Source organism: Paenarthrobacter sp. 10L412, assembly GCF_056395565.1.
Map to the genome: position 1 here is coordinate 1 of NZ_JBFTJT010000002.1, position 113,807 is coordinate 113,807.

A 113,807-nucleotide genomic window follows, 5' to 3' on the forward strand; every position below is an offset into this window, starting at 1 on the left:
TAATGTGTGTCCGGCGGTGTCCTACTCTCCCACACCCTCCCGGGTGCAGTACCATCGGCGCTGTGGGTCTTAGCTTCCGGGTTCGGAATGGGACCGGGCGTTTCCCCCACGCTATGACCGCCGTAACCTTGTTACCCGTTCCCCGCACCGGTTTGGGTGGTGGGGTGGGAAGACTGTGTGGTTACAACATGTGTGTTCCCTCGGTGTTGAGGGTCCTGTGGTGTTGTGTATTTAGTTGTGGTTTTTGTTCCTGTGAGCAACGGGTTGTTGTTCGGGAACCACATAGTGGACGCGTGCAGTGTTTGTGTGTGGTGTAAGTTGTTGGCCTATTAGTACCGGTCAGCTTCACGAGTCTTTGGTCCTCGCTTCCACATCCGGCCTATCAACCCAGTGGTCTGGCTGGGGGCCTCTCACACAAATTGTGTATGGAAATCTCATCTTGAAGCGAGCTTCCCGCTTAGATGCTTTCAGCGGTTATCCCATCCGAACGTAGCTAATCAGCGGTGCACTTGGCAGTACAACTGACACACCAGAGGTTCGTCCGTCCCGGTCCTCTCGTACTAAGGACAGCCCTTCTCAAATTTCCTGCGCGCGCAGCGGATAGGGACCGAACTGTCTCACGACGTTCTAAACCCAGCTCGCGTACCGCTTTAATGGGCGAACAGCCCAACCCTTGGGACCTACTCCAGCCCCAGGATGCGACGAGCCGACATCGAGGTGCCAAACCATGCCGTCGATATGGACTCTTGGGCAAGATCAGCCTGTTATCCCCGAGGTACCTTTTATCCGTTGAGCGACGGCCATTCCACAATGTACCGCCGGATCACTAGTCCCGACTTTCGTCCCTGCTTGAGATGTCTCTCTCACAGTCAAGCTCCCTTGTGCACTTACACTCGACACCTGATTGCCAACCAGGCTGAGGGAACCTTTGGGCGCCTCCGTTACTTTTTAGGAGGCAACCGCCCCAGTTAAACTACCCATCAGGCACTGTCCCTGACCCGGATCACGGGCCGAAGTTAGATGTCCAAAGTGACCAGAGTGGTATTTCAACGATGACTCCACCCGAACTGGCGTCCGGGTTTCAACGTCTCCCACCTATCCTACACAAGCCACTCCGAACACCAATACCAAACTATAGTAAAGGTCTCGGGGTCTTTCCGTCCTGCTGCGCGTAACGAGCATCTTTACTCGTACTGCAATTTCGCCGAGTTTATGGTTGAGACAGCGGGGAAGTCGTTACTCCATTCGTGCAGGTCGGAACTTACCCGACAAGGAATTTCGCTACCTTAGGATGGTTATAGTTACCACCGCCGTTTACTGGGGCTTAAATTCTCAGCTTCGCCCGCAAGGGGCTAACCGGTCCTCTTAACCTTCCAGCACCGGGCAGGAGTCAGTCCGTATACATCGTCTTGCGACTTCGCACGGACCTGTGTTTTTAGTAAACAGTCGCTTCCCCCTGGTCTCTGCGGCCCACACCCGCTCCACAGAGCAAGTCTGTATCACGGGGCAGGCCCCCCTTCTCCCGAAGTTACGGGGGCATTTTGCCGAGTTCCTTAACCATAATTCTCTCGATCGCCTTGGTATTCTCTACCTGATCACCTGTGTCGGTTTGGGGTACGGGCGGCTAAAACCTCGCGTCGATGCTTTTCTAGGCAGCATAGGATCACCGGATCCCCCCGWACGGGGGTCCCATCAGATCTCAGGATCGTGCTCGAAACACACAGGAACGGATTTGCCTATCCCTGACCCTACATCCTTGGACCGGGGCAACCATCGCCCGGCCCGGCTACCTTCCTGCGTCACACCTGTTAATACGCTTACCTCCCGGGATCAGGTCCCGCGCTCGGCCAAAACCCACACACCACAAGGGTGATAGGGCAGGCTCCGGGCGGTTAGTATCCCCCGCTTGGCATGGGCGGTTTTTCGCCGGTACGGGAATATCAACCCGTTGTCCATCGACTACGCCTGTCGGCCTCGCCTTAGGTCCCGACTTACCCAGGGCAGATTAGCTTGACCCTGGAACCCTTGATCATTCGGCGGACGGGTTTCTCACCCGTCTTTCGCTACTCATGCCTGCATTCTCACTCGTGTAGGCTCCACCGCTGGTTTCCACCGCGACTTCACTGCCCACACGACGCTCCCCTACCACTCCACACCCCTGAACCACGAAGGCTAGGGTACTGTGTGAAATCCACAACTTCGGCGGTGTACTTGAGCCCCGCTACATTGTCGGCGCGGAATCACTTGACCAGTGAGCTATTACGCACTCTTTCAAGGATGGCTGCTTCTAAGCCAACCTCCTGGTTGTCTTCGCAACTCCACATCCTTTCCCACTTAGCACACGCTTAGGGGCCTTAGTTGGTGGTCTGGGCTGTTTCCCTCTCGACTATGAAGCTTATCCCCCACAGTCTCACTGCTGCGCTCTCACTTACCGGCATTCGGAGTTTGGCTGACGTCAGTAACCTTGTAGGGCCCATCGGCCATCCAGTAGCTCTACCTCCGGCAAGAAACACGCAACGCTGCACCTAAATGCATTTCGGGGAGAACCAGCTATCACGGAGTTTGATTGGCCTTTCACCCCTACCCACAGCTCATCCCCTCCATTTTCAACTGAAGTGGGTTCGGTCCTCCACGACGTCTTACCGTCGCTTCAACCTGGCCATGGGTAGATCACTCCGCTTCGGGTCTAGATCACGCCACTACACTCGCCCTGTTCAGACTCGCTTTCGCTACGGCTACCCCACACGGGTTAACCTCGCGACGTAACACTAACTCGCAGGCTCATTCTTCAAAAGGCACGCCGTCACCAGAATCAGACTGGCTCCGACGGATTGTAAGCACACGGTTTCAGGTACTGTTTCACTCCCCTCCCGGGGTACTTTTCACCTTTCCCTCACGGTACTGGTCCGCTATCGGTCATTAGGAAGTATTTAGGCTTATCAGGTGGTCCTGACAGATTCGCACGGGATTTCTCGGGCCCCGTGCTACTTGGGATCCTCTCCAGGCGGTACACAACATTACGGTTACGGGGCTCACACCCTCTCTGGCCGGCCTTTCAAGACCGTTCACCTATGCCTGCACTACACACCCCACCAGTCCGGCAGAACCAGTACGGAAAGTCCCACAACCCCGCCCATGCAACGCCCGCCGGCTATCACACATGGAAACGGTTTAGCCTGATCCGCGTTCGCTCGCCACTACTAACGGAATCACTATTGTTTTCTCTTCCTGCGGGTACTGAGATGTTTCACTTCCCCGCGTTCCCCCCACGCACCCTATGTGTTCAGATGCGGGTCACACAATCACCWTGCAGCGTTGTGCGGGGTTTCCCCATTCGGACATCCTGGGATCAACGCTCGGTTATCAACTCCCCCAGGCTTATCGCAGATTCCTACGTCCTTCTTCGGCTCCTAATGCCAAGGCATCCACCGTGTGCCCTTAAAAACTTGACCACACAAAGATCAAAAACTTACTCGAGAGAACCATGACCRCTAAGGGCCAGGTTCATTCATAAGAAATTGCTGTAGGAACACACACACGTGTGTGTTCCAGATGCTCGCGTCCACTATGTAGTTCTCAAACAACAACCCCATCAACCAGACCCCCGGACACCACAACCCACACACCCACAAAAGGAGCGGAGCCGCTAAACAGTGACCGGCAATACCGGAAGCAGGAACAAAAGAAACACCAGAAGATGCCCCCATGCATTGCTGCAAAAAGGTCCTGTTGCCTCAGGACCCAACAGTGCGCCAAACACAACCCACACAAACCACGCCCCGGCGCGTTCCAGGCAACCACCACACCCCMCAAGGAGACGCGGCACCGCCGTACTAACACCAGGACACAACCGGWAAGGCCATGCCAAAAAATTGATTCGTTGATGTTTCCACCCATGAGCACCCACCGCAGAACATRCGCCTGCGCAATGGGCAACACTGACAACCCGTCATCCACCCATGCAGGCRAACAACACAGCTGTTAGCAGCTCCTTAGAAAGGAGGTGATCCAGCCGCACCTTCCGGTACGGCTACCTTGTTACGACTTAGTCCCAATCGCCGGTCCCACCTTCGACGGCTCCCCCCACAAGGGTTAGGCCACCGGCTTCGGGTGTTACCAACTTTCGTGACTTGACGGGCGGTGTGTACAAGGCCCGGGAACGTATTCACCGCAGCGTTGCTGATCTGCGATTACTAGCGACTCCGACTTCATGGGGTCGAGTTGCAGACCCCAATCCGAACTGAGACCGGCTTTTTGGGATTAGCTCCACCTCACAGTATCGCAACCCTTTGTACCGGCCATTGTAGCATGCGTGAAGCCCAAGACATAAGGGGCATGATGATTTGACGTCGTCCCCACCTTCCTCCGAGTTGACCCCGGCAGTCTCCTATGAGTCCCCGCCATAACGCGCTGGCAACATAGAACGAGGGTTGCGCTCGTTGCGGGACTTAACCCAACATCTCACGACACGAGCTGACGACAACCATGCACCACCTGTAAACCGACCGCAAGCGGGGCACCTGTTTCCAGGTCTTTCCGGTTCATGTCAAGCCTTGGTAAGGTTCTTCGCGTTGCATCGAATTAATCCGCATGCTCCGCCGCTTGTGCGGGCCCCCGTCAATTCCTTTGAGTTTTAGCCTTGCGGCCGTACTCCCCAGGCGGGGCACTTAATGCGTTAGCTACGGCGCGGAAAACGTGGAATGTCCCCCACACCTAGTGCCCAACGTTTACGGCATGGACTACCAGGGTATCTAATCCTGTTCGCTCCCCATGCTTTCGCTCCTCAGCGTCAGTTACAGCCCAGAGACCTGCCTTCGCCATCGGTGTTCCTCCTGATATCTGCGCATTTCACCGCTACACCAGGAATTCCAGTCTCCCCTACTGCACTCTAGTCTGCCCGTACCCACTGCAGAACCGGAGTTGAGCCCCGGTCTTTCACAGCAGACGCGACAAACCGCCTACGAGCTCTTTACGCCCAATAATTCCGGATAACGCTTGCGCCCTACGTATTACCGCGGCTGCTGGCACGTAGTTAGCCGGCGCTTCTTCTGCAGGTACCGTCACTTTCGCTTCTTCCCTACTGAAAGAGGTTTACAACCCGAAGGCCGTCATCCCTCACGCGGCGTCGCTGCATCAGGCTTTCGCCCATTGTGCAATATTCCCCACTGCTGCCTCCCGTAGGAGTCTGGGCCGTGTCTCAGTCCCAGTGTGGCCGGTCACCCTCTCAGGCCGGCTACCCGTCGTCGCCTTGGTAGGCCATTACCCCACCAACAAGCTGATAGGCCGCGAGTCCATCCAAAACCACAAAAGCTTTCCACCACCATGACATGCGCCAGATGGTCGTATCCGGTATTAGACCCAGTTTCCCAGGCTTATCCCAGAGTCAAGGGCAGGTTACTCACGTGTTACTCACCCGTTCGCCACTAATCCCCCAGCAAGCTGGGATCATCGTTCGACTTGCATGTGTTAAGCACGCCGCCAGCGTTCATCCTGAGCCAGGATCAAACTCTCCGTTGAAAAATAACAGACACAACCACACCCACCGGAAATAACGGCAAGACGCGGCTGCACAAAATTCGAAACCAGCTGAAAACCAGACCACCACACACGGGGGTGCGCAGCGGCGACTCAGAAGACATTACACGCCCACCAGCCCCGACACAAATCCACCCCCCACACCAACCAAAAACCCCGCAAAACACAAGCCAAACAGGGCCACCCAAACCCAAAACCACCCCAAAACCACCAAAACAACCACCCGTGAAGCCCGTCACACCAGCCAACACCCCACCACCCGGCCGCCCAACACCAAAACCAGCCACCGCCGTCGAACGTTCCCAACCCCACACCAAGAACCGACAGGACAGGACATGAGAGAACGACCCCCAAACATGCCCCGATGTGAGAGAAGAACGGTCCAAACACATCCGGATGTGAGAGAAGGATGCTCGAAAACACCGACGATGTGAGAGAACAACCGGGGGCGGGGTCATCCGGCAGCGCGCGTCCAAGCGAGGCACGAGCGAGCGCGCAGAGGATGACCCCCGCTCAATGGTCGCCAGGTTCTTCTTGCCCCGGCGAAGAAGCAGGTACCGGCCATGCAGGAGCTCGTCCTGGGCGATGACGGCGTCGGGATCGGACACCTTCGTATTGTTCACGTAGGCGCCGCCCTCCCCCACGGTCCGACGGGCGGCCGACTTGCTGTCGGACAAACCGGAGGCCACGAGCAAGTCAATGATGCCCAGACCGTCGGCACTGATCTTCGCGGACGGAAGTTCCGCCGTCGCTGATTCCAGCGTGTGCTCGTCCAGGACGGTGAGGTCGCCGTTGCCAAATAGGGCTGCGGAAGCCGCGATGACCTTTTCGGTCGCATCGATCCCGTGCACCAACGAGGTGACTTCGAACGCAAGCTTCTTCTGGCCTTCGCGGGCAAAGGGGCGCTCAGCAACAGACTGGCCAAGCTCATCAATTTCCGCACGTGAAAGGAAAGTGAAGACCTTCAGCCGATCGACAACATCGGCATCGGCCGTGTTCAGCCAGAACTGGTAGAACGCGTACGGGCTGCACATTTCGGGGTCCAGCCAAATGGCGTTGCCCTCGCTCTTGCCGAACTTGGTGCCGTCCGAGTTGGTGATGAGCGGCGTACCCAGGGCGTGGACGCTCTTGCCCTCCACCTTGCGGATGAGTTCGGTGCCGCTGGTGAGGTTGCCCCATTGGTCCGAGCCACCCGTCTGCAGTGTACAGCCGTAGTCGCGGAACAGTTGGAGGTAATCCATGCCCTGCAGGATCTGGTAGCTGAACTCGGTGTAGCTGATGCCCTCGTCGGAGCTCAACCGCGAGGCGACAGCATCCTTGCGCAGCATGGTGCCCACGCGGAAGTGCTTGCCGATTTCACGCAGGAAGTCGATGGCGCTCAACGGCGCCGTCCAGTCCAGGTTGTTGACCATGCGCGCGGCGTTGTCGCCCTCAAAACTGAGGAAACGGCGCACCTGGCCCTGGAGGTAGCCGACCCACTCCGCAACCGTGTCCTTGGTGTTCAAGGTGCGTTCCGCCGTCGGACGTGGATCGCCGATCAGGCCCGTGGACCCGCCAACCAGGCCGAGCGGCTTGTGGCCGGCCAGCTGCAATCGACGCATCAGGAGGAGCTGCACCAGGTTACCCAGGTGAAGGGACGGGGCGGTGGGGTCGAAGCCACAGTAATACGTGATCGGGTCCCCGGCGAGCAGCTTTTCCAGTTCCGTTTCATCGGTGGAAACGTGGACAAGGCCGCGCCATTTGAGCTCCTGCCAGATGTTGGCAAAGGCGGGATCGTTGTGCTGGGACTCGATGTTGTTTACGTGTGACACGAGTTCTAAGTTAGCAGGATTGTTGAGCCTGCTTTTCCTAGCGTTCAATGCCGGCAGGCAGCGGTGCCGCAGCGATGAGCCTGAGCCGTTGCGTGGGTCGGGTCATGGCGACGTAGAGGTCGCCCACCTTGCCGTGCTCGTGATTGAGCATGGCGGCTGGTTCCAGGACGATGACGCCATCAAATTCCAGGCCCTTCGCTTCCTTGGGGCTGATGACCACGATGTCCTGCTCGTAGCTTCCGGCTCCTGAGCCGATGCGCCGGCCGTAGATCTCACGCAGCGCCGCAGCCGCCTGCGGCAGCAGTGGGCCATCGGCGATCACAGCCAGCAGGCCGCCGTCGATTGCTTCCACTTCCTCGGGCAGGACCTCGATCAGGCGGGAGACAATTCCGTCCGCTTCGACGCGGTCCACAATGGGCGACCATTTGCCTTCGCGCACGGCCTTCGGAGCTGAGACCACAAGGCCTGCGCGGTTGGCCATCCGGACAGCGGCTTCCGCGATCTGGGACGGCGTGCGGTAGTTGACGGTGAGCTCTTCGAGCTGCCAGCGGTCACCGAACGACGGCGCCAGCGCGCTTTGCCACGAATTGGCGCCGGCCGCGGCACTCGTTTGGGCGATATCCCCCACGATCGTGAAGGACTTCAACGGGCAGCGACGCACGAGGAGCCGCCACTGCATGGCCGAAAGCTCCTGTGCCTCATCAACCACGATGTGGCCGAAAGCCCAGGAACGGTCACTCGTGGCGCGCTCGGCTGCGGTGAGCCGGTTCTCGCGTTCCTGGTTCTGGTCTGCCAGTTCTTCGGCGCTCACCAGGACATCCACGCCCATGGCTTCCATGTTGGCCAGGGTCTGCTTGGCATTGGCGAGATCACGGGCGCGGTCGGCTTCCTGCTGGGCCAGTCCCCTGCCCGCGGCAGGGTCCAGCTCACCGAGCAGCTCGGCAGCTTCGTCCAGGAGCGGCACGTCCGCCTCGGTCCAGGGAGCATCGACGGGCCTCTGCAGGAGGGATCGCTGTTCCGGTGTGAGGTGCGGCGTGCAGGCTTCCAGGATGGCAGGCTTGCTGAAGAGCTCGGAGATCAGCTTCTCCGGTGTCATCGGCATCCAGCACAGGTTCAATGCGATACGGACGTCCCGGGCAGACCGGACGTCTTCGGCGAGGTAGGCGCGATCGGCGTTATTGCCGATGTTCGATTCCTCGACGAGGTCCGTCAGTTGCTCCGTGAGCTCACGGAGCAGGATCTTGACGAACGTCAGCCGGGCTTCGTTGTGGGGTTTGCCGGTGGCCCGGGCCTTTTCCCGTGCCCGGCGGACCTGACGGACGGTCAGCGTCAGCTTGCGGGAATCCACTTCGAGAATGCGGTCTTCTGCAGGCGTGCGCTGCCGGTTCGCTACAGCGTTGGCCACCACCGTGGCCATGTCGAGCTTGCCTTTGAGGGCCGCGACGTCGGGATCTTCCTCGGGAACAGCGTGGATTCCGGGCATGAGCCGGCCAAGACTGGCCATGACGACGCCGGTCTCGCCCAGCGACGGCAGCACACGCTCGATGTAGTGCATAAAGGACGACGACGGTCCCACCAGCAGCACGCCGGCACTCTTAAGGCGATCACGGTGCGTGTACAGGAGGTAGGCGGCGCGGTGCAGTGCCACTGCGGTCTTACCCGTTCCCGGACCACCTTGTACGACGAGCGCCCCCGAGATCGAGGAACGGATGATCCTGTCTTGCTCCGACTGGATGGTTCCCACGATGTCGGACATACGGCCCGTGCGCTTGGAATTCAGTGCCGCAAGGAGCGCGCCCTCGCCCTGCAGGGAATCGTTGTCCGCGAGCATCCCGGCATCCAGGACATCGTCCTCGATCGCCTTCACGTCGCGGCCTTGCAGTATCAGGTGTCGACGGCGGCGCACACCTTGGCGGTCGAATGCGGTGGCCTGGTAGAAGTGGCCGGCTTCGGGCGCGCGCCAGTCAACCATGAGCCGCTGCAGATCGGCCGTAGACAACCCGATGCGGCCAATGTACTGAGCCTCACCCGAGTCCAGATCCAGGCGGCCGAAAACCAGACGGTCATCGACGGCGTCGAGCTGGGCAAGGCGGTCCTCATACAGCGCGGCGAACGCGTCACGTTCGGAGACGTTTTGCATGGTTCCCACTGCACCAGCCTTGCGCACCTGGGCCAGCTGGGCGCGCTTTTCTTCGCGCAGCTCATCGAGCCGGGCATATAGCCCAGCAACGTATTCCTGCTCGTGGACCAAATCAGCGTCGTGCATCGAACCGTAACCCCTATCGCAAAAGACAGACCGTCCATTCTACAGCGATTTTGGTAAACGCGTGGGGTCCAGGTCATATGGCGGACCAGCGGCCAAAGTTCACGCCCTGTTGCGTGGCCGCGCCGCTTTGTACCGTGACACCGTTGGATCATCTTCGATCCAGAAACGCCAGGGATAGTCCGTACTTCCACCGGGGCCAGCCACCCCAACCCGCGGTCCGCTGGCCACCGCCGCTGCCGGCGTCTTAGGCAACCAAAAGCTGAACGGTGACGCAAGCGCGTCACGGCCCGTGTCCGCCGTCGTAAGTCCTAAAGCGGAGGCTAGGCGCGCCGGTCCACTGGCCAAGTCCTTGTGCGTTTTGGAGGCAGGCCTTCGGACAGTGGCAAGCCCCTCCCCTTCAACAATCTCGCCGGCCCGCAAGAGCAGCGCAGACGGTGAACCCTTGGGACCGCAGACGATGTTGGCGCAGTAGTGCATGCCATAGGTGAAGTAGACGTACAGGAATCCTGGCGGTCCGAACATGGGCGCGTTACGGGCCGTGGGACCGCCGAAAGTGTGCGATCCGGGATCGGGGTGTTCGGAATCGCGTGGGCCCATATACGCCTCCACTTCAGTAAGCCTCACCGCGACCGGACCGGCTTCGGAGTAGTGGGTGAGCACTGCGCCGAGGATCAGTGGAGCGATGGCACGGGGGTCGCCCTCAAGGAACTTACGCACTTTTTCGGGATCGCTGACTCCCTTCTCCATGGACGAGCTCATGCCCAGACCCTAGCAAAAATCGTGCAACGGCCATGTCCGATTTCCGCTAGCAGCGGACGTGGACTCCTGACAGGATGAGGGAATGGACTTCTGGCAGCGCTACAGGGCAATTGACGCCCGCGACACCCGCTTCGACGGGCAATTCTTCACAGCCGTCAGCTCGACTGGTATCTACTGCCGGCCGTCCTGCCCCGCCCGGACGCCGAAGGCCGAGAACGTCACGTTCTACGAAACCTCGGCCGCTGCCCACGAAGCCGGGTATCGCGCTTGCAAGCGATGCCTCCCTGAAGCTGTCCCCGGAACACCGGCCTGGAACATCCGATCTGACGTTGCCGGCCGTGCAATGCGTTTGATCAACGACGGCGTGATCACCCGCGAGGGCGTCGACGGTCTGGCCCACCGTCTGGGTTATTCAGCGCGCCAGCTCAACCGGATCCTTAGCCATGAGCTGGGCGCCGGCCCGCTCTCACTGGCACGGGCCAGCAGGGCGCAGACGGCCAGGACGCTGTTGGTCTCAACGAACATGCTCCTCGCCGATGTCGCCTTCGCCTCGGGGTTCAATAGCGTGCGGCAATTCAACGACACCATCGGCGAGGTTTTTGCGATGACCCCGACGGCGTTGCGTGCCACAGGCGCAAAGTCCGGCGCTCGCCGGGGTGCTGCCGCGCCGACTGCCCTGACGCTTAACCTGCCTTACCGGGAACCATTTGATCCAGGCATCTTCGACTTCCTGGCCGTCCGTGCGGTGCCCGGAATTGAAGTGGCACGTACCGAAGCCGACGGAACCAGGAGCTATGGCCGCACGCTCCGCCTCCCCCGAAGCACGGCCTCTTTCTCCGTGGTTTACAGCCCCTCGACGTCGGGCAAATCGTTGCAGTTGACGGCCACGGCTGTGGACCTGCACGATCTTCCTGCGTTGTTGAGCCGCGTCCGGAGGTTGTTCGACCTGGACGCGGACCCACAGGCAATCGACGAAGCACTGGGAACAGACCCGCGGCTCACGGGGAGCATCACGGCGATTCCCGGAATTCGCGTGCCGGGAGCAGTGGACCCCCAGGAATTGCTTGTCAGGGCAATGATTGGTCAGCAGGTCACAGTTGCTGCTGCTCGAACAGCACTGACACAGTTGTCCGCTGTTGGCTCCCTCGCCGAGACCCCCACCCCCGGGCTGGAGCGGCTGTTTCCGACGCCGACTGAAATCGCCGGACACGGACGCGAACTGCTGCGGGGACCCCGGCGTCGCATCGAGTCCGTCATTGCTGCGGCCGAAGCTATGGCCACAGGGGCCCTTGAGTTTGGCTACGGCGACGACGTTGCAGCGCTGGAGCGCAAGCTGCTGCCGTTGCCAGGAGTTGGGCCGTGGACTGTAGGGTACGTCGCCATGCGGGTGCTCGGAGCGCCGGACATTTTCCTGGGCAATGACGCGGCAGTTCGAAACGGGTTGAAAGTCCTCCCGCCTGGCCCGGGCCTCAGCTCTGACTTCCGGGAAGTGAGCCCCTGGCGGTCCTACGCAACCATGCACTTGTGGCGGGCGGCAGCAAAGCCCAACGACGCATCGCCTGAAACCCGTCAGGATGTGAGAGAAGATCGGCCCAAAAGCGTCAGGACGTGAGAGAAGATCGGCCTAGCGGGCTGCGGGAAGTGCAGTGGGCCATGGGAGCAGGTCCGGCAAGTCGACGCCGTCGGCAGCCGCGGTAGCTCGCAGGCTTCCCAGGCTCGGTTCGCGGCCGGCGAGCCATGCAGCAATGTCCGTGAGCATGCCCGTAATGGCAATCGATGTGCCCCCGTGGCCGATGACCCGCTGCGGCAGTCCTGTGGGCTGCAAGACAAATTTGTACGTCTCCGGAACGCGTGCTTCGAGGAACGTGAACAGGTGCTCGCAGAAGGGGCGGCTCCAGGTTTCCGGGCCGTAGCCCAAACCCACGTCCGAAGCGTGGATGACGAGTTCGCGCCACAGCGCCAGACCGCCGTCGAGGACTGTTCCGTTCCGGTAACTGATGCGTGCAGCCCAGTCGTCGGGTCCCAAGGCGTCGAACGCTGAGAGCGCCCGCGCCAAGGCGGTTTCCACGGACTGCTTGTGTTCCTGAAGGCTGTGCCCGGCGGCAAGTTCGATCGCTTTCGTGCGGCCTTGAACTCCACCGTCATACAGTTCGATGGTTTCGCCACGCCGGGCGAACTCCAGTTGCCTGGCCATGGCGTTCGCAATTCCGGCGAGGTGGGCCAGAACATGGCCGCGGGTCCAGTCCGGGAGCTCGGACGGTTCCGGGATCGAAGCGTCATCGAGTTTGGCAAGGATGCGGGTGACGACGTCAGCGGCTTTGTGAAGCTCTGCGGGCAGCGTCTCAGCTGTGATTGCGGTCATAGCGCCATGTTAACGCACAGCGGGACGGCACCCCGTGGCAGATAGGCCTGGAAGCCTGCCTGCGGGGTGTCGTCCCGTCCTGGTTCATTGGCGAAACGGTTCAGCTGGCGTAACTGCGCGCTGCGTCCAGTTCTGCCTTGAGCGCCACCAATTGGCGTTCGACGGCGGCCGGTGCAGTTCCGCCCTGCGAGTTGCGGCTGTTGAGCGAACCTTCAGTGCTGAGCACGCTGCGGACCTCTGGAGTGAGGTGCTCCGAGATTGCTGCGTATTCCTCATCCGTCAGGTCCCACAGCTCCACGCCACGGCCTTCGGCCTGCTTGACCGCAGCACCGGAAAGCTCGTGTGCTTCACGGAAGGGAACGCCCTGGCGGACGAGCCATTCTGCAATGTCCGTGGCCAGCGCAAAGCCCTGGGGAGCCAGGGACTCCATGCGCTCGGTGTTGAACTTGAGGGTCGCGATCATGCCAGACACGGCCGGAAGCAACAGCTCCAGGGTGTCGGCGGCGTCGAAGACCGGTTCCTTGTCCTCCTGCAGATCGCGGTTGTATGCGAGCGGCAGGCCCTTGAGCGTTGCCAGCAGCCCGGTCAGGTTGCCAATGAGGCGTCCTGCCTTGCCGCGCGCGAGCTCGGCAACGTCCGGGTTCTTCTTCTGCGGCATGATCGAGGACCCCGTGGAGTACGAGTCATGCAGGGTCACGAAGGAGAATTCCTTGGTTGCCCAGAAGATGACTTCCTCGGAGATCCGGGACAGATCAACGCCAATCATGGAGCAGACCCAGGCGAACTCGGCGAAGACATCGCGGGAGGCGGTGCCATCGATCGAGTTATGGACAGCCGAGAAGAAGCCAAGATCAGCTGCAACGGCCTCTGGGTCCAGTCCCAACGACGAACCTGCCAGGGCACCCGAACCGTATGGCGAAACGCCAGCACGCTTGTCCCAGTCCTGGAGGCGCTGCACATCGCGCAGCAATGCCCACGCGTGGGCAAGGAGGTGATGGCTCAGCAATACCGGCTGGGCGTGCTGCAGGTGCGTCCGGCCAGGCATGGCCACACCTTGGTGGGCCTGGGCCTGGTCAATCAGGGCATCAATCGTGGCAAGGACCCCACTGGCAATGATCCTTGCGTGATCGCGCAGGAACATGCGGCCGAGCGTGGCCACTTGATCGTTGCGGGAACGGCCGGCACGGAGCTTGCCGCCCAACTGTGTTCCGGCACGCTCGATCAGGCCACGTTCCAGCGAACCGTGAACGTCCTCATCACTCTCGGCCGGCAGGTAGGCGCCGCTTGCGACGTCCTCGTCCAGCTGGGTGAGGGCTGCGAGCATGCCTTCAAGTTCGGCGTCGTCCAGCAGACCGGCCTTGGCCAGCACGCGGGCGTGCGCCTTGGAGCCGGCGATGTCATAGCGGGCCAGCCGCCAGTCAAAGTGCGTGGACTTGCTCAATGCTGCCAGCGCATCCGCGGGGCCGCCGGCGAACCGGCCGCCCCACAGTGCACCTTCGTTTGTTGCCGACGTCATTACTCGCCTGCGACGCGCAGGTCGCGGCCCGAGGCAACCTTGGAGGACATGCCCCACAGCTCGATGAAGCCGCGTGCCATGGACTGGTCGAAGGTGTCTCCGGTGTCGTAGGTGGCGAGGTCGAAGTCGTACAGCGAGGTCTCGGAGCGACGACCGTTGACGATTGCCTGGCCACCGTGGAGGACCATGCGGATGTCACCGGAAACGTACTGCTGGGTGTCCTCGATGAAGGCGTCCAGGGAGCGCTTCAGCGGGGAGAACCACTGTCCGTCGTAAACCAGCTCTGCCCAGCGCTGGCCGACCGTGGCCTTGAAGCGGGCCTGCTCGCGCTCAATGGTGATGTCCTCGAGGTGCTTGTGCGCGGTGATCAGCGCCATGGCACCCGGTGCTTCATAGATTTCGCGGGACTTGATGCCCACCAGACGGTCCTCGACGACGTCGATGCGGCCAACGCCCTGCGCGCCTGCACGACGGTTCAGTTCCTGGATGGCCTGCAGCGGGGTGACCTTGACTCCGTCGATGGCTACCGGCACGCCGGCCTGGAAGGAGATGGTGACCTCATCCGGTGCCGGCGGGAACTCCGGGGTGGCGGTGTAGTCGTAGATGTCCTTGGTAGGTGCGTTCCAGATGTCCTCGAGGTAGCCGGTCTCGACGGCGCGTCCCCAGACGTTCTGGTCGATCGAGTACGGATTCTTCTTGGTGGTCTCGATCGGCAGACCCTTTTCCTCGGCGAAGGCGATGGCCTTGTCGCGGGTCAGGGCGAGGTCGCGGACCGGTGCAATGCATTTCAGGTCCGGGCCGAGGGTCTGGATGCCAACTTCGAAGCGAACCTGGTCATTGCCCTTGCCCGTGCAGCCGTGAGCGACGGTGGTGGCACCAAATTCGCGGGCAGCCTTCACGAGGTGCTTCACGATAACCGGACGCGAGATAGCCGAGACCAGCGGGTAGTGGCCCTGGTAGAGGGCGTTGGCCTTCAGCGTGGGCATGGCGTACTCGTTGGCGAACTCGTCGCGGGCGTCGGCCACGTAAGCCTCGACGGCGCCGCAACCGAGGGCGCGCTGGCGGATGGTCTCCAGGGACTCGCCGCCCTGTCCGACGTCGACGGCCACAGCGATGACCTCGGCGCCGGTGGCTTCACCGATCCAGCCAATGGCTACGGACGTATCAAGGCCACCGGAGTAGGCCAGAACAATGCGCTCAGTCACGAGAGTGCTCCTTTGTTGTTGCTTGGTTCATTTGAAATCAATGCTGTGTGAATCAATGCTGTGAAAGTCATGGGCCGCGTGCACGGCGGTTAGTTTCCGGGTCCGGCTTCCTCGGCCAGCTGGAGGAAGCGAGCCGCGAGTTCCGCCCCGCCGTCGGGATCCCTGGCAACCAACAGCAGAGTGTCGTCGCCTGCGATCGTACCCAATACCGACGGCATTACGGAGTGATCGATGGCCAGTGCCAGGAAGTTCGCGGCCCCCGGAGGTGTTCGCAGGACCACAATGTTGCCCGAGGCCTCGGCAGTAACCAGCAGCTCACCGCATAGCCGGGAAAGCCGTGCGTCCAGGATCTCCTGCGTGACGCCGCTCTTGGCATTGCGGTCCCCGCCCTCCCCCGGAACGGCATAGACCAGGGCGCCTTCCTTGCCCCGAACCCTCACCGCGCCAAGTTCCACAAGGTCGCGGGACAGCGTGGCTTGGGTGACCTGAACGCCGTCGTCCGCCAGCAGGGCTGCAAGCTCTGCCTGGGAACGCACGGACTCACCCGTCAGAATCGCGGTGATACGCGCCTGACGGGCAGTCTTGGTGGCCGGGCTGGCGCCCGGAGCCGACGGGTTCGTGGACACTAGAACGTGCTCTCCCCAGTGCCTTCAATGGGAGACAGCCCGTCCACGAACGCGAGTCCGGAACGGTGCATCAGCCATGCCATGAGTGCCTTCTGGGCGTGGAGGCGGTTCTCCGCCTCGTCCCAGACGATGGACTGCGGGCCGTCGATGACGCCGGCGGAAATTTCATAACCACGGTAAGCGGGAAGGCAGTGAAGAACGACGGCGTCGGGTGCGGCCTGTGCCATGGCTGCCTCATCGACGGAGTAGTCGCGGAACAACTGCATCCGGGCTTCCTTCTCCGCTTCCTGTCCCATTGACACCCATGTATCCGTGGCCACGACGTCGGCGCCCTTGAGGGCCTCTGCGGCATCGCTCGTGATGAGCACAGAGCCACCGGTCTCGGCAGCACGCTCTTCTGCTGCAGCAACGATTTCGGCTGCGGGCAGGTAGCCTTCGGGTCCTGAAATGCGAACGTGCATGCCAGCGGTGACCCCAGCCAGAAGGTAGGAATTGGCCATGTTGTTGGCCGCATCACCGAGGTAGGCCATGCTCAGGCCTTTCAGTTCACCTTTGTGCTCCTTGACCGCCAGAAGGTCCGCGAGGAGCTGGCAGGGGTGGTAATCGTCGCACAGGGCGTTGATGACGGGGACCTTGGAGTTTTCCGCCATGGCCACCAGGCCGGAGTGGGCCCCTGTACGCCACACGATGGTGGAGACCATGCGCTCCAGGACCTTGGCGGTGTCCTCCACGGATTCCTTGTGGCCGATCTGCGCTTCACCGGGATTGATGATGAGGGCGTTGCCGCCCATGTCCGCAATGCCGGTGGCGAAGGAAACACGGGTACGGGTGGAGGTCTTGTCGAAGATGACAGCCACGGTCTTGCGGCCATTGCCATCGGCCGCGTATGGCTGGACGCTGTACGGCGCCGCTTTCATCCGGGCAGCGAGCTCAAGAACCTCGGCTTGCTCAGCCGGGCTCAGGTCCGTGTCCTTCAGGAAGTGACGGGTGGTGGTAGATGTAGTCACTGTGCGTCCTTAGCAGTTTGGGCGGTAGCCGTGGCAATCAGCTCAGGCAGCGCCGCCAGGAATCGGTCCGCCTGTTCGATCGTGAGGATCAGCGGAGGTGCCAGCCGGATGGTCTTGGGCCCCGGGCTGTTGATGATGAATCCAGCGTCCAGTGCTGCGATCACCATTGCCTGCGCCACGGGTGCGTCCACGTCGAACCCGATCAACAGGCCTTCACCGCGGACCTCGGTCACGGCGTCCACTCGGGCAAGGCCCTCGCGTAGGTGTGCCCCAACACTCAGGACATTCTGGAGGACACCCTGGCTCTCGATCGCGTGCAGCGTGGCAAGAGCGGCCGCCGTGGCCACAGGGTTTCCACCGAAAGTGGTTCCGTGCTGTCCGGCGGTGAGCAGGGCCGACGTCGTGCTTCCGAAAGTAATCAGCGCGCCGACCGGGAACCCGCCACCAAGGCCCTTGGCAAGCGTGATGGCGTCGGGCACGATGCCGGCATCTTCGCTGGCCAGCCATTTGCCCGTCCGGCCGATGCCGGTCTGGACCTCGTCCAAAATCAACAAGGCACCTGCTGCCGTCGTGGCTTCGCGGGCTGCCTGCAGGTATTCGGCGCTCAGCGGCCGGACACCCGCTTCGCCTTGGATTGGTTCCAGGAAGACGGCTGCTGTGGATTCGTCGACGGCGGAGCGCAGGGCTTCGATGTCACCGAACGGGATGTGGACCACACCGCCGGGCAGGGGCTCGAACGGTGCCCGGTAAGCCTCTTTGGCCGTGAGTGCGAGGGCACCCATGGTGCGGCCATGGAAGGCGCCTTCAAGGGCGATGATCCTGGTGCGTTTGGCGTCGCTGTTCCGGCGGGCCAGCTTGAACGCTGCCTCGTTGGCTTCCGTGCCGGAGTTGGCAAAGAAAACCTTGGAACCGGCGGGAGCGTTAGTGATGGCCAGGAGCTTTTCAGCCAGGGCAATCTGCGTGGGGCTCGTAAAGAAGTTGGACACATGTCCAAGCGTGGCGAGCTGGCTGGAAATGACCGAGGTGACGAACGGGTGGGCGTGGCCCAGGGCGTTCACGGCAATACCGCCCAGGAGGTCCAGGTATTCCTTGCCGTCGGCGTCCCACACGAGGCAGCCTGCACCGCGGACCAGGACCCGCTGAGGTGTGCCGAAGACACCCATGAGGGACGACGAGTAACGGGCAAGCCAGTCGGCTCCATTACTAACCCCAGTTATGACAGAAGCTTTGGCATCCGATCCGGCGATGGGGCCCCGGGTGTGGTCGGGCACCGCGAAGCGGGCGGGGGTCCCATCGCCGGTCGGGCTGAGGCCAACAGTTTCGCTCATGCGGTCACTTCCTCGTCGGGTACTACCTGCGTGCCGATACCCGCAGTGGTAAAGGTTTCCAGCAGCATCGAGTGCGCCAGACGGCCGTCAACGATGTGTGCTTGTTCCACACCTTCGTCGATGGCTTTGAGGCAGGCTGCCATCTTCGGGATCATTCCGGACTCGAGCCTGGGCAGCATCTCGCGGAGTTCCGATGCGGTCAGCGATGAGATCAGCGATGATTTGTCCGGCCAGTTCGCGTAGAGGCCCTCGACGTCGGTCAGGATGACGAGCTTCGTGGCGCCCAACGCCGAAGCAACAGCTGCGGCCGCCGTGTCTGCGTTGACGTTCAGGACCTGGCCGGTAGTGGGACCGGAACCGTTACCGTCGTCGAGGATTTCCGGGGCGACCGTCGAGATCACCGGGATGCGACCGGCGTCGAGGATGTCCTTGATACCGGCGGGGTCCACGCCAACGACTTCGCCCACCAGGCCGAGGTCAACTTCCTCGCCGTCCACCACGGTGCCGGTTCGGACTGCGCGCAACAGGCCGCCATCCTCGCCGGACATTCCAACAGCGTACGGACCATGGGAATTGATCAAGCCCACCAGTTCGCGTCCCACCTGACCGGTGAGGACCATGCGCACCACGTCCATGGCTTCCGGAGTGGTGACGCGCAGTCCACCCTTGAACTCGGACTCGATGCCAAGCCTGCCCAGCATGGAGTTGATCTGGGGGCCGCCGCCGTGGACCACCACAGGGTGGATGCCCACGTGGTGGAGGAACACGATGTCCTCGGCGAAGGCCCGGCGAAGGTCATCGTTGACCATGGCGTTGCCGCCGTACTTGATCACCATGGTGGTGCCGGCGAAACGCTGGATCCACGGCAGTGCCTCGATCAGCGTGCCCGCTTTGTCCTGGGCTGCTTCCGCCGAGACGTGGCTGGTAGAGGTGGTTTCCCGGGTGTGCGCAGTCATAGTCATCCGCTCAGCTCGAGTATGCGCTGTTCTCATGCACGTAGTCGTGCGTGAGGTCATTGGTCCAGATGGTTGCCTCGGCGTCGCCGGCCTGAAGGTCGATCTCGACGAGGACTTCACGCGGTTCCAGGTCAACAAGGTTACGGTCCTCGCCGATGCTGCCGTTGCGGCAGATCTGCACACCGTTCATGGACACGTTGAGCTGGTCCGGCTCGAACACAGCATCCGTGGTTCCCACGGCGGAGAGCACCCGTCCCCAGTTGGGGTCCTTGCCGAAGATGGCAGCTTTGAAGAGGTTGGAGCGTGCAACGGCGCGGCTCACGATCTCGGCGTCGCGTTCGCTTGCTGCATTGAAGGTACGTATGGCGATGTCGTGGCTTGCACCTTCGGCGTCGCCGATGAGCTTACGGGCCAACTCGGCGCAGACCTTCGTGATGGCCTCGCTCAGCTGCTCCGCTGAAGGCAAAGCTTCCGAGGCACCTGATGCCAGCAGCACCACGGTGTCGTTGGTGGACATACAGCCGTCGGAGTCGGCGCGGTCAAAGGTGACACGCGTGGCGTCGCGGAGGACGACGTCGAGCTCGTCCGCCGGTACCTCGGCGTCGGTGGTGAGGACAACCAGCATCGTTGCCAGGCCGGGGGCCAGCATGCCGGCACCCTTGGCGGTGCCGCCAACGGTGAATTGATTGCCCTCAGCATCAGTCCCTGAGAACACGGCTTCCTTGGACACGCTGTCCGTAGTCATGATGGCTGTTGCAGCAGCCGAACCGCCGTCTGCGGACAGCTCGCCGAATGCGGCTTCAACGCCCGGAAGGATCTTGTCCATGGGCAATTGCTCGCCGATCAGGCCAGTGGAGCAAACAACGACGTCGGAAGCTGAGACTCCCAACACTTCCGCCACTTTCTCGGCAGTGGCGTGCGTGTTCTGGAATCCCTGCGGACCGGTGCAGGCGTTGGCTCCCCCTGAGTTCAGGATCACGGCGTCCACGCGTCCATCGCTGACCACCTGTCGTGACCACTGAACAGGAGCAGCGGCTACGCGGTTTGAGGTGAAGACTGCAGCAGCCGACTTTTGCGGACCGTCGTTGACGACAAGGGCAAGGTCCGGGTTGCCGGATGCTTTGATGCCGGCTTTGATGCCGGAAGCCCGGAATCCCTTGGGTGCGGTAATGGTCACGGTGCAACTCCCTGCAGGTTCAGGCCGGCGGTTTCGTCCAGGCCGAGGGCAATATTCATGGACTGCACGGCTCCGCCGGCAGTTCCCTTGGTGAGGTTGTCGATGGCGCACGTCACGATCACACGGCCAGCGTGCTGATCAAAAGCCACCTGCATGACGGCGTGGTTGGAACCCTGCACCGACTTGGTAGTGGGCCATTGGCCTTCAGGCAGGAGGTGGACGAACGGTTCGTCGTCGTAGGAGTCCGCCCAGGCTTGGCGCAGCTCCGCGTAGGTAACGCCGTGGCCAACTTTTGCCGTGGCCGTGGTGAGGATGCCACGGCTCATCGGCGCCAGGGTGGGAGTGAAGGACACTGTCACTGGCTCGCCGGCGGCATTGGACAGTCCCTGCTCGATTTCCGGAGTGTGCCGGTGGCCGCCGCCAACACCGTAAGGACTCATGGAACCCATGACTTCGGAGCCAATCAGGTTGACCTTTGCGGCCTTGCCGGCACCGGAAGTACCGGAGGCCGCGACAATGACGACGTCGTCCGTCAGGAGGAGATTGTTGGCGAACCCGGGCGTCAAGGCGAGCAGGGCCGACGTCGGGTAGCACCCAGGAACGGCGATGCGCTTGGCACCCTTGAGGGCGTCGCGCTGTCCCGGCAGTTCAGGGAGCCCATACGGCCAGGTGCCGGCATGGGCCGAGCCGTAAAACTTTTCCCATGCAGCCGCATCCTGCAGGCGGTGGTCCGCCCCGGCGTCGATGACTACTGTGCCTTCCGGCAATTGGGCAGCGATCTCCCCAGAAGCGCCGTGCGGGAGGGCCAGGAAGACGACATCATGCCCGGACAGGTTCTCCACAGTAGTGTCTTCGAGAATCCGGCTGGCCAAACCGTGGAGATGCGGCTGCAACTCCCCTAGTCTGGAACCGGCGTTGCTGTGCGCAGTGATCGCACCGATAGTGACGTTCGGATGGCCTGCCAGCAGGCGCAGCACTTCTCCCCCGGCGTAGCCGCTGGCACCGGAGACGGCAACAGAAATAGTCATAGCTCCACTGTACAGCAAAACTATTCATGGTTGCCGATATTTATGCATGCCGTCTTCTGGCAAGTGCACGGCGTCACATAGGTTAGTGCCGACGGCGTATGCTTAGTGGAGGGTGATCCAGACCGTGCAGTCCGAACGTCGGCTGCAGCGTTGCCCGTTAGCGATACGGGGCACATATATGGCACCCACGTCCACCGCTGAGCGCCCCAAGACACGCGCAATTCAGCCAAACCCCGTTGTTCAAAGCTATTCGGAGCTCCTTAAGAGCGTGAAAGCTGCCGGTCTCCTCGAACGGCGCAGCGGGTTCTACATCTGGCTCTTCGTAGCCCTCATGATCCTCATGGCCGCCACCTGGACAGGCTTCGCCCTCTTGGGTGATTCCTGGTTCCAGCTCCTGATCGCTGCCGCCGTGGGTATCTTCTGTACACAGTTGAGCTTCCTGGCCCACGAGGCCGGACACAAGCAGATCTTCGCTTCGCGTCGTGCCAACGATTGGTCAGCCCGCCTCCTGGCAACAGGAATCGCCGGCATCAGCTACTCCTGGTGGGAGCAAAAGCACGGTGCCCACCACAACCATCCCAATGTCATTTCCAAGGACCCTGACATCCGGAACAACGCGCTGGTCTTCTATGAAGATGCAGCCGCCGAACGCAAGGGACGCCTTGCCTTCCTGACCAAGAAACAGGGCTGGTTCTTTTTCCCGCTCCTCACACTCCTTGGCCTGAGCCTGCAGTTCGACTCTCTTCGCTTTGTCTTCGGCAAGCAGAAGGTACGCCACCGCTGGGTGGAGACGCCTATCCTGGTTGCCCGTCTTACCGCACTTCCGGTCCTCGCCTTCACCTTCCTGCCCATCGGTATGGCGTTTGCGTTCCTCGGTGTCCAAATCATGGTCTACGGCTTCTATATGGGTGCTTCGTTTGCCCCCAACCACAAGGGCATGCCGGTCCTTCCCAAGGACAGCCGCGTCGACTTCCTCAACCGCCAGATCCTTACCTCCCGCAACATCTCAGGCGGACGGTTCATGGACTTCCTGTTGGGCGGGCTGAACCGTCAGGTGGAACACCACTTGTTCCCTGACATGGCCCGGCCCCAGCTTCACAAGGCCGCAGGGATCGTCCGCGAGTTCTGCACGAAGCACTCCATCCCATACACGGAAACCACGCTGATTCAGTCCTATGGGATAGTAGTCAACTACCTCAACGAGGTAGGCCTGGCAGCTGGACGTGGCTTCGACTGCCCCGTGGCTTCGACGCACGGACGCTTCTAGGCCTCCACAACCAAAGGCGGCATCCTTCATAGGATGGGTTCTGGAACCGGGCACCGGAAGGACCGTCCCGGAGTAAGGAGCCACCATGACGCACGCCATTGTTGCCAAGGAGCCCGGAGGACCTGAAGTCCTCGAATACGCCTCCGTGGAGCCACCCGTACCAGGTCCCGGGCAGCTGCTGATCAAAGTCGCAGCTGCCGGGGTCAATTTCATCGAAACCTACCAGCGCCGCGGCACCTACAAGGTTGCCTACCCCTTCACCCCCGGCGCGGAAGCCGCCGGAACGATCGAAGCAATCGGTGAGGGCGTCGAGGACTTCTCGGTAGGTGACAGGATTGCCACCGCCGAAGGCTCCAGGACCTACGCTGACTACGCACTTGTGGACGCTTCAAAGGCACTCCCCGTGCCGGCCGGCGTCGACGATCACACTGCCGCTGCCCTGCCGCTGCAGGGAATCACCGCCCACTACCTGATGAACTCCTCCTTCCGTGTGGAACCCGGGCACACGGTGCTGCTGCACGCGGGAGCCGGTGGTGTGGGACTGCTCCTGACCCAACTGTTGAAGGCACGTGGCGCAAGGGTCATCACCACGGTTTCTTCCGACGAAAAAGCCGACCTCTCCAAGCTCGCCGGCGCCGACGAAGTCCTGCGCTATGAAGGCTTCGCGGACAAGGTCCGCGAACTCACCGACGGCGAGGGCGTCAACGTGGTGTACGACGGCGTGGGCAAGGATACGTTTGACGACTCCCTGCGAAGCCTGCGCATCAGGGGTGCCATGGTGCTCTTCGGCGCCGCTTCAGGGCCCGTCCCCCCGTTCGATCCCCAACGCCTGAACTCCGGCGGCTCCCTGTCATTGACCCGCCCCACGATGGGCCATTTCGTCCAGAACACCCACGAACGGCGTTGGCGTTCAGCTGAGATCTTCGAGGCCGCAGCGAACGGTACGCTGGCGGTTCGCGTCGGCGCTACCTACCCCTTGGCCGAAGCGGCGCAGGCGCACCGAGACCTTGAAGGGCGCCTCACCACGGGGAAGGTCCTCCTGCTTCCCTGATCGCCCCGATTAACGGAAGAACCTCTAGTGGGCCGGCCGGCTGTGACGGCAAAGCGAACATCGGTGCAACAAACGGTGACAGGCAGGAAGCGTCCGACACCTTTTGTTCACCTTTCTGGGCAAAGCTGACTACGTGAGCACAGAACGATCTGCCGTGGCCGGGAACATGCATGACTTGGCCAGCTACCGCCCCCAGTTTCCGGGGGCGTCTGCAGCACCGGCCCAGCGGACTCTGGTGGATATCCTCGAAGCGACCGCAGCCGCTTTTCCGGAGTCCTCGGCACTGGACGATGGCCGGAAATCACTGAGCTACACCGAGCTGCTCGCAGCAGTCCGCACGTTCGCGCGCGCCCTGAACGCCGCCGGTCTTGGCCGAGGGGACAAGATCGGCGTCCGCATCCCATCAGGCACCAGTGATCTCTACGTCGCCATCCTGGGAATCCTCATGGCCGGGGCAGCCTACGTCCCCGTGGATGCGGACGACCCCGAGGAGCGCGCCCGGCTGGTTTTTGGCGAAGCAAGGGTGGCCGCTGTCATTGGTGCCGGCCTGGCCGTTGAGCTGGCAGGCGAGGCACGGGAGGCTGTCCCGGAGGCGCAGAAACCTGGGCTGGATGATGACTCGTGGATCATCTTCACCTCCGGTTCGACTGGCACACCGAAGGGCGTGGCCGTCAAACACCGCTCCTCGGCCGCCTTTGTGGACGCCGAAGCCCGTCTCTTCCTGCAGGCCGATCCGATCGGCCCGCAGGACAGGGTCCTGGCTGGCCTATCGGTTGCGTTCGATGCTTCCTGTGAGGAGATGTGGCTGGCCTGGCGGCATGGCGCCTGCCTGGTACCGGCTCCACGCGCCCTTGTACGGACCGGCATGGATCTGGGCCCATGGCTCATCAACCATGGCATCACCGTTGTTTCCACGGTGCCCACCCTTGCTGCTTTGTGGCCAGCCGAAGCCCTTGAGAATGTGCGTCTTCTCATCTTTGGTGGCGAGGCCTGCCCGCCTGAACTCGCCGAACGGCTCGCCATCGACGGCCGTGAAGTCTGGAACACCTACGGGCCCACCGAGGCCACTGTTGTCGCCTGCGCGGCTCCCTTGGGCGGACCCGGCCCGGTTCGGATCGGACTTCCGCTGGACGGCTGGGACCTCGCCGTCGTCGACTCCGCCGGCGTTACGGTGGCCGAAGGAGAAATTGGGGAATTAATCATCGGCGGAGTCGGACTGGCCCGATACCTGGATCCCGGCAAGGACGCTGAGAAGTACGCAGCCATGCCGACCCTGGGCTGGGAACGCGCCTACCGGTCCGGGGACCTTGTGCGCTTCGAAGCCGAGGGGCTGGTCTTCATCGGGAGGGCAGACGAACAGGTCAAACTGGGTGGCCGACGGATCGAACTGGGCGAAGTCGATGCCGCACTGCAGTCGCTGCCTGGGGTGGGAGGTGCGGCCGCCGCGGTGCAAACGACAGCGGCAGGTAACCAAATCCTTGTCGGTTACCTGGCGCCCACCGAGGGCTACGTACTGGACCTGGACGAAGCACGCAGACAGTTGGGCAAGAGCCTGCCGGCAGCGTTGGTCCCCCTGCTGACGGTTATTGATTCGTTGCCGACAAAGACCAGCGGTAAAGTGGACCGTCATTCGCTTCCATGGCCTCTTGCTGGCGCCGGAGCAAAGGAGGCAGGCAAAGCACCGCTGAATCTGCCGGACGACGCCCGATGGATTGTGGAGCAGTGGGAGTCGGTCCTCGGCAGTCCTGTGAGCTCCCTTGACGCCGACTTCTTCGCGTACGGTGGCGGCTCATTGGCCGCCGCACAGCTTGTTTCCGCGTTGCGCGTTCGCTACCCGATCATCACGGTCGCTGACATCTACGCGACACCCCGGGTTGGCGCATTGATAGATACTGCGCGGCAGTCTCTTCCCGACGGCGGCATGCCGGGTCCCGCCGCGGAGCGCACCGTACGGCCCACAGCTGTTAAGTCGCAGATCTTCCAGGTGCTCATGGGCGTACCCCTGCACATCCTCGTAGGCATGCGATGGTTGACCTACCTCATGGCTGCCAACAGGCTGTTGTCCGATTTCGCGGGATTCACCGCAGCCCCCGTTGTTTCCTGGTGGTGGATCGGGGCTTCGTGGCTGGTTTTTGTGAGTCCACTGGGACGCATGGTTATCTCGGTGTTAGCTGCCCGCATCCTGTTGGGCAAGGTTGAGCCAGGAACATATCCGCGGTCCGGCAAGACGCACCTGCGGCTTTGGCTGGCAGAGCAAATACAGGACCTCTCCGGTGCCATTGGTCTGGCCAGCGCACCCTTCGTGCCCTACTACGCACGGGCCCTCGGGGCAAAGATCGGAAGAGACGTCCATCTGCATTCATTGCCGCCGGTCACCGGCCTGCTGTCCTTGGGAACAGGGGCCAACATTGAGCCGGAAGTGGACCTCTCCGGCTGGTGGGTGGACGGTGATTCTGTCCACATCGGCCAAATCCACGTTGGAGCAGGAGCAGTGGTGGGCTCCCGAAGTACGCTCATGCCTGGTGCCACCATCGGCGCAGGCGCACACGTTGAAGCCGGGTCTGCCGTGCTGGGCAAGGTCAAGGCCGGGCACCTCGTAGCCGGCTCCCCGGCCAAACGCCGCGGAAAAGCGAAACACGAGTGGCCCGAGCCCGGCAGCCGGCGTTCCCTGATGGACCGGCTCTGGTTCTCCGCCTTCGCAGCTGCGTCTGCATTGCTGGCATTGATCCCCTACGTCTCGGCTTTCGCGGGCGCGATGGTGGTCCTTGCTTTCATCCGGGGCCACGACTCCCTGGAGACTGCAGTTCCTCGGGTTGCCCTGGCACTGCCTCTTGCAGCCCTCGTCTGGTTCTTCGGCAACCTCATCCTCATCCTGGCCGTGGCGCGGCTCCTTGGCCTGGGGTTGAAGGAAGGCTACTACCGGGTCCGAAGCCGCATTGGCTGGCAGGTCTGGGCCACCGAGCGGTTGCTGGACATGGCAAGGGACCTGCTCTTCCCGATTTATGCGAGCCTGTTCACTCCACTGTGGCTACGCCTGTTGGGGGCAAAAGTGGGCAAGAACGTAGAGGCATCAACAGTGCTGTTGGTGCCTAGGATGACCACCATCGGCGATGGGGCTTTCCTAGCGGACGACACCATGGTGGCGTCCTATGAACTCGGCGGCGGTTGGATGAGGATCGCCCCTGCCAAGATCGGAAAGCGCTCATTCCTGGGCAACTCGGGGATGACGGCAGCTGGACGGAATGTACCCAAGAATTCGCTGGTGGCGGTGCTGTCAGCAACGCCCGCAAAAGCAAAGTCAGGGACGTCGTGGCTAGGCAGCCCACCTGTGAGGCTGCGCCGCACCGCCGTCAACGCCGACCAGACGCGCACGTTCCAGCCACCCCTGAAACTCAGAGTAGCCAGAGCACTGTGGGAGGCCTGCCGGCTTGTTCCTGTCATCCTCACGGTGGCGATTGCAGCCGGCGTGATGCTGGCTTTGGATTGGATCGCCCGTGGTTGGGGTTACTGGGTGGCGGCCCTGCTGGGCGGTGTTGTGGTTTTGGCAGCAGGCGCCGTGGCCGCGTTCAGTTCCATCATTGCCAAGTGGGTCCTGGTGGGTGCCATCCGTGCCGGCGAGCACCCACTCTGGAGTTCGTTCATTTGGCGGAACGAGGTAGTGGACACGTTCATCGAGATGGTGGGTGCACCCTGGTTCGCCCGTTCGGCCGCGGGCACCCCGGCCCTGGTGTGGTGGCTTCGTGGCCTCGGAGCGAAAATCGGACGGGGAACGTGGTGTGAAAGCTACTGGCTGCCCGAGGCTGACCTCGTGACACTTGGAGAGAATTCAACCGTCAACCGGGGCTGCGTTGTCCAAACACATCTTTTCCACGACAGGGTCATGAGCCTGGATACGGTCACGTTGGGAAATGGTGCCACAATGGGACCACACGGCGTCATCCTCCCCGCGGCCAGCATCGGGAACGGCGGAACTGTTGGGCCGGCGTCGTTGGTCATGCGCGGCGAAACCGTGCCCGCCGGAACATACTGGATGGGAAATCCGGTGAGCCCTTGGGAGGGTCCTGCGGCACTGGCCGCCCGGCTCAAGTAGATTGGGGCAGATCATGACGGAACCGATCACCAAACTTGTGACCCCTGCTGACCCCTATACCCTGGACCACGGCAGCACGAGCTACCGTGTGGATCGGTATGAATTGGATCTCGATGTCAGGCTCGGCAGTAACAAGCTGATCGGAAAAGCGATCCTCCGCTGCACTGCCCTGGAGCCGGCTTCCCAGATAATCCTGGACCTGGTGGGACTTCGGGCGTCCAAAATCCAGATGGATGGCAGGAAGGTCCAAAGGTTCAGCCAACGGGCCGAACACCTCGTGGTCACCACTGCGTCGCCCTTGAAGGCGGGTCAGCCGTTCGTCCTCGAGATCCGCTATGAGGGCAATCCGCAACCGCGCCGTGGCTTGTGGGGCGAGGTTGGCTGGGAAGAACTGAATGACGGCGTCCTGGTGGCCGGCCAGCCCAACGGCGCAGCGTCGTGGTTTCCTTGCAACGATCATCCCCGCAGCAAATCCTCGTTCCGGATTTCAGTGACCACGGATGACAATTACCGGCCGGTGTGCAACGGCCAGCTGGTGTCCCGATCACGAAAATCGAGCCGTGGGACCTGGGTCTACGAACATTCCGAACCCATGGCCACATATCTCGCCACGATGCAGATCGGCCGGTATGTCATGGTCCCGCTCAACCCGGCAGACACCCATCATCGGGTCCCGCAGTTCGCTGCGGTCACAGCGGACATGGCTGACGACGCCCGGCAGGGGCTTCAACGCCAGCCGGACATGATGAAGACCTTTGAGGACTGCTTCGGCCCCTACCCGTTCAGCGATTACACCTCGGTTGTCACCGAAGATGAGTTGGAAATCCCGCTGGAGGCACAGACCGTCTCCATTTTCGGCCGCAATCACATGCGCGGCACGTGGGAGGCCCAACGACTGATCGCCCATGAATTGTCTCACCAGTGGTTTGGCAACTCCCTGACCGTCACCAATTGGAAGGACATCTGGCTCCACGAGGGATTCGCCTGCTACGCCGAGTGGTTGTGGTCCGAGGAGTCCGAAACCATGCCAGTTGCGGCCCGTGCCTTGGCTGCTTGGAAAAAGCTCGACGCCGGGACGCAGGACCTGCTGGTTGGCGACCCCGGTCCGGAGCTGATGTTCGATGACCGCGTGTACAAGCGAGGCGCCCTTGCTGTCCACGCCGTCCGACTGGCAGCCGGGGACGAGGCGTTCTTCGGGCTCCTGCAGCATTGGACGGAGCGGAACCGGCACGGATCCATTTCCACGGCGGCATTCATCGACGCCGCCGACTCTTTCATTCCCGGGTTTGATGCCGCGGGCATCCTTGGGCCGTGGCTCTACGAGGCAGCACTTCCTTCGCTGCCATCGCCTCTCTAGCCCACGGCCAAGGCGGCGACGAAACCTTCCGGCAGATCAATGCCCCCACCGCTGCTGCTGTTCAGGTCCCGTAAGCCCGGACGCTCGAGCACATCCACCTCCGCTGGGTTCCTTCGAAGGCCTTCCCCTGTCATCTTCAGCCAGGCCTCCTTGCGCGCCCACAGCCGCGCGCGCTGCCCGGCCCGCTCATCATCCGGCACTGTCGTGAGGAAGTGCTTTTCCCCTGCTGACAGGGCGACATCGTCAAAGCCCACGAACGCTGCTTGATCAGTCGCTTCAAGGTCCACTCCCAGCCGGATCCCAAGCCCTGGATTCACGAGGCCGGCCAGCAGCAACCAGCCCTGCGCTTTGGATGCGCTCAACGCCAGGGGCGCGGGGGCGCCGTCGAGCATGAAACCGGGACGGCCGTGGTCCTGCCCTTGACCGCACTGAGGGCAGTGATAATCGGGGTTCAACCGGTTGTGGCTCACCTCAAGGAGCGAGGCCGCGAAGCGTCGCAGGGCAACCCGACCAGCAATGAATTCTTCCCGATCCTGGGCGCTGGCGAATCGTCGTGCCCGTTCCAGGGCTGCCCGACCCAGTTCCTGAACGGCAGAGTCGGCAATGGGAATGTGGGCGAGCTGCTGCAGCTCAAGCATAGGGCTTTGCACCATCGTCGTTCCTTCCGATCAGGACCTGGACCCCTCTGTCAGCGCCGAGACCGCATCAAGCTGCTCCTGGGTGAGCTCAAGGTCCACTGCGGAGGCGTTGGCGCGGAGCTCGTCGACGGTCTCGGCCCCGACAATCACCGAGGCCACGGCCGGGCGGGAGAGCAGCCAGGCCAGTGAGACCTGCTGCATTCCGAGCCCCCATTCTCTGGCAAAACTGTCGAGCTTGCGGGCAACAGCGATCTCAGACTCCGAATATCCGGCTCCACCATAGCGCTTGTCCCCGGCAATTTCGCGGTCCAGAACCTTCAGATCGGCGAGCAGGCCACCGTGCAGCGGCGCGTAGGGGACGATCGACACCCCGAACCGGATGCACGCGGCGCTAAGCTCCCGCTCGACGCTTCGGTCCAGGAGGTTGTACATCACCTGCGCAGCCACGGGAGCGGAGACCAGCCGACGGTCATCGGCGATCCACAGTGACTCGGTCACCTGCCAGGCCGGGTGGTTGGACAGTGCGACGTAGCGCAGCTTTCCCTGACGGATCAGGTCGTCGTAGACAGCAAGTGTCTGCTCCAGCGGCGTGTTCGGATCAGGGAAGTGCGCGTAATAGAGGTCAATGCGGTCTGTGCGCAACCGGCGCAGGCTCTGCTCGACCTGCTGGATGATGTACCGGCGCGAGAGACCGGCATCCGCGTCGAAGCGCCGCTCCCCTGACTTCGTGGCCAGCACCACCTCATCCCGATGACCAGCGAGTGCGCGGCCTAGGATCTCCTCGGCGGACGCCCGCTCCGAGGCAGGCGGGGCACCAGGCCGGTCGAAGGTCGGCGTGGAGCCGTAAACGTCTGCGGTGTCGAAGAAGTTGATGCCCAGGTCCAGGGCTGCTTCGACGACGCGATCAGCTTCGTGTGCCCCCGGTGCCACACCGAAGGTCGCGGTGCCCACGCAGATGCGGGAGACACGCACGCCGGTCGGGCCGAGAACGGAGTACTTCATCCTAAGGATTCCCATCTGCGAGTTCGGTCCGACTGGGACGTGGAGCGTTCGTTGAGGACGTCCCTGACGGTTACGAGCCGTGGTTGAGCTTAACCCTAACCAATTGGTTATATTTCGGCAAGAGTCATGAGAAAGTAGGGGCATGCCAGAAAGCGCGCAAAGCAGAACCCGAGGCCCCTATCGCACAGGAATCCGCAGACGCGAGCAACTCATCGGCATCGCCATGGACGTCTTCGGCGAACACGGCTTCGCCGGAGGCTCGCTCCGCACGATCGCCGAGCAGGCAGGAGTCAACCACGCCACCCTGATCCAGCACTTCGGCAGCAAGGAAGGCTTACTCACGGCCGTGCTGGAGGAATGGGACCGGCTGACCGTAGAAAACAGCCTCGCCGAGGTCAAGGGTCTGGACTACTTCCGGCGGCTCCCGGATGTCATGGGCGCCCACCAGGACAACCGGGGGCTGCTTGAGCTATTCACGACCATCGCGGCCGAGGCCTCCAACCCGGCCCACCCGGGCCGCGCGTTCATCACCAAGCGCTACACTGCCAACCTGGGCACCCTCTCAGCGCACTTGCAAGAAGCCGTCGACGCCGGAGACGTCGCTCCACTCCCCGCTCAGCGGATCGAAATTGAAGTACGTCTACTCACCGCCCTGATGGACGGCATCGGTCTTCAATGGCTCCTCAACCCGGAAATCGATATGCGTGCCAACGTTTCGGCTTACGTGGAACGAGCTATCGCCGCGTGGGGAGGCAACTAAAAAATCCCCGGAACCAGGAGGTTCCGGGGATTTCTTCGCACAGCGAGAGGCCTAGCGCTGGACTGCTCCAAAGCGCTCTGCAGCAACAGCCACAGCGCCAGCGCGGGCCTCTGAGGCCTCGTCCGCAGTGAGCGTCCGGTCAGCGGCACGGAAGCGAAGGCCAAAGGCCAAAGATTTCTTGCCTTCCTCAATGCCCGGTCCAACGTAGACGTCGAACAATGCGACGTCTTCGAGGAGTTCGCCGGCACCTTCACGCAACGCGGCAAGCACCTGGTCAGCCGGCACGTCCTGCGGAACAACCAGGGCCACATCCTGGGTGGCCACTGGGAATCCGGAGATGTGCTTGGCAACAATGACGTCGGCGGCAGCTTCGAAGAGCGCCTCCACGTTGACCTCAACCGCCACGGAGCGTGCTGGCATGTCGTGGGCTGCAAGGAGCTTCGGGTGCAGTTCGCCGGCGTAGCCCACAACGTCGCCGGACCGCAGCGAGAGCTGCGCGGCACGTCCGGGATGGAACGCCTGGTGGCTTCCCTGGCTGACGACAAGTTCAACGCCGAGAACATCCGCGATAAGCCGGGCGACATCCAAAGCATCGGCCCAGTCCCAGGCACGCGGCGTGTGCGTCGCGGCCGCCGGAGAATCATGGCCAGTCAAGACAGCGGCGATGTGCAGCGGCTGGTGCGGGACGCCGTCGTACAGTGCATCCAAGACCTCATCGGAAGGCTTGATGCCCAGTGGCGGGATGGATTCAGTACCGAGCTTCTCGCCAGGGAGGAAGACGGACCCAGCCTCGTAGAGTGCCAGGTCACGGAAACCGCGGGAGTGGTTGCGGCGGGCAACCTCGATCAGCCCCGGCAGGATGGACGTACGGAGGTAACCGTGCTCCTCACTGATGGGGTTCGCCAGCTTCAGGGCGGGACGTTCTTCGCCTTCCATTGCCACGCCGAAGGTGTCGTTGGCTGCTTTGGCCACGAACGGATAGGACAAGACTTCCGTCAGTCCGGCATCTGCCAGTGCCTGCACCACGCGGCGCTTCTGCTGCTGGCTGCGGCTCAGGCCACGGCCAGGAGGCGCAACGGGCAGGGTGGCCGGGATGTTGTCATAACCAACCAAGCGGGCAATTTCCTCGGAGAGGTCTTCCTTGGTTTCAAGGTCGTTGCGCCAGCTCGGAGCAGTCACCAGGTAGCCGGTGGCAGTCTTTTCCACGGCAGCACCAAGATCCACCAGGGATGTGGTGATCTGCTCTTCCGTGAAGTCGATGCCGATACGCGCGGCAGCGAACTCGGCCGGCAGTTCAATCGTGACGGCGTCAGGGGCCGTTCCGACGTCGGTACCGGTCTCGTCAGCTGTGCCACCAGCGAGTTCAACCAAAAGGTCCACGACGCGCTGGGCGGCGATACTGGCAACGTGCCAGTCAACGCCGCGCTCGAAACGCTTGGAAGCCTCGGACGGCAGCTTGTGCCGACGACGCGAACGGGCAATCGATACTTCATCGAAGTGCGCGGCTTCCACCAGGATGTTCGTGGTGGAATCGGAAACCTCGGTGTGGGCACCGCCCATGACCCCGGCGATGCCGATGGCTCCGGAGTCATCAGTGATCAGCAGGTCTTCGACGTCGAGCGTGCGCTCTTTGTCATCCAGCGTGGTGATCTTCTCCCCCGCCACGGCACGGCGGACCACGATGTCGCCCGCAAGCTTGTCGAGGTCGTAGCAGTGGTTTGGCTGGCCGAGCTCAAGCATGACGTAGTTGGAGATATCAACCGGCAGGGAGATGGAACGGACGCCGGCCAGACGAAGACGCGCGGACATCCACGGCGGAGTGGGACGGGAAGCGTCCACGCCACGCACTGTGCGTGCCACGAACCGGTCACAGCCCGGCTTGCCATAGATGGGGGCGTCGTCGTTGAGCTTGACGCCGTAGCCGCCTCGCAGGCTGGCCGGAGCGTTGACCTTGGAGGCCGGGTCAACGAAGGATGTTCCGGTGGCGTGTGCGTACTCACGTGCCACACCACGGATGGAGAAGGCGTAGCCGCGGTCCGGGGTGACGTTGATTTCTGCAGCCTGGTCATAGAGGCCAAGGAGTTTCATCGCGTCCGTGCCGATTTCCGGATCCAGCCCGATCCGTGAGAGGACCAGGATTCCATCGTGGTCATCGCCGATACCCAGTTCGCGAACGGAAGCGATCATGCCTGCGGACAGGTGACCGTAGGTCTTCCGCGCCGAAATCTGGAAGTTTCCGGGCAGCACAGCTCCGGGAAGCGTGACAACAACTTTGTCGCCTTCCACGAAGTTGTGGGCACCACAAATGATGCCCTGCACGCCGGAGGGATCGATTCCCTCGCCAGTCAGGGTCTGTTCCTGCCCTTCAGGGACAACACGGACCTGGCACCAGTTGATGGTCTTGCCATTGGATTGCGGTTCCTTGACCAGGCTCAGCACCTGGCCAACCACAATGGGACCCGTGAGTTCATCCGTGGGACGGTGGACTTCTTCTTCTTCAAAACCGACCTTGACCAGGTCCGTCATGACATCTTCGGCCGTAGCATCGGCCGGAACCTGCGCAAATTCACGCAGCCAGGAAAGTGGGATACGCACTGTTAGATCTCCATCCCGAAGTGCTCGCTGAAACGTACATCGCCCTCGATCATGTCGCGCATATCGCCGACCTCGTTGCGGAACATGAGCGTGCGCTCGATGCCCATGCCGAAGGCAAAACCTGAATAGACGTCCGGATCGATGCCGGCAGCCCGGAGGACGTTGGGATTGACCATGCCGCAGCCACCCCATTCGATCCAGCGGGGACCACCCTTGGCACCGGGGTGCCAGATGTCCAGCTCAGCAGAGGGCTCGGTGAACGGGAAGTAGTTCGGGCGCAGGCGAATGGAGGCTTCGTCGCCAAACATCTGGCGGGCGAAGTGCTCCAAGGTTCCACGGAGATCGGCCATGCTCAGGTTCTTATCGATCGCCAGGCCTTCGAACTGGTGGAAGACAGGCGTGTGTGTTGCATCGAGTTCATCCGTGCGGAACACCTTGCCCGGGCACAGCACGTAGATGGGAACTTCGCGCTCCAGCATGGAACGCACCTGCACCGGAGACGTGTGCGTGCGCATGAGCAGGTGTGCCTCGGGAGGCTCCACGAAGAACGTGTCCTGCATTTCACGGGCCGGGTGGTCCGGCTTGAAGTTCAGGGCGTCAAAGTTGAACCACTCGGACTCGACCTCGGGGCCTTCGGCAATTTCCCAGCCCATGCCGACGAAGATGTCCGAAACACCGTCCTGCAGCGTGGACAGCGGATGACGCGCTCCCGCCCGGCGTCGACGCGGAGCAGCCGTGACATCAACGGTTTCCTCCACCAGGATCCGGGCGTCGTTCTCGGCTTCCAGGACTTCGGTCCGGGCTGCTAGCGCTTGGTTGACCCGGCCGCGCGAGGATCCCATGAGCTTTCCGGCGGCAGCCTTGTGCTCCTTGGCGAGGCCACCGATTTCACGGTTGGCCAGGCTCAGGGGAGACTTCTCTCCCGTGTGGGCGAGGCGGACAGCCTTGAGTTCTTCGAGGGAGGAGGCAGCCGCAATCGCGGCGATCGCATCCTCAACGGCGGCGTTGATGGCGGCTTCATCCAGCGGATTCGGGATGGCAGCGCCTGGCAAAGTGTCAGTCATCTACTGTTCTTAGCTACGAGTCGGGAGCGGCCGGCATGGCTGGCCTGCAAAACGAAAGGGCAGTGCTCACCACGGACGGCAGGCACTACCCTTCAGTCTAGTTGAAGCTCACAGGCGCCATTTAACCCCTGGTTTGTGTGCGCCACGGGTCTAGCATGGCTTCATGACTCCCGGGCAGCGTTTACGGCAAGTTGCCAACATCCTGAACCTGACCACACCCTTGGGGCTGTTGGTCGCGCGGACATCCCGATCGCGCATTTCGCGTGGGCCCCGGGGACTGCTGATAGCAGCAGGGTATGCGTGGAAGCTTCCACACGCCGGGGCGTTTACGGTGGGGAACGTCATCCTCTACCGTGCAGCCCACGGCGTGGCAGGATGCAACGAGCTGCTCCTTGCCCACGAGGAACGGCACAGCACTCAGTACGCCTACTGCCTGGGGTTGCCGTTCCTCGTTTTCTACGGTGTCGCCGCCGGCTGGTCCATGCTGCGTGCTGGCAATCCGGCGTCGAGGAATTTCTTTGAACGGCAGGCTGGACTCGCAGCAGGCGGCTACATTGACCATCGAATCGAGGCCGAAGCATGAAACGCACCATTACCGTCACGGGAACGGCGAGCGCCAAGGCAGTTCCGGACCTGGTGACACTGACTTTGGGCGTCGAGACGCGAAGGGAGACTGCATCCAAGGCATATGACGACGCCGGCAAGGCAGCGGCCGCCGTCGCCGCCAGTTTGCGCGCGGCTGGCGTGCAGGATGCAGATCTGCACACCAGCGGCTTGAACCTTCGAGCAGACCTGGTGTGGGTGGAGGGGCAGGGACAGAAGGTCGCTGCCTATGTGGCGTCCACCAATGTGCGCGTCGGCATCCGCTCGCAAACGGAAGCGCCTGCCACCATTGCTGCGGCGGTGGCCGCCGGTGGGGACGACATCCGGATCAACGGGATAGAGCAAGGCTTTGCAGATGCCTCTGCGGTCACGAGCCAGGCGCAGGAGGCGGCATGGCAGGACGCGCTCCATCGGGCGGAGCAGTACGCGTCCTTGGCGTCCGTCCGGCTGGGCTCGGTGGTTTCCATTTCCCAGCAACCTCTGCCGGGCTCCCCCATTCCGATGGGTGGACTCGTCAGGGCCTCTGCTGCTGAAGCAATTCCCATCCAGGCCGGCGAGTCGTCCGTAGCGGCAAGCGTCACTGTGGAATGGGAACTCTTGAAGCCTTAGGTCCATCCACCGGCGCCTGGACTGCCGTCCGCACCACCACTGCGATGCCAGCAGCCATGGCCTCAAGCGGCATGGACGGCGTCGCGCTCCCCTCGGGTACCTGCTCTGGAAGGTAGGGAAGATGGACAAATCCTCCCCGGATGCCGGCCTTGGTTGCGAGGGCATGCATCAGCGCATAGAACACGTGGTTGCAGACATAGGTTCCTGCAGACTGTGAGATCTCACCCTTGATGCCTTCGATCTGCAGGTTCCGTAGCGCGGCTTTGATCGGCAACGTCGAGAAGTAAGCAGCCGGGCCGCCAGGAACCACTTCCTCGTCGATGGGACGCTTGCCCTTGTTATCCGGGATGCGGGCGTCATCGCAATTGATGGCTACACGCTCCAGGGAGACCCTTCCCCGCCCTCCCGCCAATCCAGCGCACACCACGACGTCCGGTGTCAGGGTTTCGACGGCGGCCAGCAGGAGGGTTGCCGCTTCACCGAACACGCAGGGCAGCTCTAAAGCTTCCACCTTGTGCCCCTCCGAACGAAGGATGTCGCGAGCGCGCAGGACAGCCTGCCAGGAAGGGTTGACGTTCTCTTCGCCAAACGGTTCGAAGCCAGTCAGCAGAATCATGGGCCAACCTTAGCAATGTCCGGAATCGGCATTCGTAGTCCTTGACATTCATTCGAACATACATTCGAATGGAGTGCATGAGATGGGACGCACAAGCACTTTCGCCAACGCATGGATCGGCGTCCGAAAGCCTTGACAGTATGGCACCTGGCCCTGCCCCGGCCATGGACGCCCTGCTGCCGCTGGCCGGGCTTGTGCGTTCCATCTCAACACCCGAATTCTCCGGAGTCACCTTCCATGAGGTCACCGCAAAGTCAGTGCTCAACAAGGTGCCTTCCGGTTCCAACATGCCTTTCGAATGGACAGTGAATCCCTACAGGGGTTGCAGCCATGCCTGCGTCTATTGCTTCGCCCGGAAGACGCACACCTACCTGGAGTTCGACGCCGGACGCGACTTCGACTCCCAGGTGGTAGTGAAGATCAACGCTGCAGAGGTCCTTCGGAAGGAACTGGCCAAACCATCGTGGGAACGGCACCAGGTTGCCCTCGGAACCAACACAGACCCCTACCAGCGCGCCGAAGGCCGATACGCGCTGATGCCAGGGATCATCCGGGCCCTCGCCGATTCCGGCACACCGTTTTCCATTCTGACCAAGGGCACGTTGCTTGCCCGGGACATTCCCCTGCTCAAGCATGCGGCGACCCAGGTCCCAGTGGACCTGGGCATCTCACTGGCCATGACCAACGAGGACCTTGCCGAGATTGTTGAGCCCGGCACCCCCTCCCCGAGAGCCCGCCTCAAGCTCATTGCGCGGTTACGTGAGGCAGGTCTGGCTTGCGGAGTCATGGCCATGCCCATCCTGCCTTGGCTCACGGATTCAGACGAAGCCCTTGAGTCCTTGTTCTCAGAACTCTCCAAGGCCGGCGCCACGGGCGTCACTGCAGGAGCCCTATACCTCAAGCCCGGTACACGTGAGTGGTACATGAAGTGGCTCGCCGCCCACCATCCCGAACTTGCAGGACGGTACCGTCGCCTGTACGGGCAGGGATCGTATGCGTCAAAAGAGTACCGCTCCTGGTTGTCGGCCAGGATCAATCACTTCAAAGCCAAGCATGGCTTTACCGGGACGCAAGGCTTCAGCCACCGCAATGCCCGGCCAGCCACCACTCCAGCTTCGGGCACGGAGCCTGCGGTTGGTACGCCGTTGCCAGGGCAGGAACCACTTTTCTGAGCCGCTGGGCCACTGCAGTAACGGCAGCTACGCCCGTGCAGTCACGCGTTCCAGCAACGCCCGGACTATAGGGAAGTCAGCCGGGATCCAGGCAAGGCCAAGAGCTTCTTCGTCATCAACCAGGGATACCCAACGCAGCTCGTCGTGATCCTCAAGGGCACGAGGTGTGCCTTCAGCGAGTTCCGCCAACCAGACACGCATTGCCGCGCGCTCATTGAGGGGCCACCCCTCGGCCTCACCGGACTCCAGCTCCGCCCCGAGCCGAACAGTGACTCCCAACTCCTCCGCAAGCTCCCGATGAAGGGCAGCTTCGGCCGACTCGCCCTCCTCTACTTTGCCGCCGGGAAATTCCCACATTCCGGCGAACTGCGGGGGCGCAGTCCGACGTGCTACGAGGAGTCGGGCCGGGGCGTCCAGGGAGTCGACGACGGCGGCGCCCACCACGTTTATCAGTCCAGTCACTGAAACAGTCTATGGGTGTGGGAATCATGGGCATCGTCACATAGCGACGTTAAGACACTGTCACGGGACTAAGCTTGTTATCGGATTTTCTCCACCTTTTCCCAGCCCTCAAGGCACCTCACGAAGCAGGCTCATGACTATCACCGTGTCCCCACCCGCCGTCGCCAAAAAAGCAAGGCGCCACCTAGGCTTGGCTATCCTCGCGCTGGCCACGGGCGGGTTCGCCATCGGCACCACCGAGTTCGCCATGATGGGTCTTCTCAAGGAAATTGAGGAAGGATTGGGCATCAGCACTCCCGAGGCTGGCAACCTCATCTCCGCCTATGCCTTGGGCGTTGTCATCGGAGCGCCCATCTTCGCTGCATTCGGAGCCAAACTTCCCAGGAAGCACCTGGCGCTGGGGTTGATGCTGTTCCTCTCCATCGCCAACCTGACCTCTTTCATTGCGCCCGACTACGGTTTTATGCTGCTCTCCCGCTTCGCTTCCGGCCTCCCCCATGGAGCATTCTTCGGTGTGGCTGCTGTCATCGCTGCCGGCTTGGTGGCACCCACAAAACGGGGTTGGGCCATCTCCATGGTGATGGCAGGCCTCACGGTCTCCAACGTCATCGGCGTGCCTCTGGCCACCTGGGTGGGGCAGACCTTCGGCTGGCGCCTTCTGTTCATCATCGTGGGGGCCATAGGCCTGCTGACCGTGGTCATGGTCTGGAAATTCGTCCCCTTCGAAGCAGCGCACCCTGAGGCGAGTATTCGACGCGAACTCGGTGCCCTCAAACGGCTTCAGGTATGGCTTGCTTTGCTGATCGGCATTATCGGCTTTGGTGGATTCTTCGCCGTCTACACCTACATCGCGCACACCATGACGGGCGTAGCAGGCATACCCGAAAGCCTCATTCCGGCAGTGGTGGCGCTCTACGGGCTAGGCATGGTTGCGGGCAACATCATCGGTGGCCGCATCGCGGACAAGTCGGTCATGGGCACCATCTACTGGGTCATGCCGGGCATCGCCGCAGCACTGGTGGTTTACGCCATCGCAGCCCACTGGGCTTGGTCCGCCTTCATCATGGCCTTCGTCGTTGGCGGCATAGGCTCCATGCTCACGCCAGCGTTGCAGACACGCCTCTTGGATGCCGCTCCGGGCGCAGCCTCGCTCGCTTCCTCGCTGAACCACTCCGCCCTCAACATTGCCAATGCCCTGGGGGCCTTCCTCGGCGGGACCGTGATCGCCTGGGGTTGGGGCTACGTGGCTCCGGCCCTCGTGGGTGCGGTCCTGGCCATCCTCGGCTTGGGAGTTGCCATCATCAGCGGGCTGCTGGAACGCAAGAAGCCGCTGGCTACCTCATGAATCGCTAGAGCGTAACCCACCTGCTGGATACGGTGCAAAGAAAGATGGGCTCTTCAATGTGAAGAGCCCATCTTTGGTTAATGCTGACCTGACTACGCCTGGACGCGCTCAACATCGGGTTCAAGGTAGATGACCCGCGCGATCGGTACGGCCGCCCGAATACGTTGCTCGGCGTCGTCAATCACCCGGGCAATTGCTTGACCGGTATCGGCGGCACCCATGGTGATCTTGGCGGCAACCAGCAGTTCTTCCGGCCCCAGGTGCATGGTCTTGAGATGGATGATCCGGGTGCCATCCGCCTGCAGCGCCTCGGTGATGCGTGCGACGTCGTCTTTGGTGGCCGACTCACCCAGCAGGAGCGATTTGGTCTCGACCGCAAGGATGACGGCTATGGCGACAAGCAGCAGGCCGATCATGGCTGTACCGAAGGCGTCCCAGATGCCATCGCCGGTTACGAGGGTCATGCTGACGCCGAAGAGCGCGAACACCAGGCCCAGCAAGGCGCCGAAGTCTTCCAGGAGGATGACCGGCAGCTCGGGCTGCTTGGCGTTGCGGATGAACTTGGCCCACGTCTGCTTGCCACGGATATGGTTCGATTCCACAATGGCGGTTCGGAAGGAGAATGACTCGGCAACGATGGCGCCAACCAGGACGGCCAACGGCACCCACCAGAAGTCGCCTTCGATGCCGTGCGGGTGCTGGAACTTCTCCCACGCTTCGTACAGGGCAAAGAGGCCACCCACGCTGAACAAGACGATGGAGACGATGAACGCGTAGATGTACCGTTCGCGGCCGTAGCCAAAGGGGTGCTCGGGGCTTGCCGCACGCTGTGCGCGCTTGCCACCTACCAGGAGAAGGAGCTGGTTGCCGGAGTCAGCTACCGAGTGAATGGCCTCAGCGAGCATGGACGATGACATCGTCAGGACGAATGCAACGAACTTCAGGACAGCGATGGTCAAGTTCGCGGCGAGGGCCGCCACGATCGCTTTGGTACCGCCACTTGCAGCCACGAAAGCTTCACCTCTTCGGTTTTGGGAAAGTTTGGAATGGGCCACGAAGAGTCGTCATTGTGACGATCTTGCAAGAAATACCGTACCGGGCGTCAGACTATTTCTACATTCCGGACCCGGGCGCCCTGCTGCGAACGGGCGCTTGCATAGAGGCAAACGGTGGCCGCTGTACCCAGATTCAAGCTCTCGGCGGCGCCATAGACAGGCACGGCTACGCGGTGATCCGCGAGCGCCAGTTCGGCATCGGACAGCCCTTGAGCTTCGTTCCCGAACAACCATGCTGTGGGTGCTTCAAGGGCGTAAGCCGAGGCTACAGAGCCATCTCCCAGCCTCCGGGCAGCATTCTCGTCCTGGAGCTGGTCCAGGTTTACCGTCCCGTAGCCGTCGGCAGCCAGGACCCCTATCCCCTGTTCCCGGCAGCGCGCTACGAGATCTTCAACATCAGCCCCCAGGACCACCGGCAGGTGGAACAACGAACCGGCTGTGGACCGTACCGCCTTGGGGTTGTAGATGTCCACGCTGGATCCCGTCAGGATCACAGCGTCGGCACCTGCAGCGTCGGCCGCGCGCAAAACGGTGCCTGCGTTGCCCGGGTCCCGGACCTGGCACATCACCGCAATAAGGCGAGGACCGGCGTCGAGCACTGATTCGAGGCTGACATCCACAAAACTACACACGGCAACAATGCCCTGCGGGTTGACGGTGTCCGCCATGGCGGCCAGGACGTCGTCGCTCGCCAGCCGAAGCTGTGTTCCTTCTGCAAGGTCTGCCAGTTCCGGGAGCCGCTCCAGGCAGGCCTCGCTCGCAAAGACTTCATGCACGACGGCGGAACCCCCTGCCGCAGTGCGCTCCCGGTGAAGGGTCAAAGCCTCGCGAACCGCCTGTGGACCCTCAGCCAGGAAACGGCCGCGCTTTAAACGGGCCGGGCGCCCGGCAAGCTTGGCGACGTCCCTCACCCGATCTGCTCGGGGGTTGGTCATCGGAAAGTCTTGCGGGCGCCCGGTTTGGTTCATATAAAGAACTTTAGTGGCAGTTGCGACTAGTTCTTGATCTGCTGGCGGGCTTCGCCGCCGGCCGGCTCGAAGCCAGCAGCTTTTGCAGCCTCAACCGTGGAGAACCAGTATTCAGCAGCAGTGTTCTCGTACCAGGTGGAACCCGGTACGTGGTACTTCTTGGACTCGGCGTTGCCCTTGATGGCGTGTCCTTCCGGAGCACCTTCGCCCTCAACGGCAGCGATAGCGCCATCGATGGCCGGCTTCTCGGAGACAGAAGCCTTGACAGCCGTTGCGGTAGCAGCAGCCGGAGCAACCTTGGCAGCCTTCGGAGCTGCAACCTCGGCCTTGGCAGCCGGAGCAGACGTGTCGGCCGGGAGGGCAGCCTTGGCAATGTTCACCAGTGCGGCGAATGCGTTGGCGTCCGAAACAGCCAGTTCGGCCAGCATGCGGCGGTCAACCTCAACCTCAGCGGCCTTCAGGCCCTGGATCAGGCGGTTGTAGGTGAGGCCGTTGGCGCGGGATGCAGCGTTGATGCGCTGGATCCAGAGGCGACGGAAGTCGCCCTTCTTCTTGCGGCGGTCGCCGTAGCTGTACACAAACGAGTGCAGCAGCTGCTCTTTGGCCTTGCGGTACAGGCGCGAACGCTGACCGCGGTAACCCTTGGCGCGTTCGAGGATAACCCGGCGCTTCTTGTGGGCGTTTACCGCCCGCTTCACACGTGCCACGTGCGTACTCCTTCAGAAATCTTTATCCCAAGCTGCTACTGCCGGAAATCCGGCCGGCCTGAGAAGGCTTTTGGTGTAGTCGGCCGCTACCGGATGGCAGCAACCAAAGAACTTGGAACTTAGACGCCGAGCATCTTCTTGATGACCTTGGCATCGCCCTTGAAGACGATCTTGTCGCCGGCGAGGCGACGGGTCAGCGTGGAGGACTTGTGCTCCAGGTAGTGGCGGCGGTTGGCCTGCTGACGCTTCAGCTTGCCGGTACCGGTCAGCTTGAAGCGCTTCTTAGCACCGCTGTGGGTCTTCATCTTCGGCATGGGAACCGATCTCCTTACGTGTCCACGGACAAAGTCCGCAGTTCTTTCGTGCAGCCGGCCTACAAGGGCCGGCGTGCTGGTTGCTTGCCGTTGGAGGCCAGGGCCGCCGCGGCGTTGAACTAGTTGGTCTTGCGTGATGCAGGCTTCGGCGCAGCCTTGGGGGCTGCGGGCCGAGCTGCCGGCTTGGGAGCCGCCGGCTTGGCGACGGGCTTCGGAGCCGAAGGAACTGCAGGCTTCGGGGCAGCAGCCGGAACAGCTGGCCTCGGAGCTGCCGGTGCGGGGGCTGCCTTGGGGGCCGGGGCTTTCTCCGCCGGTGGAGCCTTCACAGCCGGGGCTTCCTCAACCACGGGTGCTTCTTCGACTACCGGAGCTTCTTCAACAACCGGAGCCTCTTCGACTACGGGAGCCTCTTCGACTGCCGGATCTTCTTCAGCTACGGGCGCTTCTTCAACAACCGGAGCTTCCTCAGCTTCTTCAACAACCGGAGCCTCTTCGGCAACAGGTGCTTCAACCTCGGAAGCCTCCACAGCCTCTTGCTTGGGCTCTTCTTCGGAAGCCAGCAGGCCTGCCGGAAGAAGGTCGCCCAGGGTCTGCGTCAGCGGAGCCTGGTCACCCGTGGTGTCCACGCGTCCGGTTGCCTTGGCCTCATTCTGGGCCTTGGCTTCAGCACGCTGGGCTGCACGCCGGGCTTCAGCCTTGGCTTCGGCCTTGTTCTTCAGCGGACCGATCACCATGACCATGTTGCGGCCATCGATACGCGGGCTGGACTCAACAATGCCCACCTCGGCAACGTCTTCAGCAAACTTCTGAAGCAGGCGGATACCCATCTCCGGACGCTGCTGCTCGCGGCCACGGAACTGGATCATGGCCTTGACCTTGTCACCGGCGCCGAGGAAGCGAAGTGCGTGTCCGCGCTTGGTTTCGTAGTCGTGCTTGTCGATCTTGAGGCGGAAACGGATTTCCTTCAGAACCGTGTTGGTCTGGTTCTTGCGGGCCTCGCGCGCCTTCACGGCAGCTTCGTACTTGTACTTGCCGAAGTCCATCAACTTGCAAACAGGAGGCTTAGCCTGCGGGGCAACTTCAACGAGATCGAGATCGGATTCGGCAGCAAGACGCAGGGCGTCCTCGATGCGGACGATTCCTACCTGTTCGCCGGCAGGGCCGACCAACCGCACCTCGGGGACGCGGATACGCTCATTGATTCTTGGCTCGCTAATGTTAAAGCTCCTGTGGTTGTGGTGAGTTTCACCGGCAAATAGAGAAGGCCTCCAATTGCTGGTGCAATCGAAGGCCTCAAGGATCGGGTGTGCTCCCTTGAAGAGAAGCACGCACTCCGGAGGCTACGCCTCCGAGTGTCCGACCTGTACCCGGCAACCTCTTGTTCCGTGAAGGAATCCTGCTCCCCGAAGGGAAAACGGCTGACGCGGGTGGGAGAGAACTCCGCTTGCAAACTGAAAATCAATTCTACAGAAATAACCCGCCAAGCGCACATTGCACGCGGCGGGAGCATTTAATGCGAATAACGACTTCCAGTCGGTCTATGACAAGCTTACCAGTATGAGCACTGAAGACAGCAATTCGCGCAACTCCTACTCCGAGGACACCGCCACAGCCCCCGCCGCCGATGCCGGGGTATCCCAGCAGATCCGTGACATCGCGGAAGTTCCGGCAGTAGAAGTCATCACCACCGGCGCGGTCCACCTGATGAGCGCCGCAGCTGTGAAGGTCGGCCTCGCCGATGACCCCAACGCAGAAGACCTCAAAGACCTGGACGAGGCCCGCAAGCTCATCACGGCATTGGCCGGCCTCGTAACGGCGGCTGCCCCCGAAATCGGTTCGCAGCATGCCGGGCCCTTGCGTGATGGACTGCGCTCCCTCCAGTTGGCTTTCCGCGAAGCTTCCCTTATCCCCGACGCACCGGGCAAGGGCCCCGGTGAGAAGTTCACCAGGCCGGTGAACTAGCCAGGAACTGCCCCAAGTACATACGACGGCGGCCCGACCACATGTGGTCGGGCCGCCGTCGTCGTTAATGCCGTGCGATTACTGAAGATTTACCGACGCTGGAGCTACACCCGGGCGCGGCGCCGCCTGGACATGAGGGCGAATCCCGCGATGCACAGTACGACTCCCGCGGAACCGACGGAGGCAAAACCTCCGGACGGCCCAACAGTGTCAATAAAAATCCCGGCTAGCGGCGCGCCGAAGGCAATCCCGGCCGTCAGCGCGGATCCATACCAGCCCATGGCCTCGCCGCGTCGTTCCTCATCTACGAGGTCCGCCACCTTCTCCGATGACGCCGACAACACCGGAGCGCAAAGAAGGCCAGGGAGAATCGAGAGCACCGCCAGCGTCCAGGTATCGTGTGCGAAACCCATCGGGATGGTGAGCGCGGCCATGCCCAACAACAGCAGCATGGGAGAGACCGAGCGATTCATGGCTCCGTAGATGAGTCCACCCACAACCGATGCCGCACACCAGAAGAAGAAGACGATGCCAATCTCGTTCTGGTGGCCGCCGCGCTCCAACAGGCCAACAATACTGACGTCCGAGCCGCTAAGTACCATCCCCGATCCCGCAGCTACGGCGAAAAGTGCCGCAACGGAAACCGTAAACCACGTGAAATTGCGGGCCACGCGGTTCCGAAGTCCTCCTGTGCGGGACGTGGCCGCCGGCGCCATTTCAGACGCCGCCTCCTGCACATGGCCCGGTGCGGAGGCCACCATGGCCGCCTCGGCAGCGGCAAGGTCCGCGGCGGCCCGTGCCGCGGATTCCTCCGGAGTGCAATTGGCATCGCTGCGGGTCGGAGGGTTGAACCAGATCAAAAACAGGCCAGCCACGGAGACAGAAATTCCCACCGCGGTGAGTCCCACGGCCGAGAAGCCGCTCGTGGCGACGATCGCACCAACGGCGGGACCAATCATGAACACGAGCTCAGTAGCGATGGAATCGAGCGCAAACGCCGAGCGTCGCTGGTCGCCGTCCACCATGACACCCAGAGATTGACGGACCACGCTGAAGATCGGCAACGTGAACAAGCCCCCCACAAAGACCAAGGGAAGCAGCCAGGCGTACGGGACGTGCGGAACAATTGACCAAATCACTGTTTCCGAGATGACGGATGGGATCAGGGCTTTCCGCAGGCCCACCATGTCAACGCGCCGACCACGCCAGGGCGCCCCCAAGGCAATGCCTATGGTCATGACGGCAGCAGCGGCGCCGGCGGCGGCATACCCTTCCCCCAGCGACAGGACAATGTGCAACGTCAGGAGCACGCCAGCCGCCGAATGCGGAATGCGGGCGATCATGCCCACCAGCAGGAGCCGCCGGACAGGGCGGATGGACAGCATCTCTTTGTAGAGAGCGAAGTTCACGGGCTAATTCCTCTTGTTCCCCCGGGGCAGTCCCCGGTGGACGGGTACTGCCGTTAGTGCCGCCCAGGCTCCTGCGCCGCACGTTGCAGTTTTACTTCAATGGAATCGACGCCCTCGGCAAACGATTCCACCTGCGCCCACGCCTCGTTCAGGTCAGCCACCAGCGATTGGACGGCAGCGGCGTCGAGTCCGTCCTCAAGGAAGAGCACTATCCGCAGTTCCGGGCCAGCGCCTCCGCCCGGGACCGTGCGGCCGTCCGCAGTCAGGGAAGCGACGCCACCACCGGCCTGTGTTTCGAGCCGGCGCACCGCCGGAAACGCCTCGGCCTGTGAAGCGAGAGCAAACTCCAGTTGATCATCAAGGTATGACGGCGTCCAGTCCCGCTGCTGCGCCAACGCCCACATGGCTGGCCGCCGAACCACGAAGGTGAACGCTGAACCGGGGTCCAGCACCAACAATTGTGCCTCTTCTGAAACGGCAGAAAGGGCCGCCCTTGCCGCATAAACAGCTACGGGCCGGGCCTCCGCATGCCACGATTCAAGAGCGGCGGCCGTGGTGAAGACCGGCATTGCCTTCCGGCCATCAGGAGCTTTGAGTGTGACCAAAGCCATATCGGCCTGCTTGTCCGCGTGCAGCCCATCAACGCCTTCAGCTTCCTCGGCGAGCTGGGCTACCACGGGAACGAAGACCCGGGCGGTAGCGAGTGAAGCTACGACCTCTGCCTCACTGCCCGTCCCGTTCAGCAGTGCAGCAACGGCGGCGAGGTAACCGGAGTCAGCCGTACCGTCGTCGTCTTCGAAATTGTGGATCCTGGCATCGTCACCACTCAGGCTGCGTCCTTCCCAGGGTTGCCCCGCCGAGTCCGTGGCACCGCCGGCGCCGGCCAAGGCAGCGGCAATATGGCCTGGAAGTTCGCGTCGTGAAGCAGCCATCAGCGACGACCGGCTACATCCAGGGCTTCGGGCAGTGTGAAAGCACCTGCATAAAGGGCTTTGCCAACAATCGCGCCCTCAACGCCCAGGGGCACGAGTTCACGGAGCACGCGAAGATCTTCAAGGCTGGAGATACCGCCTGAAGCCACCACGGGCTTGCCCGTTTTCTGCACCATCTGGCGCAGCAAGTCAACGTTCGGGCCCTGCAGCGTTCCGTCTTTGGTGACGTCGGTGACCACGTAGCGTGCGCAACCGGCGTCCTCCAGGCGGGCAAGAACTTCCCAGAGGTCGCCGCCTTCTTTGGTCCAGCCGCGACCCGCCAGGGTGGTACCACGGACATCGAGGCCGACGGCGATCTTGTCACCGAAGCGGTCAATGGCGCGCCGTGTCCATTCAGGGTTCTCCAATGCTGCTGTGCCGAGGTTCACCCGCTCCACGCCCAATTCCAGGGCGCGTTCCAGCGACTCGTCATCCCGCAGACCGCCGGACAACTCAACTTTGACGTTGAGCTGGGAAACGACCTCGCTGATGAGGTCCGCGTTGTTCCCACGGCCAAAAGCGGCGTCGAGGTCCACCATGTGCACCCACTCAGCACCGGCGTTCTGCCAGTTCAGGGCGGCTTCCAGAGGCGTTCCGTAACTGGTTTCCGAGCCTGCCTCGCCTTGCAGCAGGCGGACTGCCTGGCCATCAACGATGTCGACAGCGGGGAGGAGTTCCAGAACGGACTGGGCAGAGGTGGTCATGTGTGTCCTAGGAGTTGATGGGGACGCGAGGCGTTCAGTTGCCCGGCAGCGTCAGGAGATAGGCGGCAAGCAGGGACATCCCCGCCAGCACATAGAAGGAAACGGAAACCCACAGTGGCTTCTTCTGCTGGTGGAAAGAGATACCTCCACCCACCAGCACGCCGGCAAGGCCCATAAGCACTACCGACCACACTTAGGCTGCACCACGATCATCCGGTGCCGGAGCCTGTGCCACCGTGGATCCAGGTTTGCGAAGCCCGTCCACCCAGTTGCGCAGGAGGCGCGCCCCGGCGTCTCCGGATTTCTCGGGGTGGAACTGGGTTGCGCACAGGGGGCCATTTTCAACAGCAGCGATAAAGCGGGCACCGTGCTCGGACCACGTCACCAAAGGTGGGGTCATCCGGGGCTGAACGACGTCGAAGTTCCACTCCTGCACGCCGTATGAGTGCACGAAGTAGAAGCGTTCCTGCTCGACGCCTGCGAAAAGTTTGGATCCTTCAGGCACGTCCACCGTGTTCCAACCCATGTGGGGAACCACGGGGGCCGGAAGGAGTTCAACCTTGCCGGGCCATTCGGCCATGCCCTCGGACTCGGTGCCGTGCTCGACTCCGGCTTCGAAGAGCACCTGCAGCCCAACGCAGATTGCCAGGACGGGCCGTCCACCTGCGACGCGGCGGCCAATCATGCGGATGGCATCGACGGCCTTGAGTTCCCTCATCACCGTTTCAAAGGCACCCACGCCGGGGACCAGCAGCCCGTCGGCATTCAGCACGTCCTCAGGCTTGGAGCTGAGAACCACCTCGGCGCCTGCACGCTCAAGGGCGCGAACGGCCGAACGGACGTTGCCCGAACCGTAGTCCAGCACCGTAACCGTGGGCTTACCTTCAGGCGACTCCGGCTTGACGGTAGCCGAAGCGTCAGTAACCGCACCGTCCTTCAGGATTTGCCCACTCATAGCGCCCCCTTGGTGGATGGAATGCCCTCGACGCGGGGATCCGACTCCACTGCCGAGCGAAGAGCCCGGGCAAAGGCTTTGAACTGGGCCTCAACGATGTGGTGCGGATCGCGGCCTGCAAGAACGTTCATGTGCAGGCAGATACCGGCGTGCAACGTGATGGCCTCAAAGACGTGACGGGTCAGCGAACCCGTGAAGTGGCCACCGATCAGGTGGTATTCCTGCCCTGCAGGTTCTCCTCCGTGCACCAGATATGGGCGCCCCGAAACATCCACGACAGCGTGCGCCAAGGCTTCGTCCAAAGGAACCGTTGCTTCGCCGAAGCGGCGGATTCCGGCTTTGTTGCCCAAGGCAGTACGCAGGACCTCACCAAAGGTAATGGCCACATCCTCCACGGTGTGGTGGGCATCAATGTGGGTGTCACCCGTGGCTTTGACGGTCATGTCAATCAGGGAGTGCTTGCACAACGCCGTCAGCATGTGGTCATAGAAGGGAACCGTGGTGCTGATGTCCGAGACACCGGTGCCATCCAGGTTGATCTCCACCAGGACGGAGGATTCGCTGGTGGTGCGCTCCATGCGCGCAGTGCGGTCAGCGGACGGCTTGGCGCCGGTTTCGCTCATTGGGACGTCCTTATACACGAAGAATGGGGTGGGTCTATTGACAAGTTTAGTTGGGCTGGGACGCAGGGCTGTCCAGAAGGGCTTCCAAGGCCTCAAGGAAGGCCGTTGTTTCCTTTTCTGTTCCCGCAGTCACCCGCAGGTGCCCTGGAATGCCGACGTCGCGGATCAGGACGCCCGCATTCAGCAAGCCCTGCCAGATCGCGTGCGGGTTCGAAAGCCCACCGAAGAACACGTAGTTTGAGTCCGAGGCTGCCGGCTTGAGTCCCATTCGGAGGAGCTCGGTCACAATCCGGTCCCGTTGGACCTTGATGTCCTCGACGTCGGCCATGAGCGCTTCACGGTGGTTGAGGGCGGCCAGGGCCGTGGCTTGCGTGACGGCTGAGAGGTGGTACGGCAGCCGAACGAGCCTGATGGCATCGGTAACTTCAGGTGCGGCAGCCATGTAGCCCAGGCGCGCACCTGCCAGGGCAAAGGCCTTGCTCATGGTGCGCGAGACGATCAAACGCTCCCGCCCGGGAAGCAGCGTCAGCGCACTCGGCGTGTTGTCGTGCGCGAACTCGTGGTAGGCCTCGTCCACGATGACGATGGCTTGGCTGGCCTCGCCGGCTTCGTACACGGCTTCGACCACGTCCAAGCCCAGTCCCGTTCCTGTGGGGTTGTTCGGAGAGCACAAGAACACGATATTTGCGCCAGTCTCCTTCACCTGGGCAGCAGCAGAAGCGGCATCCAGGCCATAGTCATCAGCCCGCACTCCACGGACGTACTCGGTGTCCGTGCCACTGGCAAGCAGCGGGTACATGGAATATGTGGGAGGGAAGCCCAGCGCCTTGCGCCCTGGACCTCCGAAGGCCTGCAGAATCTGCTGCAGGACCTCGTTGGAGCCGTTGGCTGCCCAGATATTCTCCGCGGAAAGCCCGTGTCCGAGGTAATCGGCGAGGGATTCACGAAGTTCGGTGAACTCGCGGTCAGGGTATCGGTTCAAGCCTGTGGCCGCGGCCGCAACAGCCTCGGTAATGGCCGCTTGCACATCGGCCGGCACGCCATGGGTGTTCTCGTTGACGTTGAGCAAAATGGGGACATCAAGCTGCGGTGCGCCGTAGGGGCTCAGTCCACGCAGGTTGGTCCGGAGGGGAAGTCGGTCAAGTCGCTCAAGCTGGTCACTCACCAAGACAGTTTAAGGTGCCGGTGCGACTGCAGAGTAACTGTGACGCCAGGGACGGTGACCCATAGCACCCTGGCCGCTCAATTGGCGGGAACGAACAGCTGCTGGCCAGGCTGGATGCGTCCCCCGCGGAGATCGTTCAACTGGATGATTTCTGCAATGACATCACGAGGGTCCCGCTCCGGCGCGGCCGCACCGGCGATGCCCCACAGGGACTGCCCGGGCTGGACAGTCACCGTAACGGCCACCGGCGGCCGCAGCTGGCCTTGGGAATCAGAAGCTTTGGCCGGGGAGTTGATGAAGCCGGCAAGGCTCAGCAGCGCGGCAAGGAGCAGCATGGTGGGAATTCCGAAGAAGACGATCCTGCCGCGTTGGGTTAGCCGGAGACGCGCAGGAGCCGGAGTGTTGCGGAATTCATGGAACGTTGAGATTGCGGACATGAGCTGAGCCCTTCTGAGCGATTGCCTGCATCGGATGCCCGTTGCCGGCTGCCAATTCCTTGTGCTCGTTGTACCCGGCCCGGATGTTCGAACACTTTCTTCGAACATCCGAACTGCGTTCAACTTTTATAGAACACATATTCGAACCTTGCTATGACATTTTTAGCACTTATCAACGAACGGTGTCGAGACTCGCTAGAACGAATGTTTGATAAACGCCTGTGCCTGGCCTAGGTTTGAGTGAAGAAACAGGCACTGTTTCAGTGGAACAGGAGGGTCTGACATTTTTTCAGATCCAACATCCCCGGGCGCACTTCAGACCGTGACCGGGCGGAACGGAAGGGCAATGGCGAACATGGCAGCGAAAGCCACCGGCGGCGGGGCACCCCTGCGGAGCCAGCAGCCTCAAAAGAGTCCCAAAAGCCTGACTGTCCGGCAGAAGAAAATCCTGGAAACCATCCAGCGCTCTGTCAATGACAACGGGTATCCGCCCAGCATGCGCGAGATTGGCGACACCGTTGGTCTCGCGAGCCTCTCCAGCGTCACGCACCAGCTCTCCCAGTTGGAGAAGCTCGGCTACTTGCGCAGAGATCCCAAGCGCCCCCGCGCCATGGAAGTACTCATGCCTTTGACCCTTGACGGCGGCACAATTCCCGGAGTTGAAGCAGCTACTACACTGCGCAGCGCAGGTGGACTTGCCGTGACGGAATTGGCCAGCGCCAGCGACACCGCGATGGTGCCCTTGGTAGGACGCATCGCAGCCGGTGGGCCCATCCTGGCCGACCAGACTATTGAGGACGTCTTGCCCCTGCCCCGGCAACTGGTGGGCCACGGCGAACTGTTCATGCTGAAGGTCGCTGGGGACTCAATGATCGATGCCGCAATTTGTGACGGTGACTGGGTGGTTGTCCGCCGCCAGAATGACGCCATCAACGGTGACATCGTGGCAGCACTCCTGGATGACGAAGCCACAGTAAAAACCTTCCGCCAGCGGGACGGCCACACCTGGCTGCTCCCCCAGAACACGCAGTACGAGCCGATACTTGGAGACCAAGCCACCATTATGGGCAAGGTCGTCTCGGTCCTGCGCTCCCTCTAGGGCGTTCGCCTACGTTTTCTTTGCGCCCAAGCGTTCCAGGACGCCGCGCACCACGTTGCGGTCCGTCGTTGCCCAAAATGGCGGCAAAGCGGCACGCAGGAACCCGCCGTACCGTTCGGTGGAAAGCCGTGAGTCCAGGACAGCGACCACGCCTTTGTCGCCGGTGGAGCGAATAAGGCGTCCTGCTCCCTGTGCAAGACGAATTGCCGCGTGGGTAGCTGACACCGCCATGAACCCGTTGCCCCCGGACTGTGCAACGGCTCGCGAGCGTGCGGTCATCAGCGGGTCATCGGGCCTCGGGAACGGAATGCGGTCAATCACCACAAGGCGGCATGAACCGCCAGGGACGTCCACGCCCTGCCACAGGGACATGGTGCCGAAGAGGCAGGTGTCCGGTTCATCGGCAAACTGCTTCACCAGTGCTGCCATAGTGGATTCCCCCTGGCAGAGGATGTCCACATCCAGCCGTGGCCGCATCGCGTCTGCGGCTTCCTCGGCCGCCCGACGTGAGGAGAACAGGCACAGGGCTCCCCCACCGGATGCACGGATGAGGTCTTCAAGCTCATCCAGTGCCTCGGGAGAAGTGCCCCTGCCGGGCTTGGGCAGGTGCTTGGCCACGTAAAGGACACCCTGCTTCGGATAATCAAAAGGCGATCCGACGTCCAACCCGGTCCAGCTGGGCGCACCATCTCCAATGAGGCCCAGGCCACCTGCTGCGGGCTCAAAGGCGGATCCAATAGCCAGCGTGGCAGAAGTAAGCACCACTGTGTGCCCCGCGAAAAGGCCTTCCCGCAGCCGGCCAGCAACGCTAAGCGGGGCGATGTTGATCAGTGCGGGCGCGGTCTCGTCCGGGTGCGAGTACCCCTGCTGGGGATCGAAGGTGCTGTTCCTGGAGAACCACACCACTTCACGGTTCTCCTTGGCTGCGAGCATCCGCTCGCACAGTTCCAGAATGAGCATGAGCCGTGAGCGCGCAAGCTGCCTGCCGCCGTCGACCGCGTTTGAAGAGTCAGTCTTCGAGTCAGACAGTGCGGCGCGTGTGGCATCGCGCAGTTGGTCCAGGCAGTCCAGTTGTTCGTCGTTGAGCCCATTGGGCAGCAGACCGTTGGGGACTCCGGCAATGGCCATGTCCAGTCGATCGGCTGCCGCGTTCAGGGCGTCTACGGTAATAGCAGTGTGTTTGCGCGCGCTCGAAGCGGCAGCATGCACCATTGCCACGGACAGCTGACCTGTAACGGCCCCCGTGACCCGGTCCTGCAGCTCATGCGCTTCGTCAACCACCACGACGTCGTACTCGGGCAGGACAGCAAGTCCTTCGAAGGCACTGACGGCCAGCATGGCATGGTTGGTCACCACGACGTCGGCCTCAGCCGCTCTGGCCCGTGCCTGCTCGCTGAAGCACTCCTCGGCAAGGGGGCATTTTTGCGCTCCCAGGCACTCCATGGACGTCACGGAGACCTGCCTCCAGGCGCGGTCGGTAACGCCCGGCATCAGTTCATCGCGGTCGCCTGTGGCCGTCTTTTCGGCCCATTCACGGAGCCGGACCACTTCCTTACCCAATTGCGACGACGGGCCGCCAACCGCCGCTGCGAAATGCGGCACGCTGGTGTCCTCACCCAGGGAAAAAAGTTGGCCCTCGGACGGCTCTTCGCTGGGGAAGCCGCCCTCCAGCTTTTGCAGGCAAACATAATTTGCCCGGCCCTTGACGAGTGCCACGTTCACGGGACGCTCAAGGGCCGGGCTTATGGTCTCCAACAGCCGGGGCAGGTCCCTGCCCACAATCTGTGTTTGCAGGGCCAAGGTAGCGGTGGACACGAGCGTGGGTTTGTCGCTGTCCATGGAATGTGCGATTAACGGAATCAGGTAAGCCAAAGACTTACCCGTTCCCGTTCCCGCCTGGACCAGCAAATGTTCACCGGACTCGATGGCCCTGGTGACTTGCCTTGCCATCTCGTGCTGGCCTGAACGGCTTTGACCGCCCATCCCGGCAACAGCTTTGTCCAACAGCTCGAGGGTGAACTTCTCCCCCACTGACTCGACGACGTCCGCCGCCACCTTCTCAACCATTGCTGACGAATGACTCCAGCTCGGCGGCCAATCCTTCACGAACCATGGCCACCACGCGGGTTCCGTTTTCCTCGTGCTCGAGGCTCAGGATTTCCGAATCGGAGTTGTGCAGCTTGTTGACCATGTCGCCGCGGTCATACGGGATCAGCACCTCGAGGCGGACTCCCGGCCGGGGAATGGACCGGCTGACCTCTTCCAGGAGTTCAGGAATGCCCTGGCCCGTGCGGGTGGAAACCACGGCGTGCCGCGGCTCCTTCTGCTTCAGGCGTTCCACGACGAAAGGATCCGCTACGTCCACCTTGTTCAGGACGATGATTTCCGGGACCTTGCGGGCGTCGACCTCGGTGAAGACAGCACGCACTGCCGCGATTTGCCCTTCCGGGTCCGGGTGGGAGGCATCCACGACATGCAGGATCAAGTCTGCGTCCGCTACTTCCTCCAGGGTGGAGCGGAAGGCTTCCACCAGCTGCGTAGGCAGCGAGCGGACGAATCCAACGGTGTCAGCCAACGTGTAGCCGATGCCATCCGGCGTCTGTGCCTTCCTGACAGTCGGGTCCAGGGTGGCGAACAGGGCGTTTTCCACCAGCACTCCAGCATCGGTCAGACGGTTCAGGAGGGAGGACTTTCCAGCGTTGGTGTAGCCGGCGATGGCAACCGAAGGTACGGCATTACGACGGCGGTTGGCCCGCTTGGTCTCGCGCGCCGGCTTCATGGCAGCAATCTCCCGGCGGAGCTTGGCCATGCGTGTCCGGATCCTGCGGCGATCGAGTTCGATCTTTGTTTCACCGGGACCACGGGAACCCATCCCGGCACCGGCTCCACCCACCTGGCCACCGGCCTGGCGGGACATGGAGTCACCCCAACCACGAAGCCTGGGGAGCAGGTACTCGAGCTGTGCGAGCTCAACCTGTGCCTTACCTTCACGGCTCTTTGCATGCTGGGCGAAGATATCCAGGATCAGCGTGGTCCTGTCCACCACCTTGACCTTGACGATGTCCTCAAGTCCGCGTCGCTGCGAGGGGGAAAGCTCGGTGTCGACCACCACGGTATCGGCTCCCGTGGCGGCCACGATGTCCTTGAGTTCCTGGGCCTTGCCCGACCCAAGGAACGTTCCGGGATCCGGCTTCGTGCGGCGCTGAACCAGGCCGTCAAGGACCTCGGATCCGGCAGTTTCTGCCAGTGCTGCGAGTTCGCGGAGCGAATTCTCGGCGTCAGCCAAAGTACCTTCTGTCCACAGGCCAGCCAGGACAACGCGCTCCAGACGCAGCTGCCGGTATTCAACCTCGGTGACGTCTTCGAGTTCGGTGGAAAGGCCCGCGGTACGGCGGAGGGCACGGCGCTCGGCCAGGTCTTCCTGGTCGCCGTCGTAAATGCTGTGTTCGTGGTCAAGCGTGGAGATCGCTTGTGCCCTGCCGAAAACGCCTTTGGCATCATTGTCATCGGATGCCTGTGCGGGTACATCCTTGGAAAGAATCCGGTCGATGACGGCCTGGATTTGTTCAGGACTCATGTCCTGGGCGTCGGAATCGGATCCGGAGTGCTTCTGGGTGGTCATGGTCTCCTTAGACTGTTCGGCATATCCAGAATAGTGCTGTTTGGTGTCCAATGGGACGGTATTCGCGGTGGGCTGACGAGCTTCGGCCATATAGGGCCTCCTGTGGTGCTTGAATCGAGCGGGTTGGTCCGCGGGAGGTCCTGTCCTGCAGGAGAATTCATCGCCAAACCATAAGCCAGGAGCTAACAGCAGATGGCTGGGCCACTGCTTTCGCGACAGCTGGGGTGGGACATGTTCTACTGAGCAACCGCGATCAACCAACAATGGGAGGTGCGGAGTCTGCCGGACGGAACCTGCGGGCGGAATGGCCATGCGCTGGGCTGGTACGCCAAGCGGGCCTGCATCGCGGGCAGGTGCCTTGCCGACGTGTTTGGTCGGCTCGGGCTGATTACTCAAAGATCAAGAACATGCCTTCAACATTAGCAGCACTGTCAAACCGTCCCTGCGAGAGGGCAGTTTCCCAAGCCGCCGATAGCCAACTAATCTGGCAAATTATGGAGTCTGCACACTATTTCAGCGCCCAACCGGCCGGTCCCTTCACCCGCAAGCCCCTCACTGTGGAACTCGCTGGAGCTACCCGCCATGTGCAGACCTCGTCGGGCATCTTCAGCCCCGACGGTGTGGACAAGGGCACCAAGGTACTTTTGGCCGAGGTTCCACCGCCTTCGCCCCGGGGCAACCTGCTGGATATCGGGTGCGGTTGGGGTCCCGTTGCCCTCACCATGGGGCTCATGGCGCCCCTGGCACAGGTCTACGCCGTGGACGTCAACGAGCGCTGCATCGCCCTGACCAATGAGAACGCAGTTGCCCTGGGCTTGAACAACGTGAAGGCCAGCCTCCCGCAAGAGGTAGACCCCGGCGTCGAATTCGATACGATCTGGTCCAACCCGCCGATCCGCATCGGCAAGGACGAACTACACTCGCTGCTCCTGACGTGGCTGCCCCGGCTGGCACCCGGCGGCAACGCGTGGATGGTGGTTCAGAAGAACCTGGGCTCAGACTCCCTCCAACGCTGGCTGGCCAACGAACTGGACAAGTCCTTCACAGTCTCCCGCGAGAGCACTTCGAAGTCCTTCAGGATCCTTCGGGTCAGGAAAGCGTCCCACTAGCCACAATGACTGCAGGGCCGCTGAGCTCAACGTGTTCGCGGCCATCCTCCCCCGGGAAGAACTTGACATCCACCACGCCACCGGGAACGTTGACGTGCCAAGAGTTGGGGGCGCTGCTGCCAGCCCAATGACGGATCGCGACGGCGGCGGCACAAGCCCCGGTGCCACACGATTGGGTTTCGCCGACTCCGCGCTCGTGGACGCGCATGGTGATGGTTCCCACGCCGTCGTGAACCAGCGGCTCTGCGGGCACTACAAACTCGACATTGGTGCCATTGGCAGGCTTGGGATCCACTGCCGGCGCAGTGAACAACTTCGTGGCGGAGAGCTCGCTAAGCTCCGCAAGCGCTACCACCGTGTGCGGATTCCCCATGCTGACTGAGAGTCCGGGCCGGGCCACCTCCAGACCGTCGGCGCTGACCAGGGCATCCATGGCTTTGCTTTGTGCTTCTGCAGGGAAAATGAATTCCCAAGGGCCCATATCCACGGCATAGCCGTCCGCCGTGCGCACAATCTTCTTAATGCCGCCGCGTGTTCCGATGGTCAAGGACTGACCCGGCCCGAGCTCAACCAAGCCTTGGGAGATCAGGAAGTGCACGAAGACGCGGACGCCGTTGCCGCACATCTCGGACAGTGACCCGTCGCCGTTACGGTAGTCCATGAACCATTCCGCCGAGTCGTCCTGTTCAAGCAGGACGCGGCCTTCGGGCAAATACCGGGATGGGACAGCCCGGATAAGGCCATCACCGCCTATACCCCGATGCCTGTCGCACAGCTGTGCTACTTGCTCGGGAGAGATCTCGTGGACATCACCGGGATCAGCAATCAGGACGAAATCATTGCCCGTTCCATGGCCCTTGGAAAACGCCAAACCGGAAAGGCTGGCATTGGGCACGGGGGCGCCGGCAGCGGCGGACTGCTGGGCGGGAACTGCGGCGGTTTGATCCATGGGACTAGGCTACCCGCCGGGCAGGTTCGGCCAGAAATTGCTGTATGGAGTGCCAGCCTGGCTAGGCCAGCGCCACTGCTTTGGACACGAGCTCCGGATCCTGCCAATCGAGCCAGGCGATGCGGGGATCGGCCCGAAACCAGGTCAATTGTCGCCGGGCGAACTGCCTCGTGGCCACAATGGTTTCCTCGGCTGCCTCCGGGACGCTGGCTTCGGCGTCGAGCACTCTAAGGAACTGCGCATATCCCAGGGCACGCGAGGCTGTCTTGCCGCGCCGCAGCCCAGCCGCATCAAGCCGTTCCACTTCCTGCAGCAACCCCGCATCCACCATCCTGTGTACGCGTTTCGCCAGCCGCTCCCTCAGAACTTCCCGGTCCACAGACAGGCCAATCTGTATGGCTGGCTGGAAGTACTCGCGTTGCGGCATGAACGAGCTGAACGGGCGTCCCGTCATTCCATAGACCTCCAGGGCCCTGATCACCCGCCGGGCATCCCCCAGACGGCCTGCCGAGATGGGATCCACCTTTTCAAGCCGGGCCCGCAACGGTGCCAGACCGAAAGTTTCCCATTCATCCTCAATCCGTTTTCGCAAGTCGGGATCCGTGCCGGGGAACTCCAGTACATCCAGGGCAGCCCGCACATAGAGGCCAGAGCCTCCCACCATGATGGCGCGCTTGCCCCGGGCGTGGACGTCATCAATGACGGCGCGGCATTCCGCCTGGAAGTCCGCCACGCTGGCTTCCTCCGTGACGTCTTTTGTGTCCAGCAGATGGTGTGGCACACCCTTGCGCTCGTCCACAGTGATCTTGGCCGTACCGATGTCCATGCCCCGATAGAACTGCAGGGCGTCAGCGTTGATGACCTCGCCATTGAGCGCAAGGGCCAGCTCGACGCCCAGGTCCGATTTACCGGAACCGGTGGGGCCGACGACGGCGATTACCGGCGGCGCGGCATGGGAAGGAGCCATTCGATCTCGAATAATCGGCGTCAGGCGCCGCGGACAGGCAGCGACGGCATGCCCAAAGACACGCCCTTCTTGCCCGGGGCCGCACCCGCACTGGGAACACCGCAGGAATCTGCCTGCGAACGATCCCAGGCGTCACCCGCCCTCGACCGGCGCAACATGTAATCGTCCAGGCCGGCAGGATCGGCAACCAGGTGGAATGCAGCGGCTTCGGTAATGGTCACAGTGACAAAGTCACCGGGACGGGGGGTTTCCGCACCATCAGGCACTGAGAAATGAACGAGTCGCTGGTCCTTGGACCGGCCAGACAACCGGTGGGTTTCCTCTGCTTTGCGGCCGGACTGCGCTGTCACCAGAATTTCCACACGGCGACCCAGCTGCTTGGCGTTCTCCTCCGCCGCGATACGGTCCTGAAGGGCGGTCAGCCGTTCAAAACGCTCCTGGACCACCACTTTGGGAAGTTGCTCCGGGAGCTCGGCAGCAGGCGTACCAGGCCGTTTGGAGTACTGGAAGGTGAAGGCTGAGGCAAACCGCGATTTCTCCACGACGTCAAGCGTCGCTTGAAAATCCTCCTCGGTTTCTCCGGGGAAGCCAACAATGATGTCCGTAGTGATGGCCGCGTTCGGGATCCGCTCACGCACCTTGTCCAGGATGCCAAGGAACTTGCTGGAGCGGTACGAGCGCCGCATATCCTTGAGGACCTTGTCCGAGCCCGATTGAAGGGGCATGTGCAACTGGGGCATCACGTTGGGTGTCTCGGCCATCGCATCGATGACGTCGTCCGTAAACGCGGCAGGGTGCGGGCTGGTGAAGCGTACGCGTTCAAGGCCTTCGATGTCCCCACAGGCACGGAGAAGCTTTGAGAAGGCCAAGCGGTCACCGAACTCAACGCCGTAGGAGTTCACGTTCTGGCCCAACAAAGTAACTTCCACGGCGCCGTCGTCCACCAAGGCCTGAATTTCAGCCAGGATTTCTCCGGGACGCCGGTCCTTCTCCTTGCCACGGAGCGATGGCACGATGCAGAACGTGCAGGTGTTGTTGCAACCTACAGAAATCGAAACCCAGCCGGAATAGACGGAGTCGCGCCTGGTGGGAAGGGTGGAGGGGAAGACGTCCAGCGATTCCAGGATTTCGAGTTGGGCCTCGTTGTTGTGCCGCGCCCGCTTCAGCAATGCCGGCAGTGCTCCTACGTTGTGGGTGCCAAACACAGCGTCAACCCAAGGAGCCTTCTTGACGATGGTTTCCCGGTCCTTCTGGGCGAGGCAGCCGCCAACGGCGATCTGCATGCCAGGGTTGGCTGCCTTGACCTGCCGAAGCTGGCCAAGGTTCCCATAGAGCTTGTTGTCTGCATTTTCCCGAACAGCGCATGTGTTGAACACCACGATGTCCGCGACCTCACCCTCCGCGGGCACGTAGCCGGCGTCCTCAAGGAGGCCGGCCATACGTTCGGAATCGTGGACGTTCATCTGGCAGCCGAAAGTCCGGACCTGATACGTCCTCGGTTCAAACGGGGCCGGTTCAAACGGGGCAGAGGCATCCGTCACTTGGGCATCAGCATTGGTTGCCAATGCTACGGCCGAAGGCGTGGTTTCTGCTGAGGGGGAAGGAATGGTCAAACTCACTACTCAAGGGTACCGGCTTGGGCAAGTACCTCACCGACGATCCGGAAGGCCATTGAAGGGGCATAGCCCTTCCGTGCCAGCATGGATGCCAGCCTGCGGGTGTACTTGTCACGTTCTGCACGATCGGATAGATCCACGCCTGGCCTCAGTTTGCGCTCAACAAGCTCACGGGCGGCGATTTCCTCATCTTCATCGCTGAGCTGTGAGAGTGCTTCCTCGGCATCATCGAGCTCGATACCTTTCTCCGTCAGCTCACGGCGTATGGCACCTTTGGCCAGTTTTCTGCTTTGGGAGCGGCTGCGTACCCACATTCTGGCAAACTCAGCGTCATCAATGAGCTGGACTTCCTCGAACCGGTCCAGCACAGCCTCAGCAACGTCCAGAGGGACATTCCGCTCCGCCAGCTTGCGGGACAGCTGCAGCCGACTCCGTGGCGCCATCGTCAATTGCCGCAGGACGATGGCGCGGGCCACGGATTCGGGATCAGGCTCAGGATCGCCGGATACGGAGGAGTCCGGGTCCGGCCCGGTTCTAGCCGTCAACGGCCTTCAGCTTCGGGGAATCAGCCTCCGGCTTGACGCCCACGCCAAGCTTTTCCTTGATGAGGCGCTCAAGTTCTTGAGCCAGCTCCGGGTTATCACGCAGGAAGCGCCGTGAATTCTCCATACCTTGGCCCAGCTGATCGCCGTCGTACGTGAACCACGAGCCGGACTTCTTGATGATGCCGTGCTCGACGCCCATGTCAATGATGCCTCCCTCGCGGGAGATGCCCTGGCCGTAGATGATGTCGAATTCAGCAATCTTGAAGGGCGGGGCCATCTTGTTCTTGACGATCTTGGCCTTGGTCCGGTTACCGACGGAGTCGGCACCTTCCTTCAGCGTCTGAATGCGACGGACATCGATGCGCACTGAGGCGTAGAACTTCAGAGCCTTACCACCGGTGGTGGTTTCGGGCGATCCAAAGAAGACGCCAATCTTCTCACGCAACTGGTTAATGAAGATGGCGGTGGTCTTGGTCTGGCTCAAGCGGCCGGTGATCTTTCGCAGGGCCTGGCTCATGAGCCTTGCCTGAAGGCCGACGTGGGAGTCGCCCATCTCGCCCTCGATTTCAGCACGCGGGACCAAGGCAGCCACGGAGTCAATGACGATAACGTCCAGGGAGCCGGAGCCCACCAGCATGTCCATAATTTCCAGGGCCTGCTCACCAGTGTCCGGCTGCGACACGAGCAGGGCGTCCGTGTCCACCCCAAGCTTGGCGGCGTAGTCGGGGTCAAGGGCGTGTTCAGCGTCGATGAAGGCCGCGATGCCACCGTTACGTTGCGCATTGGCTACAGCGTGCAGGGCCACTGTGGTCTTACCAGAGGATTCCGGGCCGTAGATCTCCACGACGCGGCCACGGGGCAGGCCGCCAATGCCAAGGGCGACATCCAGTGCAATGGATCCAGTAGGAATGACTTCGATCGGGGCGCGGGTGTCATCACCCAAGCGCATGATGGAGCCTTTGCCGAACTGCTTGTCGATCTGGGCAAGCGCTGCTTCAAGCGCCTTCTCACGATCCGGGGTTGCCGCCATGGTTCACACCTCTGATGCTTTCTCGCTGTGGAGTGGCCTGAATGGCCGCTTTCCTGTCATGTCAGACGCTATTACGGCTCCCTGACATTTTGTGAAGCCGACGTGGGCTATGTGGATAACCAACGCTCGGATTGCCTGTGGAATGCGTCCTTCAGGAACAATTTTCCTCTCACAGGAGCATATCCCCATCCGAACAGATATTCGAACAATGCGTGCGGGCGTGTCACCACCACAGAGCTGGAAGTCCCTCGGCCAACATGGCCGGACTTCAGTTGGCCGCAGGCTTGATATCCCTGCCGAGCCTGCGCTCCATGGGGACATCCTGGACTTCGCACATCGCCAGCCAGACTTCCCGTGGCTGGTAGCCGGCAGCCAGCGCCTCTACGGCGGTCCGCCCTCCCACCCCGGCCAGCACCAGGGAATTGGCCAGGACGCGGGAATAGCCTGCCCCAAATTCATCGTCCATTAAACGCCAAAAGTCACTTGCCCTCACCGATAGAGTCTCTCACGACGCCGGACTCTAGAATGGTTGCCATGAGCAATCCTCTCCAGAGCACGCCCCCCGAGGCCGTGCCAGGTGACACCATAGACGACGCCCTTCAGCAGGTGGAACACCAGCTGAGCCTGCTCTGGCGCCGTGCCCGTTCCATCTCGCATCAGTTGTCCCGCCAGGTCCATCCGGACATGGAGCCCGCCGCGTACGGCCTGCTGACGATCATTCGCCGCGAAGGCCCCATCCGCCTGACGGACCTTGCCTCGTGCATCGGGGTGGGCAAGCCCTCAGTGAGCCGCCAGATCGCATTTCTGGAAAGTATTGGCCTGGTCTACAAGGAGGCAGATCCGCAGGACGGACGGGCTCAGTCCATCCGCCTGACGGAAAAAGGCGAGGAAAAGATGCATCAAGTCCAGGACGCCCGCCGCCAGGTGTTCCGTGAGCGACTCGGTGAGTGGCCGCTGGAAGACGTCCAAACCTTGGCCGACTACATGGGCCGGCTCAACGCCGTCTACGGCGAAAGCATCATCAAGGACGCCACTCTGAAGGAGACCGAGTCCGCGGAGACTGCCAATCCCACCGAGGACTGACGCGCCTCCCAACCCGGCTTCAGACCGCGCGGCAGCACATGCCAAAAGTCAGCACCATGCGAAATGTCACCAGAAGCGAAATGTCACCGGACGCAAAAGGTCCCCAGCCGTAGGCTGGGGACCTTTCGTGATAATTCCTGGTGTGGGTGTGACCGTTTACCGGGCTCCGGAGAGCATGCCCTGCGGGAAGTCGTCGGTAAGGTCAAGATCGCGACCGTAGCGCTGGGAGAATTCCTGCGGAACGGTGTCCGGAACAGCTACGCCCTCTGCAACGGCCACGCGGTCACTGACTTCGCGCAGCATGCTGGACAACGGAACGTCCAGGGCGGTGCAGATAGAGGACAGGAGCTCGGAAGAAGCCTCCTTTTGGCCGCGTTCAACCTCACTCAGATATCCGAGTGAGACACGGGCGCTGTGCGAGACCTCGCGGAGGGTACGGCCCTGACGCTGGCGGACATCGCGCAGTACATCACCGATTTCGTGGCGTAGTACAACCATTTTGCGCTCCTTCTGTTCGCTCTGTGCCTGCTTAGCCAAGCCCACATCCTTCCAGCGGACAACGCCGTTTACGGATACGGGCTGCTTTACCATCTGTATCGCCTTGCTCCCTCGTTCATCCGGTTCGCTGGCTGGCGGACCGGTGTGGTTTTCTACATCCTAGGCGCCCCGGCTGTTCCGAAGCGACACAATGACACAACTATTGGCAATGAGTTTTTGTTCCCGGCTACTTTACGAACGGTAACCAACCCCTTCCACTGCATCAATCAGGCGCGCCAGCGCAGCTTCACAGGCTTGTTGCCTGATACTCTGCCTGTCCCCCGAAAAGCTGAATTCAAACGAACCCGTGCCCGTACTCGTAGCCACGCCGACGAAGACGGTTCCCACGGTTTTGCCGTCATGGGGCTCCGGACCAGCCACGCCTGTGGTGGATATTCCGACATCGGCCATGCAGGCGCGCCTGGCGCCCTCGGCCATCGCCGCAGCTACTGCGCCATCCACTGAACCAACTGCAGCAATCAGCTCCTTCGAAACACCGAGGACGGAGGCCTTCACTGAGTTCTGGTAAGCAACCACGCCGCCCTGCAACATTCCGGACGCACCGGGCGTGTTGGCCAGGCTGGCCGCCACCATTCCCGCGGTCAGCGACTCCGCCGTGGCCACGGTCAGGCTCTTTCCCAGCGCCAGCGCCACTGCCGCAGTCGCCAGCTCTGCCGCTTTGGCGGCGTCTGCGGGATGGCTCATGCGCGGCGGCCGGCGGCACGAAGCCGGAGCGCCTGGACGACGTATTCCGCTCCGGTCCATAGCGTGATGGCAAGGGCGGCCATCATGACCCAGAAGGCCACAACGACCAGCCACGGTGCGATCGCCTCGAGCGGAAGGATGTACAGGAAGATGGCCACTGTCTGGATGACGGTCTTCAGCTTTCCGCCGCGGGAAGCCGGCATAACGCCGTATCGGATCACAAAGAACCTCAGTGCCGTGATGCCCCACTCACGGACCAGGATGAGGATCGTCACCCACCAGGGCAGTTCCCCGAGGATGGACAACAGCACCAGCGCTGAACCGATGAGCAGTTTGTCCGCAATGGGGTCCGCGATCTTGCCGAAGTTGGTGATGAGGCCACGCGCACGGGCGATGTCGCCGTCGAGCTTGTCCGTGTAGATAGCTACGGCGAAGGCCACAACAGCCGCCCACCGCCAAATACCTTGGTGGTTGTCATCCGCCACCAGGAACCAGACGAAAAACGGAACCAGGACGATGCGGAGCATCGTGAGGATATTGGGAAGGTTCCAGACATCGGAGCTGGTGGAAGAGGCGTTGTCACCCTCGGCTGTAGTCACCCCTCTAGGCTACCGTCCGGTGAGTGACCAGGCGTCCTCGCCGCCGTCGTCCTCGTCATCGGAGGCGTCGGCGCCGTCGAAATACTCAACGGCTTGGGTCCGGTTGTCCAGATCCGCTGCCACCAGGTCCTCGGCATAACCGCCGACGGCGATGTTGGAGTTCGCGTTATCGCTCAGGGCGGCGGTGTGGGCGTCAGGCGCAGCCGGGGATTCCTGTCCCCTCATGGCAGCAAGCACGGCAGCGAGGTCGTCCGGCTTGACCAGGACGTCCCGGGCCTTGGAGCCTTCGGAGGGACCCACGACGCCGCGGGACTCCAGGAGGTCCATAAGGCGCCCGGCCTTGGCGAAGCCGACACGAAGCTTGCGCTGCAACATGGAGGTGGAACCGAACTGGGTGGTGACCACCAATTCGGTGGCCTGCAGCAGCACCTCGAGGTCGTCTCCGATGTCGTCGTCGATCTGTTTCTTGGGGGCCTCAGCAGCAACGTCGTCCCGGTACACAGCCTGCAACTGGCCCTTGACGTGTTCCACAACCTTATGGATTTCGGATTCCGTCACCCATGCACCCTGCACACGCATGGCCTTGGAAGCGCCCATCGGCAAGAAGAGCGCATCACCCTGGCCAATAAGTTTTTCGGCGCCCGGCTGGTCCAACACCACGCGGGAGTCCGTAACGGACGAGGTAGCAAACGCCATGCGGGAGGGCACGTTGGCCTTGATGAGGCCCGTGACGACATCCACGGAGGGTCGCTGCGTAGCCAACACCAAGTGAATGCCTGCGGCACGTGCCAGCTGGGTGATGCGGACGATCGAATCTTCGACGTCGCGTGGCGCCACCATCATGAGGTCCGCGAGCTCGTCCACGATGACCAACAGGTACGGGTAGGGCTTGATGACACGCTTGGAGTCAACCGGCGGGGTCACCTTGCCTGCCCTGACCGCCTTGTTGAAGTCGTCGATGTGCTTGTAACCGTAGTTGGCGAGATCGTCATACCGGGCGTCCATCTCGCGAACCACCCACTGCAGCGCTTCGGCGGCCTTCTTGGGATTGGTGATGATGGGCGTGATCAGGTGCGGAACGCCTTCATACGCAGTCAGTTCCACGCGCTTTGGGTCCACCATGACCATGCGGACTTCGTCAGGCGTAGCGCGCATGAGGATCGAGGTGATCATGGAGTTCACGAAGCTGGACTTACCAGCACCTGTAGCGCCGGCCACCAGGAGGTGGGGCATCTTGGCAAGGTTGGCAACGACGTAACCGCCCTCGACGTCCTTGCCGACACCCATGACCATGGGGTGGTCGGTCCGGCGTGCGTTCTGGCTCCGAAGCACATCGCCCAGGGAGACCGTTTCGCGGTCCGTGTTGGGAATCTCGATGCCGATTGCGGACTTGCCGGGAATCGGGCTCAGAATTCGTACGTCGCTGGATGCCACCGCGTAGGAGATGTTCTTGGACAACGCCGTTACGCGCTCCACCTTGGTGCCGGGAGACAGTTCGATTTCATAGCGCGTCACTGTGGGGCCGCGACTGAAGCCGGTGACGGCGGCATCGACGTTGAACTGCGTCAGCGTGTCCGTCAGGGCGGCCACGACGGCGTCATTCGCTTCGGTGCGCTCCTTCGGAATGGAACCTGGTGTGAGGAAGTCAGAGGCAGGCAAGGTATACGTGACGTCGCCTGCCAGGGACAGTTGCTCTGTGCGCTGCGGAATTGGCGTGGGGGGCGGAGGTGGCGTTGCCGGCCTGGCCGGAACCTGCGCCACTGTGGGTGCGGTCATCTCCGGGGTGAGGACGGGAATGGCCTCTGTGGGGTTGTCGATGCCGGGAGCAGCGCCCAAGCCCTGGGCAGCCTTGATCTTACCCACCGCTATCTCGGCCTGGGTGGGGCGGCGTACGCCCGGTGGAACGCGGGGCGCAGACGCTGGAGGTGTTTCGTCGTCGTCGACTATTGCGTGCTCAAAGGCCTCGTCACCGACATAGCCTTCCAAACCGGCGTCGGTATCCTCGTCCTTGCCGAAGAAACGCATCCGCTTCTTCTTGGGCTTTGCGACGGCCCCGTTTTCATAGAGGTAGCTGCGATCATGGGCATCCTTGCCGGACTCGGCATCCATGAGGTCCACGCCCATGAGGTGTTCGTAGGCTGAGCGGATCCTGGAGGGGATCGCACCGAACGGCGTGGCTGTAACGATCAGCACCGACACGAAGGCCAACAGGCTGTAGACGATCACCGGGACAGCGGCATGAATTGCAGCAAGTGGAGACGCTGCAAGGAAGCCCAGCATTCCGCCCGCCCTGCGCAGTCCATCGAAGCCATCAGCCACAGTTGGCTGGCCGCCGATGACGTGGGCCAAGCCGGAGCCGGCAAAAGTCATGATCATGAAGCCGATGCCAACGCGGTTGTTGCCGCGGCCGTCCTGGGGTTTGCGGAAGAGGCGGAAAGCGCAGATGAAAAGCATGAAAGGCAAAACAAGCGACATCCAGCCGAAAGTGCCATTGACCACGCTGTAGACGGCGTCAGGCAGCCATCCGGTCAGGCCCCACCAGGCGAACGTTGCAATGCCGATGCCCAGCACGAGGTTGAACAGCGCTGCGCCGTCGCGGCGATCGGCGGGATCGAGATCGCTGACGTCGTACCCGATCCGGCGGACTCCTGCGCCAACGACGTGGCCAATACCCTGCCAGGCGCCTGCGAGCATGCGCAATGGCAGCGGTGCATGGGGCTCGACGGCGGCGGGCTGCTTGCTGCGTGCACTGGCGCCCCGACCGTTCCTGGGTGTGGCTGCACTGCTTTTGGATGCAGCTGCGCCCCGGCCTGTGCCGCCGGATTTACTACTGGAGCTGCCTCGTGGCGTGGAGGAAGTACGGGTCGCCATGGTTGCCACGCTACCCCAAGGAGGCCCGAAATCCGCGGATTTCAGGCCCCCTGGGATGCATGTTGCCGGTGGACTACGCTTCCAGGACCACCGGAATGATCATGGGACGGCGACGAAGCTTCCGGTTCACCCACGTTCCGATGATCCTGCGCACAACCTGCTGCAGCTGGTGGTTGGTGTGGTCTGCGTGGTTGAGCACAGCTTCTTCCAACGCGGCGTTGATCTTAGGGATGATTTCGTCGAAGACGGCGTCGTCCTCCGCCACACCGCGTGCATGGATTTCCGGTCCGGAGACGATCTTGCCTGTGGTCCGGTTAATGACCGTGATGATGGAGATGAAGCCTTCGTCGCCCAGGATACGGCGGTCCTTCAGATCCGCATCGGTGATTTCACCCACGCTGGAACCGTCCACATAAACGAAGCCGACCTCTACCTGGCCAACGATGTTGGCCTTGTGGTCCTTCAGGTCAATGACAGTGCCGTTATCGCTGAGGATGATGCCGTCGGAGGGCACCCCGGATTCTTCGGCGATGTTTCCATTGGCAATCAAGTGACGCGTTTCACCGTGAACAGGCATCGCATTGAGGGGCTCAAGGATGTTGTAGCAGTAGAGCAATTCGCCGGCAGCGGCGTGCCCGGACACGTGAACCTTGGCCGTCCCCTTGTGGATAACATCGGCACCGAGCTTCAACAATCCGTTGATGATGCGGAACACGGCATTCTCGTTGCCTGGAATAAGGCTGGAGGCCAGGATCACGGTGTCGCCCTGGCCAACAACCACGCGGTGGTCGCCGTTGGCCATGCGTGACAGTGCTGCCATGGGCTCGCCCTGAGAGCCGGTGGACATGAGGACCACGCGGTCATCGGGGAGGTTGTCAATGTTCTTGATGTCCACCAGGATCCCGTTGGGCACGTCAAGGTAGCCCAGCTTGGCCGCGATGGCCATGTTTCGAACCATGGAACGGCCGACGAACGCAACGTTGCGGCCGTGCTTGGCTGCGGCGTCGAGAACCTGCTGTACGCGGTGAACATGGGAAGAGAAGGAAGCCACGATGATGCGCTTCTTCGCCTGCCCGAACAATCGATCAAGGGTGGGGCCGATTTCCTTCTCGGCGGTGGTGAAGCCGGGAACGTCAGCGTTGGTGGAGTCGGCCATGAAAAGGTCCACTCCTTCTTCGCCCAGGCGGGCGAAGTGCCGGAGGTCGGTAATGCGGCCGTCCAAGGGCAGTTGGTCCATCTTGAAGTCGCCCGTATGCAGGACAGTGCCGCCCGCGGTGCGAATGAAGACAGCCAAGGCATCCGGGATCGAGTGGTTGACTGCGATGAATTCGCATTCAAACGGGCCGAACTGCTCAACCTGGCCCTCGGTAACGGTCAGCGTGTACGGCTTGATCCGATGCTCCTGAAGCTTCGCCTCCACCAAGGCCAGCGTCAACTGGGAGCCAATCAGCGGGATGTCGGCCTTGAGGCGCAGCAGATAGGGAACAGCACCGATGTGGTCTTCGTGGCCATGCGTGAGCACCACACCAACAACATCCTGCAGCCGGTCCTCGATGTAAGAGAAGTCGGGAAGAATCAAATCAACGCCGGGCTGCGTTTCCTCGGGAAAAAGTACGCCGCAGTCAACGATCAGCAACTTGCCGTCGATTTCGAAGACCGCCATGTTGCGGCCTATCTCCCCCAGTCCACCCAGCGGAACAATCCGCAGTGTGCCTTGCGGCAGTTTCGGCGGAGTAACCAGTCCAGGAAGGGCTGTTTGGGTCATATTGTGCTTCTTTCCGGCGGAACCGTCCTAGACGTTGAAGTCCATTCCGGCTTCCGCCAAATCCCCGCGGATGGTTTGGATCTCGGCCTCGTCCGGCTCCACGAGGGGCAAACGGACAACCGAGTTGGGCAGGACTCCCTGCCACTTGAGAATCTGCTTGGCGGCTACGGCGCCTTGGACCCGCGTCATGGTTGCACGCACCACGGGTTCCAGTTCAAAGTTGATGGCCCGCGCCTTGGCAAGGTCATTGGCATTGACAGCGTCAATGAGTTCGCGGAATCGGCGCGTGGCCACGTGCGTGGTCACGCCCACGAGGCCTGCTGCGCCCAGCGCCATCCACTGCAGGGTGAGGCCGTCGTCGCCGGAGTAAAAGACCAAATCAGTCTCGGCCATGACGCGGGTGGCTGCTGCGAAGTCCGCCTTGGCGTCCTTGACGGCCACGATGTTCGGGTGCTTCGCAAGCCCGATCATGGTCTCGGGCGCGATGGCAATGGACGAGCGGCCGGGGATGTCGTAGAGCATGACCGGCAGGTCCGTAGAGGACGCAATCGTCTCAAAATGTGCTCGAACACCGGCCTGGCTGGGCTTGTTGTAGTACGGAGTGACGATCAGAAGGCCGTCGATGCCAATCTGGGCCGCGCGCTGGGACAGATGCACCGAGTGCGCGGTGTCGTTGGTGCCGGTTCCGGCAATGATGGCGGCTTTGCCCCCCACGGCTTCCTTGACCGCACGGAACATGCCGAGGTTTTCTTCGTCAGTAAGGGTTGAGGTCTCTCCAGTGGTACCGGTGACCACGAGTCCGTCGCAACCGTCCTGGACCAGCTTCTCCGCCAACGCCGCAGCTTGGTCGTAGTCCACCTTGCCATCCTCGGTGAACGGGGTGACCATGGCGGTCAGCAGGGTACCAAGTGCGGGAATGTGGGCGCGGGAGTCAGACATAAGAAAAACGTTACCCTGTCACGGCCATGTTCCGGGAATGGGTTCCGCGTGATGGTCGTCATCGGTGCTGCTGACTATGCGGGCTTGGGCGTCCTCGCCGCGCCCTCCAAGCAATATTGCGCCACCGCTTTTTCCTTCAACTGTTCCGCCCAGGCGACCAAACGCTGGGAAGCGCGGACGTAGTCGAAGAGTTCCCTTGGCGTGAGGGCCTCAAGGTCTGTTTCAGCCAGGCGACGTGCAAGTTCAGCACCTGGCGCCTGCTCAGCAAGGACCGTTCCCTCGCGGCGCCACTGGACATCTTCTGGCGGTTCGCCTGCCACGAGTTGCCTGAAAAGGAAGTCGACAACACCTGGACTCATCGCCCTCATGGGTCCCTGGAGGCCTTGCCGAGGATTTGGAGGCAGAGGCTTTGGAGCATCGTTCATGAAGCCATGCTATTCGAACATATATTCGAAGACAAGACCTGTGAGCCAGCACCGCGCGTCCTACATACTGGTTCCATGCGGGTGACAACTGTGTTGGTCGAGGGCGAAAGTGACCGGCTTGCGGTGGAGACACTGGCCGTTCGCCTTGGCCATGACCTGATGGCTGAGCGCGTCTCTGTGGTGCCGATGGGAGGCGCGACCAACATCGTCCGCTTCCTTGACCGCTACGGCCCGAAAGGCACGGACCACCGGATACTCGGACTTTGCGATGCAGGCGAAGCACATGGCATCGCCCGCGCACTCACCCGGGCAGGCCTCGGTTCCGGCTCCTTGTCCGAGAACGGCTTCCACGTTTGCCAGGCGGATCTGGAGGACGAACTCATCCGCTGCCTTGGCGTCGATGCCGTGCTCAACGTCATTGCGGCCCAAGGCGAGCTTGCCTCGTTCCGGCTCCTCCAGCGCCAGCCCTCACAGCGCGGCAAGCCGGCATCGGCGCAGCTGCGCCGGTTCTTCGGGGGACGCAGCGGCAACAAAATCCGATACGCCTCCCTGCTCGTCGACGCACTGCCGGCAGGACAGGCACCCCCACCGCTTGCCCGCCTCGTGGGATCATTTGCGTGAATCATTTGCGCTATGAGACGTCTGTCCCCGAAGATGCTTCCAGCCCGCTTCACAGCAGGGCGACAGTCCCTTGTGAGACGATCGCAGCATGACTTCGCAAGAGACGGCGCCAGCCCGGAAGGTGCCCAGGGGACGCAAAGTCTCCACCCGCCTTACGGGCATAGATGCCGCCCGCGGCCTGGCCTTGCTCGGAATGATGGCCACCCATCTGATGCCAACGTTCGGCCCCTCCCCCCAGTGGGAACCCACGTGGGTGGGACTGGTTTTCTCGGGCAGGTCCGCTGCGCTGTTCGCAGTCCTCGCCGGAATCGGGTTGGCACTCACCACCGGAAAGCAGGAGCCGCGCCAGGGCCTGGACCTCTGGGCGGCGAGAAGCGGTGTTGCCATGCGCGCCTTGGTGATTGCCGTCGTCGGGCTGACTCTTGGGGGTCTGGACGTCAACATCGCGATCATCCTGGTGCACTATGCCGTCCTGTTCCTGTGCGTCCTGCCGTTTCTGGGATTGCGACTGAAAGCGCTCTTCTTGTGGGCGCTCGGCTGGGTACTGGTGTCACCCCTGGTCGCCTACCTCGTCCGACCCTGGCTGCTCGACGCCAACCCTCCCTTGCAGCTGGGGCACAACCCAAACAGCGAGGACCTTGAGACACCGGGACGCTTGGTGGCCGACTTGTTCTTCACGGGCTACTACCCTGTGTTCCAATGGATCCCTTATTTGCTGATCGGACTGGCGATCGGCCGTTTGGCACTCACGACGGCGAACGTCCAGTTGCTGCTGTTCACCTGCGGATTCGCCGTGGCCGCTTTGTCGAAAGTCGCAGGAACCCTGGCCATGGAGGTGTGGGGCGGCCGCGCCGCACTGGAAGCACTCCCCGGAACACGGGGATACCCGCTGGAGAGCATGCTCCAAGTGAACCTGACCGGATTGCAGCAGGTGGATTCGTGGTGGTGGCTGGCTAGCGCGGCACCACATGCCGGCACCACCCTGGACCTGCTTCATACCGGCGGGGTGGCTGCCGCCGTCGTCGGGTTCTTCCTGATGCTCGGCACACTTGCCGAACGCATCAAGGTCAACTTCCTCATACTCCTCAGCGGTCCGGGCGCCATGACCCTCACGCTGTATTCACTCCATGTGTGGGTGGTATCCGGTTTCCACAACAAGCCACTTCCGGCGGGGTGGACTGATGAAGGAATGTATTGGGCACAGGCCCTGGCCGCGGTAGGTATCGGCGTGTGCTTTGCCCTCTTCCGACGCCGGGGACCACTGGAGTGGCTGGCCCACCAGGCGTCGCGCCTGGGCAGTTACCGTCCGGCCGCCGTGGGCTGAGAGCGGAACAGCTTCACGGCGTCGCGCATTGAAGCACGGGCACGTTTGCGATCGCCGGAGGCGTCGTAGGCGCAGCTCAACCGGAACCACGAACGCCAATCCCCAGGTGCTGCCTCGGCCTCCGCACGGTACTTTTCGAACTCGGCGTCAGCGGCCGCACGGACAATCCGGCCACCGGGCGTGCGCGGCAGGGTGTCCACAGGCAGGCCGCCTTCGGCCTCCAAGACCTTGGCCATCTGTTCGGTCCGCGCCCCAAACAACAGCTCACGAATGAGCGCCCAAGCGCCGATCATAGGCAAAACGAGGTAGGCAGCGCCGATACCCTTAGCCACCAGATTGGGATCACCAAGCAACAGGATGGACCGCTGAAGGGACACCACCAGATACAACACCAACAGCAAGGTGATGGCACCAACCCAGATTTTGGTGCGGTTTTTCTTCACAGACTCCCAAAGAGTTCCCATGATCCTAAAGCCCCAGGTCCAAGTAGCCATCCAGGCCCACAGTCAGGCCTGGGTGGTCCGCAACTTTGCGCAGCCCGAGCAGGACACCGGGCATGAACGAGGCACGGTCGAAGGAATCATGGCGCAACGTCAGCTGTTCACCAGGCCCGCCGAAGAGCACCTCCTGGTGCGCCACCAGCCCGCGGAGCCGCACGCTGTGGACACGCACACCCTCCACGTCGCAGCCCCGGGCGCCGTCCAAGGCCGTTTCCGTGGCGTCAGGACTTGCCGGCACACCCGCTTCCTGCCTGGCCTGGGCAATCAGCTGTGCGGTACGCACGGCCGTACCTGAAGGCGCGTCTACCTTGTTCGGGTGATGAAGTTCAATGATCTCCACGGACTCGAAGTACTGCGAAGCCTTCGCCGCAAACGCCGACGCCAGCACAGAACCCAAAGCAAAATTCGGGGCGATCAGAACGCCTGTTTCCGGCTTCTGTTCCAAGAGAGCGCGCAACGACCCAAGGCGTTGCCCATCCCAACCGGTGGTCCCAACTACTGCATGAATGCCATGTTCAACCGCGAAGCGGACGTTGGCCTCGGTAGTGTCCGGAACAGTCAGGTCCACAACATACTTGGCACCTGTGTCGAGCAATGTCTGCAGGGAATCGCCGCGACCGAGAGCCGCTACCAACTTCATATCGTCGGCTGCTTCAACAGCCTTCACGGCTTCAATTCCCATGCGCCCGTAGGCGCCCAGCACTGCAACAGCAAGTTGTTCGGTCATGCCTTTAACCCTACCGCCGGGCCGGGGTAGGGCAGGAACCGTGACTCCGCGCTTACTCCCCGGGGTTCCCGTTTACTCCCCGGCCCCGACCCATTCCACGGTGCCGTCGCTGAAGAACTGTTCCTTCCAAATGGGCACCTGTTCTTTGATCCGGTCCACAAGTTCCGAACAAACGGCAAAAGCCTGGCCGCGATGGGCGGCCGCTACGGCACACACCAGCGCGGGATCACCGATCTCCAGCATCCCGATCCTGTGTGCGGCCCAAATCCTGACGGGTTGCTCTGCTTCGCCGGAGTGCTCCGCAACCAACTGCGCGACGACGTCGGACATGATCCGGTGCGCCGTGGGATGGGCGCTGTAACTCAGGCGGTCCACGGGCTTACCGGAATCGTGGTTGCGAACCACGCCGCTGAAGCTGACTACTGCCCCGGCGGTGTCAGACTCCACCGCGGCAATTGCCTGGTCAACGGAGATAGGTTCGGCGCTCAGGACCGCGCTAACAACTTCAAAGTCTGTTTCAGTGCCCATGGCTTCCTTCCAATTGATCGCACAGGTGCCCGATCACCGGATCCAGGACAGTCAAGCCGTCCATGACACCCTTCGGGGAACCGGGCAAGTTAATGATGAATGTCTTTCCTGCGGTTCCTGCGTGCCCACGGCTCAGCATTGCCATGGGCGTCTTTGCAGTGCCCGCCCGCCGAATACCTTCCATGATGCCCGGGATCTCACGATCCAGCAGCGGCAACGTTACTTCCGGCGTCTGGTCGTCCGGGCTCAGGCCTGTTCCACCACTGGTAATGACGACGGCGGGCTGCTGGGTCAGGAGCGCCCTCAAAGCCGCGCCAACAGGCTCGCCATCCGGCACCACCATGGTGGGGAAAGCATCAAAGCCATGCTCCTTGAGCCAGTCCAGGATGACGGGGCCGGTTTCGTCGGCGTAGATTCCCGCTGCCGCACGGGTGGAGGCGATAACGACGCCGGCCTTCCGCGGCCCATGGGCGTTGGGTTCACACGCACTCATGCTTGGGCTCCTTCCGGGGCGGATTCCGCGGCAGAGTCCGGGCCAGAGCTGCCCCGGTTCCAGTCACCGTGTTTCCAATCCCCACTTTTGCCACCGCTTTTTGCCAGCACCTGGATGTCTGTCAGGACTGCGTGCTTATCCACGGCCTTGATCATGTCGTAGACGCTCAGGGCCGCTACAGAGGCAGCCGTAAGAGCTTCCATTTCGACGCCGGTGACACCGCGCGTCTTCACGGTAGCCAGTACTTCGATCGAGTCGGCTCCCAACTCAAAATCGACGGTGACTTTGGAAATCGGCAACGGGTGGCACAGCGGGATCAGTTCGGGTGTCTTCTTAGCGGCCATAATCCCGGCCACGCGCGCCACTGCGAGCGCGTCGCCCTTGGGAAGTTCGCCAGCGCCGAGAAGGGCCAGGACTTCGGCAGTGCTGCGCACCGTGGCCGTGGCGGTTGCCTCACGGGTGGTGACTGCTTTCTCTGAGACATCCACCATCTGGGCAGTACCGTCTTGCCGGAGATGGGTCAGGCCGCCGGTGTTGCCGGACGTGTTCGTGGGAGTTTCATTCACAGCATCCATACTTCCACTTCGCTTCCCTCCGCGAGTTCCGTGACGTCGCTGGGGATCTGCACCAGGGCGTTCGAGCGCGCCAAGGCGTGCACCAGATGGCTTCCCGCGCCACCTTCCATTCGGACGGAGCCGTCAGGCAGCACCGTTCCGCGGCGGACTTGATGCTTGCCCTCTGGTGAATGCAGTGGTTCCGCCAAGCGCGCCCGCTGTACCGGCCGGGGTGCCGGGGCGCCGTGGGTCAGCGAAAGGGCAGGGCGCAGGAACATTTCGTAGGAAACGAGGCAGCTGACAGGGTTGCCCGGAAAGCCGAGGAACGGAACCCCTTCAAAGCGGCCGATTCCTTGTGGGCCTCCCGGCTGCATGGCCACTGGCAGGAAATCCACGTGCTGGGCGGCCATGGCTTGGCGGACAACCTCGTATGCCCCCTTGCTGACGCCACCCGTGGTCACGATCAGGTCTACCGGGTGCTTGCCGTCAACGCTTCCAAGGTGGCTGTGAAGTAGTTCGAGCAATTGTGCGGGATCATCATCCGAGATTCGGCTTCGTACAACGTCAAGGCCCGCCTGGCGCATGGATGCTTCCAGGAGGGTTCCGTTGGAGTCGTAGATCTTGCCTGGTGTGAGATTCCGGCCCGGTTCCAGGACCTCATCGCCCGTGGTGACCAGCAGGACGTGCCAGGGCTTGCGGACTTCAACGGCGGTCAAGCCCAGCGCGGCCAACAGGCCAAGCTGCGCGGGTCCTAAACAGGTCCCCGCGGGAAGGGCCAGGTCCCCTTCGTTGATATCGCTGCCCGCGTTTCGAACATAGGTGCCCGGAGCAGTGGCGGGGAGTTCAACCTGAACGTCCCTGGCCTCAGGACTCGGGAACGTGCTGGGGCGTGCCCGCTCAATGGGAACCACGGCGTCCGCACCCTCGGGAATCATGGCGCCGGTCATGATGGGCGCGGCAAAGCCCGGCTTCAACGCCTCCGGAGCTGCCCCGGCCGGAACAGGTGACGACACCCGTAGCTTCGCGCCGCCGTCGGGAATGTCGGCAGAGTTGACGGCAAAGCCGTCCATTTGGGAGTTGGCGAACGGCGGCAGGGAAAGTGGCGCGTGGAGGTCCACAGCCAGCACCTTGCCCAGCGCTTCAAGCAGTGGCAGTTGTTCAGTGGCCATGGTGGCGGCCGGACCGCTCAGTAGTTCCACCACGGCGTCGCGATGGGCAGCAACGGATCTGGGCAAGGACATCCTCCTGTGTGGTCACGCTGGATCACGCTCGTGTCCGGAGATTATCCGGACGTACCCAGAGTAGGGCCTTAAGTGACCTTGACGTTGATGGTGTGATAGCCGGTGGCGCCGTCGGGAGCTACCGGGGCCCGGTCTTCGGTTTGTGGTTTGCCCGTGGAGTCTGTGGCACGCACTTGGACTTCATAGTCGCCGGGTGTGAGATCAAGTCCCAGCTGCCATTGGTACCAGGTATCCGTGGATATCCCTGGTGCAAGCATCGCCTGTCGCCAAGGACCACGGTTGACGCGGAGCTCCACGTGGTCCACCCCACGGTGCTGGGCCCAGGCAACGCCACCAAACTGGACTTTGCGTGCTTTGACCGTGCGGCCACTGCGCGGGACATCGATGCGCGACTGCGTCTTGATGGGGCCGTGATCACTCCAGCCGCGGGGAGTCCAGTAAGCAGTATCGTCCGCAAATCGGGTGACCTTGAGTTCGGTGAGCCATTTGGTTGCTGAGACGAAGCCGTAGAGTCCCGGCACGATCATCCGCACTGGGAATCCATGTTCCAGGGGCAGGGGCTCGCCGTTCATGCCAACGGCAAGGAGGGCGTCGCGGTCGTCTGTGAGCGCTTCCAGGGGCGTACTTGCTGTCCAGCCATCGTTGCTGGTGGAAAGCACCATATCTGCTCCTGGTTTGGGACCCGCCATAGCCAGGAGTTCCCGCACAGGCCAGCCAAGCCACAGGGCATTACCGATGAGATCGCCGCCCACATCATTGGACACGCACGCGATCGTGATGTGCCGCTCCGTCATGGGCTTGGCAAGGAGCGTGGCGAAGTCGAGTTCTACCTCACGATCCACCATTCCCGTCACTTTCAACTTCCACTGTGGAGGGTCGATGGCCGGAACCGTCAATGCGGTGTCGATACGGTAGAAGTCAGGGTTCGGTGTCACCAAGGGACTGATCCCTTCCAGCGGCAGCGATGCCCCTGCAGGGATAGCCTGCTGCGTCGTCGCTGGAGCTGGCAGCGTCAAAGAGCCCCTGAAACCGGAAGCCACGGTCGTGGCCCGCGTAAGGATACTGGTGACCACTCCGCCCACGGCTGCCGCAAGCGATGTGGCCGCCAGGGCGTTCAGGAAGCTCCGTCGTGCCAGAGGTGCAGGTTCCGGCGAGGGTGAGGCACTGGCTGGAGCTGATGCCACCACACCGAAAGACGATTTACGTGGCGGCACCCAGGTGCCCAGACGGCGAATCAGCATGCGGAGCAGCAGCATGGTGACGACGGCGGCCACGATGGGCGCGATGGCCGCCTGCGGTGTTGTTTGGGCCCGGGTCAGGACGGCGCTTAGGCCCGCCGCACCTGCCAAGGCCGCCAGAACAAGTCCGAGTCCGGTTCGACGGCGCTCCAGAATCCCGGCCAGGGCAGCCAGAACCACGGCCACGATCAGGATGGAAGCGACCAGCACGATCTTGTCCGCCGTGCCGAAGAGCTGCACGGCGAGGTCCTTCACTCCGGGAGGAACGGAATCGATGACGGCACCGCCCAGTGCCGTCACTGGCGAGACGAGGGGGCTGAGGAAGCCGGCGCTCAGTTCGCCTGCTGCGATACCTGCGGCCCCGGCAGCCACCCCGGCAACCGCTGCCCAGAATCCAGGCTTTCTCATGCTGCGCCTCCTTGGCGATCCACGACGGATCCTGCCGGAAGGGAGCCAGCCGGAAGCGACAGCGCAAACCGACAACCGCCGTCGACGTTTTCCACGTTCACAGCTCCCCCATGCGCTTTCACGATGCCCGCCACCATGCTCAATCCGATTCCTGCTCCGCTGTAGCTTCCCTGTGATCCCGCCGGGCTCCCCCGTGAAGGGTCCTTCTGCCAGCCGGTTTCGAACAGGTGGGGAAGGTCCTCCTCCGGGATGCCCCCGCAGTGGTCCTGCACTGCGACCACGGCGTTTCCGTTCTCGCGCCCAACGCTGGTGTGTACGTCCGTGTCCGGCCTGCTGTAAATGATCGCGTTGAGCAGCACGTTCCGGATCGCCCTGGCCATGCTGGGCCCGTCGGCTACGGCCATGCACTCACGGTCTCCCCCGCCGGTGAGCGTAATGCCGCGTTGGGCAGCCAGCGGCGCCAGATCGGACAGAGCATCACTGACAAGGTCATAGAGGTCCAGTGACTCGGCGCGCAAGCGAAGGCTTCCAGCCTGGATCTTGGACAACTCCAGGAGATCGTTGACCATGGCTGTCATTTGTTCGGTCTGCCCGATGATCTTCCGGTAGTACTCCGGGATATCGGCGACCATGCCGTCCTCGAGGGCTTCGGTCATGGCGCGCATGCTGGCAAGTGGAGTGCGGAGGTCATGTGAAATCCACGAGACGAGTTCGCGCCGAGCGGTTTCAATGGCGGCTTCCCTGGCCCGCGACTCCGCCAGGTTACGGCTGCTGGCCTCCAGTTCCTGGGCAAGTTCAGCGAGTTCTGAGGTCATGGCAGGTTCGGCACGCTTTCCGTTCTTACTGCTGTGGTCCAGGGTTTCGCCCCGGCCGAGTCTCCTGGCCGCCGCCACAAGGCGCGCCGCGTTCCGGGATACGCCGGCTCCCAGCACGAGCGATAAGGCCACTGCTACTGCCGAAGCCATGGCCAGGATGTACCACATGACCTCAAGGTCCCTGGCAGAAATGAACATGGCGTTGAAAGCACTGACCATGCCTGCCACGAGGACTGCCACGGTAGCCACCACCACCAGGCAGATCTGCGCCAACACGGATGCCCTGCGCAGGACGCGTAGCAGCACCAGGGTGATGGCACCGATGACCATTGCCCACAGGAGCACCCAGGCAAGGATGGTGGCAAGCTCAGTGCCCTCCATGGCCATCTCCCTTGGCGTCGAACCTGTAGCCAACGCCCCAAACGGTCTTAAGGAGCTCAGGCTTGGTGGGGTTGACTTCGATCTTCTCGCGGAGGCGCCGTACATGGACGGTCACGGTGGAAAGATCGCCAAAGTCCCAGCCCCAGACTGCCTTGATGAGTTCTTCCCGGCTGAAGACCTGGTTGGGCCTGCGCAGCATGAAAGCCAGAAGATCGAACTCACGCACTGTCAACGTCAGCGACGCTCCACGGTGAGTGACGGTCCGGGATGCAGGATCCAGTTCAAAGCCTGCCAGTTCGACAGGTGGTTCAGGGGAGAATTCCTTCACACTGCGGCGAAGCACGGACTTGACGCGAAGGACCAACTCCCGCGGCGAGAACGGCTTGGTGACGTAATCGTCCGCGCCCATCTCCAAACCAAGGATGCGGTCATCTTCGGTTCCCAGGGCTGTAACCATGATGACCGGCACGCTCATGCTCTGGCGGAGCCGACGACACACTTCCACACCGTCCAGTCCTGGCAACATGCGGTCCAGGATCACCAGATCCGGCTGTCGGGTTGCAGCGAGGTTCAGCGCCGAGAACCCATCCCCGGCTACGTCAACCTGGAATCCGGCCTGCAGGAGATAGTCGCGCACAACATCGGCAATGGTCTGCTCGTCTTCGACGAGGAGGATGCGGCGATTACCAGGCTCTGCCGCTGATGATGCCGATTGCATGGTCACGCTTTCAGCATAGGTACGCCGGAGCTGCCCGGCACCGGATCCGGGTCACTTCCGGGCGAATGTCCGCATTCCGTAAGAACTGACTACGGCACGGGACATTACTGCGACCTTCCCAGGAGCTTCCGAACGAATGTCCGATGAGTGAAACGAAATGTAGCCGGTATCACTGTTCAGGCCAGGGTGGCGTAGCCTGAATTTATGAGTGTTCAGCTAGGCATGCCTGTGCCTCCTTCGGGCAGCGCTGTAGGCGGCCCGGTTCCGCCGCCGCGTCCGGCTGGCACGCCCACCGGTTTGTGGGACCGCTACGGACGCCGGGCGACTGATATGCGCCTGTCCCTGACAGACAAGTGCAACCTGCGCTGTACGTACTGCATGCCTGCGGAAGGGCTGGAATGGCTCTCCAAGCAGGCGGTGATGACCAAAGACGAAATCATTCGGATTGTGCGTGTCGGCGTTAACGCCCTGGGTGTGCGGGAACTGCGCCTCACTGGAGGTGAGCCGCTGGTCCGGGCTGATCTGGTTGACGTCATAGCAGGCATCCGGAACGAGCACCCTGAACTTCCCATTTCGATGACCACCAATGGCGTGGGCCTGGACAAGAAAGCGGCCGCCCTCAAGGCCGCAGGACTCACCCGGATCAACGTTTCCCTGGATTCGCTCCACGAGGAAACCTTCACCAAGCTCACGCGCCGGCCTTTCCTGGACCGTGTCCTCGCCGGCGTGGACGCCGCGTGGGCCGCCGGTCTGGGTCCGGTCAAGTTAAATGCCGTGCTGATGAGGGGCATCAACGATGCCGAATCTCCGGACCTCCTCGCTTGGGCCTTGGGCCGCGGCTACGAACTTCGCTTCATCGAACAGATGCCGCTCGACGCAGACCACGGTTGGACCCGGCGCAACATGATCACCGCGGCTGAAATCCGGGAATTGCTGTCAAAGGACTTTGTCCTCAGTCCGGACCAACGGGAACGCGACTGCGCCCCTGCCGAACGTTTTGAAGTACGACGCCGGGACCAGGCAACCGGTGAAGCTACGGGGGCCGTCCTCGGTACAGTCGGGATCATTGCATCGGTCACCGAACCGTTCTGTTCAGACTGCCGCCGCACCCGCATTACTGCTGAAGGCAAGATCATGAGCTGCCTGTTCTCCCGTGAAGAGTTCGATCTCCTCGGACTGCTTCGGGAGGGCGCAACGGATGACCAGCTTGCCCAACGTTGGCAGGACGCCATGTGGGTCAAACCGAAAGCCCACGGCATGGACCATACCGGCCTCGGCGCACCTGACTTCGTGCAGCCGGACCGCAGCATGAGCGCAATCGGAGGCTGAACCCTTGCTTGTACGTTACTTCGCTGCCGCACGCGCCGCTGCAGGTGTCGAAGAGGAGATCCACCCGCTCCCGGAAGGATCCAGCCTCGAAGCCTTGCTGGAAGCTGCCCTCGCCGTCGAACGTCCTGTGCCTCCGGAAGGGACACCAACGCTTGCCCGCATCGTGGCCCGTAGCAGCTTCCTCAGGAACGAAGTAGCGGTTCGAGACCCTTCGGCTCCTCTGGGCGCCGAAGATGTTATCGATGTCCTTCCTCCGTTCGCCGGTGGCTAGACGGCAGAGCCAACAAACCCGGTTTCACCCGCTCCGGCGTTTCCAAGTGCCAACGCCAAGACGCCGGCACGGCTGTGCATTCCGGTTTTCGCGAAGATGCTCTTGAAATGATCCTGTGCCGTGAGGGGCGAAATTCCCATCCGTCCGGCGAGGACCTCGTTCTCCATTCCTGCCGCCAACAAGGCCAAAGCCTGCCTTTCGCGTGCCGTTAATCCGTAGGCCCGAACAAACACCCCAAGCCGGGCTGCGGGCAGGCACTCCTGGATTGTGACGGCGATGGCCGGACTATTTGGCGTGTGACCGGGACTGTGCATCCGTGCAGCCCGCAAGGAGGCCCATTGTCCTCCTCCGATATGGATTTTCGCTGCAGAGGCACGATTGTCAATATGCGCTTCCTTGGCCAACAGCTGCGCCACGACGTTATACACCTCTGCCGGGATTCCGGCATGTGGCCGGGGCGCCCGTTGCAGAAGGGACAACCAGTTGCTGGCGCTGCTTGTCTGCCCGAGGACCTGCATGTCTTCGTCCATGACCAGAACCGCTTGGGCGGGCATGGTTCCTTGTGACCCAACCGGAGATGCGGCGAATTGCCGGGCCCGGCTGCGGCGCAGCCCGCGGGTCATCGCCGGTGCGAGTGAAATAAGGAATTCGAGCTCCTCCTCGTTGAATGCTGGGTCTGTGTCCTGCCTCCAGAGATCAAGCCATGACCAGATACCGTGCTGGTCCGCCAATGCCAGTGACGCAATATCACCCACTCCATAGCCGCGCAGGATGGAGTCCCAGAGCGGGTGCCGGGCGGGATCTCCACCTGTGGCCGCAAAGAGCGAGGCGGCTGGCCGTTCGGCTTCAGACAGGACTGTCCAACGGTTTATTCGGCTGGCATATCTGGCCTTGATGACCAGCGGCACTTCGCTGGGGCACGGCACCGCCGCCATGGGCGCAACACCGGTGGCCGACTCGGGATCAGTCAGGGGCCAGACGAAAGCGCTGAAACCCACCACGTGCCCGAGCTCCGCCAAAGCAGCCTCGCGAAGGGCATGGTCATCCCCGGCGGAGAGAAACAGGTCCTCAATCCGTTCCCGTGTCCGGTGGGTTGCCCATGAACTGGCCATGGAGCAAGTATGCGCCGCCGCCGGCGGTTCCTGACCCCCATGAATCAGGGATATCGGCGGCCGTCCCTCGCCTCCTAGGCTGGCACCACCAACGCGGACTCCACAGGAGGGATTGCCATGTACACCCTGTACATCGAACACGGAATCAAGGACTTCACCCAGTGGAAAGCCGCCTTTGACCGAGATCCACTGGATCGAGCCGCTTCAGGAGTGAAACAGTTCCGGGTGGGGACGCCCTTGGAAGATGCCCGCTATGTGCTGGTTGAAATGGATTTCGAGCGTGCAGAACAGGCAGCGGACATGGTGGAGCGACTACACGCGACGGTCTGGAGTTCCCCAGTCAACGCACCCGCCCTTCAAGGTGCGCCAAAGACGCGGATTGCCGAAACGGTGTATACGGGAACATGTTGACGGAGTACCTGCCTGGCCGCAGCGCTGGGCGGCTTCCTCATACCGCCGTCAGGTTTTCCGGAACACACTCTTGAGCAAGGGACTGAACTCGGCCGTGCCCTCGAGTCGCAGTTCCGCGGTGTGCACCAGGACGCCGTCTTCAACACGGAAGGTATGCCGGGCTACACCCTCCGGGGTTCGCCGTTCCACCGTCAGGGTCCCGGAATGCCATGTACCGCGCACCGGGGCAGTTGGCGGCCGGCCCATGCTGTCCACGTAATACCAGAGCGTGTCCCCATGGGCCGGATCCACGGTGAACATCCCGTGCCCTTCGAAGTGCGTTCCATCCGGCTCACGGTGTCGGTAGCTCTGCACAACGGCATATCCCCCGGCGGCTTGCGTGAAGACGGCTTCGGCCTCCGCAGTCCGCGCGGCACCCCATGGCGACTGTGCTATTTCCGTGATGCCCCGCCAATGTCCGATGAAGGCTTCCAGCAGTTCTGCGGCATGTCCGCTTGGCGGCAGATCCATCACGACTCCAATGTGAGCAGGGCAGCATCATCGTGTGATCATGCTGCCCTGTTTACAGTGCGGGAGTCCAGAGACGGTGGACCAGCTTAATGCGCCGTGTCCTAAAGTCCGAAGGTCTCACTTTCCTCAAAAGGCCCCACGACGGTGATGGTGCGGGGAGCTGCGGCAAGTTCCCGGGCGAGTTCCTGGACTTCTTCCACAGTGACTGCCTTGATCCGGGCCAATGTCTCGTCAATATCCTGGAACTCCCCGGATACGAGTTCCGCCCGGCCGAGTCGGGACATACGCGAGCCCGTGTCCTCGAGGGCGAGGACGATGCCGCCGCTGAGTTGTCCCACGGCCTTCCGGAGTTCCTCCTCTGTGATGCCTTCCTTGGCGAGCTTGTCCAACTCAACACCAAGAAGATCGAGCACTTGGCGCACTTTTGACGGCGTGCAGCCCGCATACATGCCGAAATAGCCGGCATCGGCGTAGGCGGCGGTGAAAGAATACGTGGAGTAGACAAGGCCACGCTTCTCGCGGATCTCCTGGAAAAGCCTGGAGGACATTCCCCCGCCGAGCACGGCGTTAAGCACGCTCATGACAAATCGGCGATCATCCGTTGCCACGATGGTGGGGCAACCCATGATGATGTTTGCCTGTTCCACGGGACGCTTGACCACGTGAAGGCCGGATGTGCCAGTGATCACGGCGCGGTTGGTAGCCCTGCGATCTACCGGAGCTGCTTCCGGATCCAGCTGCCAGCCTGCTGCTTCCAACGCCTTCTGCACGAGATCGCAGACGACGTCATGGTCCAAACCGCCGGCCGCGGTGATGACCAGTTCTTCCGGACGGTAGTAGCGCTGGTAGTGCTCCCAGACCGAGTCCCGGGCGACCGCTTTGATAGCGTCCGGAGTTCCGCCAATAGGACGCGCGAGCGGGTGGCTGCCGAGTACTGCTGCTACGAATTTTTCGTGGGCTACGTCTGTTGGGTCATCGCTGTCCATGGCGATTTCTTCAAGAATGACGTCCCGTTCCTGTTCCAGCTCCGCCGGATCCAGGACAGCACCGGTGATCATGTCCGCTATGACGTCGATGGCCATCGGCAGATCCGAATCCAGGACCCGGGCAAAGTAACAGGTACTCTCCTTGGCAGTCGCAGCGTTGGACTCGCCACCCACCTCATCAAAGGCTGAAGCAATTTCCAGGGCGGTGCGACGCTTGGTGCCCTTGAACAGGAGGTGTTCCAGGAAGTGAGTTGAACCATGCTGGCCATCGGCCTCATCGCGGGAACCGACTGCCACCCAGAATCCGATGGTGGCCGAACGCTGCCCGGGCATTGCCTCGGTGAGGACGCGGACGCCGCCGGGCAGGACCGAACGCCGTACGACGGAACCGCCCTCGGCACCATGGATCAGGTCTCCGCCGGGAAGTGTCTGCTCCAACGGCAAGGGTACGACAGTCATTAAGACCTTTCAGGTTTTCGAGTTAAGGCCGGAAGGGCCGGTGGTGCTTTTTCAAGCCCACCGGCCCCGCCGGATACTGCTTTACAGACTACTCTGCGGAAACTTCAGCTTCTTCCGGAGCTTCCTCGGAGGCTGCGCCTTCTTCCTCGGCAACAACCGGGGAGAGGGAAAGCTTTCCGCGGTCATCGATCTTGGTGATCTCGACCTGGACCTTCTGGCCCACCGAGACGACGTCATCAACGTTGTCCACGCGCTTGCCGTTGGCCAGCTTGCGGAGTTCGGAGATATGCAGCAGGCCGTCCTTGCCCGGGGTAAGGGAAACGAAAGCGCCGAAGGTGGTGGTCTTGACGACCGTGCCCAAGTAGCGCTCACCGATTTCCGGTACCTGCGGGTTGGCGATGGCGTTGATGGCGGAACGTGCTGCATCAGCAGACGGACCGTTGGTGGCGCCAATGTAGACCGTGCCGTCATCTTCGATGGAGATGTCCGCGCCCGTGTCTTCCTGGATCTGGTTGATCATCTTGCCCTTGGGGCCGATGACCTCGCCAATCTTGTCTACGGGGATCTTGACGGCGATGACGCGGGGGGCGAACTCGGAGAGCTCGTCCGGGGTGTCGATCGCTGCGTTGATGACCTCGAGGATGTGGAGGCGGGCTTCGCGGGCCTGCTTCAGCGCTGCTGCCAGCACGGAAGCGGGGATGCCGTCGAGCTTGGTGTCCAGCTGGATGGCCGTGACGAACTCGGACGTGCCGGCAACCTTGAAGTCCATGTCGCCGAATGCGTCTTCGGCGCCAAGGATGTCGGTCAGGGCTGCGTAGCGGGTCTGGCCGTCAACCTGGTCGGAAACCAGGCCCATGGCGATACCGGCAACAGCTGCCTTCAGCGGGACGCCTGCGTTGAGCATGGAGAGCGTCGAGGCACACACCGAGCCCATGGACGTCGAACCGTTGGAACCGAGGGCTTCGGATACCTGGCGGATGGCGTACGGGAAGTCCTCGCGGGAAGGCAGAACCGGCACAAGAGCGCGCTCTGCGAGGGCGCCGTGACCGATTTCGCGGCGCTTCGGGGAACCGACGCGGCCGGTCTCGCCGGTGGAGTACGGCGGGAAGTTGTAGTTGTGCATGTAGCGCTTACGCGTTACCGGCGACAACGAGTCGATCTGCTGTTCCATCTTGAGCATGTTCAGCGTGGTGACGCCCATGATCTGGGTCTCGCCGCGTTCGAAGATGGCAGAACCGTGAACGCGGGGCAGAACCTCTACCTCGGCGGTCAGCTGGCGGATGTCCGTCAGGCCACGGCCGTCGATGCGGACCTGGTCCTTGAGGATGCGCTGGCGGACAACGTGCTTGGTGACTGAGCGGAAAGCTGCGGACAGCTCCTTCTCGCGGCCTTCGAAGTTTCCGGCGAGTGCGCCCAGGACTTCGTCCTTGAGCTCGTCGGAAGCGTTGTCACGCTCCTGCTTGTCGGCGATCTGGAAGACTGCAGCCAGCTTGTCGGCAGCAGCGGCTTCCACAGCTGCGTAGACGTCATCCTGGTAGTCAAGGAAGACCGGGAACTCGACGGTCGGCTTCGCTGCACGGGCAGCAAGATCGGCCTGGGCTTCGCAGAGAGCCTTGATGAACGGCTTTGCGGCTTCGAGGCCCTCGGAAACAACTTCTTCGGTGGGTGCAGTTGCGCCCTGTTCCTTGATGAGGTTCCAGGAGTTGTCGGTTGCTTCGGCTTCAACCATCATGATGGCGACGTCGTCACCGGCAATGCGGCCGGCGACAACCATGTTGAACACGGCGTTCTCAAGCTGCGAGTGCTTGGGGAAAGCAACCCACTGCGAACCCTGTTCGTCGGCGATGAGGGCAACGCGGACGCCACCGATCGGGCCGGAGAACGGGAGGCCGGAGAGCTGGGTGGACATGGAGGAGGCGTTGATTGCCACGACGTCGTAGAGCTCGTCCGGGTTGATCGCCAGGACGGTGACGACGATCTGGACCTCGTTGCGAAGGCCCTTGACGAAGGCCGGACGCAGCGGGCGGTCCATGAGGCGGCAAGCCAGGATGGCTTCCGTGGACGGGCGGCCTTCACGGCGGAAGAACGAACCCGGGATACGACCGGCAGCGTACATGCGCTCCTCGACGTCAACCGTCAACGGGAAGAAGTCGAAGCCTTCGCGCGGCTGCTTGCCTGCGGTGGTTGCCGAGAGGAGTGCGGTGTCTTCGTCGATGTAGACCATCGAAGCGCCGGCAGCCTGCTTGGCAAGGCGGCCGGTTTCAAAGCGGATGACACGCTTGCCAAAACGGCCGTTGTCAATAATCGCTTCGGAGAACTGGATTTCGGGACCCTCCATTGAGAGTCACCTCCGTTTCTGATTTAGCGGAAGTCCGCCGCATCAACCCAGGCCTCTTCTTTATTCCTGGCCTGTACGACACCCGGTCATCGATCGAGATCCACGGGCTTCATCGTCACCGATGACCCTCCCGGGAATCACTACCGAGGACCGCGAATGCGCGATGCGGTTGATTTCCTGTTTTTAGTTGTTTTTGAAGAAGGCGGCCCGTTCCGCGAAGGACCGGGCCGCCCCCAAAGGCAGACTAGCGGCGCAGGCCGAGGCGCTCGATGAGCGAACGGTAGCGGGCGATGTCAGTGTTCTTCAGGTAGGAAAGCATGCGCTTGCGACGACCAACCATGGCCAGCAGACCGCGCTGGGTGTGGAAGTCGTGCTTGTGCTCCTTCATGTGCTCAGTCAGATCCTTGATCCGCTGGGTCAGGACTGCAACCTGGACCTCGGGCGAACCGGTGTCGCCTTCAGAGGTTGCGTATTCCTTGATGATGGACTGCTTTACAGCGGCGTCAAGTGCCACGTGAACTCCTAGAGTTGTGCCGTGCCTCCCGGTGCAGCGCCTCGCTGACGGGTTGCTTCCGGTGCGTCTCCGCACACAAAAACAGGTCCAGCCGCCACGGACTGCAGCCGGATCCACTAACAGTTTACCGGCAGGTCAGCATTGTTGTCGAAATACCGCTAGCGCTGGGTCAGCAGCTCGTGTGCCTGGGCTACATCCAGGCACATCTGCTCCACCAGGGCTTCGGGCCCGCGATAGGCCACCATGCCGCGAAGGCGCTGGGTAAATTCGACCGCGACAGTCTGTCCGTAGAGGTCGAAGTCCTCCACGTTCTCCTCCGGACGGTCAATAACGTGGGCCTCCACTTGACGGCTCACGCCGTCGAAGGTGGGGTTGGAGCCGACGGAAATCGCAGCGGGCCACCGCGTTCCGGACTGGTCTATCAACCAGCCTGCATAGATACCGTCCGCCGGTACGTAACCCGTGGAATCATGCGAAAGATTTGCAGTGGGGAAACCGAGGTTCCTCCCGCGCGCAGCTCCATGAACCACCTCGCCGCGCATGCGGTGGGGGCGTCCCAGAACGGCGGCAGCGGTAACGACGTCGCCTTCGGACAAGGCTTCCCGCACCCAGGTGGAGGAGCAACGACGGTCGGCGTCGCCGTCGTCGTGGACCGGGAAGCCTCCGGCGCCATACTCATTGACCACCTGGACGCCAAAGCCCAACTGCTCGCCGAGTTCCTGCATGGTGACCACATCACCCACATTCCCTGCGCCGAAACGGAGATCGTGGCCGACCACAACGTGCTCGGCGTGAAGGGCCTCAAGGAGGATTTGGCGGACAAACTCCATGGGTGTCATGGAGGCAAGGTCCAGCGTGTACTTCATGACCAGGACAGCGTCCACGCCTGTTTCGCCGAGGGCGTCCAGTTTGTCCTGGAGGCCCATGATCAGCTCCGGGGCCGACTCCGGGCGGTGGACCTGGGCGGGGTGGGGATCAAAGGTGACGGCCACTGAAGGGATGTGGTGGCGTTTGGCGGTGTTCGTCAGTTGCGCGAGAACATGCTGGTGGCCCCGATGGACGCCGTCAAAGTTCCCGATGGTAACGACTGTTGGTCCGAAGTCCTTGGGGACTTCGGTGGGATCGTTCCAGATGTGGACCATCAACCTCGCCTTTTACTGCAGATATTCGTTCCGTCCGGCAACCTCCCGGCGCCGGAACATTCTAAGGTTACCCGCTGTGGCTGTTCGCCTTGGACGGCCGCCTCTTGTTCAACCACAGGAGTCCAAGGATGGGCAGCACGAGCGGGACGAAACCATAACCCCGTCCAAACAGCGACCACACAGTGTCATGCGGAAAGGCCACGGGATCGAACAGGCTTATGGCTCCAACTACCAGCACGCCGAGGAGTTCCACCAGTACCGCGGCCAACGACACTTTGAACCACGTGCGGCCCGGTTTTGCCAGCGAAATGGTCGCTACGACATAGACGACGGCGGCGAACGCAGAGAGGATATGCGCCAGCGGAGCTTCGGCAAACTTGGTGGCAATCTGATAGCCGGCACGGGCAGTGGCCGAGAGTGCGAAGACGGCATAGACCGCGATCAGCAAGCGTCCCGGGCCGGTGTTCCGTGTGTCTTTTTGGGGTGTCCGGCCGGCATTTGCTTCAGTCTCGGTTCCAGTCATTTTGCGTTTTTCCTTCAAGGTCAGTACCAGATCTGGTTCATGCGGGCAGCCATGACGAGCGCGGTGACGCCCACCGCCGCCAGGACGAAGTTGCTCCAGCGGGTGCGTTCAAGGATGGCCCAGTACACGGCCCCCAGCGGAATCATCAGCGCCGTGATCAGATATCCCCAGAACTCCCAGGCTTCGCCCGCCATCTGTTCACCCGTGGCAACGCGGACAATTGAGCCAACCAAGTAGACCAGCAGGGCCAGCTCCACAGCCAACACTGAAAAGATGGTGACGTCGTTGGGGGCTTTCTTCATCAAACCTGCCACGACGCACGCGATCGTGGATATCAAACCAACAATAAGGATGGAGTAGAAGTAACCGTCCATGCCTACTTTTCCTCGCCGACTGTGGCGGCGCCGGTTCCGGTTCCGGTTCCGGTTCCGGGGGCAAAGACCAACACAGGCTTCGCGAAGCTCCCGGTATCGGCCAGCAGGGCCACCAACTCTCCCGACGGCGCGAACGCTGCGGCAGGATTCTCAGCGGTGGCAGCAGCTGGCGTTCCGGCTCCAGGGCCTGCGGCAATGCGCCTGCCAAAGGAGATCTCGGTAGTTTCCTCGTCACTCAATTCGCGATTGGGCATCAGGGAACGCGCGGCAAGGGACATGTCCAGGACTTCGAGTTCCCCGGCGAGTTCTTCCAAGGTCCGCGCTTGCTCGATCGTGTAAGGGCCCACCTGGGTTCGCCGCAAGGCAGTGAGATGTCCACCGACGCCCAAAGCGATGCCGAGGTCACGGGCCAAAGCCCGGATGTAGGTGCCGGAAGAACATTCCACGGTGACATCGACGTCAACTACGCGGCCGCCGTCGATCCTGGTAATTGAGTGGATGTCGAAGCGGTGGATGGTCACGGGCCGGGCCGCAAGCTTGACTTCTTCGCCGGAGCGGACACGGGCATAGGAGCGTTCACCATTGACCTTGATCGCGCTGACGCTGCTCGGTACCTGCTGAATGGGCCCGGTGAGGGCGCCGACACCCGTCGCAATGGCGTCATCGCTGACCTCCGCCGCGCTGCGCGCCTCAGTGACGTCGCCCTCGGCGTCATCGGTGATGGTGGTCTCGCCGAGCCTGATGGTAGCCGTATACGTCTTGGACGTTCCCACAATGTAGGTCAGCAGGCGTGTGGCCTTGTTGATCCCAAGGACCAGCACGCCGGTAGCCATGGGATCGAGCGTGCCCGCATGCCCCACTTTCCGGGTGCCGGCCAGCCGACGCATCCGGCCAACCACATCATGGCTGGTCCATCCCTGCGGTTTGTCAACGATTACCAGTCCAGAAAGCACGCTTACCAGTATATGGGTGGCTAGGATAGCTCCCATGCCTGAGCTTGCCGCACACGTCCGCGACGTCCCCGTGAACCAGATCCGCGAAATCACCGAGGCCGCCTGGACCACCCCAGGGGCGATCGTGCTCAGCATCGGCGAGCCGGGCTTTGCACTCCCACGGCACGTCCTCGACGCCGGAATAGCATGCCTTGAACGCGACGAAACCAACTACACCCCGAACGCAGGAATCCCAGCGCTCCGCGAAGCCTTCGCCAAGAAGTTCCGTGAGCAACATCACGTGGATATCGGAGCCGAACGCGTCTACGTGGTTGACGGAGCACAACAAGGCCTGCACTTCGCCATGAGCCTGCTTCTCTCCCCCGGCGATGAAATCCTCCTGCCCAACCCCGGCTACCCCACCTTCGCCATGACCAGCCGGCTCCTCCACGCGGTGCCCGTTCCGTATCCCCTGTATCCGCATAACGACTTCCAGCCGGACATCGAGGACATTGAAGCCCTCATCACTCCGCAGACCCGGGTCCTCATGCTTAACTCGCCCTCCAACCCCCTGGGCGCCGTCATCAGCGAGGACGCAACCCGGCAGCTTGTGGAACTCGCCGTCCGGCACGATCTTTGGATCATCTCTGACGAGTGCTATGAAGCCTTCACCTTTGACGTCCCGCATGTCAGCCCAGCCCGGTTCGATAGCGACATCCCCGGTGAGGCACGCGTCTTCACATCACTGACGCTGTCAAAGACCTACGGGCTCACGGGCCTCCGGATCGGAGCCTTGATCTGCCCGCCGGGCCTGGAAAAGAAGATGAACAATGTCATGGAAGCGATCGTTTCCTGCGTTGCCTCGCCATCGCAGTATGCGGCCTTGGCCGCGTTGACCGGCCCCCAGGACTACGTGACGGACGCGCGAAACCACTACAGGAGCAACCGTGATGCCGCCTCCGCCATCCTGGAAGGCAAGGGCATTCCGTTCCTTGGCGCACAGGGAGCTTTCTACCTGTGGGCAAACGTCTCCCACATCAGTGGCGGCGATGTCCGGGCCTGGGTCCACACGTTCCTGGCCGATTCGGGTGTTGCCTTCGCGCCGGGCACCGCCTTTGGGTCGATCGGCGAGGATTGGATCCGGATTGCGCTGTGCGGCGATCAGCAGGAACTGCTCGACGGCGTCAGCCGGCTTCCTGCCCGGCCCTAGGAGCCGCTAGTAGTCGGTGCGTTCGGTGTTGTTACGCCAGGCCTCAAAGGGTGCCTCGGAGGCTGCTACCGGCGCATGTTCCACGGGAAGCAGCTCAGGCCGGGTACCGGCGAAGTACTCATAGAACACTGCATCATCGAAACCGGCCCTGGCGGCTCCGTGCCGGTCCGCAGCGAAATACACGCGGCCAATCCTGGCCCAGAGTGTGGCGGAGAGGCACAAGGGGCATGGCTCGCAACTGGCATAGAGTACCGAGCCGCTGAGATCGAAGTTGCCCATGTCCGCTGCGGCACGGCGAATGGCCACGACTTCGGCATGCGCCGTGGGATCGTTGTCGCGCGTTACCCGGTTCACGCCCTCGTGGACGCTGCCATCCGGGGTAACGACAACAGCGCCAAACGGCCCACCGCCGTCGGAAACGTTCTGGACAGCAAGCCGTATGGCCCGGTTCAGGAATTCATCACGGTTCAGGAATTCATCATGCTGCTGTGCATTGTGCGCGGACATGCTTTCGATACTAACGACTTTGAGTACACGTAATGCCCCTGGGAACGCGTCCCAAGGGCATTAGGTGTACACAAACTCAAAAGACTTTTAGCGGTTGGCGTCTTCGTCGAGTTCGTCATCGTCCGCGAGGTCGATGTCTTCTTCGTCGAAGTCGTCTTCGTCGATTTCTTCGGAGGCCTCGCCCTTGTAGGGGTCAGCCTCGCCTGCGTGCTTGGCGCCGGCAGCCAAAGCGGCTACCTCGGCGTCGCGACGCTTTGCTTCACGGAGCAGCTCCTCAAGGTTCGATGCGTTGACCGGGATCTGGTCAGCAACGAACTCGAGGGTGGGAGTGAGCCGGACGGTGATATTGCGGCCGACTTCCTGTCGCAGCACACCCTTGGCCTTCTCCAATGCCCTGGCGGCATCGGCGTGGGCTATCTCGTCACCAAAGACGGTGTAGTAGATGGTGGCGTGCTGAAGGTCGTTGGTGACGCGGGCGTCGGTGATCGTGATGGACTCGACGCGCGGGTCCTTGACCCTGCGGCCGAGGGCCTCGGCGACGACGACCTTTATCCGCTGCGCCAACTTGGCAGCGCGTGCCGGATCGGCCATGACTTCCTCCTGGAAAGTAGAAACGGGTACGGAACGGGTCCGCCGGGGCTACCCGACGGACCCGCTCCAAGCGGAACCTAGACGCGCGGCTTTTCGCGCATCTCGAAGGTCTCGATGATGTCGCCTTCGGTGATGTCGTTGAACGAGCCAAGACCGATACCACACTCGAAGTCAGTACGGACTTCGGTTGCGTCATCCTTGAAGCGCTTGAGCGTCTCAACGGTGAGGTTGTCACCGATGACCTTGCCGTCGCGGCTAACACGTGCCTTGGTGTTACGGCGGATAATGCCCGTGCGGACGATCGAACCGGCGATGTTTCCGAACTTGGAGGAACGGAAGACTTCGCGGACTTCGGCAGTACCGAGCTGGACTTCTTCGTACTCCGGCTTGAGCATGCCCTTGAGGGCCATCTCGATGTCATCGATTGCTGCGTAGATGACGGAGTAGAAGCGCATGTCCACGCCTTCGCGGTCAGCCAGTTCAGCGACGCGCTCAGCTGGCTTGACGTTGAAGCCGATGATGATGGCGTTGTCCACCGTTGCCAGGTTGACGTCGTTCTGCGTGATGGCACCCACACCGCGGTGGATGACACGGAGCTGAACATCGTCGTCTCCGACATCGATCTTGAGCAAGGCGTCTTCGAGGGCTTCCACGGCACCGGAGACGTCACCCTTGAGGATGAGGTTGAGGGTGTCGATCTTGCCTTCAGCAACGGCCTGGTCAAAGTCTTCCAGGCTGATGCGCTTGCGACGCTTGGCCAGTGCGGCGTTGCGGTCGGCAGCTTCACGCTTCTCGGCGATCTGGCGGGCCGTACGCTCGTCCGGCGTCACCAGGAAGGTGTCACCTGCACGCGGCACGTTGGACAGGCCGAGGACCTGGACCGGACGCGACGGCAGTGCGACATCGAGGGCCTCGCCGTTTTCGTCGAACATTGCACGGACGCGGCCGTGGGCCGTACCGGCAACGATCGTGTCGCCCACGGCCAAGGTACCGGACTGCACCAGGACGGTGGCCACGGAACCGCGGCCCTTGTCCAGGTTCGCTTCGATGGCAATGCCTCGAGCGTCCTTGTCCGGGTTGGCGCGCAGATCCAGTGCGGCGTCGGCCGTCAGCAGGACGGCGTCGATCAGTTCGTCGATGTTGAGGTTCTGGCGGGCAGAAACCTCAACGAACATGGTGTCGCCACCGTATTCTTCGGGAACCAGGCCGTACTCGGTGAGCTGACCCTTGACCTTGTCAGGGTTGGCACCTTCCTTGTCGATCTTGTTCACTGCCACGACGATCGGCACGTTGGCTGCCTGGGCGTGGTTGAGTGCTTCCACCGTCTGCGGCATAACGCCGTCGTCGGCTGCAACAACCAGGATCGCGATGTCGGTGACCTTGGCACCACGTGCACGCATGGCCGTGAAGGCCTCGTGACCGGGGGTGTCAATGAACGTGATGTCGCGGGCCGTGCCCTCGTGGATGTGGCTGATCTGGTAAGCACCGATGTGCTGGGTGATTCCACCGTGCTCGCCGGCCACAACGTTGGAGTTGCGGATGGCGTCAAGCAGGCGGGTCTTACCGTGGTCAACGTGACCCATGACGGTGACAACCGGCGGGCGGGCCTCAAGGACGTCGTCACCCTCGGCGTCGAGCTCGTCCTGGATGTTGATGTCGAACTGGTCCAGCAGCTCGCGCTCTTCGTCTTCCGGCGAAACAACCTGGAGCTTGTAGCCAAGTTCGGCACCAAGCAGTCCAAAGGTGTCTTCGTCGAGGGACTGTGTGGCCGTTGCCATCTCACCGAGGTGGAACAGAACGGTCACGAGCGACGCGGGGTTCGCATCGATCTTCTCTGCAAAGTCCGTGATGGAGGAACCACGGCGCAAACGGATGATGGTCTCGCCATCGCCGCGGGGTACGGACACGCCGCCCAGCGACGGAGCACTCATCTGCTCCAGTTCCTGGCGCTTTGCACGCTTCGACTTGCGCTGCTTGCCACGACCGGCGCCGCCCTTGCCGAAGGCACCCTGGGTACCACCGCGACCGCGGCCACCCTTGCCAAAGCCACCGCCGGCGGGAGCGCCGCCACCGGTACCTGCACCTGGTGCGCCACCGGGACGACCCGGTCCGCCACCCGGACGGCCTGCGCCACCGGGACGACCTGCGCCACCGGGAGCCGGACGCTCAGTGCGGTTGGGCATCATGCCCGGAGTAGGCCGGTTTCCACCGGGGCCACCAGCCGGACGCGGAGCACCACCGGGACGGGGTGCACCGGGACGCGGAGCACCCGGACGGGGACCACCGCTGCCTGCTGCGGGACGGGGACCACCGGCACCTGCTGCGGGACGGGGACCACCGGGGCGTTCGCCATCGTTGCGGCCACCTGCACGGGGCATGCCCTGTGAGGTTGCAAACGGGTTGTTACCCGGGCGAGGCGGACGTTCGCCATCGCCACCACGGCCGCGGGGCATGCCCTGGGACGTGGCGAAGGGGTTGTTGCCCGGACGGGGACCGCCGGGACGCGGAGCCTGGCCGCCCTGGCGGGACGGAGCCGGAGTCTCTGCCTTGGGAGCAGGACGGGCACCAGGCTTTGCCGAGAACGGCGTCGTGGATGCGGCGGGAGCCGAGGGCGCTGCCGGGGCAGGCGCCGCGGGAGCAGGTGCAGCGGGGGCAGCAGGTGCCGCCGCGGCGGGTGCTGCCGGAGCCGGAGCCTTGGGTGCAGCGGGGCCCGGAGCCGGAGCGGCCGGACGGGATGTTGCGGGAGCAGCCGGAGCCTTGGGGGCGGCTGCAGGTGCGGGGGCAGCTGCCTTTGCAGCGCCTGCACCGGGGTAAGCGTCGCGAAGCTTCTTCACGACTGGGGCCTCAATGGTGGAAGAGGCGGAGCGAACGAATTCGCCCAATTCCTGCAGTTTTGTTACTGCATCTTTGGAAGTAATACCGAGCTCTTTGGCGAGCTCATGTACGCGGACCTTGGCCACATTTCTCCTGTCTCGGTCCGCACCGAGCCAGGCACGAACCGTCTACTTCTTACTGCGGGCCCCTGCCGCTAGCGCGACTGAAAGGCCCATTGCAGAGCGCAACAAAGTTGTCATCGTTACGCACTCATCGCTGGGAACTCATCGGGTTTCCATCAGTTTTCTGACCCGCTTTCAGGTTTGGACGGTTTTCCTGTGGCAGCCGGGGCCTCCACAAGTGGCGCGCCTGACATGAAGTAGCTTTCGACGGCGCCCGTTTCAGCAGCGCCCGCAAGGGCCCTTCCGAAAGCACGCCGCTTGATTGCCAATGCCAAGCACTTTTCGCTGGGATGCAGCCACGCACCCCTGCCGGCCATCCGGCGTCGAACATCGACAAGGACAGTGGACGAACCACGACCTTGGGCGACCAGCCGGACAAGCTCGGACCGGGAGCCTTGCTTCCGGCATCCGATGCACGTACGAACAGGGCCATGGCCGCGTTCAAGCAGTTCAGCCACGACGTGTCCTTACCTGCCTCTGCAAACTTGCGCTGACGGCCGATACTGCACATGCAGATAAGGCACGTCAAAGCGCGCGGATACCGGACGTAAGCCCGGTTCCATCTATTCTAGCCCCCCGGCCCCGGACAGCCGAAACCGGCCGCACCGCCAGCGCGGCGCGGCTCCCGACGGCCAGGCCGCCGGAACGATCGCTAGTCGGTCTTGGCCGGGGCGGCGTCGGACACGATATCGATCCGCCATCCGGTCAGCTTCGCAGCAAGGCGCGCATTCTGGCCTTCCTTGCCGATCGCCAAGGAGAGCTGGTAGTCCGGCACAACTACCCGGGCTGAGCGCGTTGCCTCGTCCGTGATAGTGACCGAATTCACCCTGGACGGTGACAAGGAGTTGGCGATGAAGGTCGCAGGATCCTCGCTGAAGTCCACGATGTCGATCTTTTCGTCATTGAGCTCAGTCATGACAGCACGGACGCGGGAGCCCATTTCGCCGATGCAAGCGCCCTTGGCGTTGACACCGGGGGTGTTCGCTTTGACGGCGATCTTGGTGCGGTGGCCGGCTTCCCGGGCAAGTGCCACGATCTCGACAGAACGGTCCGCGATTTCCGGAACTTCCATTTCGAACAACTTACGGACCAGTCCGGGGTGCGAACGGGACAACGTAATCGACGGGCCCTTCGCCCCACGGTGGACATCCACCACGAAGGCACGAAGCCTGCTGCCGTGAATGTACTTCTCGCCAGGAACCTGTTCCGGTGGCGGCAACAGGGCTTCCACCGATCCGAGGTTTACCTGGATCATGTGCGGGTTGTTGCCCTGCTGGATCATGCCGGCGACGAGTTCGCCTTCGCGACCCTTGAATTCGCCCAATACGTTATCGTCCTCAACGTCGCGAAGACGCTGCAGGATGATCTGGCGCGCCGTGCTTGCAGCGATGCGGCCGAAACCGGCCGGGGTGTCCTCGAACTCCCCGATGGCCTCGCCGTCGTCGTCGATTTCCGTTGCCCAGATGGTCACGTGGCCGCTCTTGCGGTCCAGCTCGGCGCGGGCCTTCTCGAAGGCACCGGGCGTCTTGTGATAGGCCACCAGGAGCGCTTGCTCGATGGTGGGAATCAGGAGGTCCAGCGGGATTTCACGCTCACGCTCCAGGAGTCTCAGTGCGCTCATGTCAATATCCATTAGGCCTCCTCGGAAGGTCCATTGTGTTCGTCTGCCAGCCCGGCCTCGTGGAGGTGGCTGAATTCAATCTCGACTTTTCCGTGGCGGATCCTGTCGAAAGGAATAGTGATGGGGTCGCCCTGTTTGGGCTTCATGCCCTTTTTGACTTCGTGCTCCGGAATGAGGGTCACACCGGCGTCATCTACTGACGCAATCCGGCCAAGGACGTTCTCACCCTGGATGACGTTGACCCTGACCATGCGGCCGCGGGCCCTGTGCCAGTGGCGTGGTTCCGTCAGCGGACGGCCTACTCCTGGCGAAGAAACTTCGAGGTCGTAGGGACGGCCGTCGTCGTGGGGATCATTGTCCAGAATATCGGACAACCCACGCGAGACATCGGCGATTGCGTCCAGGCTGACGCCTCCGGTCTCCTCCTGCGGAAGATCCACGACGACGTGGACCGTGCGGTGTGAACCGGCGACGTGGATGGAAACATCCTCGAGGTAGAGCCTGTTGGCAAGGACTGCCGGTTCGAGCAGCGCCTTTAGCCTGCGCTCTTCCGGGTTGTGGATGGTGGCCGTTGAATTCGACTCAGTACGGTCTGTTGAAGTCGTGGCTTCCGAGTCACTCACGTTGCCCGCCGCCTCCCGATAGATGTTGTTGTGACTACTAGCCTAACGATTTTCGGCAGCACATGGTGCACGGAGTTTCCCGTCCACATGACACCATGGTGTGTTGTGGACGAGCAGACAAGTGAAAAACGACGATCACCGGGTTGGGGCCGGCTCCTTCTCATTTCCCTGGTTGCGCTGCTCGTTGCGGGCACGGGAATCGTACTTCTACCGCGGGATTCCGGGACTCCCCCTGAGGTTTCGTTCTCCGAGTCTGCCCTCGCCGACGCTTTCGCCGATACCCACAGGCTGCGGGAATCGACTGCTGGATTGATGGCGGCTGCAGGATCCCGTTCCCAAACGGCCGCACTGGACCATGCTGTGACATTGCTGACAACACAGTCCCGGGCCCTCCTTCCACCTTCTGCCGCAGCCAGCGCCATGGCCGGCACTGCTGATACTTCTGCCTCCTCCGCAGCCTCGACGGCAGGCGATAAAGATGACCAGGCTGAAGATGATGCGGCCCCCGAAGCGACGCCTGTTTCGGTTGTGGCTGGCCTGACCGCCAGCGGCCGGCAACGACTGGAGGACGCCCGCGAGGCCGACGGCGGGATCGCCCGGTTGCTCGCCGCCGTCGGATCCGCCCAACTTCTCCAGGGCGAAAAACTGGCTGCGATGTGGCAGCTGCCGGTACCGTCGCCGACGTCGAGCGGTAACCCGCCTGCCACAACACCAGCTGTGCACCAGTGCCCTTCAGTCAGCCCCACCCCGGATGCAACCGCTGCCACTACCGATGCGGCTCTTGCGGCCACTGTCCGCTCCGAACAGGAAGCCGTCTACATCTATCAGGTGGCGCTGAAGCGATTGGACGCTGGCGCAACTGCCCAAGCCGCCAAGGACCTTGCGGTGCACGAGCGTCTCCTTCAACAAGCAGAAGCCCTGACCCGCCGTAACTGTGGCGACGTCCCTACCCGGGAGGCCGGATACAGGCTGCCTGGACAGTTCGCTGAAGACCCGGCCGCGGGCTTGGGAGCCCTGGAATCGGACTCCCTGCAGGGATTTGGCGACCTCATCGCGCTTTCGACAGGAGAGACCCGGGACTGGGCTACCAGCAGCCTGCTGGCTGCTGTCCGCAGGAGCCTGGATTGGGGCGCCACGCTTGCCGCCTTGCCGGGGTTGGAGTTCGACGACGATGACTTGCCTCCCCTGCCGACGCCCACCCCCAATTAATCCATGCCCCAGTTAGTCCCAACCTGAAGTGAGTCCAAGCGGCGGATGGGATAGGCGAGCCTAGCCATGCTGGTCAAGGCGGCCCGCCGGTGCTTGGCTTGAAGCATGGCTTCTGCAGAAACTGCCACCACACACGAGAACGAACCGCATCGTGATGACCTTGCCCACCGGCTGAACTGGCTGCGCGCCGGAGTTTTGGGTGCGAACGACGGCATCGTCTCCGTCGCCGCAATCGTCGTCGGCGTGGCCGGCGCCACGACCAACACCGGCAGCATCCTTGCCGCCGGCACGGCTGGCCTGGTCGGTGGTGCAATTTCCATGGCGTTGGGCGAATATGTATCCGTCAGCAGCCAGAGCGACACGCAGAAGTCGCTCATCGAGAAGGAACGCCGGGAACTCGCCGAGCAGCCGGAGGAAGAACTCGAAGAGCTCGCCGCGATCTACCAGGCGAAGGGGCTCACCGCGCCTACCGCCCGGACAGTGGCGGAAGAACTGACGAAGCATGATGCTCTTGCCGCCCATCTGTCAGCCGAGCTCAATATCCATGAAGACGACATCGTGAGTCCGTGGAACGCCGCCCTTGCATCGGCAGTGGCGTTTACCCTGGGCGCCGTGCTTCCCATGTTGGCCATCCTGCTCCCTCCCCCGGCATTGCGGGTTCCACTGACGTTCGCTGCCGTCCTGCTGGCTCTCGCGATCACGGGAGCCGTGGGGGCTTGGATTGGTGGGGCGCCCAGATTCCGCGCAGCAGCCCGTGTGGTGTTGGGCGGAGCCCTGGCGCTTGCAGCCACGTTCTCGATCGGAAGCCTGTTGGGCGCCAGCGGCGTTTTCTGAGGGTACTACCGCTGGGCAGAGCTAGGCTGATGGCGTGACCCTTCACGCCATGATTCCGATTCCGGGCGACCTGCACGCCCGATACAACCGCGATTCTGCGGGGCGGGACTGGTTGGCGAGCCTTCCGGGGCTTATCCGTGAGGCTTTGGACCGTTGGCAGTTGTCCGTGGACCTCGCACCCGGTGAAGAGCCGTGGAACGGACACGGAGCCTTGGTTGTGCCCGTTCTCCAGCACGGCAGGCAGGCTGCGCTGAAGATCGCCTATCCGCATGAGGAAGCACTTGTAGAGCGCCATGCCTTGGCCCTGTGGGGTGGCCACGGAGCTGTCCGGCTCCTGGCTGCCGACGCCGCCAGTTGCTCCATGCTCCTGGAACGCCTTGACGCGTCCCGGTGGCTGCAGGACGCCCCCATGGACGAAGCCCGGCAGGTCTGGGGTGACATCATGCGCGAGCTTTCAATTGCCCCGGATGATCGTCCCGAGTGGCGGGGCTTCGATCACATCGCTGCCACGGCCGAGCGCTGGAGCGACGAAATGCCTTCGGAGTGGGAGCTGCAGGACCGGCCCTTCCCGCGATGGTTATTGGAGGCCGCGCTGGAAGTATGCCAGACCCGCGGTGCTGTTGGCCGCCGATCCGGCAGGGACGTCCTGGTGCATACCGATCTCCACTTCATGAACATCCTCGCAGCCGTGGGCGCGGACCGCCGCGAATACTTGGCCATCGACCCCCAGCCGCAGATCGGTGAGGCCGAATTTGCGGTGGCACCTGTTCTGTGGAACCGGATCAAGGATCTGTCACATCGCGACCCTGCAGCTGCCCTGCGGGAGCGATGCACGGATTTCAGCCTCGCCGCTGGGCTTGATCCGGAGGTCGCGCGACAGTGGAGCGTTGCCCGCGAAGTGGACAACGCTCTGTGGTACGCGGGAAAACGAGGACACGAAGGCGATCTGGCCCGTTCCCTGTGGGTGGCGAGCACACTGGCGGGCAGGACGCTCGAAGGACTTCCAGCAGCACATGATTTGCCCGAGTCCGGGGACGCAGTCAGCTGACGTTGTCGTTCCAGACGTCCACGCCGAGCTTGATGATCAGTGCCGCCACGACGATCAGGAAGACGATCCGTACAAAGCTGCTCCCCCTGGCTACAGCTGTCCGGGCACCAAGGTATCCGCCCGCCATGTTCGCCAGCCCCAGCACCAGGCCCACTCCCCACAGCAAGGAGCCGTGAGGGAGGAAGAAAATGAGGGCACCGGCATTGGTGGCCATGTTGACGATCTTGGCCTTTGCGCTGGCTTCAAGGAAGGCGTAGCCCATGGCCGAGACCAAGGCGATCACCAGGAATGATCCCGTACCGGGACCGATCAGGCCATCGTAAAAACCGATCACTGCACCGATCAGGCAGGCCACCACATAGTGCTTGTGCCCATCGTGCCGCAGAGCTGTCAGCTCGCCTGCGCTGGGGCGGAGTGCGGTGAAAATCGCGACGGCGATCAGCGCCACGACAATGATGGGCTTGAAGACGCTGGCCGGCAGCGATGAAGCGAGGATGGCACCGCCAAAGCTCCCCGCCAGCGCAATCACCGCCATGGGTATCGCCGTCTTGAGGTCCGGTCCCACTCGCCGGTAATAGGTTGTGGCACTGGTGGTGGTGCCGAAGATGGAACCCATCTTGTTCGTGGCCAGGGCCTGGACGGGGGTAATGCCAGGCACCAGCAGCAGTGCGGGGAGCTGGATCAGCCCCCCGCCTCCTACTACCGCATCAACCCAGCCGGCTGCGAATCCAGCCACCACAATCAGGATGATGGTGGTGAGCTGGATGGTCTCGAAGCCGGAAATCACCGGTTACGGACAGCGTTGACCACGTAATCCACGGCTTTTTCCACCGAGATGTTCTCGGCTTCACCGCTGCGACGGTCCTTGATCTCCACTACGCCGTCCACGAGTCCACGGCCGACGGCCAAGATAGTGGGCACGCCGACGAGCTCGGCATCGCCAAACTTGACGCCGGGAGAAACCTTGGGCCGGTCATCAAAGATGACGTCGAGGCCTGCAGCCTCGAGTTCCGCCGATAGCTTCTCTGCAGCTTCGAAAATTTCGTCACCGCGGCCCACAGCCACAACGTGTACGTCGGCCGGGGCCACCGAGCGTGGCCACACGAGGCCGCGGTCGTCATGGTTGGCTTCGGCAAGGGCTGCGACAGCGCGGGTGACACCAACACCATAGGAGCCCATGGTGACAACTACCTGCTTGCCGTTCTGGTCCAGTACCTTCAGATCCAGCGCCTCGGCGTACTTGCGTCCGAGTTGGAAGATGTGGCCCATTTCGATGCCACGGGCAGTTTCAAGCGGTCCGGAGCCATCCGGTGCCGGATCCCCTGCGCGGACGTCGGTGCATTCGATGACGCCGTCCCAGGTGAAGTCGCGGCCCGCTACCAGTCCGAAGACGTGCTTGCCATCGATGTTGGCGCCCGTCACCCAGGTTGTGCCTGAGACGACGCGGGGATCCACGAGGTACAGCAGCTTGGAAGAGCCTTCCAGGCCCAGCACTGCTTCATCCAGGGACAAGCCAGGCCCGATGTAGCCCTTCACCAACCACGGCAGCTTCTTGAGGTCTTCCTCGTTGGCTGCCTCCAGGCCGATCTCGCCGGCAATGGGAAGGAACGATCCTATGTTCGCTTCCACCCGTTTGAGATCCACGGCACGGTCACCCGGAACGCCGAGGACGACGATCTGGCGTTCGCCGGTGGGGAGAGTCACGGCGAGCACGACGTTCTTGAGCGTGTCAGCGGCAGTCCAGGCGCCGCCGTCGGCCTCGCCGCGGGGTGCGAGCTGGTTGGCTGCGTCAACCAGCGTCTCGATGGTGGGTGTGTTCGGGGTGTCCAGAACCTGGGCAGCCGGCGCGTCCGTGAAATCAATATCCTCAGGGACAACCGTGGTGACGGCCTCGACGTTGGCGTAATAGCCGCCGGCCGAGCGCACAAAGGTGTCCTCGCCGATCTCCGTGGGGAAGAGGAATTCTTCGCTCTTGGAGCCGCCCATGGCGCCTGCCGTGGCAGCAACCGGAATGACTTCCAGGCCCAGGCGTTCGAAGATCTTCAGGTATGCGGCGCGGTGGGCGGCGTAGCTTGCGTCCAAGCCGGCGTCGTCAACGTCGAACGAGTAGGAGTCCTTCATGATGAACTCGCGCCCACGGAGGAGACCTGCACGGGGGCGCGCTTCATCGCGGTACTTGTTCTGGATCTGGTACAGGCTCAACGGCAGGTCCTTGTACGAGGAGTACAGGTCCTTGACCAGGAGGGTGAACATTTCCTCGTGCGTCGGAGCCAGGAGGTAGTCGGCACCCTTGCGGTCCTGAAGCCTGAACAGGCCCTCTCCGTACTCGGTCCAGCGGTTGGTAGCCTCATAGGGTTCGCGCGGCAGCAGTGCCGGGAAGTGGACTTCCTGCGCGCCGATGGCGGACATTTCCTGCCGGATGATTTCCTCCACCTTGCGCAGAACGCTGAGTCCCAGCGGCAGCCACGTGTAAATGCCAGGCGCGGCACGGCGGATGTAACCGGCCCGGACCAGGAGCTTGTGGCTGGCGACCTCGGCGTCGACGGGATCTTCACGCAGGGTGCGCAGGAACAACTGGGAAAGGCGAAGGACCACGGGTACGTATCCGTTTCTATGGCAGATGTGGCAAAAACAACTGTCTACTAATCTACCGGCTGCCAGCGGGCGGCTTCGCACAGAATGGCTCAGCCCCAGAACGGTAATCACAGAGAAGAGCCACGCCGTCGCGTCTGGAAGCCCCTGGCCAAAGATCGGCTGGTCATCCTGCGATGGCGTGGCTCAGCGGCCGGCCGGCCGCAGACTCTGTCCGGGGACTAGTCCCCCGTTCCCTCCAGCGGAACGGGATCGCCTGCGACTGGGACGCATTGGTGACTGCCGAACTCACGGATGGTGCGGCTGCCAAAGGCATCCTTCAAGGTCTTTGCCATGATTCCCCCTGTAACCACCCGTGCCCCATCGACACGGCTTGGGAAAAACCTATGTGATAGCGGACACGTTTTCAAGGATTTTGATGGCAAAGGCCTATTGACCGCCCCGCTGGTCGGACTTAGCGTTAATTCATCACTTGATGAATTACTCGATGGCGCCGGAGGCAGCCATGTCACAAGCAGCAATAGAAGCCACGGGCCTGCACATCTTCCGGGGCCGGACAAGAATCTTGCGGGGCCTGGATTTCGCCGTGGCCAGCGGGCGCATCACGGGGCTTCTCGGCCCGTCAGGAAGCGGCAAGACAACACTTATGCGCGGCATCGTGGGGGTCCAGCGGATCACCCGTGGATCCATCAGCGTCCTCGGCCGCCCAGCAGGCAGCGCACCGTTAAGGCACGACGTCGGGTACGTCACCCAAGGTGCCAGCGTCTACGCGGACCTCAGCGTCGAAGCCAACGTCAAGTACTTCGGCGCCATGCACAAGGCAACGGCGACGGACGTCGCGGAGTCGATTGCCGCCGTCGGGCTCGAATCGTTTGCCAAGCAGAAAGCCGGGAACCTCTCGGGCGGGGAGTTCAGCCGCGTGTCCCTGGCATGCGCGCTGGTGGCGCACCCCAAGCTCCTGGTCCTGGACGAACCGACAGTGGGTTTGGATCCGGTACTGCGTGCGGAATTGTGGGAGCGGTTCGTTGACATGGCCGCCGGCGGAACAACGCTCCTGGTTTCCAGTCATGTGATGGAAGAAGCGTCGCATTGTTCTTCGTTGCTGCTTCTGCGGGACGGCCTGCTGCTGGCGCAGCTCACACCCGCCGAGCTCGCAAGCCGGGGACGCAGCAATGACCTTGAGCGCGCGTTCCTGAACATGATCAATGACGCCGAACGTGGCCCGGACAGCGGTCAGCCGGCAAAGGAAAGCCAGGTGGCATCATGAATCTTCGGATGACCTTTGCCACCACCGCCCGGGTCCTTGGTCAATTGCGGCACGATCACCGCAGTGTGGCGCTCATTATGGTGGTTCCGGCGCTGCTGCTCACCGCCGTCTATTATCTTTTCGAGAACGAAACGCTGCCCCCGGGCTTTCCACGCACCTTCGACCGCGTCGGCCTGATGATGTTGGCGATCTTCCCGTTCGTCGTCATGTTCCTGGTCACGTCCATCACCATGCTGCGGGAACGAACCTCCGGGACCTTGGAGCGGCTCCTCACTACACCCATCCATAAAGCGGACCTCTTGTTCGGCTACGCCATTGCCTTCTCCATCATGGCCGCGCTGCAGTCGCTGGTTGCCACGGCTGTCGCATACTGGATCTTCGATCTCGACATCAAGGGCAGTCCCGGGTTCGTCGTGCTGATCGCGGTCATCAACGCTGTCCTTGGAGTCGCACTGGGGCTGCTGTGTTCGGCCTTTGCACGCACCGAGTTCCAGGCTGTGCAGTTCATGCCGGTAGTGGTGGTGCCACAGATCCTGCTCTGCGGACTCTTCGTGGCCCGGGAGCAGATGAACGACGTCCTCGAGGCCATCTCCGGAGTTCTTCCCCTGACGTTTTCTGTTGATGCCCTTCAGGAGATCGCAGGGAACATCGATGCCACTGAAACCATGTGGCAGGACACCATGGTGATGGGCGGAATCGTGGTGGGGGTCCTTGTCCTTGCCTCATTGACGCTGAGGAGGCAGACCTCATGAGCCTGGAACCCTTGCGCCGCGGCCGTCGAAGCGGGAGCGACCATTCGCGCGAAGCCATTCTGGTGGCGGCCCGGAAGTTGTTCGCAGAGCAAGGGTTCGACGGCACCAGTCTTCGGCAAGTGGCGAGGGAAGCTTCAGTGGATCCGGCCATGGTGCATCACTTCTTCAAAGGCAAAGACGAATTATTCGCCTCCAGTGTGGAGTTGCCTGCCGATCCTGAAGAGGTCCTGGCTGGCGTTGAAACCCTGGAACCCGGGGCGAGGGCTGAAGCACTTGTCCGTGCCGTGGTCAGGTTGTGGGAGGGCCCGGCGCAGCCCGGCCTGGTGGCATTCGTTCGGGGAACCATTGGATCAAAAGCCAAAACGGCACTGCTGCGGGAGACCGTGAGCCGGACCATCCTGTCCCGGGTCATGGTGGGCGTGCAAGGTCCTGCTGAGGAAGTCCGCCTGCGTGGCAACCTGGTGGCGACACAAGTGGTGGGACTGATGCTGCTCCGCTACGTGATCCGGCTCGAACCTCTGGCGAGTGCTGATCAGGAGGAAGTAGTGAGCATGGTGGCACCCACCATCCAGCGGTATCTCACCGGGAACCTGGACGCCCCGGGCTAGAACAAGACCGTTGCGAACGTGCCGACTTGCTCGAAGCCGACTCTTTCGTAGGTGGCCCGCGCTTTGGCGTTGTAGTCATTGACGTACAGGCTCGTTACGGGGGCAAAGGTACGCGAGAGATTTACGACGGCGGCCATATAACCGGCGCTCTGGTGGTGTCCACGCATCTCCGGATTCATCCATACGCCCTGGACCTGCGTGACGTCCTGGGTAACTGCACCCAACTCTGCCTTGAAAACCACGCTTCCGGCAGCGTCGATGTGGACCAGGGAATGCCCTTGGCGGATAAGCCCGGCAACGCGCCTGCTGTAGAAGTCCTGGCCGCCCAGGAACGGCGAGTAGCCAACTTCTTCTTCGAACATGGCGGCGCAGGCGGGCAGGATGCGTTCGAAGTCCGCCATAGTGCCGAAGGTCAGCAGCGGATTGGCTTCGATGGCCGGCCCGCCGGAAATGGTCAAAAGGGGCTGCCTGGAGCGGACTTCGTGCGCGAAGTGGCCCAACTGCTCAAAGCGGGAGTAGAGCGCCAGGACTGTTTCCGCCGGCCCGAAGATGGAGGCGTACCGCCTGCCGGATTGGTGGGCCGCCGTAGCTACATATCCGGTAAGCCCTGGGTCGAGTTGCACCGGGACCAGGTTGGCCCCCGCCCAACAGGCTCCAAGGAGGGTGTCGTCGTCGAACACGCCAAAGACGCTGGCGCCGCCGCTGGTGGGCGCTGCCGTTCCTACGCTGTCCAGATGCGCAAGGATGAAGACGTTGGCAACGGGATCTTCGCTGGCAAGCGCGCGAAGGGCCAAGGTGTCGGCACTGCCGAGCACCCTGACCCCCAGGCCTGTCTCGTTACGAGACGCTAACCACGGGGCTACCCTTGACAGCATCTTCGCCATCGGCCTCCCCCATCTCTTCAGCGATACGCATGGCCTCTTCGATCAGTGTCTCAACAATTTCGCTTTCAGGCACTGTCTTGATGACTTCGCCCTTCACGAAAATCTGGCCCTTGCCGTTTCCGGAGGCCACACCGAGGTCTGCTTCGCGGGCCTCGCCCGGACCGTTGACTACACAACCCATGACGGCCACGCGGAGAGGGATTTCCATCCCCTCAAGGCCGGCGGTTACCTGCTCAGCCAACGTGTACACGTCCACCTGGGCGCGGCCACAGGACGGGCAGGACACAATCTCAAGCTTGCGGGGGCGCAGGTTCAACGACTGCAGGATCTGGTTGCCAACCTTGATTTCCTCCACGGGCGGCGCCGAGAGGGAAACGCGGATAGTGTCACCGATGCCGCGGGACAGCAGTGCCCCGAAAGCAGTTGCGGACTTGATGGTTCCCTGGAAGGCCGGACCGGCTTCGGTCACGCCAAGGTGCAGGGGCCAGTCGCCCTTTTCGGCGAGCATCTCGTAGGCAGCCACCATGATCACGGGGTCGTTGTGCTTCACAGAGATCTTGAAGTCGTGGAAACCGTGCTCTTCGAAGAGCGAGGCCTCCCAGACAGCGGACTCCACCAGCGCTTCAGGGGTGGCCTTGCCGTACTTCTTCATGATGCCCGGCTCCAGGGAACCAGCGTTGACGCCAATCCGGATGGATGTGCCGTGGTCCTTCGCGGCTGCCGCGATTTCCTTGACCTGGTCATCGAACTTCCGGATATTGCCAGGGTTCACACGGACCGCTGCGCATCCCGCTTCAATGGCCGCGAAAACGTACTTCGGCTGGAAGTGGATATCGGCGATCACGGGGATCTGGGATTTGCGGGCAATGATCGGCAACGCCTCGGCGTCGTCGGCTGACGGACAGGCAACGCGGACGATGTCGCAGCCGGAGGCCGTCAGTTCGGCGATCTGTTGAAGCGTGGCGTTGATATCCGTGGTGGGCGTCGTAGTCATGGACTGCACGCTGATGGGCGAATCGGAGCCAACGCCAACGGACCCAACCTTGATCTGCCGCGTCTTACGGCGCGGGGCAAGGACGGGGGGTGGGGCGGCTGGCATTCCCAGGCTGACCGAGGTCACGTGGACTCCTTGGGTTTGGGGTGGATCGTTGTGGTGAGGACGCCGGAGCTAGGACGCGTGGGCAGCCAGGACGCCGATGATGGGGTCCCATTCCGTGGTGCGGATGCCGGCTATCACTCCGGCTTCAGCGAACGGATCCTGCTTCAGGAGGTCATTGAGTTCGGCTTCATCTGCTGACTTGAAGATGAGCAGTGCGCCGGCACCATCACCGTAGGGTCCGCTCGCAAGCAGCGTGCCATCCTCTGCGAGATCGCCCAGCCAGGCACGGTGCGCCGCGCGGGCTTCGTCGCGGAGGGCGCCGGATTCGGCGACGTATACATACTCAACAGCGAAAACAGTCATGAAACTAGCCTATCCCGCCGCGTGGCGATGATCCGCCATCCATTCCAGCTCACTCTGCAGGCCCCCCGGTCCCGGTCAGCGGTCTCAGCCAAAGATATTCACCGGCTTGACGATGTCCGCGTAAATCAGGAGCGCGCCCATGGCCATCAGCAGCGCTGCCACCACATACGTGGCGGGAAGCAGCTTTGCGATATCGAAAGCACCTGGATCCGGCTTTCCCCTGAGCCTGGCCACTTGGCGCCGGGCCCCCTCATACAGTGCACCTGCCACGTGGCCGCCGTCGAGAGGCAGCAGGGGTACAAGGTTGAAGATGGCCAGCGCGAAGTTCAGGCCGGCAAGCAGCCCTACCAAGGTTCCGATGCGTGCTTGGAGCGGTACCTCTTCCATCGCAGCAACTTCGCCGGCCACCCGACCGACGCCCACCACACTGATGGGCCCGTTCGGATCGCGGGGTTCCTCGCTGAAGGCGGCCTTCGCCACACCAACCACACGGGCAGGCAAGTTAAGGATTACTCCGGAAATCTGCTTGATGTTCTCCCCCGCCATGGGAAGAACCGACGACGCCGGCTGGGGAACCAAGGCGCTCTGCGCGCCGATTCCCAGGAAGCCAACCTCCTGGTACTTCAGCACGCCGTTGGCGTCCTGCTCCTGGCGTCCATCGGCACCCACAACCGGCCGCGAGGACAGGACTGGAGTAACGGTGGTGGAAACTTCCGAGCCGTTGCGTTCTACGGTGATGGGTACCTCCCTGCCCGCCGAGGCCCTGATCCAGCCGGTGAGTTCATCCCAGCTGGTGACGGCTTTGCCGTCGAAAGTCTTGACGGTGTCGTTCGGCTGCAGCCCGGCGGCCGCCGCGGGTGTTGGCTTGCAGTCCGCCGAATCAGGATCCACCGTTTTCCCCGCAGCCACCTGGCACTTTGAGACGTCCGCGATGGTTGTGGTGGCCGTGGCAACGCCAAAACCCATGAGCAGGATGGCAAGGAGAACCAAACCGATCAGCATGTTCATGGCCGGGCCGCCGAGCATGATGATGATCTTCTTCCAGACCGGCAGCTTGTAAAAGACCCTGCCTTCATCCCCGGGGCCTACTTCTTCGTGCGCGACGGAACGGGCCTCGCTGGCAAGCGTCTGGAACATGCCGGTGCTGGAGGGACGGACCCCGCCATCTTCTTTGTTGGGCGGGTACATGCCGATCATGGCCACGTAGCCACCCAACGGAAGGGCCTTGAAGCCGTACTCCGTTTCGCCCTTCTTCCTGGACCACAAAGTGGGTCCAAAGCCAATCATGTACTTGGTCACGCGCACTTTAAAGAGCTTCGCGGGGACCAGGTGACCAACCTCGTGCAAGGCGATGGATACTGCGACGCCAAGGGCGACGAAGACGACTCCGAGGATGAAAAGAAGGACGGGACTCATGCCGACGGGACTGCTTCCATGGGGTTTTTATACTGGGTTTCTACTGGGGACTTCTGAGCTAAACCGCGCTGTTGGCTAAACGATCATGGGTGCGCGTGCGTGCCCAACTCTCAGCATCCAGCACGGACTCCACCGTAAGCTCCGAAGAACCTGAATGTTCGCTGAGGACGGACTCCACCGTGTCCACAATGTCCGTGAAGCGGATGCGACCGGCGTGGAAAGCCTCCACGGCTTCCTCGTTGGCCGCGTTGAAGACGGCGGGGTAGGTGCTGCCCTGCTTCGCGGCCTCCTTGGCGAGTTCCACTGCCGGAAACGCAACCGAGTCCAGTGGTTCGAATGTCCAACTTGTGGCTTGGGTCCAGTCACATGGCTGGGCAGCCTTTGGAACCCTCCCGGGCCAGCCCAGCCCCAAGGCGATGGGAAGCCGCATATCAGGCGGCGACGCCTGGGCAATGATGGACCCATCCACAAACTGGACCATCGAGTGGACCACCGACTGTGGATGGACCACGACGTCGATCCTGTCCAGGGGTACGTCGAACAGCAGATGTGCCTCGATCACTTCAAGGCCCTTGTTGACGAGGCTCGCCGAGTTGGTGGTGACCATGAGGCCCATATCCCAGGTGGGATGCGCCAGAGCCTCGGCGGGTGTGACATCGTGAAGCTGCTCACGGCTGCGGCCCCGGAAAGGTCCGCCGGACGCCGTGAGAATCAACTTCTCCACCTCCTGCTCAGTACCCGAGCGCAGGCACTGGGCGATGGCCGAATGTTCGGAATCGACAGGCACAATCTGGCCGGGGCGGGCAGCTGCTTTCACCAGGGCACCACCGACAATCAGCGACTCTTTGTTGGCGAGCGCCAAGGTGGCGCCGGATGCCAGCGCGGCCAGGGTTGGCGCCAGGCCAATGGAGCCGGTGATGCCGTTGAGAACGACGTCGCATTCCACTTCGGCGATGCGGGTGGACGCGTCCCGTCCAACGAAAATTTCCGGGGCGAAGTTGCGCAAGCCGCTTCGGGCCGCCGCGGCGTCAATCAGGTTCTGCAATGCTTCCGGATCGCCGTGGGCAATGCCAACGGCCTGCGCCCGCGTATGCACAGCTTGGTGGGCAAGCAGTTCCAGGTTCCCGCCGCCGGCGCTCAGTGCCACCACTTCGAAAAGGTGCGGGGCGCCGTCGACGACGTCAATCGCCTGTGTGCCGATGGAACCGGTGGACCCGAGGATGACGATCTTGCGCGGCTGCATTGCTTAAGTATCCCAGCAGCCGCAGAAGGGTGCGAACGTAGCACCCGGGTAAGTGGAAAACCCCGCTTGACCACTTCTTTCCCGCGCGTAACGTGGAATTGTGGAGTGGCTGGCCTGGTTTGACGCGCAGGACTGGTTTGACGCGCGGGACTACGAATTCGCGCGGCAGGTATTGCAACGCGGTACTGCCGCCCTTTATCTGGTTGCGTTCCTCTCCACCATGAACCAGTTTCCTGCACTCCTTGGCGAGCACGGCCTGCTTCCCGTACCTTCGTTCCTTGGGATGGCCCGCCGCCTGGCTCGGCCCACTCTCTTCCAGTGGCGGTACTCCGATGCCCTGCTGCGGGCAGTCTGTTGGGTGGGAAATGCGGTGTCCGCCTTGCTGGTGTTGGGCTTGCCGCAGCTGGGACCACCGTGGCTGCCGATGCTGGCGTTCCTCACCCTCTGGTTCCTGTACATGTCGATCGTGAATGTGGGCCAGACGTTCTACGGCTTTGGCTGGGAGATCCTGTTGCTGGAGGCCGGTTTCACCGTAGCTTTCCTTGGCTCGGACCAGGTTCCGCCACCCACCACCATCCTGATCCTGATTGCGTGGCTGGTGTTCCGGCTTGAGTTCGGCGCGGGAATGATCAAAATCAGGGGCGGCCGTGAGTGGCGGGACCTTACGGCGATGTTCTATCACCACGAGACGCAGCCGATGCCCGGACCGCTCAGCAGGCAGGCCCATCTCCTCCCCCGCCCATTGCACAAAGTGGAAGTGGTGGGAAACCACTTCGCGCAGTTGGTGGTTCCGTTCTTCCTGTTCGCGCCCCAACCGCTGGCCAGTATCGCGGCAGGAATCATCATCGTGACGCAGCTTTGGTTGGTGGGCAGCGGTAATTTTGCCTGGCTGAACTGGATGGCAATCGTTCTCGCCTTCGCTGCCGTGAGTGATCCGGTGGCGCATGCGGTTCTTCCCGTCATCCCGCTCCAGTGGCACACAGGTGCCGAAACTCCGGTGTGGTGGCTCGTCGTCGTACTTGCCGTGACGGTCCTGTTGCTGGTCCTTAGTTATCGCCCCCTCCTGAACCTCTTCTCGCGCCAGCAACTCATGAATGCGAGCTTCAATCGCTGGCGCCTGGTCAATGCCTATGGTGCGTTCGGTACAGTGACGAAGC

At 62.3% G+C, this 113,807-nt stretch carries 104 protein-coding genes, 3 rRNA genes and 1 pseudogene (1 of these 108 running past the window's edge); 28 read left to right on the forward strand and 80 right to left on the reverse strand.

Annotated elements, in window-relative coordinates:
* Window positions 1-8 precede the first annotated feature (8 nt).
* The 6 genes and pseudogenes from rrf to AC1DD7_RS01800 all read right to left on the reverse strand — a co-directional run bounded on the left by rrf (window position 9) and on the right by AC1DD7_RS01800 (window position 10,359).
* A 5S ribosomal RNA gene (gene rrf / locus AC1DD7_RS01775) occupies window positions 9-125 on the reverse strand.
* A 183-nt stretch (window positions 126-308) separates the two neighbouring features.
* Window positions 309-3,452 (reverse strand): 23S ribosomal RNA (locus AC1DD7_RS01780).
* 544 nt (window positions 3,453-3,996) lie between these two features.
* Window positions 3,997-5,517: ribosomal RNA gene (locus AC1DD7_RS01785) — 16S ribosomal RNA — on the reverse strand.
* The 16S, 23S and 5S rRNA genes sit together here, the layout of an rRNA operon.
* 530 nt (window positions 5,518-6,047) lie before the next feature.
* Window positions 6,048-7,346: pseudogene (gene tyrS / locus AC1DD7_RS01790) on the reverse strand (tyrosine--tRNA ligase); the annotation flags it as partial.
* Window positions 7,347-7,383: 37 nt separating this feature from the next.
* Window positions 7,384-9,612: a HelD family protein gene (locus tag AC1DD7_RS01795; protein ID WP_477513553.1), complete on the reverse strand. Its 2,229-nt coding sequence runs from the start codon at window positions 9,610-9,612 to the stop codon at window positions 7,384-7,386.
* Between the two features lie 99 nt (window positions 9,613-9,711).
* Window positions 9,712-10,359, reverse strand: coding sequence for a DNA-3-methyladenine glycosylase (locus AC1DD7_RS01800; RefSeq protein ID WP_477513778.1), 648 nt, complete (start codon window positions 10,357-10,359; stop codon window positions 9,712-9,714).
* 94 nt (window positions 10,360-10,453) lie between these two features.
* Here AC1DD7_RS01800 and AC1DD7_RS01805 point away from each other — a divergent pair, with 94 nt between their 5' ends.
* Window positions 10,454-11,983 carry a DNA-3-methyladenine glycosylase 2 family protein gene (locus AC1DD7_RS01805; RefSeq protein WP_477513554.1) on the forward strand — a complete coding sequence of 510 codons (1,530 nt, stop codon included), beginning with the start codon at window positions 10,454-10,456 and terminating at the stop codon, window positions 11,981-11,983.
* Window positions 11,984-11,995: 12 nt separating this feature from the next.
* Here the strand turns inward: AC1DD7_RS01805 and AC1DD7_RS01810 are convergent, their stop codons facing one another.
* The 9 genes from AC1DD7_RS01810 to argC form a co-directional block, all read right to left on the reverse strand.
* Window positions 11,996-12,733: a maleylpyruvate isomerase family mycothiol-dependent enzyme gene (locus tag AC1DD7_RS01810; RefSeq protein ID WP_477513555.1), complete on the reverse strand. Its 738-nt coding sequence runs from the start codon at window positions 12,731-12,733 to the stop codon at window positions 11,996-11,998.
* Window positions 12,734-12,833: 100 nt separating this feature from the next.
* Window positions 12,834-14,249: an argininosuccinate lyase gene (gene argH, locus AC1DD7_RS01815; RefSeq protein WP_477513556.1), complete on the reverse strand. Its 1,416-nt coding sequence runs from the start codon at window positions 14,247-14,249 to the stop codon at window positions 12,834-12,836.
* The gene (locus AC1DD7_RS01820; RefSeq protein ID WP_091466547.1) at window positions 14,249-15,454 is read right to left on the reverse strand and encodes an argininosuccinate synthase; all 1,206 of its coding nucleotides are present in this window, start codon (window positions 15,452-15,454) and stop codon (window positions 14,249-14,251) included. The genes argH and AC1DD7_RS01820 overlap by 1 nt, the downstream gene beginning before the upstream one ends.
* Window positions 15,455-15,543: 89 nt before the next feature.
* On the reverse strand, window positions 15,544-16,080 hold the full coding sequence (locus tag AC1DD7_RS01825) for an arginine repressor (RefSeq protein ID WP_477513557.1): 537 nt from the start codon (window positions 16,078-16,080) through the stop codon (window positions 15,544-15,546).
* Complete coding sequence (gene argF / locus AC1DD7_RS01830; protein WP_477513558.1) at window positions 16,080-17,087, reverse strand: ornithine carbamoyltransferase; 1,008 nt, start codon at window positions 17,085-17,087, stop codon at window positions 16,080-16,082. Before argF ends, AC1DD7_RS01825 begins: the two co-directional genes overlap by 1 nt.
* Window positions 17,084-18,415 carry an acetylornithine transaminase gene (locus AC1DD7_RS01835; RefSeq protein ID WP_477513559.1) on the reverse strand — a complete coding sequence of 444 codons (1,332 nt, stop codon included), beginning with the start codon at window positions 18,413-18,415 and terminating at the stop codon, window positions 17,084-17,086. Before AC1DD7_RS01835 ends, argF begins: the two co-directional genes overlap by 4 nt.
* On the reverse strand, window positions 18,412-19,371 hold the full coding sequence (argB, locus tag AC1DD7_RS01840) for an acetylglutamate kinase (RefSeq protein WP_477513560.1): 960 nt from the start codon (window positions 19,369-19,371) through the stop codon (window positions 18,412-18,414). The genes AC1DD7_RS01835 and argB overlap by 4 nt, the downstream gene beginning before the upstream one ends.
* A gap of 10 nt (window positions 19,372-19,381) precedes the next feature.
* Window positions 19,382-20,548 carry a bifunctional glutamate N-acetyltransferase/amino-acid acetyltransferase ArgJ gene (gene argJ / locus AC1DD7_RS01845; RefSeq protein ID WP_477513561.1) on the reverse strand — a complete coding sequence of 389 codons (1,167 nt, stop codon included), beginning with the start codon at window positions 20,546-20,548 and terminating at the stop codon, window positions 19,382-19,384.
* Window positions 20,545-21,576 (reverse strand): N-acetyl-gamma-glutamyl-phosphate reductase, encoded by a 1,032-nt coding sequence (gene argC / locus AC1DD7_RS01850; RefSeq protein WP_477513562.1) that lies wholly within the window; start codon window positions 21,574-21,576, stop codon window positions 20,545-20,547. Before argC ends, argJ begins: the two co-directional genes overlap by 4 nt.
* A gap of 178 nt (window positions 21,577-21,754) precedes the next feature.
* Between argC and AC1DD7_RS01855 the strand changes: the two genes are divergently transcribed.
* From AC1DD7_RS01855 to AC1DD7_RS01870, 4 genes are all read left to right on the forward strand, one after another.
* Complete coding sequence (locus AC1DD7_RS01855; protein ID WP_477513563.1) at window positions 21,755-22,843, forward strand: fatty acid desaturase family protein; 1,089 nt, start codon at window positions 21,755-21,757, stop codon at window positions 22,841-22,843.
* A gap of 85 nt (window positions 22,844-22,928) precedes the next feature.
* Complete coding sequence (locus AC1DD7_RS01860; protein ID WP_477513564.1) at window positions 22,929-23,894, forward strand: quinone oxidoreductase family protein; 966 nt, start codon at window positions 22,929-22,931, stop codon at window positions 23,892-23,894.
* A 166-nt stretch (window positions 23,895-24,060) separates the two neighbouring features.
* Window positions 24,061-27,984, forward strand: a complete 3,924-nt coding sequence (locus AC1DD7_RS01865; protein WP_477513779.1) for a Pls/PosA family non-ribosomal peptide synthetase — start codon at window positions 24,061-24,063, stop codon at window positions 27,982-27,984.
* Between the two features lie 13 nt (window positions 27,985-27,997).
* Window positions 27,998-29,341: a M1 family metallopeptidase gene (locus AC1DD7_RS01870; protein ID WP_477513565.1), complete on the forward strand. Its 1,344-nt coding sequence runs from the start codon at window positions 27,998-28,000 to the stop codon at window positions 29,339-29,341.
* Here AC1DD7_RS01870 and AC1DD7_RS01875 read toward each other — a convergent pair.
* Both AC1DD7_RS01875 and AC1DD7_RS01880 read right to left on the reverse strand, forming a co-directional pair.
* Window positions 29,338-29,994, reverse strand: coding sequence for a 4'-phosphopantetheinyl transferase family protein (locus AC1DD7_RS01875; RefSeq protein WP_477513566.1), 657 nt, complete (start codon window positions 29,992-29,994; stop codon window positions 29,338-29,340). The two genes, AC1DD7_RS01870 and AC1DD7_RS01875, sit on opposite strands and share 4 nt — an antisense overlap.
* A 15-nt stretch (window positions 29,995-30,009) precedes the next feature.
* Complete coding sequence (locus tag AC1DD7_RS01880) at window positions 30,010-30,981, reverse strand: aldo/keto reductase (RefSeq protein WP_477513567.1); 972 nt, start codon at window positions 30,979-30,981, stop codon at window positions 30,010-30,012.
* A 142-nt stretch (window positions 30,982-31,123) separates the two neighbouring features.
* Here AC1DD7_RS01880 and AC1DD7_RS01885 point away from each other — a divergent pair, with 142 nt between their 5' ends.
* Complete coding sequence (locus AC1DD7_RS01885; RefSeq protein WP_477513568.1) at window positions 31,124-31,741, forward strand: TetR/AcrR family transcriptional regulator; 618 nt, start codon at window positions 31,124-31,126, stop codon at window positions 31,739-31,741.
* Between the two features lie 51 nt (window positions 31,742-31,792).
* On the opposite strand, the gene pheT is transcribed toward AC1DD7_RS01885, so the two are convergent.
* Both pheT and pheS read right to left on the reverse strand, forming a co-directional pair.
* The gene (gene pheT / locus AC1DD7_RS01890; protein WP_477513569.1) at window positions 31,793-34,336 is read right to left on the reverse strand and encodes a phenylalanine--tRNA ligase subunit beta; all 2,544 of its coding nucleotides are present in this window, start codon (window positions 34,334-34,336) and stop codon (window positions 31,793-31,795) included.
* 2 nt (window positions 34,337-34,338) lie between these two features.
* The gene (pheS, locus tag AC1DD7_RS01895) at window positions 34,339-35,400 is read right to left on the reverse strand and encodes a phenylalanine--tRNA ligase subunit alpha (RefSeq protein WP_477513570.1); all 1,062 of its coding nucleotides are present in this window, start codon (window positions 35,398-35,400) and stop codon (window positions 34,339-34,341) included.
* Between the two features lie 163 nt (window positions 35,401-35,563).
* Between pheS and AC1DD7_RS01900 the strand changes: the two genes are divergently transcribed.
* Window positions 35,564-35,983: a hypothetical protein gene (locus AC1DD7_RS01900; RefSeq protein WP_477513571.1), complete on the forward strand. Its 420-nt coding sequence runs from the start codon at window positions 35,564-35,566 to the stop codon at window positions 35,981-35,983.
* A complete protein-coding gene (locus AC1DD7_RS01905; RefSeq protein WP_477513572.1) occupies window positions 35,980-36,612 on the forward strand; it encodes an SIMPL domain-containing protein in 633 nt (210 codons plus the stop codon). Before AC1DD7_RS01900 ends, AC1DD7_RS01905 begins: the two co-directional genes overlap by 4 nt.
* Here AC1DD7_RS01905 and pcp read toward each other — a convergent pair.
* A complete protein-coding gene (gene pcp / locus AC1DD7_RS01910; RefSeq protein ID WP_477513573.1) occupies window positions 36,581-37,228 on the reverse strand; it encodes a pyroglutamyl-peptidase I in 648 nt (215 codons plus the stop codon). The two genes, AC1DD7_RS01905 and pcp, sit on opposite strands and share 32 nt — an antisense overlap.
* Window positions 37,229-37,305: 77 nt before the next feature.
* On the opposite strand from pcp, the gene AC1DD7_RS01915 reads away from it, so the two are divergent.
* A complete protein-coding gene (locus AC1DD7_RS01915) occupies window positions 37,306-38,400 on the forward strand; it encodes an Rv2578c family radical SAM protein (RefSeq protein WP_477513574.1) in 1,095 nt (364 codons plus the stop codon).
* 27 nt (window positions 38,401-38,427) lie between these two features.
* Here AC1DD7_RS01915 and AC1DD7_RS01920 read toward each other — a convergent pair whose 3' ends face one another.
* Entirely contained in the window at window positions 38,428-38,862 is a 435-nt protein-coding gene (locus tag AC1DD7_RS01920; protein WP_477513575.1) for a (deoxy)nucleoside triphosphate pyrophosphohydrolase, read from the reverse strand.
* Between the two features lie 133 nt (window positions 38,863-38,995).
* Between AC1DD7_RS01920 and AC1DD7_RS01925 the strand changes: the two genes are divergently transcribed.
* Window positions 38,996-40,207, forward strand: a complete 1,212-nt coding sequence (locus tag AC1DD7_RS01925) for an MFS transporter (protein ID WP_477513576.1) — start codon at window positions 38,996-38,998, stop codon at window positions 40,205-40,207.
* Between the two features lie 92 nt (window positions 40,208-40,299).
* Here AC1DD7_RS01925 and AC1DD7_RS01930 read toward each other — a convergent pair whose 3' ends face one another.
* The 5 genes from AC1DD7_RS01930 to infC all read right to left on the reverse strand — a co-directional run bounded on the left by AC1DD7_RS01930 (window position 40,300) and on the right by infC (window position 44,426).
* Window positions 40,300-41,217 carry a cation diffusion facilitator family transporter gene (locus AC1DD7_RS01930; RefSeq protein ID WP_431119529.1) on the reverse strand — a complete coding sequence of 306 codons (918 nt, stop codon included), beginning with the start codon at window positions 41,215-41,217 and terminating at the stop codon, window positions 40,300-40,302.
* Between the two features lie 92 nt (window positions 41,218-41,309).
* Window positions 41,310-42,230, reverse strand: coding sequence for a TrmH family RNA methyltransferase (locus AC1DD7_RS01935; RefSeq protein WP_477513577.1), 921 nt, complete (start codon window positions 42,228-42,230; stop codon window positions 41,310-41,312).
* Window positions 42,231-42,256: 26 nt separating this feature from the next.
* Window positions 42,257-42,937 (reverse strand): 50S ribosomal protein L20, sunset domain variant, encoded by a 681-nt coding sequence (gene rplT / locus AC1DD7_RS01940; protein WP_431119525.1) that lies wholly within the window; start codon window positions 42,935-42,937, stop codon window positions 42,257-42,259.
* A 119-nt stretch (window positions 42,938-43,056) separates the two neighbouring features.
* Window positions 43,057-43,251 (reverse strand): 50S ribosomal protein L35, encoded by a 195-nt coding sequence (gene rpmI, locus AC1DD7_RS01945; RefSeq protein ID WP_059387794.1) that lies wholly within the window; start codon window positions 43,249-43,251, stop codon window positions 43,057-43,059.
* Between the two features lie 119 nt (window positions 43,252-43,370).
* Window positions 43,371-44,426: a translation initiation factor IF-3 gene (gene infC / locus AC1DD7_RS01950; RefSeq protein ID WP_477513780.1), complete on the reverse strand. Its 1,056-nt coding sequence runs from the start codon at window positions 44,424-44,426 to the stop codon at window positions 43,371-43,373.
* Between the two features lie 382 nt (window positions 44,427-44,808).
* Here infC and AC1DD7_RS01955 point away from each other — a divergent pair, with 382 nt between their 5' ends.
* Window positions 44,809-45,213 carry a DUF1844 domain-containing protein gene (locus tag AC1DD7_RS01955; protein WP_477513578.1) on the forward strand — a complete coding sequence of 135 codons (405 nt, stop codon included), beginning with the start codon at window positions 44,809-44,811 and terminating at the stop codon, window positions 45,211-45,213.
* Between the two features lie 104 nt (window positions 45,214-45,317).
* On the opposite strand, the gene AC1DD7_RS01960 is transcribed toward AC1DD7_RS01955, so the two are convergent.
* The 8 genes from AC1DD7_RS01960 to AC1DD7_RS01995 all read right to left on the reverse strand — a co-directional run bounded on the left by AC1DD7_RS01960 (window position 45,318) and on the right by AC1DD7_RS01995 (window position 51,477).
* A complete protein-coding gene (locus tag AC1DD7_RS01960; RefSeq protein ID WP_477513579.1) occupies window positions 45,318-46,622 on the reverse strand; it encodes an MFS transporter in 1,305 nt (434 codons plus the stop codon).
* Between the two features lie 53 nt (window positions 46,623-46,675).
* On the reverse strand, window positions 46,676-47,554 hold the full coding sequence (locus AC1DD7_RS01965; RefSeq protein WP_477513580.1) for an SseB family protein: 879 nt from the start codon (window positions 47,552-47,554) through the stop codon (window positions 46,676-46,678).
* Window positions 47,554-48,297 carry a bifunctional 1-(5-phosphoribosyl)-5-((5-phosphoribosylamino)methylideneamino)imidazole-4-carboxamide isomerase/phosphoribosylanthranilate isomerase PriA gene (priA, locus tag AC1DD7_RS01970; protein ID WP_442005806.1) on the reverse strand — a complete coding sequence of 248 codons (744 nt, stop codon included), beginning with the start codon at window positions 48,295-48,297 and terminating at the stop codon, window positions 47,554-47,556. Before priA ends, AC1DD7_RS01965 begins: the two co-directional genes overlap by 1 nt.
* Before the next feature lie 34 nt (window positions 48,298-48,331).
* Entirely contained in the window at window positions 48,332-48,490 is a 159-nt protein-coding gene (locus tag AC1DD7_RS01975) for a hypothetical protein (protein ID WP_216925244.1), read from the reverse strand.
* Window positions 48,491-49,252 (reverse strand): imidazole glycerol phosphate synthase subunit HisH, encoded by a 762-nt coding sequence (hisH, locus tag AC1DD7_RS01980; RefSeq protein ID WP_477513581.1) that lies wholly within the window; start codon window positions 49,250-49,252, stop codon window positions 48,491-48,493.
* Window positions 49,249-49,875 carry an imidazoleglycerol-phosphate dehydratase HisB gene (gene hisB / locus AC1DD7_RS01985; RefSeq protein WP_216925246.1) on the reverse strand — a complete coding sequence of 209 codons (627 nt, stop codon included), beginning with the start codon at window positions 49,873-49,875 and terminating at the stop codon, window positions 49,249-49,251. Before hisB ends, hisH begins: the two co-directional genes overlap by 4 nt.
* A 46-nt stretch (window positions 49,876-49,921) precedes the next feature.
* A complete protein-coding gene (locus tag AC1DD7_RS01990; protein ID WP_477513582.1) occupies window positions 49,922-51,040 on the reverse strand; it encodes a histidinol-phosphate transaminase in 1,119 nt (372 codons plus the stop codon).
* A gap of 77 nt (window positions 51,041-51,117) precedes the next feature.
* Window positions 51,118-51,477: a LysM peptidoglycan-binding domain-containing protein gene (locus AC1DD7_RS01995; protein WP_477513583.1), complete on the reverse strand. Its 360-nt coding sequence runs from the start codon at window positions 51,475-51,477 to the stop codon at window positions 51,118-51,120.
* Window positions 51,478-51,832: 355 nt separating this feature from the next.
* Between AC1DD7_RS01995 and lexA the strand changes: the two genes are divergently transcribed.
* Complete coding sequence (gene lexA, locus AC1DD7_RS02000) at window positions 51,833-52,576, forward strand: transcriptional repressor LexA (RefSeq protein WP_224093932.1); 744 nt, start codon at window positions 51,833-51,835, stop codon at window positions 52,574-52,576.
* Between the two features lie 9 nt (window positions 52,577-52,585).
* On the opposite strand, the gene AC1DD7_RS02005 is transcribed toward lexA, so the two are convergent.
* Together AC1DD7_RS02005 and hflX are read right to left on the reverse strand one after the other, a co-directional pair.
* Entirely contained in the window at window positions 52,586-54,643 is a 2,058-nt protein-coding gene (locus tag AC1DD7_RS02005; protein ID WP_216925250.1) for an ATP-dependent DNA helicase, read from the reverse strand.
* On the reverse strand, window positions 54,636-56,198 hold the full coding sequence (hflX, locus tag AC1DD7_RS02010) for a GTPase HflX (RefSeq protein ID WP_477513584.1): 1,563 nt from the start codon (window positions 56,196-56,198) through the stop codon (window positions 54,636-54,638). Before hflX ends, AC1DD7_RS02005 begins: the two co-directional genes overlap by 8 nt.
* A 494-nt stretch (window positions 56,199-56,692) precedes the next feature.
* On the opposite strand from hflX, the gene AC1DD7_RS02015 reads away from it, so the two are divergent.
* Window positions 56,693-57,307, forward strand: a complete 615-nt coding sequence (locus AC1DD7_RS02015) for a class I SAM-dependent methyltransferase (RefSeq protein ID WP_431119510.1) — start codon at window positions 56,693-56,695, stop codon at window positions 57,305-57,307.
* Here AC1DD7_RS02015 and dapF read toward each other — a convergent pair.
* From dapF to AC1DD7_RS02045, 6 genes are all read right to left on the reverse strand, one after another.
* Window positions 57,288-58,256 carry a diaminopimelate epimerase gene (gene dapF, locus AC1DD7_RS02020; RefSeq protein WP_477513585.1) on the reverse strand — a complete coding sequence of 323 codons (969 nt, stop codon included), beginning with the start codon at window positions 58,254-58,256 and terminating at the stop codon, window positions 57,288-57,290. The genes AC1DD7_RS02015 and dapF overlap by 20 nt on opposite strands.
* 61 nt (window positions 58,257-58,317) lie before the next feature.
* Window positions 58,318-59,223: a tRNA (adenosine(37)-N6)-dimethylallyltransferase MiaA gene (miaA, locus tag AC1DD7_RS02025; protein WP_477513586.1), complete on the reverse strand. Its 906-nt coding sequence runs from the start codon at window positions 59,221-59,223 to the stop codon at window positions 58,318-58,320.
* A gap of 20 nt (window positions 59,224-59,243) precedes the next feature.
* Window positions 59,244-60,842, reverse strand: coding sequence for a tRNA (N6-isopentenyl adenosine(37)-C2)-methylthiotransferase MiaB (gene miaB, locus AC1DD7_RS02030; protein WP_477513587.1), 1,599 nt, complete (start codon window positions 60,840-60,842; stop codon window positions 59,244-59,246).
* Complete coding sequence (locus tag AC1DD7_RS02035) at window positions 60,842-61,384, reverse strand: regulatory protein RecX (RefSeq protein WP_477513588.1); 543 nt, start codon at window positions 61,382-61,384, stop codon at window positions 60,842-60,844. The genes miaB and AC1DD7_RS02035 overlap by 1 nt, the downstream gene beginning before the upstream one ends.
* Complete coding sequence (gene recA / locus AC1DD7_RS02040; RefSeq protein WP_223936581.1) at window positions 61,374-62,414, reverse strand: recombinase RecA; 1,041 nt, start codon at window positions 62,412-62,414, stop codon at window positions 61,374-61,376. Before recA ends, AC1DD7_RS02035 begins: the two co-directional genes overlap by 11 nt.
* 268 nt (window positions 62,415-62,682) lie before the next feature.
* Window positions 62,683-62,907, reverse strand: a complete 225-nt coding sequence (locus AC1DD7_RS02045) for a DUF3046 domain-containing protein (RefSeq protein ID WP_431119501.1) — start codon at window positions 62,905-62,907, stop codon at window positions 62,683-62,685.
* A 32-nt stretch (window positions 62,908-62,939) separates the two neighbouring features.
* Here AC1DD7_RS02045 and AC1DD7_RS02050 point away from each other — a divergent pair, with 32 nt between their 5' ends.
* Window positions 62,940-63,497, forward strand: coding sequence for a MarR family winged helix-turn-helix transcriptional regulator (locus AC1DD7_RS02050; RefSeq protein WP_431119500.1), 558 nt, complete (start codon window positions 62,940-62,942; stop codon window positions 63,495-63,497).
* 156 nt (window positions 63,498-63,653) lie between these two features.
* Here AC1DD7_RS02050 and AC1DD7_RS02055 read toward each other — a convergent pair whose 3' ends face one another.
* From AC1DD7_RS02055 to AC1DD7_RS02085, 7 genes are all read right to left on the reverse strand, one after another.
* Window positions 63,654-64,088, reverse strand: coding sequence for a helix-turn-helix domain-containing protein (locus AC1DD7_RS02055; RefSeq protein ID WP_216925260.1), 435 nt, complete (start codon window positions 64,086-64,088; stop codon window positions 63,654-63,656).
* A 138-nt stretch (window positions 64,089-64,226) separates the two neighbouring features.
* Complete coding sequence (locus tag AC1DD7_RS02060; RefSeq protein WP_477513589.1) at window positions 64,227-64,739, reverse strand: CinA family protein; 513 nt, start codon at window positions 64,737-64,739, stop codon at window positions 64,227-64,229.
* Window positions 64,736-65,338, reverse strand: a complete 603-nt coding sequence (gene pgsA, locus AC1DD7_RS02065; RefSeq protein WP_477513590.1) for a CDP-diacylglycerol--glycerol-3-phosphate 3-phosphatidyltransferase — start codon at window positions 65,336-65,338, stop codon at window positions 64,736-64,738. Before pgsA ends, AC1DD7_RS02060 begins: the two co-directional genes overlap by 4 nt.
* Window positions 65,339-65,347: 9 nt before the next feature.
* On the reverse strand, window positions 65,348-68,209 hold the full coding sequence (locus AC1DD7_RS02070) for an FtsK/SpoIIIE family DNA translocase (RefSeq protein ID WP_477513591.1): 2,862 nt from the start codon (window positions 68,207-68,209) through the stop codon (window positions 65,348-65,350).
* Between the two features lie 73 nt (window positions 68,210-68,282).
* Window positions 68,283-69,974: a ribonuclease J gene (locus AC1DD7_RS02075; RefSeq protein WP_442005790.1), complete on the reverse strand. Its 1,692-nt coding sequence runs from the start codon at window positions 69,972-69,974 to the stop codon at window positions 68,283-68,285.
* Window positions 69,975-70,001: 27 nt separating this feature from the next.
* Window positions 70,002-70,913, reverse strand: a complete 912-nt coding sequence (dapA, locus tag AC1DD7_RS02080; RefSeq protein ID WP_477513592.1) for a 4-hydroxy-tetrahydrodipicolinate synthase — start codon at window positions 70,911-70,913, stop codon at window positions 70,002-70,004.
* Between the two features lie 74 nt (window positions 70,914-70,987).
* Window positions 70,988-71,338, reverse strand: a complete 351-nt coding sequence (locus AC1DD7_RS02085) for a hypothetical protein (protein WP_477513593.1) — start codon at window positions 71,336-71,338, stop codon at window positions 70,988-70,990.
* Window positions 71,339-71,413: 75 nt separating this feature from the next.
* Between AC1DD7_RS02085 and AC1DD7_RS02090 the strand changes: the two genes are divergently transcribed.
* Together AC1DD7_RS02090 and AC1DD7_RS02095 are read left to right on the forward strand one after the other, a co-directional pair.
* Window positions 71,414-71,959, forward strand: coding sequence for a TOPRIM nucleotidyl transferase/hydrolase domain-containing protein (locus AC1DD7_RS02090; protein ID WP_477513594.1), 546 nt, complete (start codon window positions 71,414-71,416; stop codon window positions 71,957-71,959).
* An 88-nt stretch (window positions 71,960-72,047) separates the two neighbouring features.
* Entirely contained in the window at window positions 72,048-73,283 is a 1,236-nt protein-coding gene (locus AC1DD7_RS02095) for a heparan-alpha-glucosaminide N-acetyltransferase domain-containing protein (protein ID WP_477513595.1), read from the forward strand.
* Here the strand turns inward: AC1DD7_RS02095 and AC1DD7_RS02100 are convergent.
* The 9 genes from AC1DD7_RS02100 to AC1DD7_RS02140 all read right to left on the reverse strand — a co-directional run bounded on the left by AC1DD7_RS02100 (window position 73,259) and on the right by AC1DD7_RS02140 (window position 80,886).
* A complete protein-coding gene (locus tag AC1DD7_RS02100) occupies window positions 73,259-73,747 on the reverse strand; it encodes a hypothetical protein (RefSeq protein WP_431119487.1) in 489 nt (162 codons plus the stop codon). The genes AC1DD7_RS02095 and AC1DD7_RS02100 overlap by 25 nt on opposite strands.
* A 4-nt stretch (window positions 73,748-73,751) precedes the next feature.
* Window positions 73,752-74,510 (reverse strand): 4-hydroxy-tetrahydrodipicolinate reductase, encoded by a 759-nt coding sequence (gene dapB / locus AC1DD7_RS02105; protein ID WP_477513596.1) that lies wholly within the window; start codon window positions 74,508-74,510, stop codon window positions 73,752-73,754.
* Between the two features lie 72 nt (window positions 74,511-74,582).
* On the reverse strand, window positions 74,583-75,038 hold the full coding sequence (locus AC1DD7_RS02110; RefSeq protein WP_477513597.1) for a molybdenum cofactor biosynthesis protein MoaE: 456 nt from the start codon (window positions 75,036-75,038) through the stop codon (window positions 74,583-74,585).
* The gene (locus AC1DD7_RS02115; RefSeq protein ID WP_477513598.1) at window positions 75,028-75,531 is read right to left on the reverse strand and encodes a MogA/MoaB family molybdenum cofactor biosynthesis protein; all 504 of its coding nucleotides are present in this window, start codon (window positions 75,529-75,531) and stop codon (window positions 75,028-75,030) included. Before AC1DD7_RS02115 ends, AC1DD7_RS02110 begins: the two co-directional genes overlap by 11 nt.
* Complete coding sequence (moaC, locus tag AC1DD7_RS02120; protein WP_477513599.1) at window positions 75,528-76,106, reverse strand: cyclic pyranopterin monophosphate synthase MoaC; 579 nt, start codon at window positions 76,104-76,106, stop codon at window positions 75,528-75,530. The genes AC1DD7_RS02115 and moaC overlap by 4 nt, the downstream gene beginning before the upstream one ends.
* A complete protein-coding gene (locus AC1DD7_RS02125; protein ID WP_477513600.1) occupies window positions 76,094-77,326 on the reverse strand; it encodes a molybdopterin molybdotransferase MoeA in 1,233 nt (410 codons plus the stop codon). Before AC1DD7_RS02125 ends, moaC begins: the two co-directional genes overlap by 13 nt.
* A gap of 68 nt (window positions 77,327-77,394) precedes the next feature.
* Window positions 77,395-78,972 (reverse strand): molybdopterin-dependent oxidoreductase, encoded by a 1,578-nt coding sequence (locus AC1DD7_RS02130; protein WP_477513601.1) that lies wholly within the window; start codon window positions 78,970-78,972, stop codon window positions 77,395-77,397.
* Window positions 78,969-80,168 carry a sensor histidine kinase gene (locus AC1DD7_RS02135; protein ID WP_477513602.1) on the reverse strand — a complete coding sequence of 400 codons (1,200 nt, stop codon included), beginning with the start codon at window positions 80,166-80,168 and terminating at the stop codon, window positions 78,969-78,971. The genes AC1DD7_RS02130 and AC1DD7_RS02135 overlap by 4 nt, the downstream gene beginning before the upstream one ends.
* Entirely contained in the window at window positions 80,155-80,886 is a 732-nt protein-coding gene (locus tag AC1DD7_RS02140; RefSeq protein WP_477513781.1) for a response regulator transcription factor, read from the reverse strand. Before AC1DD7_RS02140 ends, AC1DD7_RS02135 begins: the two co-directional genes overlap by 14 nt.
* Before the next feature lie 204 nt (window positions 80,887-81,090).
* Between AC1DD7_RS02140 and moaA the strand changes: the two genes are divergently transcribed.
* Complete coding sequence (gene moaA, locus AC1DD7_RS02145; RefSeq protein WP_477513603.1) at window positions 81,091-82,215, forward strand: GTP 3',8-cyclase MoaA; 1,125 nt, start codon at window positions 81,091-81,093, stop codon at window positions 82,213-82,215.
* 4 nt (window positions 82,216-82,219) lie between these two features.
* Window positions 82,220-82,486 carry a MoaD/ThiS family protein gene (locus tag AC1DD7_RS02150; protein ID WP_477513604.1) on the forward strand — a complete coding sequence of 89 codons (267 nt, stop codon included), beginning with the start codon at window positions 82,220-82,222 and terminating at the stop codon, window positions 82,484-82,486.
* Here AC1DD7_RS02150 and AC1DD7_RS02155 read toward each other — a convergent pair.
* Window positions 82,483-83,598: a helix-turn-helix transcriptional regulator gene (locus AC1DD7_RS02155; protein WP_477513605.1), complete on the reverse strand. Its 1,116-nt coding sequence runs from the start codon at window positions 83,596-83,598 to the stop codon at window positions 82,483-82,485. The two genes, AC1DD7_RS02150 and AC1DD7_RS02155, sit on opposite strands and share 4 nt — an antisense overlap.
* A gap of 117 nt (window positions 83,599-83,715) precedes the next feature.
* On the opposite strand from AC1DD7_RS02155, the gene AC1DD7_RS02160 reads away from it, so the two are divergent.
* On the forward strand, window positions 83,716-84,009 hold the full coding sequence (locus AC1DD7_RS02160; RefSeq protein ID WP_477513606.1) for a hypothetical protein: 294 nt from the start codon (window positions 83,716-83,718) through the stop codon (window positions 84,007-84,009).
* Between the two features lie 48 nt (window positions 84,010-84,057).
* Here AC1DD7_RS02160 and AC1DD7_RS02165 read toward each other — a convergent pair whose 3' ends face one another.
* The 8 genes from AC1DD7_RS02165 to truB all read right to left on the reverse strand — a co-directional run bounded on the left by AC1DD7_RS02165 (window position 84,058) and on the right by truB (window position 91,808).
* On the reverse strand, window positions 84,058-84,519 hold the full coding sequence (locus AC1DD7_RS02165; RefSeq protein ID WP_477513607.1) for a DUF1579 family protein: 462 nt from the start codon (window positions 84,517-84,519) through the stop codon (window positions 84,058-84,060).
* Window positions 84,520-84,620: 101 nt separating this feature from the next.
* Window positions 84,621-85,964 (reverse strand): M16 family metallopeptidase, encoded by a 1,344-nt coding sequence (locus tag AC1DD7_RS02170; RefSeq protein WP_477513608.1) that lies wholly within the window; start codon window positions 85,962-85,964, stop codon window positions 84,621-84,623.
* A gap of 88 nt (window positions 85,965-86,052) precedes the next feature.
* Window positions 86,053-88,302: a polyribonucleotide nucleotidyltransferase gene (locus tag AC1DD7_RS02175; RefSeq protein ID WP_477513609.1), complete on the reverse strand. Its 2,250-nt coding sequence runs from the start codon at window positions 88,300-88,302 to the stop codon at window positions 86,053-86,055.
* Window positions 88,303-88,546: 244 nt separating this feature from the next.
* On the reverse strand, window positions 88,547-88,816 hold the full coding sequence (gene rpsO, locus AC1DD7_RS02180) for a 30S ribosomal protein S15 (protein ID WP_144652206.1): 270 nt from the start codon (window positions 88,814-88,816) through the stop codon (window positions 88,547-88,549).
* A gap of 158 nt (window positions 88,817-88,974) precedes the next feature.
* On the reverse strand, window positions 88,975-89,958 hold the full coding sequence (locus AC1DD7_RS02185) for a bifunctional riboflavin kinase/FAD synthetase (RefSeq protein WP_477513610.1): 984 nt from the start codon (window positions 89,956-89,958) through the stop codon (window positions 88,975-88,977).
* A 67-nt stretch (window positions 89,959-90,025) separates the two neighbouring features.
* Window positions 90,026-90,481 carry a hypothetical protein gene (locus tag AC1DD7_RS02190; protein ID WP_223948546.1) on the reverse strand — a complete coding sequence of 152 codons (456 nt, stop codon included), beginning with the start codon at window positions 90,479-90,481 and terminating at the stop codon, window positions 90,026-90,028.
* Window positions 90,482-90,501: 20 nt separating this feature from the next.
* On the reverse strand, window positions 90,502-90,855 hold the full coding sequence (locus AC1DD7_RS02195; RefSeq protein WP_477513611.1) for a hypothetical protein: 354 nt from the start codon (window positions 90,853-90,855) through the stop codon (window positions 90,502-90,504).
* A gap of 2 nt (window positions 90,856-90,857) precedes the next feature.
* Window positions 90,858-91,808, reverse strand: a complete 951-nt coding sequence (truB, locus tag AC1DD7_RS02200) for a tRNA pseudouridine(55) synthase TruB (protein WP_477513612.1) — start codon at window positions 91,806-91,808, stop codon at window positions 90,858-90,860.
* Window positions 91,809-91,842: 34 nt separating this feature from the next.
* Between truB and AC1DD7_RS02205 the strand changes: the two genes are divergently transcribed.
* Window positions 91,843-92,997, forward strand: coding sequence for a pyridoxal phosphate-dependent aminotransferase (locus AC1DD7_RS02205; protein ID WP_477513613.1), 1,155 nt, complete (start codon window positions 91,843-91,845; stop codon window positions 92,995-92,997).
* A gap of 6 nt (window positions 92,998-93,003) precedes the next feature.
* Here AC1DD7_RS02205 and AC1DD7_RS02210 read toward each other — a convergent pair whose 3' ends face one another.
* The 4 genes from AC1DD7_RS02210 to AC1DD7_RS02225 form a co-directional block, all read right to left on the reverse strand.
* Window positions 93,004-93,504, reverse strand: coding sequence for a nucleoside deaminase (locus AC1DD7_RS02210; RefSeq protein WP_477513614.1), 501 nt, complete (start codon window positions 93,502-93,504; stop codon window positions 93,004-93,006).
* 87 nt (window positions 93,505-93,591) lie between these two features.
* Complete coding sequence (rbfA, locus tag AC1DD7_RS02215) at window positions 93,592-94,095, reverse strand: 30S ribosome-binding factor RbfA (protein WP_431119451.1); 504 nt, start codon at window positions 94,093-94,095, stop codon at window positions 93,592-93,594.
* A gap of 77 nt (window positions 94,096-94,172) precedes the next feature.
* Complete coding sequence (gene infB / locus AC1DD7_RS02220) at window positions 94,173-97,055, reverse strand: translation initiation factor IF-2 (protein ID WP_477513615.1); 2,883 nt, start codon at window positions 97,053-97,055, stop codon at window positions 94,173-94,175.
* Window positions 97,056-97,207: 152 nt separating this feature from the next.
* Window positions 97,208-97,462: a YlxR family protein gene (locus tag AC1DD7_RS02225; RefSeq protein WP_477513782.1), complete on the reverse strand. Its 255-nt coding sequence runs from the start codon at window positions 97,460-97,462 to the stop codon at window positions 97,208-97,210.
* Here AC1DD7_RS02225 and AC1DD7_RS02230 point away from each other — a divergent pair.
* A complete protein-coding gene (locus tag AC1DD7_RS02230) occupies window positions 97,382-97,585 on the forward strand; it encodes a hypothetical protein (RefSeq protein WP_309928041.1) in 204 nt (67 codons plus the stop codon). The two genes, AC1DD7_RS02225 and AC1DD7_RS02230, sit on opposite strands and share 81 nt — an antisense overlap.
* Window positions 97,586-97,743: 158 nt before the next feature.
* On the opposite strand, the gene nusA is transcribed toward AC1DD7_RS02230, so the two are convergent.
* Together nusA and AC1DD7_RS02240 are read right to left on the reverse strand one after the other, a co-directional pair.
* Window positions 97,744-98,724, reverse strand: a complete 981-nt coding sequence (gene nusA / locus AC1DD7_RS02235) for a transcription termination factor NusA (RefSeq protein ID WP_431119447.1) — start codon at window positions 98,722-98,724, stop codon at window positions 97,744-97,746.
* Window positions 98,724-99,335, reverse strand: a complete 612-nt coding sequence (locus AC1DD7_RS02240) for a ribosome maturation factor RimP (RefSeq protein ID WP_224092279.1) — start codon at window positions 99,333-99,335, stop codon at window positions 98,724-98,726. Before AC1DD7_RS02240 ends, nusA begins: the two co-directional genes overlap by 1 nt.
* A gap of 105 nt (window positions 99,336-99,440) precedes the next feature.
* Here AC1DD7_RS02240 and AC1DD7_RS02245 point away from each other — a divergent pair, with 105 nt between their 5' ends.
* The 3 genes from AC1DD7_RS02245 to AC1DD7_RS02255 all read left to right on the forward strand — a co-directional run bounded on the left by AC1DD7_RS02245 (window position 99,441) and on the right by AC1DD7_RS02255 (window position 102,426).
* Window positions 99,441-100,544, forward strand: a complete 1,104-nt coding sequence (locus tag AC1DD7_RS02245) for a DUF4439 domain-containing protein (RefSeq protein ID WP_477513616.1) — start codon at window positions 99,441-99,443, stop codon at window positions 100,542-100,544.
* A 105-nt stretch (window positions 100,545-100,649) separates the two neighbouring features.
* Window positions 100,650-101,378 carry a VIT1/CCC1 transporter family protein gene (locus tag AC1DD7_RS02250; RefSeq protein ID WP_477513617.1) on the forward strand — a complete coding sequence of 243 codons (729 nt, stop codon included), beginning with the start codon at window positions 100,650-100,652 and terminating at the stop codon, window positions 101,376-101,378.
* A gap of 49 nt (window positions 101,379-101,427) precedes the next feature.
* Window positions 101,428-102,426 (forward strand): aminoglycoside phosphotransferase family protein, encoded by a 999-nt coding sequence (locus tag AC1DD7_RS02255; protein WP_477513783.1) that lies wholly within the window; start codon window positions 101,428-101,430, stop codon window positions 102,424-102,426.
* On the opposite strand, the gene AC1DD7_RS02260 is transcribed toward AC1DD7_RS02255, so the two are convergent.
* Window positions 102,419-103,213: a sulfite exporter TauE/SafE family protein gene (locus AC1DD7_RS02260; RefSeq protein ID WP_477513618.1), complete on the reverse strand. Its 795-nt coding sequence runs from the start codon at window positions 103,211-103,213 to the stop codon at window positions 102,419-102,421. The two genes, AC1DD7_RS02255 and AC1DD7_RS02260, sit on opposite strands and share 8 nt — an antisense overlap.
* A complete protein-coding gene (locus AC1DD7_RS02265; RefSeq protein WP_477513619.1) occupies window positions 103,210-105,021 on the reverse strand; it encodes a proline--tRNA ligase in 1,812 nt (603 codons plus the stop codon). The genes AC1DD7_RS02260 and AC1DD7_RS02265 overlap by 4 nt, the downstream gene beginning before the upstream one ends.
* 502 nt (window positions 105,022-105,523) lie before the next feature.
* Here AC1DD7_RS02265 and AC1DD7_RS02270 point away from each other — a divergent pair.
* Genes AC1DD7_RS02270 through AC1DD7_RS02280 form a run of 3 tightly spaced genes read left to right on the forward strand, consistent with a single transcriptional unit; the run spans window position 105,524 to window position 107,645 of the window.
* The gene (locus AC1DD7_RS02270; RefSeq protein ID WP_477513620.1) at window positions 105,524-106,285 is read left to right on the forward strand and encodes an ABC transporter ATP-binding protein; all 762 of its coding nucleotides are present in this window, start codon (window positions 105,524-105,526) and stop codon (window positions 106,283-106,285) included.
* Between the two features lie 8 nt (window positions 106,286-106,293).
* A complete protein-coding gene (locus AC1DD7_RS02275; protein WP_477513621.1) occupies window positions 106,294-107,037 on the forward strand; it encodes an ABC transporter permease in 744 nt (247 codons plus the stop codon).
* Complete coding sequence (locus AC1DD7_RS02280) at window positions 107,034-107,645, forward strand: TetR/AcrR family transcriptional regulator (RefSeq protein WP_477513622.1); 612 nt, start codon at window positions 107,034-107,036, stop codon at window positions 107,643-107,645. The genes AC1DD7_RS02275 and AC1DD7_RS02280 overlap by 4 nt, the downstream gene beginning before the upstream one ends.
* On the opposite strand, the gene AC1DD7_RS02285 is transcribed toward AC1DD7_RS02280, so the two are convergent.
* From AC1DD7_RS02285 to dxr, 5 genes are all read right to left on the reverse strand, one after another.
* Window positions 107,642-108,520 (reverse strand): GNAT family N-acetyltransferase, encoded by an 879-nt coding sequence (locus tag AC1DD7_RS02285; RefSeq protein ID WP_431120174.1) that lies wholly within the window; start codon window positions 108,518-108,520, stop codon window positions 107,642-107,644. The genes AC1DD7_RS02280 and AC1DD7_RS02285 overlap by 4 nt on opposite strands.
* A complete protein-coding gene (gene ispG, locus AC1DD7_RS02290) occupies window positions 108,483-109,649 on the reverse strand; it encodes a flavodoxin-dependent (E)-4-hydroxy-3-methylbut-2-enyl-diphosphate synthase (protein ID WP_216925300.1) in 1,167 nt (388 codons plus the stop codon). The genes AC1DD7_RS02285 and ispG overlap by 38 nt, the downstream gene beginning before the upstream one ends.
* Before the next feature lie 48 nt (window positions 109,650-109,697).
* Window positions 109,698-109,991 carry a YciI family protein gene (locus tag AC1DD7_RS02295; RefSeq protein ID WP_431119433.1) on the reverse strand — a complete coding sequence of 98 codons (294 nt, stop codon included), beginning with the start codon at window positions 109,989-109,991 and terminating at the stop codon, window positions 109,698-109,700.
* A gap of 84 nt (window positions 109,992-110,075) precedes the next feature.
* A complete protein-coding gene (locus AC1DD7_RS02300) occupies window positions 110,076-111,407 on the reverse strand; it encodes a M50 family metallopeptidase (protein ID WP_431119431.1) in 1,332 nt (443 codons plus the stop codon).
* A gap of 58 nt (window positions 111,408-111,465) precedes the next feature.
* Entirely contained in the window at window positions 111,466-112,650 is a 1,185-nt protein-coding gene (gene dxr, locus AC1DD7_RS02305) for a 1-deoxy-D-xylulose-5-phosphate reductoisomerase (RefSeq protein ID WP_477513623.1), read from the reverse strand.
* A 100-nt stretch (window positions 112,651-112,750) separates the two neighbouring features.
* On the opposite strand from dxr, the gene AC1DD7_RS02310 reads away from it, so the two are divergent.
* A protein-coding gene (locus AC1DD7_RS02310; RefSeq protein ID WP_477513624.1) for a lipase maturation factor family protein crosses the window boundary here: on the forward strand, window positions 112,751-113,807 show its 5' portion. 422 nt of this gene lie beyond the right edge of the window; only the first 1,057 of its 1,479 coding nucleotides appear in the window; the start codon lies at window positions 112,751-112,753; its stop codon lies off the right edge, out of view.

Bases quoted from the DNA above. Each gene is read 5' to 3' on its own strand.
- AC1DD7_RS01795 (WP_477513553.1), bottom strand. From the start codon at position 9,612: ATGCACGACGCTGATTTGGTCCACGAGCAGGAATACGTTGCTGGGCTA.
- AC1DD7_RS01800 (WP_477513778.1), bottom strand. From the start codon at position 10,359: ATGGAGAAGGGAGTCAGCGATCCCGAAAAAGTGCGTAAGTTCCTTGAG.
- AC1DD7_RS01805 (WP_477513554.1), top strand. From the start codon at position 10,454: ATGGACTTCTGGCAGCGCTACAGGGCAATTGACGCCCGCGACACCCGC.
- AC1DD7_RS01810 (WP_477513555.1), bottom strand. From the start codon at position 12,733: ATGACCGCAATCACAGCTGAGACGCTGCCCGCAGAGCTTCACAAAGCC.
- argH (WP_477513556.1), bottom strand. From the start codon at position 14,249: ATGACGTCGGCAACAAACGAAGGTGCACTGTGGGGCGGCCGGTTCGCC.
- AC1DD7_RS01835 (WP_477513559.1), bottom strand. From the start codon at position 18,415: ATGAGCGAAACTGTTGGCCTCAGCCCGACCGGCGATGGGACCCCCGCC.
- argB (WP_477513560.1), bottom strand. From the start codon at position 19,371: ATGACTGCGCACACCCGGGAAACCACCTCTACCAGCCACGTCTCGGCG.
- argC (WP_477513562.1), bottom strand. From the start codon at position 21,576: ATGACTATTTCTGTTGCCGTCTCCGGTGCCAGCGGCTACGCCGGGGGA.
- AC1DD7_RS01855 (WP_477513563.1), top strand. From the start codon at position 21,755: ATGGCACCCACGTCCACCGCTGAGCGCCCCAAGACACGCGCAATTCAG.
- AC1DD7_RS01860 (WP_477513564.1), top strand. From the start codon at position 22,929: ATGACGCACGCCATTGTTGCCAAGGAGCCCGGAGGACCTGAAGTCCTC.
- AC1DD7_RS01865 (WP_477513779.1), top strand. From the start codon at position 24,061: ATGCATGACTTGGCCAGCTACCGCCCCCAGTTTCCGGGGGCGTCTGCA.
- AC1DD7_RS01870 (WP_477513565.1), top strand. From the start codon at position 27,998: ATGACGGAACCGATCACCAAACTTGTGACCCCTGCTGACCCCTATACC.
- AC1DD7_RS01875 (WP_477513566.1), bottom strand. From the start codon at position 29,994: ATGGTGCAAAGCCCTATGCTTGAGCTGCAGCAGCTCGCCCACATTCCC.
- AC1DD7_RS01880 (WP_477513567.1), bottom strand. From the start codon at position 30,981: ATGAAGTACTCCGTTCTCGGCCCGACCGGCGTGCGTGTCTCCCGCATC.
- AC1DD7_RS01885 (WP_477513568.1), top strand. From the start codon at position 31,124: ATGCCAGAAAGCGCGCAAAGCAGAACCCGAGGCCCCTATCGCACAGGA.
- pheS (WP_477513570.1), bottom strand. From the start codon at position 35,400: ATGACTGACACTTTGCCAGGCGCTGCCATCCCGAATCCGCTGGATGAA.
- AC1DD7_RS01900 (WP_477513571.1), top strand. From the start codon at position 35,564: ATGACTCCCGGGCAGCGTTTACGGCAAGTTGCCAACATCCTGAACCTG.
- AC1DD7_RS01905 (WP_477513572.1), top strand. From the start codon at position 35,980: ATGAAACGCACCATTACCGTCACGGGAACGGCGAGCGCCAAGGCAGTT.
- pcp (WP_477513573.1), bottom strand. From the start codon at position 37,228: ATGATTCTGCTGACTGGCTTCGAACCGTTTGGCGAAGAGAACGTCAAC.
- AC1DD7_RS01915 (WP_477513574.1), top strand. From the start codon at position 37,306: ATGAGATGGGACGCACAAGCACTTTCGCCAACGCATGGATCGGCGTCC.
- AC1DD7_RS01925 (WP_477513576.1), top strand. From the start codon at position 38,996: ATGACTATCACCGTGTCCCCACCCGCCGTCGCCAAAAAAGCAAGGCGC.
- AC1DD7_RS01935 (WP_477513577.1), bottom strand. From the start codon at position 42,230: ATGAACCAAACCGGGCGCCCGCAAGACTTTCCGATGACCAACCCCCGA.
- rpmI (WP_059387794.1), bottom strand. From the start codon at position 43,251: ATGCCGAAGATGAAGACCCACAGCGGTGCTAAGAAGCGCTTCAAGCTG.
- AC1DD7_RS01955 (WP_477513578.1), top strand. From the start codon at position 44,809: ATGAGCACTGAAGACAGCAATTCGCGCAACTCCTACTCCGAGGACACC.
- AC1DD7_RS01965 (WP_477513580.1), bottom strand. From the start codon at position 47,554: ATGGCTGCTTCACGACGCGAACTTCCAGGCCATATTGCCGCTGCCTTG.
- priA (WP_442005806.1), bottom strand. From the start codon at position 48,297: ATGACCACCTCTGCCCAGTCCGTTCTGGAACTCCTCCCCGCTGTCGAC.
- hisH (WP_477513581.1), bottom strand. From the start codon at position 49,252: ATGAGTGGGCAAATCCTGAAGGACGGTGCGGTTACTGACGCTTCGGCT.
- hisB (WP_216925246.1), bottom strand. From the start codon at position 49,875: ATGAGCGAAACCGGCGCCAAGCCGTCCGCTGACCGCACTGCGCGCATG.
- AC1DD7_RS01995 (WP_477513583.1), bottom strand. From the start codon at position 51,477: ATGTCCGCAATCTCAACGTTCCATGAATTCCGCAACACTCCGGCTCCT.
- lexA (WP_224093932.1), top strand. From the start codon at position 51,833: ATGGCAGCGAAAGCCACCGGCGGCGGGGCACCCCTGCGGAGCCAGCAG.
- AC1DD7_RS02005 (WP_216925250.1), bottom strand. From the start codon at position 54,643: ATGGTTGAGAAGGTGGCGGCGGACGTCGTCGAGTCAGTGGGGGAGAAG.
- hflX (WP_477513584.1), bottom strand. From the start codon at position 56,198: ATGACCACCCAGAAGCACTCCGGATCCGATTCCGACGCCCAGGACATG.
- AC1DD7_RS02015 (WP_431119510.1), top strand. From the start codon at position 56,693: ATGGAGTCTGCACACTATTTCAGCGCCCAACCGGCCGGTCCCTTCACC.
- dapF (WP_477513585.1), bottom strand. From the start codon at position 58,256: ATGGATCAAACCGCCGCAGTTCCCGCCCAGCAGTCCGCCGCTGCCGGC.
- miaA (WP_477513586.1), bottom strand. From the start codon at position 59,223: ATGGCTCCTTCCCATGCCGCGCCGCCGGTAATCGCCGTCGTCGGCCCC.
- recA (WP_223936581.1), bottom strand. From the start codon at position 62,414: ATGGCGGCAACCCCGGATCGTGAGAAGGCGCTTGAAGCAGCGCTTGCC.
- AC1DD7_RS02050 (WP_431119500.1), top strand. From the start codon at position 62,940: ATGGTTGCCATGAGCAATCCTCTCCAGAGCACGCCCCCCGAGGCCGTG.
- AC1DD7_RS02055 (WP_216925260.1), bottom strand. From the start codon at position 64,088: ATGGTAAAGCAGCCCGTATCCGTAAACGGCGTTGTCCGCTGGAAGGAT.
- AC1DD7_RS02060 (WP_477513589.1), bottom strand. From the start codon at position 64,739: ATGAGCCATCCCGCAGACGCCGCCAAAGCGGCAGAGCTGGCGACTGCG.
- AC1DD7_RS02070 (WP_477513591.1), bottom strand. From the start codon at position 68,209: ATGGCGACCCGTACTTCCTCCACGCCACGAGGCAGCTCCAGTAGTAAA.
- AC1DD7_RS02075 (WP_442005790.1), bottom strand. From the start codon at position 69,974: ATGACCCAAACAGCCCTTCCTGGACTGGTTACTCCGCCGAAACTGCCG.
- dapA (WP_477513592.1), bottom strand. From the start codon at position 70,913: ATGTCTGACTCCCGCGCCCACATTCCCGCACTTGGTACCCTGCTGACC.
- AC1DD7_RS02085 (WP_477513593.1), bottom strand. From the start codon at position 71,338: ATGAACGATGCTCCAAAGCCTCTGCCTCCAAATCCTCGGCAAGGCCTC.
- AC1DD7_RS02090 (WP_477513594.1), top strand. From the start codon at position 71,414: ATGCGGGTGACAACTGTGTTGGTCGAGGGCGAAAGTGACCGGCTTGCG.
- AC1DD7_RS02095 (WP_477513595.1), top strand. From the start codon at position 72,048: ATGACTTCGCAAGAGACGGCGCCAGCCCGGAAGGTGCCCAGGGGACGC.
- AC1DD7_RS02100 (WP_431119487.1), bottom strand. From the start codon at position 73,747: ATGGGAACTCTTTGGGAGTCTGTGAAGAAAAACCGCACCAAAATCTGG.
- dapB (WP_477513596.1), bottom strand. From the start codon at position 74,510: ATGACCGAACAACTTGCTGTTGCAGTGCTGGGCGCCTACGGGCGCATG.
- AC1DD7_RS02110 (WP_477513597.1), bottom strand. From the start codon at position 75,038: ATGGGCACTGAAACAGACTTTGAAGTTGTTAGCGCGGTCCTGAGCGCC.
- AC1DD7_RS02115 (WP_477513598.1), bottom strand. From the start codon at position 75,531: ATGAGTGCGTGTGAACCCAACGCCCATGGGCCGCGGAAGGCCGGCGTC.
- moaC (WP_477513599.1), bottom strand. From the start codon at position 76,106: ATGGATGCTGTGAATGAAACTCCCACGAACACGTCCGGCAACACCGGC.
- AC1DD7_RS02125 (WP_477513600.1), bottom strand. From the start codon at position 77,326: ATGTCCTTGCCCAGATCCGTTGCTGCCCATCGCGACGCCGTGGTGGAA.
- AC1DD7_RS02130 (WP_477513601.1), bottom strand. From the start codon at position 78,972: ATGAGAAAGCCTGGATTCTGGGCAGCGGTTGCCGGGGTGGCTGCCGGG.
- AC1DD7_RS02135 (WP_477513602.1), bottom strand. From the start codon at position 80,168: ATGGAGGGCACTGAGCTTGCCACCATCCTTGCCTGGGTGCTCCTGTGG.
- AC1DD7_RS02140 (WP_477513781.1), bottom strand. From the start codon at position 80,886: ATGCAATCGGCATCATCAGCGGCAGAGCCTGGTAATCGCCGCATCCTC.
- moaA (WP_477513603.1), top strand. From the start codon at position 81,091: ATGAGTGTTCAGCTAGGCATGCCTGTGCCTCCTTCGGGCAGCGCTGTA.
- AC1DD7_RS02155 (WP_477513605.1), bottom strand. From the start codon at position 83,598: ATGGCCAGTTCATGGGCAACCCACCGGACACGGGAACGGATTGAGGAC.
- AC1DD7_RS02160 (WP_477513606.1), top strand. From the start codon at position 83,716: ATGTACACCCTGTACATCGAACACGGAATCAAGGACTTCACCCAGTGG.
- AC1DD7_RS02165 (WP_477513607.1), bottom strand. From the start codon at position 84,519: ATGGATCTGCCGCCAAGCGGACATGCCGCAGAACTGCTGGAAGCCTTC.
- AC1DD7_RS02170 (WP_477513608.1), bottom strand. From the start codon at position 85,964: ATGACTGTCGTACCCTTGCCGTTGGAGCAGACACTTCCCGGCGGAGAC.
- AC1DD7_RS02175 (WP_477513609.1), bottom strand. From the start codon at position 88,302: ATGGAGGGTCCCGAAATCCAGTTCTCCGAAGCGATTATTGACAACGGC.
- AC1DD7_RS02185 (WP_477513610.1), bottom strand. From the start codon at position 89,958: ATGGTCCACATCTGGAACGATCCCACCGAAGTCCCCAAGGACTTCGGA.
- AC1DD7_RS02190 (WP_223948546.1), bottom strand. From the start codon at position 90,481: ATGACTGGAACCGAGACTGAAGCAAATGCCGGCCGGACACCCCAAAAA.
- AC1DD7_RS02195 (WP_477513611.1), bottom strand. From the start codon at position 90,855: ATGGACGGTTACTTCTACTCCATCCTTATTGTTGGTTTGATATCCACG.
- AC1DD7_RS02205 (WP_477513613.1), top strand. From the start codon at position 91,843: ATGCCTGAGCTTGCCGCACACGTCCGCGACGTCCCCGTGAACCAGATC.
- AC1DD7_RS02210 (WP_477513614.1), bottom strand. From the start codon at position 93,504: ATGTCCGCGCACAATGCACAGCAGCATGATGAATTCCTGAACCGTGAT.
- rbfA (WP_431119451.1), bottom strand. From the start codon at position 94,095: ATGGCCGATCCGGCACGCGCTGCCAAGTTGGCGCAGCGGATAAAGGTC.
- AC1DD7_RS02230 (WP_309928041.1), top strand. From the start codon at position 97,382: ATGCAGCCACGCACCCCTGCCGGCCATCCGGCGTCGAACATCGACAAG.
- nusA (WP_431119447.1), bottom strand. From the start codon at position 98,724: ATGGATATTGACATGAGCGCACTGAGACTCCTGGAGCGTGAGCGTGAA.
- AC1DD7_RS02250 (WP_477513617.1), top strand. From the start codon at position 100,650: ATGGCTTCTGCAGAAACTGCCACCACACACGAGAACGAACCGCATCGT.
- AC1DD7_RS02255 (WP_477513783.1), top strand. From the start codon at position 101,428: ATGATTCCGATTCCGGGCGACCTGCACGCCCGATACAACCGCGATTCT.
- AC1DD7_RS02270 (WP_477513620.1), top strand. From the start codon at position 105,524: ATGTCACAAGCAGCAATAGAAGCCACGGGCCTGCACATCTTCCGGGGC.
- AC1DD7_RS02275 (WP_477513621.1), top strand. From the start codon at position 106,294: ATGACCTTTGCCACCACCGCCCGGGTCCTTGGTCAATTGCGGCACGAT.
- AC1DD7_RS02280 (WP_477513622.1), top strand. From the start codon at position 107,034: ATGAGCCTGGAACCCTTGCGCCGCGGCCGTCGAAGCGGGAGCGACCAT.
- AC1DD7_RS02285 (WP_431120174.1), bottom strand. From the start codon at position 108,520: ATGCTGTCAAGGGTAGCCCCGTGGTTAGCGTCTCGTAACGAGACAGGC.
- AC1DD7_RS02295 (WP_431119433.1), bottom strand. From the start codon at position 109,991: ATGACTGTTTTCGCTGTTGAGTATGTATACGTCGCCGAATCCGGCGCC.
- AC1DD7_RS02300 (WP_431119431.1), bottom strand. From the start codon at position 111,407: ATGAGTCCCGTCCTTCTTTTCATCCTCGGAGTCGTCTTCGTCGCCCTT.
- dxr (WP_477513623.1), bottom strand. From the start codon at position 112,650: ATGCAGCCGCGCAAGATCGTCATCCTCGGGTCCACCGGTTCCATCGGC.